107 protein-coding genes and 2 pseudogenes (2 of these 109 running past the window's edge) are annotated in these 113758 nt (G+C 59.8%); 58 read left to right on the top strand and 51 right to left on the bottom strand.

The features are described 5' to 3' along the window. The 12 genes from ACYZTY_RS03495 to ACYZTY_RS03440 all read left to right on the top strand — a co-directional run. Positions 1–1145: the 3' portion of a nucleotide sugar dehydrogenase gene (locus ACYZTY_RS03495; protein WP_461957321.1), read on the top strand. 172 nt of this gene lie to the left of the window's left edge; only the last 1145 of its 1317 coding nucleotides appear in the window; its start codon lies beyond the left edge, outside the window; it ends in the stop codon at positions 1143–1145. A gap of 257 nt (positions 1146–1402) precedes the next feature. After that, entirely contained in the window at positions 1403–2884 is a 1482-nt protein-coding gene (gene alg8, locus ACYZTY_RS03490) for a mannuronan synthase (protein ID WP_461957320.1), read from the top strand. Between the two features lie 36 nt (positions 2885–2920). Beyond that, positions 2921–4090, top strand: a complete 1170-nt coding sequence (locus tag ACYZTY_RS03485) for a PilZ domain-containing protein (protein WP_461957319.1) — start codon at positions 2921–2923, stop codon at positions 4088–4090. 9 nt (positions 4091–4099) lie between these two features. Then, positions 4100–5608: an alginate biosynthesis TPR repeat lipoprotein AlgK gene (algK, locus tag ACYZTY_RS03480; protein WP_461957318.1), complete on the top strand. Its 1509-nt coding sequence runs from the start codon at positions 4100–4102 to the stop codon at positions 5606–5608. After that, positions 5605–7092 carry an alginate export family protein gene (locus tag ACYZTY_RS03475; protein ID WP_461957317.1) on the top strand — a complete coding sequence of 496 codons (1488 nt, stop codon included), beginning with the start codon at positions 5605–5607 and terminating at the stop codon, positions 7090–7092. Before algK ends, ACYZTY_RS03475 begins: the two co-directional genes overlap by 4 nt. Before the next feature lie 26 nt (positions 7093–7118). Further along, positions 7119–8708: a mannuronan 5-epimerase AlgG gene (gene algG / locus ACYZTY_RS03470; RefSeq protein ID WP_461957316.1), complete on the top strand. Its 1590-nt coding sequence runs from the start codon at positions 7119–7121 to the stop codon at positions 8706–8708. A 10-nt stretch (positions 8709–8718) separates the two neighbouring features. Then, complete coding sequence (locus tag ACYZTY_RS03465; protein WP_461957315.1) at positions 8719–10167, top strand: alginate O-acetyltransferase; 1449 nt, start codon at positions 8719–8721, stop codon at positions 10165–10167. Between the two features lie 7 nt (positions 10168–10174). Next, positions 10175–11296 carry a mannuronate-specific alginate lyase gene (locus ACYZTY_RS03460; RefSeq protein WP_461957314.1) on the top strand — a complete coding sequence of 374 codons (1122 nt, stop codon included), beginning with the start codon at positions 10175–10177 and terminating at the stop codon, positions 11294–11296. A gap of 213 nt (positions 11297–11509) precedes the next feature. Continuing rightward, entirely contained in the window at positions 11510–13075 is a 1566-nt protein-coding gene (locus tag ACYZTY_RS03455) for an MBOAT family O-acyltransferase (protein WP_461957313.1), read from the top strand. A gap of 11 nt (positions 13076–13086) precedes the next feature. Continuing rightward, complete coding sequence (locus ACYZTY_RS03450; RefSeq protein ID WP_461957312.1) at positions 13087–14262, top strand: alginate O-acetyltransferase; 1176 nt, start codon at positions 13087–13089, stop codon at positions 14260–14262. A gap of 17 nt (positions 14263–14279) precedes the next feature. Beyond that, on the top strand, positions 14280–14933 hold the full coding sequence (locus tag ACYZTY_RS03445; RefSeq protein WP_461957311.1) for an alginate O-acetyltransferase AlgF: 654 nt from the start codon (positions 14280–14282) through the stop codon (positions 14931–14933). A 211-nt stretch (positions 14934–15144) separates the two neighbouring features. Beyond that, positions 15145–16596, top strand: coding sequence for a mannose-1-phosphate guanylyltransferase/mannose-6-phosphate isomerase (locus tag ACYZTY_RS03440; protein ID WP_461957310.1), 1452 nt, complete (start codon positions 15145–15147; stop codon positions 16594–16596). An 82-nt stretch (positions 16597–16678) separates the two neighbouring features. Here the strand turns inward: ACYZTY_RS03440 and ACYZTY_RS03435 are convergent, their stop codons facing one another. Then, positions 16679–19543: an RHS repeat domain-containing protein gene (locus ACYZTY_RS03435; RefSeq protein WP_461957309.1), complete on the bottom strand. Its 2865-nt coding sequence runs from the start codon at positions 19541–19543 to the stop codon at positions 16679–16681. 182 nt (positions 19544–19725) lie between these two features. Between ACYZTY_RS03435 and ACYZTY_RS03430 the strand changes: the two genes are divergently transcribed. The 4 genes from ACYZTY_RS03430 to ACYZTY_RS03415 all read left to right on the top strand — a co-directional run bounded on the left by ACYZTY_RS03430 (position 19726) and on the right by ACYZTY_RS03415 (position 23003). After that, positions 19726–20190 (top strand): multidrug transporter, encoded by a 465-nt coding sequence (locus ACYZTY_RS03430; protein WP_461957308.1) that lies wholly within the window; start codon positions 19726–19728, stop codon positions 20188–20190. Between the two features lie 33 nt (positions 20191–20223). Then, positions 20224–21048, top strand: a complete 825-nt coding sequence (locus ACYZTY_RS03425) for an SDR family oxidoreductase (protein ID WP_461957307.1) — start codon at positions 20224–20226, stop codon at positions 21046–21048. Between the two features lie 86 nt (positions 21049–21134). Further along, positions 21135–21533, top strand: a complete 399-nt coding sequence (locus ACYZTY_RS03420; protein ID WP_461957306.1) for a DUF4440 domain-containing protein — start codon at positions 21135–21137, stop codon at positions 21531–21533. A 201-nt stretch (positions 21534–21734) separates the two neighbouring features. Further along, on the top strand, positions 21735–23003 hold the full coding sequence (locus tag ACYZTY_RS03415) for a hypothetical protein (RefSeq protein WP_461957305.1): 1269 nt from the start codon (positions 21735–21737) through the stop codon (positions 23001–23003). Between the two features lie 18 nt (positions 23004–23021). Here the strand turns inward: ACYZTY_RS03415 and ACYZTY_RS03410 are convergent, their stop codons facing one another. From ACYZTY_RS03410 to ACYZTY_RS03395, 4 genes are all read right to left on the bottom strand, one after another. Then, positions 23022–23888: an efflux RND transporter periplasmic adaptor subunit gene (locus ACYZTY_RS03410; RefSeq protein ID WP_461957304.1), complete on the bottom strand. Its 867-nt coding sequence runs from the start codon at positions 23886–23888 to the stop codon at positions 23022–23024. Positions 23889–23898: 10 nt separating this feature from the next. Continuing rightward, entirely contained in the window at positions 23899–24099 is a 201-nt protein-coding gene (locus tag ACYZTY_RS03405; RefSeq protein ID WP_007896379.1) for a DUF1656 domain-containing protein, read from the bottom strand. Continuing rightward, complete coding sequence (locus ACYZTY_RS03400; RefSeq protein ID WP_461957303.1) at positions 24089–26281, bottom strand: FUSC family protein; 2193 nt, start codon at positions 26279–26281, stop codon at positions 24089–24091. Before ACYZTY_RS03400 ends, ACYZTY_RS03405 begins: the two co-directional genes overlap by 11 nt. A gap of 133 nt (positions 26282–26414) precedes the next feature. Beyond that, entirely contained in the window at positions 26415–27914 is a 1500-nt protein-coding gene (locus tag ACYZTY_RS03395; protein WP_461957302.1) for an efflux transporter outer membrane subunit, read from the bottom strand. A 331-nt stretch (positions 27915–28245) separates the two neighbouring features. Here ACYZTY_RS03395 and ACYZTY_RS03390 point away from each other — a divergent pair, with 331 nt between their 5' ends. From ACYZTY_RS03390 to ACYZTY_RS03375, 4 genes are all read left to right on the top strand, one after another. Next, entirely contained in the window at positions 28246–29214 is a 969-nt protein-coding gene (locus tag ACYZTY_RS03390) for a LysR family transcriptional regulator (RefSeq protein WP_461957301.1), read from the top strand. Between the two features lie 336 nt (positions 29215–29550). Next, positions 29551–29928 carry a DUF6124 family protein gene (locus tag ACYZTY_RS03385; RefSeq protein WP_461959245.1) on the top strand — a complete coding sequence of 126 codons (378 nt, stop codon included), beginning with the start codon at positions 29551–29553 and terminating at the stop codon, positions 29926–29928. Between the two features lie 687 nt (positions 29929–30615). Continuing rightward, positions 30616–31590 (top strand): 2-hydroxyacid dehydrogenase, encoded by a 975-nt coding sequence (locus ACYZTY_RS03380; protein ID WP_461957300.1) that lies wholly within the window; start codon positions 30616–30618, stop codon positions 31588–31590. A 143-nt stretch (positions 31591–31733) separates the two neighbouring features. Further along, entirely contained in the window at positions 31734–32243 is a 510-nt protein-coding gene (locus ACYZTY_RS03375) for a DUF2165 family protein (protein WP_461957299.1), read from the top strand. Between the two features lie 20 nt (positions 32244–32263). Here the strand turns inward: ACYZTY_RS03375 and ACYZTY_RS03370 are convergent, their stop codons facing one another. Beyond that, on the bottom strand, positions 32264–33166 hold the full coding sequence (locus tag ACYZTY_RS03370; protein ID WP_461957298.1) for a DMT family transporter: 903 nt from the start codon (positions 33164–33166) through the stop codon (positions 32264–32266). A 139-nt stretch (positions 33167–33305) separates the two neighbouring features. Here ACYZTY_RS03370 and ACYZTY_RS03365 point away from each other — a divergent pair, with 139 nt between their 5' ends. After that, the gene (locus tag ACYZTY_RS03365; RefSeq protein WP_461957297.1) at positions 33306–34181 is read left to right on the top strand and encodes a helix-turn-helix domain-containing protein; all 876 of its coding nucleotides are present in this window, start codon (positions 33306–33308) and stop codon (positions 34179–34181) included. A 118-nt stretch (positions 34182–34299) separates the two neighbouring features. On the opposite strand, the gene ACYZTY_RS03360 is transcribed toward ACYZTY_RS03365, so the two are convergent. The 6 genes from ACYZTY_RS03360 to ACYZTY_RS03335 all read right to left on the bottom strand — a co-directional run bounded on the left by ACYZTY_RS03360 (position 34300) and on the right by ACYZTY_RS03335 (position 40703). After that, positions 34300–36729, bottom strand: coding sequence for a TonB-dependent siderophore receptor (locus ACYZTY_RS03360; RefSeq protein WP_461957296.1), 2430 nt, complete (start codon positions 36727–36729; stop codon positions 34300–34302). Positions 36730–36947: 218 nt separating this feature from the next. Then, positions 36948–37937, bottom strand: a complete 990-nt coding sequence (locus ACYZTY_RS03355; protein WP_461957295.1) for a FecR family protein — start codon at positions 37935–37937, stop codon at positions 36948–36950. Beyond that, complete coding sequence (locus ACYZTY_RS03350) at positions 37934–38497, bottom strand: RNA polymerase sigma factor (RefSeq protein WP_461957294.1); 564 nt, start codon at positions 38495–38497, stop codon at positions 37934–37936. Before ACYZTY_RS03350 ends, ACYZTY_RS03355 begins: the two co-directional genes overlap by 4 nt. Continuing rightward, positions 38497–38820, bottom strand: coding sequence for a DUF3325 domain-containing protein (locus ACYZTY_RS03345; protein ID WP_461957293.1), 324 nt, complete (start codon positions 38818–38820; stop codon positions 38497–38499). Before ACYZTY_RS03345 ends, ACYZTY_RS03350 begins: the two co-directional genes overlap by 1 nt. Then, on the bottom strand, positions 38821–40401 hold the full coding sequence (locus tag ACYZTY_RS03340) for a PepSY-associated TM helix domain-containing protein (protein ID WP_461957292.1): 1581 nt from the start codon (positions 40399–40401) through the stop codon (positions 38821–38823). After that, a complete protein-coding gene (locus ACYZTY_RS03335) occupies positions 40398–40703 on the bottom strand; it encodes a DUF3649 domain-containing protein (RefSeq protein WP_461957291.1) in 306 nt (101 codons plus the stop codon). Before ACYZTY_RS03335 ends, ACYZTY_RS03340 begins: the two co-directional genes overlap by 4 nt. A gap of 177 nt (positions 40704–40880) precedes the next feature. On the opposite strand from ACYZTY_RS03335, the gene ACYZTY_RS03330 reads away from it, so the two are divergent. The 3 genes from ACYZTY_RS03330 (at position 40881) to fecA (ending at position 44869) form a co-directional block, all read left to right on the top strand. Next, on the top strand, positions 40881–41369 hold the full coding sequence (locus ACYZTY_RS03330; RefSeq protein ID WP_461957290.1) for a sigma-70 family RNA polymerase sigma factor: 489 nt from the start codon (positions 40881–40883) through the stop codon (positions 41367–41369). After that, positions 41366–42304 carry a FecR domain-containing protein gene (locus tag ACYZTY_RS03325; RefSeq protein ID WP_461957289.1) on the top strand — a complete coding sequence of 313 codons (939 nt, stop codon included), beginning with the start codon at positions 41366–41368 and terminating at the stop codon, positions 42302–42304. The genes ACYZTY_RS03330 and ACYZTY_RS03325 overlap by 4 nt, the downstream gene beginning before the upstream one ends. A gap of 231 nt (positions 42305–42535) precedes the next feature. Further along, positions 42536–44869, top strand: a complete 2334-nt coding sequence (gene fecA / locus ACYZTY_RS03320) for a TonB-dependent Fe(3+) dicitrate receptor FecA (protein WP_461957288.1) — start codon at positions 42536–42538, stop codon at positions 44867–44869. A 228-nt stretch (positions 44870–45097) separates the two neighbouring features. Here fecA and ACYZTY_RS03315 read toward each other — a convergent pair whose 3' ends face one another. Next, entirely contained in the window at positions 45098–45505 is a 408-nt protein-coding gene (locus tag ACYZTY_RS03315; RefSeq protein ID WP_461957287.1) for an HPF/RaiA family ribosome-associated protein, read from the bottom strand. A gap of 213 nt (positions 45506–45718) precedes the next feature. Continuing rightward, positions 45719–46666: a LysR substrate-binding domain-containing protein gene (locus tag ACYZTY_RS03310; protein ID WP_461957286.1), complete on the bottom strand. Its 948-nt coding sequence runs from the start codon at positions 46664–46666 to the stop codon at positions 45719–45721. 135 nt (positions 46667–46801) lie between these two features. Between ACYZTY_RS03310 and ACYZTY_RS03305 the strand changes: the two genes are divergently transcribed. From ACYZTY_RS03305 to ACYZTY_RS03295, 3 genes are all read left to right on the top strand, one after another. After that, positions 46802–48178: an L-serine ammonia-lyase gene (locus ACYZTY_RS03305; RefSeq protein WP_461957285.1), complete on the top strand. Its 1377-nt coding sequence runs from the start codon at positions 46802–46804 to the stop codon at positions 48176–48178. 61 nt (positions 48179–48239) lie between these two features. Then, a complete protein-coding gene (locus tag ACYZTY_RS03300) occupies positions 48240–49541 on the top strand; it encodes an HAAAP family serine/threonine permease (RefSeq protein ID WP_461957284.1) in 1302 nt (433 codons plus the stop codon). A 396-nt stretch (positions 49542–49937) separates the two neighbouring features. Next, positions 49938–50255 (top strand): DUF3509 domain-containing protein, encoded by a 318-nt coding sequence (locus tag ACYZTY_RS03295; RefSeq protein ID WP_461957283.1) that lies wholly within the window; start codon positions 49938–49940, stop codon positions 50253–50255. Here the strand turns inward: ACYZTY_RS03295 and ACYZTY_RS03290 are convergent. After that, a complete protein-coding gene (locus ACYZTY_RS03290; RefSeq protein WP_461957282.1) occupies positions 50252–50752 on the bottom strand; it encodes a phosphate-starvation-inducible protein PsiE in 501 nt (166 codons plus the stop codon). The genes ACYZTY_RS03295 and ACYZTY_RS03290 overlap by 4 nt on opposite strands. Positions 50753–51088: 336 nt before the next feature. On the opposite strand from ACYZTY_RS03290, the pseudogene ACYZTY_RS03285 reads away from it, so the two are divergent. Continuing rightward, positions 51089–51343: pseudogene (locus ACYZTY_RS03285) on the top strand (YebG family protein); the annotation flags it as partial. 160 nt (positions 51344–51503) lie between these two features. Here ACYZTY_RS03285 and ACYZTY_RS03280 read toward each other — a convergent pair. Then, entirely contained in the window at positions 51504–52523 is a 1020-nt protein-coding gene (locus ACYZTY_RS03280) for a Glu/Leu/Phe/Val dehydrogenase family protein (RefSeq protein ID WP_461957281.1), read from the bottom strand. Positions 52524–52706: 183 nt separating this feature from the next. On the opposite strand from ACYZTY_RS03280, the gene ACYZTY_RS03275 reads away from it, so the two are divergent. Beyond that, positions 52707–53510 (top strand): SirB1 family protein, encoded by an 804-nt coding sequence (locus ACYZTY_RS03275; protein ID WP_461957280.1) that lies wholly within the window; start codon positions 52707–52709, stop codon positions 53508–53510. Positions 53511–53643: 133 nt separating this feature from the next. On the opposite strand, the gene maiA is transcribed toward ACYZTY_RS03275, so the two are convergent. Genes maiA through hmgA form a run of 3 tightly spaced genes read right to left on the bottom strand, consistent with a single transcriptional unit; the run spans position 53644 to position 56904 of the window. Beyond that, positions 53644–54279, bottom strand: a complete 636-nt coding sequence (gene maiA, locus ACYZTY_RS03270; protein WP_461957279.1) for a maleylacetoacetate isomerase — start codon at positions 54277–54279, stop codon at positions 53644–53646. A 12-nt stretch (positions 54280–54291) separates the two neighbouring features. Further along, positions 54292–55596, bottom strand: a complete 1305-nt coding sequence (gene fahA / locus ACYZTY_RS03265) for a fumarylacetoacetase (RefSeq protein ID WP_461957278.1) — start codon at positions 55594–55596, stop codon at positions 54292–54294. Between the two features lie 3 nt (positions 55597–55599). Further along, the gene (hmgA, locus tag ACYZTY_RS03260; protein WP_461957277.1) at positions 55600–56904 is read right to left on the bottom strand and encodes a homogentisate 1,2-dioxygenase; all 1305 of its coding nucleotides are present in this window, start codon (positions 56902–56904) and stop codon (positions 55600–55602) included. 165 nt (positions 56905–57069) lie between these two features. Between hmgA and ACYZTY_RS03255 the strand changes: the two genes are divergently transcribed. Continuing rightward, the gene (locus ACYZTY_RS03255) at positions 57070–57879 is read left to right on the top strand and encodes an IclR family transcriptional regulator (protein ID WP_461957276.1); all 810 of its coding nucleotides are present in this window, start codon (positions 57070–57072) and stop codon (positions 57877–57879) included. Positions 57880–57887: 8 nt separating this feature from the next. Here the strand turns inward: ACYZTY_RS03255 and ACYZTY_RS03250 are convergent, their stop codons facing one another. The 8 genes and pseudogenes from ACYZTY_RS03250 to ACYZTY_RS03215 form a co-directional block, all read right to left on the bottom strand. Then, complete coding sequence (locus ACYZTY_RS03250; RefSeq protein ID WP_461957275.1) at positions 57888–60443, bottom strand: LuxR C-terminal-related transcriptional regulator; 2556 nt, start codon at positions 60441–60443, stop codon at positions 57888–57890. Positions 60444–60583: 140 nt separating this feature from the next. After that, the gene (locus tag ACYZTY_RS03245; protein WP_461957274.1) at positions 60584–61951 is read right to left on the bottom strand and encodes a DUF1329 domain-containing protein; all 1368 of its coding nucleotides are present in this window, start codon (positions 61949–61951) and stop codon (positions 60584–60586) included. 23 nt (positions 61952–61974) lie between these two features. Beyond that, positions 61975–63768 (bottom strand): DUF1302 domain-containing protein, encoded by a 1794-nt coding sequence (locus tag ACYZTY_RS03240; protein ID WP_461957273.1) that lies wholly within the window; start codon positions 63766–63768, stop codon positions 61975–61977. Between the two features lie 678 nt (positions 63769–64446). After that, positions 64447–65358: an SDR family oxidoreductase gene (locus tag ACYZTY_RS03235; RefSeq protein WP_461957272.1), complete on the bottom strand. Its 912-nt coding sequence runs from the start codon at positions 65356–65358 to the stop codon at positions 64447–64449. 110 nt (positions 65359–65468) lie between these two features. Beyond that, entirely contained in the window at positions 65469–66371 is a 903-nt protein-coding gene (locus ACYZTY_RS03230) for an alpha/beta fold hydrolase (RefSeq protein WP_461957271.1), read from the bottom strand. Beyond that, positions 66371–67153: a class II aldolase/adducin family protein gene (locus ACYZTY_RS03225; protein WP_461957270.1), complete on the bottom strand. Its 783-nt coding sequence runs from the start codon at positions 67151–67153 to the stop codon at positions 66371–66373. The genes ACYZTY_RS03230 and ACYZTY_RS03225 overlap by 1 nt, the downstream gene beginning before the upstream one ends. A 132-nt stretch (positions 67154–67285) precedes the next feature. Continuing rightward, a pseudogene (locus tag ACYZTY_RS03220) lies at positions 67286–67399 on the bottom strand (LrgB family protein); the annotation flags it as partial. 3 nt (positions 67400–67402) lie between these two features. Then, positions 67403–67858, bottom strand: a complete 456-nt coding sequence (locus tag ACYZTY_RS03215) for a flavodoxin (RefSeq protein ID WP_461957269.1) — start codon at positions 67856–67858, stop codon at positions 67403–67405. A gap of 102 nt (positions 67859–67960) precedes the next feature. On the opposite strand from ACYZTY_RS03215, the gene ACYZTY_RS03210 reads away from it, so the two are divergent. Beyond that, positions 67961–68440, top strand: a complete 480-nt coding sequence (locus ACYZTY_RS03210; protein WP_461957268.1) for a PAS domain-containing protein — start codon at positions 67961–67963, stop codon at positions 68438–68440. 54 nt (positions 68441–68494) lie between these two features. Continuing rightward, positions 68495–69100 (top strand): hypothetical protein, encoded by a 606-nt coding sequence (locus ACYZTY_RS03205; RefSeq protein WP_131061170.1) that lies wholly within the window; start codon positions 68495–68497, stop codon positions 69098–69100. 2 nt (positions 69101–69102) lie between these two features. On the opposite strand, the gene ACYZTY_RS03200 is transcribed toward ACYZTY_RS03205, so the two are convergent. Next, positions 69103–70062 carry a MerR family transcriptional regulator gene (locus tag ACYZTY_RS03200; RefSeq protein ID WP_461957267.1) on the bottom strand — a complete coding sequence of 320 codons (960 nt, stop codon included), beginning with the start codon at positions 70060–70062 and terminating at the stop codon, positions 69103–69105. 211 nt (positions 70063–70273) lie between these two features. Between ACYZTY_RS03200 and ACYZTY_RS03195 the strand changes: the two genes are divergently transcribed. From ACYZTY_RS03195 to ACYZTY_RS03165, 7 genes are all read left to right on the top strand, one after another. Beyond that, positions 70274–70843 (top strand): antibiotic biosynthesis monooxygenase, encoded by a 570-nt coding sequence (locus ACYZTY_RS03195; RefSeq protein ID WP_461957266.1) that lies wholly within the window; start codon positions 70274–70276, stop codon positions 70841–70843. A 185-nt stretch (positions 70844–71028) separates the two neighbouring features. Beyond that, entirely contained in the window at positions 71029–71739 is a 711-nt protein-coding gene (folM, locus tag ACYZTY_RS03190; protein ID WP_461957265.1) for a dihydromonapterin reductase, read from the top strand. A gap of 21 nt (positions 71740–71760) precedes the next feature. After that, positions 71761–72336, top strand: coding sequence for a GTP cyclohydrolase I FolE (gene folE / locus ACYZTY_RS03185; RefSeq protein WP_461957264.1), 576 nt, complete (start codon positions 71761–71763; stop codon positions 72334–72336). A gap of 2 nt (positions 72337–72338) precedes the next feature. Continuing rightward, positions 72339–72710, top strand: coding sequence for a dihydroneopterin triphosphate 2'-epimerase (folX, locus tag ACYZTY_RS03180; protein WP_007970304.1), 372 nt, complete (start codon positions 72339–72341; stop codon positions 72708–72710). Positions 72711–72821: 111 nt separating this feature from the next. After that, positions 72822–73118: a DUF1244 domain-containing protein gene (locus ACYZTY_RS03175; RefSeq protein WP_017336573.1), complete on the top strand. Its 297-nt coding sequence runs from the start codon at positions 72822–72824 to the stop codon at positions 73116–73118. Then, complete coding sequence (locus ACYZTY_RS03170; RefSeq protein ID WP_461957263.1) at positions 73111–73449, top strand: HopJ type III effector protein; 339 nt, start codon at positions 73111–73113, stop codon at positions 73447–73449. Before ACYZTY_RS03175 ends, ACYZTY_RS03170 begins: the two co-directional genes overlap by 8 nt. A 244-nt stretch (positions 73450–73693) precedes the next feature. Continuing rightward, positions 73694–74944, top strand: a complete 1251-nt coding sequence (locus ACYZTY_RS03165) for a 2-aminoadipate transaminase (RefSeq protein ID WP_461957262.1) — start codon at positions 73694–73696, stop codon at positions 74942–74944. Positions 74945–75136: 192 nt separating this feature from the next. Here ACYZTY_RS03165 and trxB read toward each other — a convergent pair whose 3' ends face one another. Beyond that, positions 75137–76099, bottom strand: a complete 963-nt coding sequence (gene trxB, locus ACYZTY_RS03160; RefSeq protein WP_461957261.1) for a thioredoxin-disulfide reductase — start codon at positions 76097–76099, stop codon at positions 75137–75139. 315 nt (positions 76100–76414) lie between these two features. On the opposite strand from trxB, the gene cysZ reads away from it, so the two are divergent. Beyond that, positions 76415–77167, top strand: coding sequence for a sulfate transporter CysZ (gene cysZ, locus ACYZTY_RS03155; RefSeq protein WP_461957260.1), 753 nt, complete (start codon positions 76415–76417; stop codon positions 77165–77167). Positions 77168–77207: 40 nt separating this feature from the next. Further along, positions 77208–78407 carry a glycosyltransferase family 4 protein gene (locus ACYZTY_RS03150; protein WP_461959244.1) on the top strand — a complete coding sequence of 400 codons (1200 nt, stop codon included), beginning with the start codon at positions 77208–77210 and terminating at the stop codon, positions 78405–78407. 114 nt (positions 78408–78521) lie between these two features. Here ACYZTY_RS03150 and ACYZTY_RS03145 read toward each other — a convergent pair whose 3' ends face one another. The 3 genes from ACYZTY_RS03145 to ACYZTY_RS03135 all read right to left on the bottom strand — a co-directional run bounded on the left by ACYZTY_RS03145 (position 78522) and on the right by ACYZTY_RS03135 (position 80940). Next, positions 78522–79625, bottom strand: coding sequence for an NADH:flavin oxidoreductase (locus ACYZTY_RS03145; RefSeq protein WP_461957259.1), 1104 nt, complete (start codon positions 79623–79625; stop codon positions 78522–78524). A 223-nt stretch (positions 79626–79848) separates the two neighbouring features. Further along, positions 79849–80331: a glutathione peroxidase gene (locus tag ACYZTY_RS03140; protein ID WP_461957258.1), complete on the bottom strand. Its 483-nt coding sequence runs from the start codon at positions 80329–80331 to the stop codon at positions 79849–79851. Positions 80332–80454: 123 nt separating this feature from the next. After that, the gene (locus tag ACYZTY_RS03135; RefSeq protein WP_027924551.1) at positions 80455–80940 is read right to left on the bottom strand and encodes an FKBP-type peptidyl-prolyl cis-trans isomerase; all 486 of its coding nucleotides are present in this window, start codon (positions 80938–80940) and stop codon (positions 80455–80457) included. On the opposite strand from ACYZTY_RS03135, the gene ACYZTY_RS03130 reads away from it, so the two are divergent. From ACYZTY_RS03130 to ACYZTY_RS03120, 3 genes are read left to right on the top strand one after another with little or no spacing between them, the layout of a single operon-like run. Next, complete coding sequence (locus ACYZTY_RS03130) at positions 80909–81247, top strand: DUF3565 domain-containing protein (RefSeq protein ID WP_056742973.1); 339 nt, start codon at positions 80909–80911, stop codon at positions 81245–81247. The genes ACYZTY_RS03135 and ACYZTY_RS03130 overlap by 32 nt on opposite strands. Positions 81248–81307: 60 nt before the next feature. Continuing rightward, positions 81308–83407, top strand: a complete 2100-nt coding sequence (gene pta / locus ACYZTY_RS03125) for a phosphate acetyltransferase (protein WP_461957257.1) — start codon at positions 81308–81310, stop codon at positions 83405–83407. Beyond that, entirely contained in the window at positions 83408–84310 is a 903-nt protein-coding gene (locus ACYZTY_RS03120; RefSeq protein WP_461957256.1) for an acyltransferase, read from the top strand. A 178-nt stretch (positions 84311–84488) separates the two neighbouring features. On the opposite strand, the gene cysN is transcribed toward ACYZTY_RS03120, so the two are convergent. The 3 genes from cysN to ACYZTY_RS03105 all read right to left on the bottom strand — a co-directional run bounded on the left by cysN (position 84489) and on the right by ACYZTY_RS03105 (position 88323). Then, positions 84489–86387, bottom strand: coding sequence for a sulfate adenylyltransferase subunit CysN (gene cysN / locus ACYZTY_RS03115; RefSeq protein ID WP_461957255.1), 1899 nt, complete (start codon positions 86385–86387; stop codon positions 84489–84491). A 9-nt stretch (positions 86388–86396) separates the two neighbouring features. Next, a complete protein-coding gene (gene cysD, locus ACYZTY_RS03110) occupies positions 86397–87314 on the bottom strand; it encodes a sulfate adenylyltransferase subunit CysD (RefSeq protein WP_090175435.1) in 918 nt (305 codons plus the stop codon). 250 nt (positions 87315–87564) lie between these two features. Next, positions 87565–88323 carry a Nif3-like dinuclear metal center hexameric protein gene (locus ACYZTY_RS03105; protein ID WP_461957254.1) on the bottom strand — a complete coding sequence of 253 codons (759 nt, stop codon included), beginning with the start codon at positions 88321–88323 and terminating at the stop codon, positions 87565–87567. Between the two features lie 102 nt (positions 88324–88425). On the opposite strand from ACYZTY_RS03105, the gene algW reads away from it, so the two are divergent. The 3 genes from algW to ACYZTY_RS03090 all read left to right on the top strand — a co-directional run bounded on the left by algW (position 88426) and on the right by ACYZTY_RS03090 (position 92510). Further along, positions 88426–89586 carry a Do family serine endopeptidase AlgW gene (gene algW / locus ACYZTY_RS03100; protein ID WP_131061192.1) on the top strand — a complete coding sequence of 387 codons (1161 nt, stop codon included), beginning with the start codon at positions 88426–88428 and terminating at the stop codon, positions 89584–89586. Between the two features lie 86 nt (positions 89587–89672). Next, positions 89673–91778, top strand: coding sequence for a TonB-dependent siderophore receptor (locus ACYZTY_RS03095; protein ID WP_461957253.1), 2106 nt, complete (start codon positions 89673–89675; stop codon positions 91776–91778). 12 nt (positions 91779–91790) lie between these two features. Beyond that, positions 91791–92510: a DUF4198 domain-containing protein gene (locus tag ACYZTY_RS03090; RefSeq protein WP_461957252.1), complete on the top strand. Its 720-nt coding sequence runs from the start codon at positions 91791–91793 to the stop codon at positions 92508–92510. A 105-nt stretch (positions 92511–92615) separates the two neighbouring features. On the opposite strand, the gene hisC is transcribed toward ACYZTY_RS03090, so the two are convergent. The 10 genes from hisC to ACYZTY_RS03040 all read right to left on the bottom strand — a co-directional run bounded on the left by hisC (position 92616) and on the right by ACYZTY_RS03040 (position 100583). Beyond that, positions 92616–93668: a histidinol-phosphate transaminase gene (hisC, locus tag ACYZTY_RS03085; protein WP_461957251.1), complete on the bottom strand. Its 1053-nt coding sequence runs from the start codon at positions 93666–93668 to the stop codon at positions 92616–92618. Positions 93669–93670: 2 nt separating this feature from the next. Next, entirely contained in the window at positions 93671–95008 is a 1338-nt protein-coding gene (gene hisD, locus ACYZTY_RS03080; protein ID WP_461957250.1) for a histidinol dehydrogenase, read from the bottom strand. A 125-nt stretch (positions 95009–95133) separates the two neighbouring features. Continuing rightward, positions 95134–95769 carry an ATP phosphoribosyltransferase gene (hisG, locus tag ACYZTY_RS03075; protein ID WP_007901570.1) on the bottom strand — a complete coding sequence of 212 codons (636 nt, stop codon included), beginning with the start codon at positions 95767–95769 and terminating at the stop codon, positions 95134–95136. 128 nt (positions 95770–95897) lie between these two features. Next, the gene (gene murA / locus ACYZTY_RS03070) at positions 95898–97163 is read right to left on the bottom strand and encodes a UDP-N-acetylglucosamine 1-carboxyvinyltransferase (RefSeq protein ID WP_131061197.1); all 1266 of its coding nucleotides are present in this window, start codon (positions 97161–97163) and stop codon (positions 95898–95900) included. Positions 97164–97185: 22 nt separating this feature from the next. Next, a complete protein-coding gene (locus ACYZTY_RS03065) occupies positions 97186–97425 on the bottom strand; it encodes a BolA family protein (RefSeq protein WP_007912386.1) in 240 nt (79 codons plus the stop codon). A gap of 114 nt (positions 97426–97539) precedes the next feature. Then, the gene (locus ACYZTY_RS03060) at positions 97540–97845 is read right to left on the bottom strand and encodes an STAS domain-containing protein (protein ID WP_461957249.1); all 306 of its coding nucleotides are present in this window, start codon (positions 97843–97845) and stop codon (positions 97540–97542) included. Continuing rightward, entirely contained in the window at positions 97842–98498 is a 657-nt protein-coding gene (locus tag ACYZTY_RS03055; protein ID WP_461957248.1) for an MlaC/ttg2D family ABC transporter substrate-binding protein, read from the bottom strand. Before ACYZTY_RS03055 ends, ACYZTY_RS03060 begins: the two co-directional genes overlap by 4 nt. 11 nt (positions 98499–98509) lie before the next feature. Then, entirely contained in the window at positions 98510–98977 is a 468-nt protein-coding gene (gene mlaD, locus ACYZTY_RS03050; RefSeq protein ID WP_131061201.1) for an outer membrane lipid asymmetry maintenance protein MlaD, read from the bottom strand. Continuing rightward, positions 98977–99774, bottom strand: a complete 798-nt coding sequence (gene mlaE / locus ACYZTY_RS03045; protein WP_010463310.1) for a lipid asymmetry maintenance ABC transporter permease subunit MlaE — start codon at positions 99772–99774, stop codon at positions 98977–98979. The genes mlaD and mlaE overlap by 1 nt, the downstream gene beginning before the upstream one ends. Continuing rightward, complete coding sequence (locus ACYZTY_RS03040; RefSeq protein ID WP_131061203.1) at positions 99774–100583, bottom strand: ATP-binding cassette domain-containing protein; 810 nt, start codon at positions 100581–100583, stop codon at positions 99774–99776. Before ACYZTY_RS03040 ends, mlaE begins: the two co-directional genes overlap by 1 nt. 277 nt (positions 100584–100860) lie before the next feature. On the opposite strand from ACYZTY_RS03040, the gene ACYZTY_RS03035 reads away from it, so the two are divergent. From ACYZTY_RS03035 to ACYZTY_RS02990, 10 genes are all read left to right on the top strand, one after another. Continuing rightward, positions 100861–101835, top strand: a complete 975-nt coding sequence (locus ACYZTY_RS03035) for a KpsF/GutQ family sugar-phosphate isomerase (protein WP_461957247.1) — start codon at positions 100861–100863, stop codon at positions 101833–101835. After that, on the top strand, positions 101835–102359 hold the full coding sequence (locus tag ACYZTY_RS03030) for a KdsC family phosphatase (RefSeq protein ID WP_461957246.1): 525 nt from the start codon (positions 101835–101837) through the stop codon (positions 102357–102359). Before ACYZTY_RS03035 ends, ACYZTY_RS03030 begins: the two co-directional genes overlap by 1 nt. 7 nt (positions 102360–102366) lie before the next feature. Continuing rightward, a complete protein-coding gene (gene lptC, locus ACYZTY_RS03025; protein ID WP_461957245.1) occupies positions 102367–102939 on the top strand; it encodes an LPS export ABC transporter periplasmic protein LptC in 573 nt (190 codons plus the stop codon). Beyond that, on the top strand, positions 102926–103474 hold the full coding sequence (gene lptA, locus ACYZTY_RS03020; RefSeq protein ID WP_461957244.1) for a lipopolysaccharide transport periplasmic protein LptA: 549 nt from the start codon (positions 102926–102928) through the stop codon (positions 103472–103474). Before lptC ends, lptA begins: the two co-directional genes overlap by 14 nt. Next, positions 103474–104199, top strand: coding sequence for an LPS export ABC transporter ATP-binding protein (gene lptB / locus ACYZTY_RS03015; protein ID WP_109627985.1), 726 nt, complete (start codon positions 103474–103476; stop codon positions 104197–104199). Before lptA ends, lptB begins: the two co-directional genes overlap by 1 nt. A 184-nt stretch (positions 104200–104383) precedes the next feature. Further along, positions 104384–105877: an RNA polymerase factor sigma-54 gene (locus tag ACYZTY_RS03010; protein ID WP_401356199.1), complete on the top strand. Its 1494-nt coding sequence runs from the start codon at positions 104384–104386 to the stop codon at positions 105875–105877. A 74-nt stretch (positions 105878–105951) separates the two neighbouring features. Next, entirely contained in the window at positions 105952–106260 is a 309-nt protein-coding gene (gene hpf / locus ACYZTY_RS03005) for a ribosome hibernation-promoting factor, HPF/YfiA family (RefSeq protein WP_007941242.1), read from the top strand. A 12-nt stretch (positions 106261–106272) separates the two neighbouring features. Continuing rightward, positions 106273–106737: a PTS IIA-like nitrogen regulatory protein PtsN gene (gene ptsN, locus ACYZTY_RS03000; protein WP_131061210.1), complete on the top strand. Its 465-nt coding sequence runs from the start codon at positions 106273–106275 to the stop codon at positions 106735–106737. A 2-nt stretch (positions 106738–106739) separates the two neighbouring features. Beyond that, on the top strand, positions 106740–107597 hold the full coding sequence (rapZ, locus tag ACYZTY_RS02995) for an RNase adapter RapZ (RefSeq protein WP_461957243.1): 858 nt from the start codon (positions 106740–106742) through the stop codon (positions 107595–107597). Positions 107598–107612: 15 nt separating this feature from the next. Continuing rightward, complete coding sequence (locus ACYZTY_RS02990; RefSeq protein ID WP_461957242.1) at positions 107613–107888, top strand: HPr family phosphocarrier protein; 276 nt, start codon at positions 107613–107615, stop codon at positions 107886–107888. Positions 107889–108053: 165 nt separating this feature from the next. Here ACYZTY_RS02990 and ACYZTY_RS02985 read toward each other — a convergent pair whose 3' ends face one another. From ACYZTY_RS02985 to pmbA, 6 genes are all read right to left on the bottom strand, one after another. Beyond that, on the bottom strand, positions 108054–108947 hold the full coding sequence (locus ACYZTY_RS02985; protein WP_461957241.1) for a ZIP family metal transporter: 894 nt from the start codon (positions 108945–108947) through the stop codon (positions 108054–108056). A gap of 32 nt (positions 108948–108979) precedes the next feature. Then, positions 108980–109591: a superoxide dismutase gene (locus ACYZTY_RS02980; protein ID WP_461957240.1), complete on the bottom strand. Its 612-nt coding sequence runs from the start codon at positions 109589–109591 to the stop codon at positions 108980–108982. 1 nt (position 109592) lies between these two features. Next, the gene (locus ACYZTY_RS02975) at positions 109593–110021 is read right to left on the bottom strand and encodes a hypothetical protein (protein WP_131061215.1); all 429 of its coding nucleotides are present in this window, start codon (positions 110019–110021) and stop codon (positions 109593–109595) included. Positions 110022–110048: 27 nt separating this feature from the next. Further along, complete coding sequence (locus tag ACYZTY_RS02970; protein WP_461957239.1) at positions 110049–111425, bottom strand: class II fumarate hydratase; 1377 nt, start codon at positions 111423–111425, stop codon at positions 110049–110051. Then, a complete protein-coding gene (locus ACYZTY_RS02965) occupies positions 111406–111813 on the bottom strand; it encodes a FagA protein (protein ID WP_461957238.1) in 408 nt (135 codons plus the stop codon). Before ACYZTY_RS02965 ends, ACYZTY_RS02970 begins: the two co-directional genes overlap by 20 nt. Before the next feature lie 244 nt (positions 111814–112057). Next, the gene (gene pmbA, locus ACYZTY_RS02960; RefSeq protein WP_461957237.1) at positions 112058–113404 is read right to left on the bottom strand and encodes a metalloprotease PmbA; all 1347 of its coding nucleotides are present in this window, start codon (positions 113402–113404) and stop codon (positions 112058–112060) included. Between the two features lie 108 nt (positions 113405–113512). On the opposite strand from pmbA, the gene yjgA reads away from it, so the two are divergent. Then, positions 113513–113758: the 5' portion of a ribosome biogenesis factor YjgA gene (gene yjgA / locus ACYZTY_RS02955; protein WP_007901505.1), read on the top strand. Its footprint extends 279 nt past the window's final position; only the first 246 of its 525 coding nucleotides appear in the window; its start codon is at positions 113513–113515; its stop codon lies beyond the right edge, outside the window.

The raw sequence follows: 113758 nt of genomic DNA, 5'->3' as shown, positions 1-113758 counted from the left end.
GCATCGAGACGGGCAAATTGCGCGGCACGACCAACTTCGCCGAGGCGATTCGCGACACCGATCTGTCGATGATCTGCGTCGGTACGCCGAGCAAGAAGAACGGCGACCTGGAACTGAACTACATCGAAGCCGTGTGCCGCGAAATCGGTTTTGTCCTGCGTGACAAGACCACTCGCCACACCATCGTGGTTCGTAGCACCGTTTTGCCGGGCACGGTCGCAAACGTTGTCATCCCGATCCTCGAAGACTGCTCCGGCAAGAAAGCCGGCGTTGATTTCGGCGTTGCAGTGAACCCTGAGTTCCTGCGTGAAAGCACCGCGATCGCCGACTACGACCTGCCGCCAATGACCGTCATCGGCGAGTTCGACAAGGCCTCGGGTGACGTTCTGCAATCGCTGTACGAAGAGCTCGACGCACCGATCATCCGCAAGGACATCGCTGTCGCCGAGATGATCAAGTACACCTGCAACGTGTGGCACGCCACCAAAGTGACCTTCGCCAACGAGATCGGCAACATTGCCAAGGCGTGCGGCGTCGACGGTCGTGAAGTGATGGAAGTGGTCTGCCAGGACAAGACCCTCAACCTGTCCCAGTACTACATGCGCCCAGGCTTCGCGTTCGGCGGTTCTTGCCTGCCAAAAGACGTGCGCGCCCTGACCTACCGCGCCGGTGCCCTGGACGTGGAATCGCCTTTGCTGAACTCGCTGATGCGCAGTAACGAGTCCCAGGTGCAGAACGCCTTCGACATCGTTTCCAGCCACGACAAACGCAAAGTCGCCCTGCTGGGCCTGAGCTTCAAGGCTGGCACCGATGACCTGCGCGAGAGCCCGCTGGTTGATCTGGCGGAAATGCTGATCGGCAAGGGTTACGACCTGAGCATCTACGACAGCAACGTCGAATACGCCCGTGTCCACGGCGCGAACAAGGATTACATCGAGTCGAAGATCCCTCACGTCTCGTCCTTGCTCAACGCTGACTTCGACGACGTGATCGCCAACTCCGACGTGATCATCCTCGGCAACCGTGACGAGAAATTCCGCGTCCTGGCGCAGAACGCTCCACACGGCAAGCAAGTCGTCGACCTGGTTGGCTTCATGTCCAAAGCCACCAGCGTCAGCGGCCGCACCGAAGGCATCTGCTGGTAACAAGCTGCTCCCTGTAGGAGCCAGCGGGCGGCGATCCGACTTGCCGGCGAACCGGACGACGTGATGTGTCAGGTACGCAGCCTTTGCTCCTGTAGGAGCCAGGCTTGCCGGCGAACCAAGCAACGCGGTGTGTCAGGCACGCCGCCTTCGCGGGCAAGTCGGGTCGCCGCATCGCTCGCTCCTACAGGTTTTTATGCCTGCCTTAACCCCATCGGGCCACCCCACAGGCTCGCCCGAGATAGAGACGGATGCAGATTATGCACAGGCTAAAGCACGGCCTACTTCAGGCCGCCGGTTGGCTGTTTTACCTAAGTTTATTGATGGGCATCGCCATGGCGTTGCCTGCGTCCACATTCGATTCCGATTCGAAGGACTTTATCTTCCTCATCGGTTTCATCGGCATCTGGCGCTACTCGATGGGCGCCACGCACTTTGTGCGCGGCATGCTGTTTCTGTACGTGGTCTACCCGCACCTGCGGCGCAAAGTGCGCAAGCTGGGTGACGCGGCAAACCCCTCCCATGTGTTTCTGATGGTCACCAGTTTCCGTATCGACGCGCTGACCACCGCTCAGGTCTACGCCTCGGTGATTCGCGAAGCGATCGACTGCGGCCTGCCGACCACCATGGTCTGCTCCATCGTGGAAATGTCCGATGAGAAGCTGGTGAAAAGCCTTTGGTCCCGGATGAATCCGCCGGACCGGGTCAAGCTCGACTTCGTGCGCATTCCCGGCACTGGCAAGCGTGATGGCCTGGCCTACGGTTTTCGCGCCATCTCCCGCCACCTGCCGGACGACCGCGCAGTCGTTGCAGTGATCGATGGCGACACCGTGCTCGCCGAGGGCACCGTGCTCAAGACCGTGCCGTGGTTCCAGCTGTTCGGCAATGTCGGCGGCCTGACTACCAACGAATTCTGCGAAGTGCGCGGCGGCTATATCATGAGCGAATGGCACAAACTGCGATTCGCCCAGCGCCACATCAACATGTGCTCGATGGCTTTGTCCAAGCGCGTACTGACCATGACCGGCCGGATGTCGGTGTTTCGCGCGACAGTGGTCACCAACCCGGACTTCATCGCCGACGTGGAAAGCGACTCGCTGCAACACTGGCGCCTGGGCCGCTTCAAGTTCCTGACCGGTGACGACAAGTCGAGCTGGTTCAGCCTGATGCGTCTGGGCTACGACACGTTCTACGTGCCGGACGCCGCGATTCACACCGTGGAACACCCGCCGGAAAAAAGCTTCATCAAGGCCAGTCGCAAACTGATGTTCCGCTGGTACGGCAACAACCTGCGCCAGAACGCTCGCGCCCTGGGCCTGGGGGTTAAACGCCTCGGCCTGTTCACCTCGGTGGTGCTGTTCGATCAGCGCGTGTCGATGTGGACCTCGCTGCTGGGCCTGACCGTCGCGCTGATCGCCAGCTTCAAGTACGGCACCGCGTTCATCCTGGTGTACCTGCTGTGGATCGGTATTACCCGCCTGATCCTGACCGTGCTGCTGTCCTTGTCCGGTCACCGGATCGGCCCGGCCTACCCGGCGATTCTCTATTACAACCAGATCGTTGGCGCGCTGGTGAAGATCTACGTGTTCTTCCGCCTCGACCAACAGTCCTGGACTCGCCAGCCCACTTCCCTGACCCGTGATCTCGCCAGCTTTCAACGTTGGTTCAACACCTGGTCGTCTCGGACCATGACCTTCTCCGCCGGCAGCATCTTTGTTGCCGTGCTGCTGATGATGGTCTGACCGCCCCCTTATTGAATTAACCAGGAAAACGCCCCTATGAATACCGCCGTCAACGCCAACGTAGTGCATGAGTCAGAAGCCCAGCGCCAACACGCCCGAGTGAAAATCCCGGCCAAGCTGCGTTTCTTCGGTCCCGACCGGACCCCGATGGAAGCTCGAGTGATCGACCTCTCCGCTGGCGGTCTGGCCTTCAACGCCGGTCAGTTGCCACTGAAAATCGGCGACGTGTACAAGGCTCGGCTGCAGTTCGTCATCGATAACCTCGGCCTGGCCATGGACGTGGAGTTGCAAGTGCGCTCCTTCGACCGCCAGACCGGTCGTGCCGGTTGCCAGTTCCAGAACCTGGAACCACAAGACATCTCGACCCTGCGCCACTTGATCACCTCGCACCTGGCCGGCGACATCGTCAGCATGGGTGAAATGCTGGCAACCCTGCAGCGCGACAACTTCACCAAGGCGCGCAAGATGAAGGACGGCGGCCACGGCATGACCGCGTTCGGTCGCCTGCGCGCCGTGACGTTCAGCCTGGCGATTTTCATCGTCGGCCTCGCAGCGTTCGGTTTCATCTTCAAGTCGGTGTACGGCATGTATTTCGTCAGCCACGCCCAGGCCGGTCTGGTCAGCGTGCAGGGCATGAACATCACCATGCCGCGCGACGGCACTGTGCAAAGCCTGATCAAAGCCGACGGCGTTGCCGCCAAAGGCGCTCCGCTCGCGACGTTCAGCACCAGCATGCTTGATGTGCTCAAGGGCCATCTTGACGACAATCAACTGCAACCGGCCAAGGTTGAAGAACTGTTCGGCAAGCAAATGACCGGCACCCTGACCTCGCCGTGCGATTGCACCGTGGCTCAGCAAATGGTCGCCGACGGTCAGTACGCGAGCAAAGGCGACGTGATCTTCCAATTGGTGCCGCGTAACAGCGAAGCCAACGTTGAAGCGCGCTTCTCCTATCGCCAGTTCGCCGATGTGCGTCCAGGCAACACGGTCAGCTTCCAGATCGCCGGCGAAGACACCACCCGCACCGGCAAGATCGTCAGCAGCACCAGCCTGAAAAGCGCCGACCTTTCCTCCGACATCCGCGTGCTTATCCAGCCCGACGAGCCGCTGGACAGCAAGTTCGCCGGTCGCCCGGTTGAAGTGAACAGCACCCGTGGTCCGAACCTGAACTGGCTGATCGACAAAGCCATGGCTTCCGGTCTTTAAACAGAGGACATGCCCGTGACGACTCCAAATATCCTCAGCACACCGCATACCCTGTGGGAGCGAGCTTGCTCGCGATGGGATCAACGCGGTTCAACTGATGCACCGCGCTGCCTGAATCGCCAGCAGGCTGGCTCCCACATTGGAACAGTGTGTGCCTTGGCATTGGCAGTCAGTCTGGCCGGTTGTGCCGGCCTGCCCGACCAGCGTCTGGCCAACGAAGCCCTCAAGCGCGGCGACACCGCGCTGGCGGCGCAGAATTACCAGCAACTGGCAGACCTGGGTTACAGCGAAGCACAGGTTGGCCTGGCCGATATCCAGGTCGACAGCCATGACCCGGCACAAATCAAACAGGCCGAGGCGACTTACCGCGCCGCGGCCAGCGTCTCGCCGCGTGCCCAGGCTCGCCTGGGTCGCCTTCTAGTGGCCAAGCCGGGTTCCACCGAAGCCGAACAGCACGAAGCCGAAGGCCTGTTGAAAAAAGCCTCGGCCGCTGGCGAAGGCAACACCCTGATCCCGCTGGCGATGCTGTACCTGCAATACCCGCACAGTTTCCCGAATGTGAATGCCCAGCAGCAGATCAGCCAATGGCGCGCCGAAGGCAAACCGGAAGCGGGCCTGGCCCAAGTGCTGCTCTATCGCACCCAAGGCACGTACGACCAGCATTTGGACGAAGTGGAAACCATCTGCAAAGCCGCGTTGAACACCACCGACATCTGCTACGTCGAGCTGGCCACGGTCTATCAGAAACAGGCCAAGCCTGAGCAACAGGCCGAGCTGATCAAGCAGATGCAAGCCGCTCAGGCTCGCGGCGTGGTTTCCGCCCAGCGGGTGGACAGCGTGGCTCGCGTACTGGGCGATGCATCCCTGGGCACGACCGACGAGAAAACCGCGCAGTCGCTGCTCGAAGGCATCGCTCCGGGCTACCCCGCTTCCTGGGTCAGCCTTGCACAATTGCTCTACGACTTCCCGGAACTGGGCGACGTCGACACGATGATGAAGTACCTGGACAACGGCCGCGCCGCTGACCAGCCGCGTGCCGAGCTGTTGCTGGGCAAGCTCTACTACGAAGGCAAAATGGTGCCGGCCGACGCGAAGGCCGCCGAAGAACACTTCAAGAAAGCCGTCGACAGAGAAGTGGCCGCCGATTACTACCTCGGCCAGATCTACCGTCGCGGTTACCTGGGCAAGGTCTATTCGCAGAAAGCGCTGGACCACCTGCTCAAGGCTGCGCGCAACGGCCAGAACAGCGCCGACTTCGCCATTGCCCAACTGTTCTCCCAAGGCAAGGGCACACGGCCCGACCCGCTTAACGCTTACGTCTTCAGCCAATTGGCCAAGGCCCAGAACACCCCGCAAGCCACCGAGCTTGCACAAACACTCGAAGCGCAACTGCCGCCTGCCCAGCTCGCTGAGGCCCAACGCCTGTTGAAACAAGAACAGGCCGTTCGTGGTGCCTTGAGTCAGAACACGCTGGAACTGCATGCCCTGGAAGAAGAAGACGGCGAGGAATCCCTATGAAGTTGAATCCATTCGTGAAGGCCGGTATCGGCCTGTCATTCGCCCTCTTGTGGTCGTGCCCGACCCTGGCGGCCCTGACTGAAAGCAAGAACTACGGCCTTGACGTGAAAGTCACCGCTCAGTCCGAAGACGACACTGACCTCGGTACGGCGAGCGGCGGCGACGTCAACGGCGTCGGCCTCGACCTGCGTCCATGGATCTACGGCGAGAGCGGCGCGTGGAGCGGCTACGCCATGGGTCAGGCCGTGACGTCCACCGACATCATCGAGACCGACACCCTGCAGCAGTCCGACAGCGACGGCACCCAGGCCACCGACAACGGTGATCGCAAGAGCAAGAAAAACTACCTGGCGATGCGCGAATTCTGGGTCGGCTACAGCGGCCTGACGCCGTACCCTGGCGAGATCCTCAAGCTCGGTCGTCAACGCCTGCGCAACGACGACGGCCAATGGCGCGACACCAACATCGAAGCCCTGAACTGGACCTTCGACACCACCCTGTTGCGTGCCAACGCCGGTGTCGCCGAACGCTTCAGCGAATACCGCACCGACCTCACCGAGCTGGCGCCGAAAGACAAGGATCGCCTGCACGCCTACGCCGATGCGGCGTATCAGTGGACGCCGGGCAATTGGGTCGGCATTCGCGGTCATCACACCCACGATGACGGCAAGCTCGACTATCCGGAGCCCGGTGTTCCCGCCGATTCTCTGGACAAGAAAGAGAATGGCGACATCAGCTGGATCGGCCTGACCGCCGACAGCGACGCCTACAACTGGCGCAACACCAACACCGTCAATTACTGGGGCAGCGTCACCGGCATGAGCGGCGACCGCGACACCGTCAACCCGCTGAACGCCGATGGCACTCCGCCGGAACAAGCCAAAACCAGCGGCAACGTGGATGGCTGGGCCACTGACCTGGGCGTGCGTCTGCGCCTCGATCCGCAATGGCAAGTCGGTGCAGCCTATGCCCGCGCCAGCGCCGATTACGAACAGAACGGCCTGGAAAGCAACCGCTCTAATTACACCGGTACTCGCTCGCGTGTTCATCGTTTCGGCGAAGCCTTCCGCGGCGAAATGAACAACATGCAGACCGCCACGTTGTTCGGTTCGTGGATGCTCAACGACGAATACGACGCCAGCGTGATCTACCACAAATTCTGGCGCGTCGACGGCAACAAGCCAGTCGGCAGCAACGGCATCAACGCCGTGCAGAACGACACCGACGACGTGACCGGCGCCGTGCTCTCCAGCACGTCCCTGCCGCTGGAAGATGGCAACAAAGACCTCGGCCAGGAAATGGACGTGGTCGTCACCAAGTACTTCAAGCAAGGCCTGCTGCCGGCCTCCCTGAGTCAGTCGATCGATGAGCCTTCGGCCCTCGTGCGTTTGCGTGGCGGTGTGTTCAAGCCGGGCGATGCGTATGGCAAAGGCGTCGACTCGTACATGCACCGCGCGTTTATCGACGTGATCTGGCGCTTCTGATGCGAAGCGCGAAGGGAGTTCCTGACATGAACAGTCCGAAGAGAGGCTCGTTGACCTTGCTGGCCGGCGCGATGCTGCTGGCAAGCTCGGCGGCCTTCGCCAGCGTGGAGCCGGCCGCGCCCGTTCAAAAAGGGCAACCGGCGACCATTGCCAAAGGTCTGCAACAGGCCAAGACCTACACCGTCAGCAGCGCGCCGACCGAGCCGCTGGAACTGGCTGCGCCGAAACTGCCGGACACTTCCGGCTACACCGCCGAAGCCATCGCCGCGAAAATCGTGCGCACCAAGGCCGGCAAAATCAGCGTGCGCCGGATGATGCAGGAAGACGCCTTGAAGGACTTCATCGGCGGCGACAACAAGATGGCCGAGTGGGTGGTGCGTCAGCACGGTATCCCGCAGGCGATCTTCGTCGACGACGGCTACATGAACCTCAAGGACCTGGCCAAGAAAGTACCCAAGCAGTACTTCAGTGAAACCTCGCCGGGCGTGTTCCTGGCGAAGTTGCCGATCGTGGTCGGCAAGAACGGCATTCTGGAAATCGACAAGCAGACCCAGGAATTGCGCCTGTCCCAAGAGGCCGGTTCGTTCCTGGTCAACGACGGCCAGTTGTTTGTGCGCGATACCAAGATCACCGGCTGGCGCGAGAAGGACAACGGCCCGGCGACGTTCAAGTCACCGAAGGAATTCCGTCCGTTCCTGCTGGCCTGGGGCGGCACCCAGACTTACATCGCCAACAGCAAGATGGCCAGTTTCGGCTACGCCAACAGTAAGTCGTACGGCGTGAGTATTTCCCAGTACACGCCGAACATGGCCAAGGTCCTCAAGCGCCCTGAACCGACGGGCTGGATCATCGGCTCCGAGTTCTCGGACATGTGGTACGGCTTCTACTGCTACGAGACCCGCGACTTCGTGGTCAAGGGCAACACCTACAAAGACAACATCGTCTACGGCATTGACCCGCATGACCGTTCCCACGGTCTGATCATCGCCGACAACACCGTTTTCGGGACCAGGAAGAAGCACGGGATCATCATTTCCCGTGAGGTCAACGACAGCTTCATCTTCAACAACCGCAGCTACGACAACAAGTTGTCGGGCCTGGTGATCGACCGTAACAGCGTCAACAACGTGATTGCCTACAACGAGATCTACAAGAACCACACGGACGGCATCACCCTCTACGAGAGTGGCGACAACCTGCTGTGGGCCAACAAGGTGATCAGCAACCGTCGCCACGGCATCCGTATTCGTAACAGCGTGAACATCCGCCTCTACGAAAACCTCGCCATGGCCAACGGCCTGACCGGTGTCTACGGCCACATCAAGGACCTGACCGACACCGACCGGGACATCAAGCTCGACCCGTTCGACGCCGAAGTGTCGCTGATCATCGTCGGTGGCGAACTGGCCGGTAACGGCAGCGGACCGCTGTCCATCGACTCGCCGCTGAGCGTTGAGTTGTATCGCGTGTCCATGCTCGCCCCGACCAAATCCAGCGGCATCAGCTTCAACGGGATTCTTGGCGAGCGTCAGGATGAAATTCTCGACCTGCTGGTGCGCCAGCAGAAAGCCGTGCTGATCGACCCTGTCGAACGCCAGACCGAAATGCAGGACTGAGGATAATTTTATGCACTCACACTTGATCAAATTACTCAGCCTGTCGGCCCTGACCGCTGGCATTCTCGCGGCCAGCGCCGGCGTCCGTGCCGACGAAGTCAAGGCGCCCAGCTTCAGCGCCGAACCGTGCTGCAACCTGTGCCCCGAAGCCCACGACGCGAAGAATTACACCACGCGCTATCAGCAGAACTTCACCACGCTGGTGCAGGCTCAGGGCGACTGGCTGTTCCGTACGCAAGAAGACTTGCGCACCGAATTCGACACCACCCCCGCCGGCTACAAACGCATGAAAGAACTGCACGATGCGTTCAAGAGCAAAGGCGTGGAGTTGGTCGTCGTTTACCAGCCAACCCGTGGCCTGGTGAACCGCAACAAGCTCAATCCGGAAGACAAAGCCAAGTTCGATTTCGACAAGGCCCTGAGAAACTACAAGACCATGCTCGGGCGTTTCGCCGCCATGGGCTACACCGTGCCGGACCTGTCGCCGCTGACCAACGAGTCGTTGCCTGACACCCTGCCGGCCCACGACTTCTACTTCCGCGGCGACCAACACTGGACGCCGTATGGCGCCCAGCGCACGGCGAAAATCGTCGGTGAGCAAATCAAGAAAATGCCGGCCTTTGCCGACGTGCCAAAGCGCGAATTCGAGAGCCATAAGTCGGGTCGCATGGGCAAGACCGGAACGTTACACAATATGGCCGGTCAACTCTGTGGCACCAGTTACGCGATCCAGTACATGGATCAGTTCATCACCGAGCCGAAAGGCGAAGCAGCTGATGGCGATCTGTTCAGTGATTCCGGCAATCCGGAAGTCACCCTGGTCGGCACCAGCCACAGTGGCAAGAACTACAACTTCGCCGGTTTCCTCGAAGAGGCCATCGGCGCCGACATCCTCAACGTAGCGTTCCCCGGCGGTGGCCTGGAAGGTTCGATGCTGCAGTACCTGGGCAGCGAAGAGTTTCAGACCAAGCCGCCGAAGATTCTGATCTGGGAATTCTCGCCGCTCTATCGCCTCGACCAGGAAACCATCTACCGCCAGATGATGGCGCTGCTGGACAACGGTTGCGAAGGAAAGGATGCACAGTTGACCGGCAGCAAAACATTGAAACCGGGCAAGAACGAATTAATGGTCAACAGCAACAACCTGAACCTGCAAAACGGCAGTCACCAGGTCGACATCCAGTTCGCCGATGCGTCGGTGAAAGTCCTGCAAGCCACCCTCTGGTACATGAACGGTCGCCACGAGGACATCAAAATCGAAAAACCGGAAACTTCCGACACCGACGGGCGCTTTGCCTTTGAGTTGCGTACGGACGAAGACTGGGCCTCGCAGAATCTGCTGGCCGTCGAAATCCAGGGCCCTGAAGCGGGTGCCACGCCACAGAAAGTCGAAGCGAAAATCTGCAAACGCAACGTATTCCCTGGCGCTGGGCAGCGTACCGCTCAGGCCGGGCAATGAGGCAATTATGCAAACCCGAACTTTGAAAAGATTGATCGCACCGTCCCTGTTGAGCCTGGCCATGTTTGCCGGTGCGACTCAGGCCGCCGCGCCACTGCGCCCGCCACAGGGTTACTTCGCGCCGATTGAAAAAGTCAAAACCGGCGACAAGAGCGAAGGCTGTGATGCCATACCGACGCCATACACCGGCTCGCTGCAATTCCGCAGCAAGTACGAAGGCTCCGACAAGGCCCGTTCGACCTTGAACGAAGCCTCGGAAAAAGCCTTCCGCGACACCACCGCCGACATCACCAAGATTGAGCGCGGCACCAGCAAGCGCGTGATGCAGTACATGCGTGACGGTCGTCCGGAACAGCTGGAATGCACCCTGAACTGGCTGACCGCGTGGGCCAAGGCCGATGCGTTGCTGTCCAAGGACTTCAACCACACCGGCAAGTCCATGCGCAAATGGGCGTTGGGCAGCATGGCGTCGTCCTACATTCGCCTGAAGTTCTCCGACTCGCACCCGTTGGCCAACCATCAGCAAGAGTCGCAGTTGATTGAAGCCTGGTTCAGCAAGCTGGCGGATCAGGTGGTCAGCGATTGGGACAACCTGCCGCTGGAAAAAACCAACAATCACTCGTACTGGTCCGCCTGGTCGGTGATGGCAACGTCCATCGCCACCAACCGTCGCGACCTGTTTGACTGGTCGGTGAAGGAATACAAAGTCGGCGTCAATCAAATCGACGCCCAAGGTTTCCTGCCTAACGAACTCAAGCGCCAGCAACGCGCCCTCGCCTATCACAACTACGCCCTGCCGCCGCTCGCGATGATCGCCAGTTTCGCTCAGGTCAACGGTGTGGACTTGCGTCAGGAAAACAACGGCGCATTGAAACGCTTGGGTGATCGAGTGCTCGCGGGTGTCGAAGACCCGGAAGAATTCGAGAAGAAGAACGGTAAGGAACAGGATATGACCGACCTCAAGGTCGACTCGAAATTCGCCTGGCTCGAACCGTTCTGCACGCTCTACACCTGCTCGCCAGATGTGCTCGAGAAAAAACACGAGATGCAGCCGTTCAAGACCTTCCGCCTCGGGGGTGACCTGACCAAGGTCTACGACCCGGCCAACGAGAAAGGCAAAGGCTCTTAGAGCCAAACGCAAATCCTGTAGGAGCGAGGCTTGCCCGCGAATGCGGTCTGACATTCACCAATGATGTCGACTGACACTCCGCCTTCGCGGGCAAGCCTCGCTCCTACATGGACCGCGCGGTGATTTGAATGCAATACATCCCCCAGGTTTTTCGGTGGGGGGTTTGGGGGGGCCGTTGGCCCTTGACTGTTGGTTAAACATGGAGAGACCGGGATGGTATTTTCATCCAACGTGTTCCTGTTTTTGTTCTTGCCGATCTTTCTCGGCATGTATTACTTAAGCGGAATACGCTATCGCAACCTGCTGCTGCTGCTCGCCAGCTACGTGTTCTATGCCTGGTGGCGTGTGGACTTCCTTGCGCTGTTCGCAGCCGTCACGTTGTGGAACTACTGGATCGGCCTCAAAGTCGGTGCCGCAGGCGTTCGGACCAAACCGGCACAGCGCTGGTTGCTCCTGGGCGTGGGCGTCGACCTGTGCATTCTCGGCTACTTCAAGTACGCCAACTTCGGTGTCGACAGCATCAACGCGATGATGACCTCGGTCGGTCTGTCGCCGTTCATCCTGACCCACGTGCTGTTGCCGATCGGGATCTCGTTCTACATCTTCGAGTCCATCAGCTACATCATCGACGTCTACCGGGGTGATACCCCGGCGACCCGCAACCTGATCGACTTTGCCGCGTTCGTGGCGATCTTCCCGCACCTGATCGCCGGCCCGGTGTTGCGTTTTCGCGACCTCGCCGACCAGTTCAACAACCGCACCCACACCCTCGACAAGTTCTCCGAAGGTGCCACGCGGTTCATGCAAGGTTTCATCAAAAAGGTGTTCATCGCCGACACCCTCGCGGTGGTGGCCGACCATTGCTTTGCCTTGCAGAACCCGACCACGGGCGATGCCTGGCTCGGAGCGCTGGCGTATACCGCGCAGTTGTATTTCGACTTCTCCGGTTACAGCGACATGGCCATCGGCCTGGGCTTGATGATGGGTTTCCGTTTCATGGAAAACTTCAAGCAGCCGTACATCAGCCAGTCGATCACCGAGTTCTGGCGTCGCTGGCACATCAGCCTGTCCACCTGGCTGCGTGACTACCTGTACATCACGCTGGGCGGTAACCGCAAAGGCACGCTGATGACCTATCGCAACCTGTTCCTGACCATGCTGCTCGGTGGTCTGTGGCACGGCGCGAACATCACCTACATCGTGTGGGGTGCGTGGCACGGGATGTGGCTGGCGATCGAAAAGGCCCTGGGCCTGAACACGTCGCCACGCAGCATCAACCCGATCCGCTGGGCACTGACCTTCCTGCTCGTGGTGATGGGCTGGGTGATCTTCCGCTCGGAAAACCTGCACGTCGCCGGTCGCATGTACGGCGCGATGTTCAGCTTCGGCGAATGGTCGCTGTCGGAACTCAACGCGGCCAGCCTCACCGGTCTGCAAGTGGCAACCCTGGTGGTGGCTTACATGACCCTGGCGTTCTTCGGCATCCGTGATTTCTACAGCAACCTGCCGCCTGAGAAGACCAAACCTGTGGTGAATGTCGAGGCCGATGGCCCGGCCGCCGCTCAGCCTGGAATGATCAAAGCAGTCCCGGGCGACAACCCGGCCAGCATCCACGAGCCTGGCTACACCGTCGGCGTTGAAGCCACCGTGCAACCGGCCTACTGGACCGCGGACTGGTCCCGCTACGTGATGCGCACGCTGGTACTGGTGCTGTTCATCGCCTCGATTTTCAAACTCTCGGCGCAAAGCTTCTCGCCGTTCCTTTACTTCCAGTTCTGAGGGATCTGACCATGACCCGCTCATTACGTATCTTCTACATCGCCCTGTTCATGGTGACCCTGCTGGTGCTGGGCCTGTGGTCGACGCGCAGCTTCCTCGGCTTCAGCACCAACGCCGATGCGACGGTGCTCAATGGCCGCTGGGCCAAAGCCGTGGAGACGCATTACGACGACGAGTTCCCGATCAAGCGCCTGGGCACCAACCTTTGGGCCGCGCTGGATTTCAAACTGTTCAACGAAGGTCGTCCGGGCGTGGTGCTCGGTCGCGATCAATGGTTGTACAGCGATGAAGAATTCAACCCGATCGTCAACGAAGAATTGAACCTGCAAGGCAACTACGCGCTCGTAGAAGGCGTGCGTCAGGAATTGAAAGCCAAGGGCGTGAAACTGGTGATGGCGATCGTGCCGGCCAAGACTCGCCTGTACCCGGAACACCTGGGCCAAGTGAAACCTTCGAGCATTCACGCCAACCTTTATGAAGACTTCCACGCTCGTGTGGCGGCCAACAAAATCATCGCGCCCGACCTGTTCGGCCCGATGCTGAAAGCCAAGCTGGATGGTCAGCAAGTGTTCTTGCGCACCGATACCCACTGGACTCCGGAAGGCGCGCAAATCGCCGCCGAAACCCTGGCCAAAACCATCGCCGAGAAAACCCCGCTCAGCGGCGAGCCGCAACACTTCGTCACTGAACCTGCGGAGAAAGTCACGCACAAGGGCGACCTGCGGTTGTTCCTGCCGCTGGACCCACTGTTCGAAAACATGATGCCGAAGACGGAACCGTTGCAAAAGCGCAACACCGTGGTCGCGCAAGACCAGCCTGCCAGTGATGACGCGCTGTTCGCCAACACTGAAGTGCCGGTGGCCCTGATCGGCACCAGCTACAGCGCCAACCCCAACTGGAACTTCGTCGGTGCGCTGAAACAAGCGCTGAACAGCGACGTGGTCAATTACGCCGAAGACGGCCACGGCCCGATTCTGCCGATGCTCAGCTACCTGAAGAGCGATGCTTTCAAGAACAGCCCGCCACAGGTGCTGATCTGGGAGTTTCCTGAACGTTATCTGCCTGTGAACAACGAAATCGGCGACGCCGACCCGCAGTGGGTCGCAGAACTCAAAGAAGCCGGCGCCCGCCAACAGAACGTAGCCGCAAACACTAAATCCGAGACGCCCGACCGGGCGCAAAACTGAAAGAGAGAGGTACTACCATGACTTTCACTACTACTCCTCGCCGTCTCGCCAAGACTTTTGCTCTCGTCGCTGGCATGAGCGTGTTGTCGATGTCCGCCTTCGCTGGCGACGGCGCACTCTACGGCCCGACCGCACCGAAAGGCTCGAGCTTTGTGCGTGTCTACAACGCCGGTAACGCTGAAGTCAGCGCCACCGTCGGCAGCACCAACCTGGCCGAAGTCGCGCCGCTGTCCAGCACCGACTTCAGCTTCATGCCAGGCGGCGACTACAGCGCCAAGGTCGGCAGCCAGACCCTGCCGGTGAAACTGGCCGGCGACCACTATTACACCCTGGTCAACAACGCCAGCGGCGCGCCGCAACTGATCGAAGAGCCACCGTTCAAGAACAAGCAGAAATCCCTGGTTCGCGTACAGAACCTCAGCGACAAGGCCCTGACCCTGAAAACCGCTGACGGCAAGACCGAAGTGGTTCCGTCCGTGGCGGCCAAAAGCCGTGGCGAGCGTGAAATCAACCCGGTCAAAGTCAGCCTGGCCCTGTACGACGGAGCCACCAAAGTCGGCGACGTGAAGCCGGTGGCCCTGGAACGCGGTGAAGCCGCCGTGCTGTACGTCACCGGTAAAGGCAGCAGCCTGTCGCCAGTCTGGGTAAAACGCCCGGTTTCGACGCGCTAATCAATTTTTCCCGGTTGACCCATAACCCTGTGGGAGCCGGGCTTGCCCGCGATGGCATCGACTCGGTGCATCTGTTGGACCGAGTCGTCTGCATCGCTGGCAAGCCAGCTCCCACAGAGACCGAGGTGTCAGTCGGGACACGGAATAAGAACAAGAGTGAAACGACAGAACGCAGTAGCTCTGACCCATACGATTTTCAAGGAGTAACAACATGATTCCGGTGATCTTGTCAGGTGGTAGCGGCTCACGTCTTTGGCCGCTTTCCCGTAAGCAGTTTCCTAAACAGTTCCTCGCCCTGACCGGCGAACACACGCTGTTCCAGCAAACCCTGGAACGCCTGGTGTTTGAAGGCATGGACACCCCGATCGTGGTCTGCAACAAGGACCACCGCTTCATCGTCAACGAGCAGTTGGCCAACCGTAAACTGGAAACCCAGCGCATCCTGATGGAACCGTTCGGTCGCAACACTGCGCCGGCCGTGGCCCTGACCGCGATGATGCTGGTCAACGAAGGTCGTGACGAGTTGATGCTGGTGCTGCCGGCCGACCACGTACTGGAAGACCAGAAAGCCCTGCAACGCGCCCTGGCCCTGGCCACCGTCGCTGCCGAAAATGGCGAAATGGTGCTGTTCGGCGTGCCGGCCACCAAACCGGAAACCGGCTACGGCTACATCAAGTCCACCAATGACTCGCTGCTGCCCGAAGGCGTCAGCCGTGTCTCGCACTTCGTCGAAAAACCGGACGTGAAACGCGCTACCGAGTTCGTCCAGTCCGGTGGCTATTTCTGGAACAGCGGCATGTTCCTGTTCCGCGCCAGCCGCTTCCTGGAAGAGCTGAAAAAACACGATCCGGACATCTACGACACCTGCCTGCTGACCCTTGAGCGCAGCGAACAGGATGCCGACACCGTCACCATCGACGAAGCCACTTTCGCTTGCTGCCCGGACAATTCCATCGACTACTCCGTGATGGAAAAAACCCAGCGTGCCTGCGTCGTACCGCTGACCGCCGGCTGGAGCGATGTCGGTTGCTGGGCGTCGCTGTGGGAAGTGAATGAAAAAGACGTCAACGGTAACGTCACCAAAGGCGACGTGGTCATTCAGGACAGCAGAAACTGCATGATCCACGGCAACGGCAAACTGGTGTCGGTGATCGGCCTGGAAAACATCGTGGTCGTCGAAACCAAGGACGCCATGATGATCGCCCACAAGGACTCGGTCCAAGGCGTGAAACAGATGGTCAACACCCTCAACGAGCAGGGCCGCAGCGAAACCCAGAACCACTGCGAAGTCTATCGTCCGTGGGGTTCGTACGACTCGGTGGACATGGGCGGTCGTTTCCAGGTCAAGCACATCTCGGTCAAGCCGGGCGCGTGCCTGTCGCTGCAAATGCACCACCACCGCGCCGAACACTGGATCGTGGTCAGCGGCACCGCCGAAGTGACCTGCGACGACAACGTGTTCCTGCTCTGCGAAAACCAGTCGACCTACATCCCGATCGCTTCGGTCCACCGTCTGCGCAACCCGGGCAAGATTCCACTCGAGATCATCGAAGTGCAATCGGGCAGCTACCTGGGCGAAGACGATATCGAGCGGTTTGAAGATATCTACGGTCGCTCCACCCCGATCGAACGTGGCGTGTCGGTGAAAACCATCGCGCAGTAAGCGTTCAGTAAAACCAGAAGCCCCCGTCCAGTCCGCTGCGTTCCCTATCCGCAGCAGGTTGGGCGGGGGCTTTTTGCTGGTATCAGCCCTGTGACACCTGCCGAACCAGAGCTGAACGGGACCTTCCACTCAACGATTGCCGTCTACCGGCATAAGGCTTGGGCGCGACAAGCCCGATCAAATCCTGGTTTCTATTCAATTGCTGAACCACCTCCCCCGTTTGCGCGGAGAGTTCGGCAATATCCTCAAAGGCTTTCGGGTCCGAACTGCCGGAGCCGGCGAACTCGGTTTTGATTGCCTGCATCCGGAACTCCAACATGTCGATCACCGCCGGCGTATCGTCGTAAACCTCGCTGAGCGATGCGGCGTTCAGTCCCTGTGACGCCTGGTAGAACTCCCGGCCGGTCTTGATCAGGCCCGGCGCTTCTGATCCCAGCTTGCTGGCAACTTTGTCGACAACTTTATCCACCACAGCGGTGGCGACCTTTTTCCCCAGTTTTGCTCGCCCTTCACGGGTCCGGGGGTCTATTGCCGACAGCTCGAATTTTATCGTCCTCAAGTTGGTTTTACTTTTGGGTTCAACGGCCTCGATGAATGATTTAGGGTTCATTTCATTGCCTTTGAAGCTGATCGGGCGATCCAGTTGATAGGTGTCCACCATCCTGGAAATCAGCGCATTGGCCGCTTTAGCCCCGACCGCAGCGCCCGCTTTGCTTCCCAACCCTGCGGTAACGGGACCTGCCAGACCACCAATGGCACCGCCCGCCGCAGCCCCCGCAGTCGTCGCGGCGGTACGGGCAGCACTGCTGGCAAGTTGCGTAACGATACGTCTGCCCAACGCTTTGAAACGATGCTGCGCATAAACGTGATTGAGTAGCGAGTTCTTGAGATCAGCAGCGCCACCTCCTACGGATTTCAACAAGGCATTTTGCTTGTCCTGGCTGTCGTTCAGCTCTGAAGCTTCGGTCAATTCACCACCGTCGCTATCGACGTAAGTCATGGGAGAATTTCCCACCATTTGATACAGGTTGGGCCCGTCAATGAAGCCTTTTGGATCAGGATTGAGCCAACGGAACATCCACGGTACGTAGTAGCGCAGTCCATAGTAATAAAGCCCCGTCGCATCCCGCTCCTTACCCGAATAACGAATGACTTTATAGTCGATGGCGATCACATCCGGACCGGCGTACCACGCGGTTTCGCCGTAGGGATAAAAGACTTCCTGGCTGATGATCTGCGCATCGCCAGCCAGTTCCACGGTGCAGGAGTTCAGGTGATCGACCAGGGTGTAGCGGTACTGATCGTTGACGCCGGATGGCGGAGCGCTTTCCCAATGCAGCACCCGAACACCATTGAGGCCGGCCGGCGCGGTGATGACCTGCAGCACTTCCCCGGTGCCACTGTCGGTACGAAGTTCCAGACCCGGCAAGTAACGCACTTCAGCCGTCACGGCTCGGGCATTGGTCTGCAACGAGCGAATTTTGCGCACCCGCTGGCCCGCGCCTTCATAGAGGTAGAACTCATAGTCATTGCTTCCGGAATCGCGCTCAACCGGAGTGATCGAGTGCAATTGATGACGCAGATCCCACGTCAGAAAGCGGCCCTGATCCAGCTCCAGCAAATTGCCGTTGGCATCAAATGCTTTAGCGATTTCGGCTTCGGTCGGCGGCACGCCGTTGCGCCAGAGCAGGCAGCGATTGCTGTACCGCGCGGCGGTCAGTTCACGGCCCGGTTTTTGTGCGCCGACATGCGTCAGCTTCAGCAGGTTGCCGCCCTCGTCGTAGCAGTAGCTCTGATGGTAATTGCTGACTGCTGCCGGATCCGTACGACCGACTGAGTCCGGCCCCTGGTTGAGGCCCCCCGCCTCCCAGCCAAACGCCTGGATCAACTGATAAAGACTGTCGTAGATAAAAAGACTGATGGGGTCTATGCGTTGATTGTTGAAGTAACGCACCGGCAGCGCCTTGTCTTCGATACTCAGCACATTGCCCATTCGGTCATAGATGTAGAACAGGTGTTGCAGCAAACCGACTCGTTCACTGTACGCCCGTCGCTCCATCAGACGACCATCTTCGGGGCAATACGTGAGCGTTGTTTGTACGTCGTTGCCTGACACTTCTCGTATGGTCTGACCCTCGGCGTTGTATTCGATCTCGCCGACCAGCATTTGCCACGAGGATTGTCCTGCCAGATTCAGGGCGCCGCGGCGCAACCGGCCATCAATCGTGAGGTTGAAGCGCTGGCAATTTTGCCTGGCATCGACCGATTCCAGCACATCCCCCAGCGCCCCGTAACGCCACGTCGAGCGCGCGCCCTCTCCCGGCTCGAGTAGCTTTTGTCGATCCGCTATCGACTCCGGCCAATCAGGTGCAACGGTTTCCTGGGTGAAGTGTTGAACGTGGCTGGTGGATTGGCCGGTGATCGCGAACGCCTCAAACAGCACGGTCCCGCCGGGGCCATCCTGGCGAATCAGCTGTCCGCATTGGTTGCGATCCCGATTGCCGTCATCGGCACGACCATATTCCATACGTTCGGCACACCGTGGAGGCTGCGTGGCGATATGCTCATACACTGCCACGGGACGAAGCTGATCGTCGTAGCGAACCTCGCGCCGGGTACCGCGACTGTCCCAGCTTTGCAGCACTTGAGTGGCCAGGCCGAAAAGACTGATCTGTGTGCCGGCATCAACGCTGACCGCACAGACAGGACTACCGGACAGCGTATGCACGCTCGTGAGATTGGCAGGGGCCGACGGGTCATCCTTTTGCAACGCCCACAGCCGCGGATCCCATTGCTCTACCGCAAAACCCGCGGCATCGTGCAGGGTGCGATTGATGCGCGCCAGAGCGGTGGCATTTTCGTCGTTGCGCCAATAATCAACCGAACGAATCGGCAACCCCCGTGGATCGATGACGGACAATCCGGGGGTTTTATAGTGCAATCCCATCGTCGAAGCCTGCATCCCGGTCCGTCCATGTTTGCCTGCGTTCTATCTAACCCCGCGTGCTCAGGACTGGCTACTGTCAGAAATTACAGTGCCGACCAACGGTGATCGCGGATGATCCGTGAATGTCCATTCCCGCAGCCGTTCGGTAGGATGGTGGTCATGAGTTCAAGGAGCGTTCAAACATGTTCATCGGCGTCCTGCTGGTCATCACCTGGCTGATTTTATTGCTGCGCTACCCGGCCAAGGCGTTGCCCGTCTCTGTGGCGGCCGCCATCGGCTTGGGCCTGGTGGCCACGTGGGTGATCTGGATGGACAACCGCGAGGTCCAGCAACTGGCTCGCCTGGAGTTACGCATCACCTACGCGCCGGAACACTGCCCGGCGGACCGCCCGTTGGCGCTGACCATGAACAACGGCAACAACGTGCCACTGACCGAGTTGCGCTGGCGCGTCGCCGCGTATGCCCCGGGCGATACGGTCAATCTGGCCGACAATCAATACGCCGCCCCGCGCTATCGCGGCCCCGGCGAACTGCAGGCCGGCGCCAATTGGGAAGACTGCTTGCCCCTGCCGCCGCTGCGCCCTGGCTATCGCCCGCAAACTCTGGAGTTTCGCGCCGAGCGTTTGCAGGGTAGTTTCTCCGACTGATCCCCCTACTTCTTTTTGCACAAGGACCGCGCCATGCCCGTAGCGTTAATTACCGGTTGCTCCAGCGGCATTGGCCGCGCCCTCGCCGATGTGTTCAAAGGTGCCGAATACGAAGTCTGGGCCAGCGCCCGCAAGGCTGAAGACGTGGCTGCTCTGGCAGCCGCCGGTTTCACCGCCGTTCAACTGGACGTCAACGACGGCGCGGCACTCGAACAGCTGAGCGAGCGCATCAATCAGCAACATGGCGGCCTGGATGTGCTGATCAATAACGCCGGTTATGGCGCGATGGGGCCGCTGCTGGACGGTGGTGTGCCGGCGATGCAGCGCCAGTTCGAAACCAATGTGTTTGCGATTGTCGGTGTGACACGCGCGCTGTTTCCGGTACTGCGCCGCGCCAAAGGAATAGTGGTGAACATCGGCAGCGTTTCCGGGGTATTGGTCACGCCGTTTGCCGGCGCGTATTGCGCCTCGAAAGCGGCGGTGCATGCGCTGAGCGACGCATTGCGCATGGAGTTGGCGCCGTTTGGCGTGCGCGTGATGGAGGTGCAGCCAGGTGCGATCGAATCGAGCTTCGCCAAAAATGCCGGGCATGAGGCGGAGCAGTTGATCACCGAGCAATCACCGTGGTTTCCGCTGCGTGAAGGCATTCGTGCGCGGGCCAAGGCCTCTCAGGACAAACCGACGCCGGCCAAGGAGTTTGCGATGGGTTTGCTCAAGGCTGTGCAGCAAAGCAAACCACCGCGACTGATTCGCCTGGGCAATGGCAGCCGGGCGTTGCCGTTGTTGGCCGGGTTGTTGCCAAAAGGGCTGTTGGAGGCGGGGTTGATGAAGCGGTTCGGGCTAAAGGGGCAACTCTGAGACCGCGTTATCGTTCTTCGCGGGCGGCGATCCGACTTGTCCGCGAAGACGTCAGACCAGACGCCGCAGAATTTCAGGAATCAAACATGACCGACTACACCGAATACTTCGACGAAGTAATCCAGGCCCACATCGCCATCGAGCAATGGCTGGCCGAGGACCAGGACGAGTCCGCACTTGAATGCCTGCTCACGCGTTTTTCGCCACAGTTTTCCATGATCTCGCCATTGGGCCGGGTGCTGGATTTCGCTGCGTTGAACGAATTGTTCGTGCTGGCGGGCGGAAGGAAGCTCGGTTTCAGGATTGAGCTCAGCGATTTAAGGGGTATCGCGCTGTACGACGGTGGCGCGGTGGTGAGTTATCGCGAGCAGCAGACCGATGCGACGGGGCTGCACTCGGATCGCCGGTCGACGGTGGTGTTTGAGAAGCAGGCCGGTGGCAAGGTGGTTTGGTGGCATTTGCATGAGACGTTTTGTCGCGATTGATCCACTGTATCAACCGACCTGTAACTTCTGACAGTAGACCAATATCGGTAAACAGCTCAACTTAGTACCCCAAGGAAGGGGCCAGCCAGTTCCTCCCGCGTTGCCCGACCGGTGACTTGACCGGCTGTCGCGGTGGGTGTCCTCAACAGCGTTCACTGCATGACTGCCGGTGAGCGGACGGGCGCTCTCGAGGATGAAATTATGAACATGGAACAAAACAAACCCGGTGATCCAGACTCTTCATTTGGCACTGACGGTGTGTTCGGCCTGAGCAAGCTTCCCCCTGAGTTTCACGCCGACCGCCTCATCAAAGGGCTCGCACTTCAGCCGGACGCAAAGATCGTTTTCGCGGCAGGACTCTTTCGCGATGAGGCATATGTCTACGCACTGGCGCGTTTGAACAGTAACGGCACACTCGATAATGATTTTGCCGGTCAAGGTGTCATCTACGGCAACTTTCTAGAGGACAAGCCGGCGACCGGCGGAAAAGTTGCCATTCAGCCAGATGGGAAAATTCTGATGCTGGGCGCGACGCTGTCGGGAACCGACGGTTGGTTTCATCTGGCGATGGTTCGTTTTCTTGAAACCGGCGTAATCGACGAAAGCTTTGGCGAAAAAGGGCATCGAATCATTGAAAACATTGGTGATAAAAAATTTCTTGAAGACTCCGACACCCTTAGGATTCTAGACGACGGTTGCCTACTGATCAGCGCCAACTTTGAATCACCGGATAACTCAGACTTCCTACGCAGTGCAGTGTTCCGTTTCACCCCTGAAGGTGTTCCTGACATAAGTTTCAACGGCACGGGGCGTCTGGATTTTCAGGCAAGCACTTCCAGTCCATATACGCGCATCAATACCTGTCTGGCGCAGGGCAATAAAATTTTGCTGGCAGGCCATGCCTTGATTGACGGACTGGATACAGCCTACATCGCGCGGCTCGAGGCCAACGGCAGTTTGGATAAAACGTTCAACTACGCCTCTCAAACACCCGGTCTGCTCACTTTGCGCATCGACGAGCGGAACACTGCTTTCGACTATATGGCACGCAGGTCAGACGGCACCCTGATCGGCATTGGCCGCGTGGGAGATACCTTTGAAAAAACCAAGCAGGGGCTATTGCTGGCAATCACCCCCAATGGTGATCCGCACCTGATGTTCAACAACGGGAATCCCCTGCTGACGAAACTCAACAACGAAGACGGCACCCACTGGAACTGCGGTTACTCACAACCGGACGGCTGCATCGTCACTGTCTCCGGCAGTTACCCGCTTCACATTGCCCGGTTCCTGCCCAATGGGGTGATTGATATCGCCTTCGGGTGTTCTGGTTTCATCACATTGGACACTTACACAGCTTCTGAGCCGATTCAGTTATGCCCACACACTGATAATCGAGTCCTCTTTTCAAATAACAACGCCGGCTTGGGACAAAGAGGGATTGGTATGATTCGAAGCTATTTCGGATAGTCCCCTTATCGATAGAGGTTACAGCGTAGCCTCTATCGGTTTTACGACCACCGTACACGTAATCCCCGCCGCCAACAGCACCCCCTCCGGCACTTCATCAATGTGTATCCGAACCGGCACTCGCTGCGCCAGGCGCACCCAGTTGAACGTCGGGTTCACGTCCGCAATCAGCTCGCGACTTTCCGGGTTATCACGGTCGTAGATGCCGCGAGAAATGCTTTCCACATGCCCCTTCAGCACTTCGCCGCTCATCAACTGCATGTCGGCTTTATCCCCAACGCGCACGTGCGGCAGCTTGGTTTCTTCGAAGAAGCCATACACCCAGAACGAGTTCATATCGACCACGGCCATTTTCGCTTCGCCGATGCGCGCGTAGTCGCCGCGGTGCACGTTGAGGTTGGTGACGTAGCCGTCCACCGCTGCGCGGACCTCGGTGCGTTTGAGGTTCAGTTCAGCCGCTTCCAGTTGCGCCTGGGCATGCTGGTAATCAGCCATGGCCGAGTCGGCGATGTTGCTGGCGTCGTCGCGGTTTTCTTTGGAGATCACCAGCGCGTCCATGTCAGCGCGGCGATGGGCGTTGACCTTGCGCATCTCCCATGTCGACTTGCGCGAGGCGACCAGCGACTGCGCCTGTTTGACGGCGATGCGGTAGTGCTCGGGGTCGATGCGCATCAGCAGATCACCCTTCTTCACCAACTGGTTGTCGCGCACCGGCACCTCCACCACTTCCCCGGTGACGTCGGCGGCGACGTTGATGATGTCGGCGCGCACCCGGCCGTCGCGGGTCCACGGCGTGTCCATGTAATGCACCCAGAGGGTCCGGCCGATCCATAGCGCGAGGGCCAGCACCAGCAGGGTGGCGAGCAGGCTGAATAGCTTTTTCATCAGATCGTTCTCAACGGTAGACAGTCAGCGCCAGGGCGCCGAACAAACAGGTAAACAGGCTCAGGCGTAGCAGCGCCGGGTGCCAGAAAAAGCGGTAAAGATCGAACCCGGACAGAAACCGGTCCAGCGCCCAGGCCAGCGCCGCAGCGATGAAAAACATCAGCGTCATGGTCGGCATGTACACGCCGTGGAAGGCGATTTCACGAGGCATGTGCAAGTCCTTGGGGCTGGGTGTTCGCATACGTGGCGAGCGGTGATTGCGGGTCGAGCAGAGACGTGCGGATGAAGTGCAGATAACTCTTCACCCGACGCAACGCGGAGGTGTCGAAGTGTGGCGCGAACGGTTCGTCCGTGGCTTGCACGCGGCTAATGGCATGGTCGACCGCGATCAATCCGCGCTCCAGATTGCTTTGGCTCGGTTGCAGAAACAGCCGCACCAGCGAACGGCCCATCACGCGGATCGCCTGGCGCCACGGCTGGGATTCGGCGTAGGCCGGATGCACCGGCAGAATCGCTTGTTCCTTACGCAACTCGATGATCGCGTGGCCGACCTCCAGCACCACGAACATCCAGCGCAGCAAGTCCCGTTGCACCTGCGGCTGGCCCGCCGCAAGGCCATAGGCCTGATGCAGCAAATCCCGGGTACGGCTTTCAAAACTCGAGGCCAGGCCCTTGAGTTTGCCGCTGATCGCGTACACCACTTGCCCGCGCAAATCCTGCTCAAGCCGGCGCCACAACCAGCGGCTGTTCGGCGGCATAATGATCGCTCCGGCCGCCGCGCACACCAGCATGCCGAGCACCATGGCGATGTAGTCGTTGATGAACGCGTAAGGGTTGTAGACCGTGAGGTTGTCCGGCACCGAACCGGTGCTGAAGAAGATCAGCAATCCGAGGCCGACACCGGCGTATTGCGGCCGCGAAGTGAGGAACGAACCGAGCACGATCACCGGCGCGAGCATCACACACAGCAGCGGGAAGCCGTCGATCCACGGGAAGATGAAAAACATCTCGACGAAGCCGATCAGTGCGCCGAGGAACGTCCCGCAAGCCATCTGGAACGCCATACGTTTAGGGTTCGGTGTCGCGGCGGAAAGGCCCACAGTCGCAGCGGCAATCAACGTCATCGTCGCCCCGCTCGGCCATGCGGTCGCCACCCAATAACTGCCCAGCACCACCAGAATGAACGCTGCACGAATACCCGAAGCAGCCGAGGCCATCCAGTTGGTTTGCGGGGTGAACGGCTCGTCCCATTGTTCCCGTGCATGGCTGTGATCAGCGAGCGACGCGTGGGTCTGTGCATAACTGTGCAGCTCATCGACGAAGCGATAGAGCAGTTCGTACGCGGTGTGAAAATCGAGCTGCTCGGCGTCGCTCGGATCGCTCTCCTGAAAGGTCGCCCGCAGGCTGCGCACCCGCGCCGGCAGGTTTTCCTTATAGGTGGTCAACGCACTGGTCAGGCGTGCGGCGTCGGGGCTGGTCAAGGCGCGGCCGCTGAAGCCATCGAGCAATTCCGCCAGGTCCTGCAACCCCGGTTTGATCGCCGCCACCACGTGGTCGGCGCCGCTGCTGCGCAAGCGTTCGAGCAACTGGTGCAAGGCGTTGAACCGCGTGGTGATGCCCATGAACTCGCTGTTCAAGCGACTGAGCCGACCGTTGCGCCGACGCATGTGCGGGTCTTCAAATACGGTGACACTGCGCAGCCCTTCCAGCCCGACGGCCTCGGCGATAAAGCGCACGTTGCTGGCTTCGAAAGCCTCCCGCTTGCTGCGACCGCGCAGGCCATCGGTGACGAACAACGCAAACACACCGAAGCGCTGATACAAGGCATTGCGCATCGCCGCGCTGGCGGTTTGCGGCAAGATCGCGGCGCTGACGACGGTGGCGCAGAGAATCCCCAGGGAGATTTCCAGCACCCGCCAGACCGCCGCCATGAACGCGCCGTCCGGGTGGGCCAATGCAGGCAGACCGACCATCGCGGCGGTGTACCCGGCGAGCACAAAACCGTAGGCGCGAAAGTTGCGATACCGCGCTGCGCCGGCCGAGCAGATGCCGACCCAAATCGCCAGTGAGCCGAGGAACAGTTCGGTGTTCTGGGCGAACAAGGCAATCAGCGCCACCATCACCGCCGACCCGGTCAAGGTGCCCAGAAAGCGGTAAAAACTCTTGGCGAACACCTGACCGCTTTGCGGTTGCATGACGATGAACACGGTGATCATCGCCGTGCGCGGTTGCGGCAACTCCAGACGCATCGCCAGCCACAACGTCAGGAACGCGGCAAACAGCACTTTAAAAATGTAGACCCAGGTCACGCCATCGCTGCGTGCCCAGTCGAAGAAACCCCGGCGCCATTCGAGGGAATACAGCCAGCGCAGAGGTGCGGGCAAGGGAGTCATGGAATCCTGCTTAATTCAGTGTGACCGGGGGCCTGTAGGAGTGAGCCTGCTCGCGATTGCGACGTCACATTCAACATCGATGTCGACTGACACTCCCTCATCGCGAGCAGGCTCACTCCTACAAGGTTTGTGTTCAACGCAAAAGGGCCGGGGTTTTCGGTACGGCGGTCTGGTTGTCCGTTGGCACATCGCTCCCCGCACCAAGCCCACCACCCAGCGCTGTCACCAATTCAGCATGAGCACTTAACCGCGCCGCCTGAACCTGCTGCTGGACTTGCTGCTGCTTGAACAACAAGGTCTGGGCGTTGAGCACGTTGAGGTAATCGGTGAGGCCGCGCTGGTAGGCGATCATCGCGATGTCGTAAGTCTTCTGCGCAGTGGCCACGGACTCGGCAGCGAAGGTTTGCTGCTTGTCCATGGACTCGCGGCGGATCAACTGGTCGGAGATGTTTTTCAGGGCGTTGACCAGCGTCTGGTTGTACCTGGCCACGGCGATGTCATACCCGGCCGAGGCTTCGCCCAGTTCCGAACGCAAGCGGCCGCCATCGAAGATCGGCAACGAGATGGCCGGACCGACGCTGTAGTTGAGTTTCTTGCCGGTCAAAAACTCCAGCGCCCCGCCGCCGGTGGCCATATAGCCGAGGCTGCCGACCAGGTCAACATTGGGGTAGAACCCCGCGTGGGCCACATCGATGCCCCGCGCCTGAGCCGCAACTTGCCAGCGACTGGCGACCACGTCCGGGCGTTGACCGAGCAATTGCGCGGGCAGCGCCGACGGCAGTTTCAGCGGCGCGGCCAACGACAGCGTGGGTCGCTGCAACTGCGCGCCCTCCCCTGGGCCTTTCCCCGCGAGGGCTGCCAGTTGGTTGCGGCTCAGGGCGATTTCTTCGTCCAGCACGTCGATCTGACGATGGGTTTCCGGCAGCGGCGTTTGCGCTTGGCTGACCTCGAAATGGGTGCCGATGCCGCCGTTCAGACGTTTTTGCGCGAGATCGAGAATTTGCTGCTGCTGTTGCAGGGTCGCGGCGACGATGTCCCGCTGCGCGTAATGCAACGACAGTTCGATGTAGGCGCGCACGATGTTGTTCTGCAATTCGAGCTGGGCAAGACGTGCTTCGGCGGCGCTCATGTGCGCCATGTCCACAGCACGTTCGGTGGCGTTGCTTTCGCGGCCCCAGAGGTCGAGGGCGTAGCTGAAACCCAGCGCGGCGTTGTTGTCCCAGGTCGTCGAATTGGCCAGCTCGCCCGGACCGTAGAACTGATCGGTGGGCCAGTTGTGGCGCTTGAGGGTGGATTCGCCATTGATCTGCAACGACTCGGCAGACTCGGCGATGCCGGCCATGGACTTGGCCTGTCGCACCCGTGCGGCGGCCATGGCCATGGTCGGGCTGCCTTGCATGGCGAGGTCGATCCAGCGGTTCAGTTGCGGGTCGCCATAGGCCTGCCACCATTGGGCGGTGGGCCAGTGAGCGTCCTGCGCGGCGCTCTGAATAGCTTCGTCGGTGGCCAGTGAATTGGCCTCCAGTGCCTTGCCCTGCGGGGCAATACCTCCGGTTCCGATACAGCCGCTGATGGTCAGGGATATAGCTAAAACACTGAGCGTCTGAAGCGCTCTGCTGATGCGACGCGGCACTGCTGCAATTTCCTGAGAGGGTGAGGTAAGAACGAGCACCGCATTACTTGTAGGAGTGAGCCTGCTCGCGATAGCGGTGTGTCAGTCGACATCCATCTTGAATGTTCGACCGCTATCGCGAGCAGGCTCACTCCTACAGGGGTTTTGTGCCATGCCTGACTGGCGGTTCCTGCGGTGGCGCAATTCTAGGGGTCGCCCCGAATGGCGATAAGCTGGGAATCCTGTGAATCTTTGTTACCGTTAGCGCGATAATCCCTTGGTCCATCCTTAGTCGCCTGTAAAAAAACAGAAACTTCGTGTCACAATTTGCCATTCGCCAAGAGAGCACCCCATGGACACTTTGCAAAACATGCGCGCCTTCAGTTACGTGGCCGAGGCCGGCAGCTTCACCGCCGCCGCCGTGCAACTGGACACCACCACGGCCAACGTGTCGCGCGCGGTCTCCAACCTGGAAGCCCACCTGCAAACCCGCCTGCTCAACCGCACCACCCGTCGCATCGCCCTGACCGAAGCCGGCAAGCGCTATCTATTGCGCTGCGAGCAGATCCTGGCCTATGTCGAAGAAGCCGAAGCCGAGGCCAGCGACGCCCACGCACGCCCGGCCGGACAGCTCAAAGTGCACACCATGACCGGCATCGGTCAGCACTTCGTGATCGACGCCATCGCCCGCTATCGCAAAACCCACCCCGACGTCACCTTCGACCTGACCATGGCCAACCGCGTGCCGGACCTGCTCGACGAGGGCTACGACGTGTCCATCGTGCTGGCCAGCGAACTGCCGGACTCGGGTTTCGTCTCCCAGCGCCTGGGCATCACCTACAGCATCGTCTGCGCCTCACCGGCCTATGTGAAAGCCAACGGTTGCGCACACAAGCCCGCCGACTTGCTGAACCACGCGTGCTTGCGCCTGGTGAGCCCGGTGATCCCGCTGGAGAAATGGACCTTCGACGGGCCGGAAGGCCAGGAAATGGTCACGATCAACAGCTCACCGTTTTTGGTGAACTCGGCCGATGCGATGAAAACCGCGATCATCAGCGGCATGGGCGTCGGCGTGTTGCCGGTGTACGCGGCGATCGAAGGACTGCGCAACGGAACACTGGTGCGGGTGATGCCGAACTACCGCTCGCAGGAACTGAATCTGTATGCGATCTACCCGTCGCGGCAGTATCTGGATGCGAAGATCAAAACGTGGGTCGAGTACTTGCGTGGGTCGTTGCCGGAGATATTGGCGGCGCATCAGGCGGAATTGGTGGCGTATGAATTGAGTGGGAGTTTGGGTGGGGTTCGGGTGGCGAACTGATTTCACGGTCCTACAGACGCGGTGATTTTGGGGAATGTTTCCGACGGGTTCTGTCGGTTGTTGGGTCGGACGGGAAATGGGTAGGCTTTGTGGGTCGCTGCAAAATCAGCGATCAGGTCTGGAAAACCTGGCGAACACTTACCACATCCCATGGCATACTGCGGCGCTTTTTTCTGCACGCAAATCCTTGTTATGGCGGCTGTGCGCGGGAGACCTTCGGGTCTGCCGGTATTTGGTGGGTGTTCCGGTTTTTCCAGTCCGCGCACAGCTGCCACCCTTTCGTCTGGAAAACGAAAGATGGCAGTTCCACTTCATCTGCCAATGAGTAACTTCCGCATGATCAAAGAAACACCGAACCCTCCGGAAACCGACGACGTTTCCCCCTACGAATCCCTCGATTCCAAAAAACTCAACGACGCCGCCGAACGCGCCTTGGATCACTACCTCAATCCCGCATCCCTCAAATCCCCTGCCATCCGCAAACCCAGCACGATGTTTTTGATTGCCCCGGATATCAAAGACGAAGACCTGTTGGCCCATACCTGCGAGTCATTGGCCCAGGCCAGTGTAATGGCGAGTGATTTCGCGGACTACCTGGAAGGCCCGCACCGACACAAGGCAATGGCCATTCAACAGATCGTCATGCTGGCCGAACTGGCAGCGAACCGGATGCTGGATAACGTCGCCGTACCAAAACCTGCGCCACACAGCTGATCCCCTGTAGGAGCGAGCCTGCTCGCGATTGCGGTCTGACATCCGTCATTGATGTCGTCTGACACTCCGCCATCGCGAGCAGGCTCACTCCCACAGTGAATTGATGTACACCTGTAAGAAATCGGTCGGCTGTCAGGCCGCCTTCGCGGGCAAGCCTCGCTCCTACATAAAACAGATTGGCGCAGAGCTTTTGCTTCTCACCACTCATCAGGCCGAGCGTTAGCTCGCCTGCAGCTTTTGATCTTGATCCACCCGCCCCTTCGGGAGGCTGAGTGGAGGTGTTCATCCGGGGAGTGGCGCGCAGCGCCGTTCGACGCAGTCGAACACGCTGCATGTAGGTGCAGCGAAGCCAACCGGAGGGCAGTGTCCCCGGATGGATACCGGAGCGAAGGAACGCCGAGCCTAGGCGAGGGGCCGGACGCTTGGGGCGAGCGTTTTTTTGCTTACTTTTTTTAGGCGCTTGTAAAAAAAGTGAGTCGCCGTAAGGGCGAAACCGCCAGCCGCCGTTACCGCAGGAATGGATATGTACGCCTGAAAGAACATGGTCGGCTATCAGGCCGCCATCGCGAGCAGGCTCACTCCCACAGTTTTGGACGGTGTACATCCGGCAACCCGCGGACTCGCACAACAGCGGGGAAGAATGATAGCGTGCTTGGCATTCACCCAGCCCCGACGAGCCCTCCTCCCATGAAAAAGACCGTCCTTGCCTTCAGCCGCGTCACCCCGGAAATGGTCGAGCGCCTCAAGCAAGACTTCGACGTCATCGTCCCCAACCCGAAAAACGGCGACATCAACGCCCAATTCAACGAAGCCCTGCCCCACGCCCATGGCCTGATCGGTGTCGGTCGCAAACTCGGCCGCACACAACTCGAAAACGCCGCCAGACTCGAAGTGGTCTCCAGCGTCTCCGTCGGCTACGACAACTACGACGTCGCCTACTTCAACGAACGCGGGATCATGCTGACCAACACGCCGGATGTCCTCACCGAAAGCACCGCCGACCTGGCCTTCGCCCTGCTCATGAGCAGCGCCCGCCGCGTCGCCGAACTCGATGCCTGGACCAAGGCCGGCCAATGGCAAGCCACCGTCGGCGCACCGTTGTTTGGCTGTGATGTACACGGCAAAACCCTGGGCATCGTCGGCATGGGCAACATCGGCGCGGCCATTGCCCGTCGCGGGCGGCTGGGTTTCAACATGCCGATCCTCTACAGCGGCAACAGCCGCAAGACCGGGCTGGAGCAAGAGCTCGGCGCGCAATTCCGTAGTCTCGATCAATTGCTGGCCGAAGCCGATTTCGTCTGCCTCGTCGTGCCGCTCAGCGAAAAAACCAGACACCTGATCAGCCACCGCGAACTGGCACTGATGAAACCGAGCGCCATCCTGGTCAACATCGCCCGCGGTCCGGTCGTGGATGAACCCGCCCTGATCGAAGCCCTGCAAAACAACCGCATTCGCGGCGCAGGCCTGGACGTCTACGAGAAAGAACCGCTGGCCGAGTCGCCATTGTTCCAGCTGAAAAATGCGGTGACATTGCCGCACATCGGCTCCGCCACCCATGAAACCCGCGAGGCCATGGCCAACCGTGCATTGGATAACCTGCGCAGCGCACTGCTGGGCGAGCGGCCGCAAGATCTGGTCAACCCGCAAGTCTGGAAAGGCTAACTAAAACGGGCAGACACTTTTAACGTGCCTGCCCGCTTTTTACACAACTTGCAATTCAGCCAACACACTAAAACCAAATAAGCGTTATACACTCCACACTCCTTATCCGACCCTACGGAAAACAGTGATGGAGCACACTTACCTTGAACAGACTAACCACCGACAAAATCATCAGATATAGCAAATTCACACTAATGGCTTATATAAGCATTTTTGGCCTGCTGGTGATGTACAGCAACTTCACCGACTATTCATCAAACTATGAATACGTTGGTCATGTCCTGAGCATGGACACCACCCGGGAAAACCTGAACCTGAGTTACAGGGCAATCACCTCGCCCATGCTCCACCACCGGATCTACTGGATCATTATTACCCTGGAAGTTATCTATACGACCTTTTGCCTGGTAGGCGCCTATCACCTTTACCGAAACATGAACGCGCCTGCCGACGTTTTCCATGAGGCCAAAAAGTTTTCAATCATCGGATTACTGATTGCCATCTTTGTCTATTACGTCTGCCTGCAAGTGATCGGCGTCGAGTGGTTCAACATGGATGAATCAAAAGTCTGGAATGCCAAGGACTGGGCGCGGCACATAGTCGACTTCATACTTCCGTTGTTGATATTCGTCGCCCTGAGGACCGAACGCTAAGCGCACTCGGCCCCATGCTTTCAAGCGAGTTTGCCATTGCCTTGTACCCTCGGCGCCTTGGGTTTGCGGAACACCAGCACATTGCCCAGCATCACCAATGCCAACCCCACCAATGCCGGCGCGGTCCACTGATAGCCTTCGGCAAACGCCGAGACATTCAGCGCCACAACCGGGAACAGCACGGTGCAATAGGCCGCCCGCTCCGGGCCCATACGCCCGACCAGCGTCAAGTAAGCGGTGAATCCAATGACCGACCCCGGAATCACCAGATACAGCAACGAGCCGATGTAACGCACGTTCCATTCCATGTCGAAAGGAATGCCCTTGACCAGGCACCACACCGACAACATCGCGGCGCCATACGCCATGCCCCAGGCGTTGGTGGTCAAGGGTTTCAGACCGGCCTTCTGTTGCAGGCTCGAGAGCATGTTGCCGGCCGAGAAACACAGGGTGCCGAGCAGCGCCAGGCCCAACCCGAGCAAGGTTTCCGGGCTGGCCGTGTGGCCGGCCAGCTCAGGCCAGAACAACAGGCCAAGCCCGCACAGGCCCAACGCACCGCCCATCAATACGTTGCGGGCGATTTTCTGGCCGAAGAATACGCGTGCATTGAGGGCGTTCCACAGGGTGGCGGTGGAAAAGACCACGGCGACCAGGCCGCTGGGAATCCACTGACTGGCGGTCAGGAAGCACATGAAGTTGACGCAGAACAGGCACAAGCCCTGTGCCAGGCAGATGAAATGCCCTCGACGGTTCATCACTTGCAGGCGTCGGCTGAGCAGCAACAGGACGAACAGCACCAGCGCAGCCAGGCCGAAGCGATAGACGATCGACACGGGAATGGCCACCACGCCCAGCTGCCATTTCAAGGCAATCCAGGTGGTGCCCCAGATCAGTACGGTCAGCAGATACAACGACAGGTTCATGACATAGGCTCCTCAATAGGTGCTCAGTGTCCTGCGCCAAGGCTTGGCGCACTTGCATAAACTTGCGCTTTTGTCGCCCGACAGGCTGGCAGGCCGATGTCTACGGAGTAGGATGCGAGGCGTTGGAGAGAAAACGATCATGCCCGCACTGGAAACCCTGCAAGTCTTTCAAGCCCTCAACAGCTCGCCCAATGCTCGCCTTGAGCACAGCGCCGAGCTCGGTGACGGCATGGCCGCAGCCCTGTGGAGCAACCATCACGATGCCCAGGACTACGAGGCGCCGAGCCATCACACGCTGTCGTGCTACATCGCCGGCGGCACCGGCACTTTCCGTCGTGACCAGCCCGGCACCAAGGGCGGCCCGGACAAGTTGTGCATTCTGCCCGCCGAGCATCAATCGGGCTGGGTGATCAACGGCAACATCCGCCTGGCCCACGTGTATTTCAGCCCCGAACAATTCGCCCTCGGCTGCGTCACGCTGCTGGACCGCGAACCTCGCGAACTGCAGTTACGCGAAGCCACCTTCCTTGACGATCCGGCACAAGCCCGGCGCTTTCGGCAGATGCTCACCCTCAACTGGGACGAACCCGGCGAACGCCTGCTCACCAGCAGCCTGGCCCATGAAATGCTCAGTCACGTGTTGCTCGGCCAGGTCGGGATGCGTGAGGGCTTGCGGCTCAAGGGTGGACTGGCGGCGCATCAGCGGCGGCAGTTGGTGGAATTCATCGACAATCAATTGGCCGAGGCCATCAGCCTTGGGCAATTGGCGGCGTTGTGTGCGCTGTCGGAGTATCACTTTGCGCGGATGTTTCGCGAGAGCTTCGGCTTGCCGCCGCATCAGTATGTGTTGGCACGGCGCATGAGCCGGGCGCGGGAGTTGTTGCGTACGACGTCGCAGCCGTTGGGGGAGATTGCGCTGGCGTGCGGGTTTGCCAGTGCGAGTCATTTCACCAATCGGTTTCGGCAGGTTTTGGGCGGGACGCCTGGGGAGTATCGGCAAGCGTTTTTGCGTTAATCCTGAGATTTGCGGCGTCTGTCATGCAGTCTTCGCGGGCAAGCCTCGCTCCTACAAGGGCAACGTAAAACGTGTAGGAGCGAGGCTTGCCCGCGAAGAACGATGACGCGGTTTTCCGTTAGAACTCCAATGTGCTGGACAACGAAATCTGCCGCGAATCCCCCATCGACACAAAGAACCGGCTCGCCGCCGAGGTGTAGTAGGTGCGGTCAAACAGGTTCTTCACGTTGAGCTGAAACTTGACCTTCTGCCCTTCGACCTTGGTGTCGTAGGTCGCGAAGGCATCGGCCACGGTGTAGCTCGGCAGGTCGAAATCGTTCACGGCGTTACCCGCCCGCTCGCCGACATAACGTGCCCCCGCGCCGACCCGCAATTGATCGCCGCCGATGATGGTACCGAAGTCGTAGACCGCCGAAAGCGAGCCGCTGTTCTTCGCGACGTTTTGCAGTTTCTTGCCTTTGTAATCCGGGTCTTCGGTGACTTCGGCGTCGGTGTACGCATAGCTGCCGATCATGCTCCAGCGGTCGCTGAGCTGGCCGGTCAGATCCACTTCCAGACCCCGGGAGCGCACTTCGCCGGCAGCGCTGTAAATCGTCACAGGGCCTTCGGAGTTGGCCACCAGTACGTTGCGTTTCTTGATGTCGAACAGGGCGACGTTACCGGTCACGCGACCCGGCATATCGAGCTTGGCCCCGATTTCCCAGGACTTGGCCTCTTCCGGCGCGACGCTGCCGTCGAGCACGGTGCTGCTGCCGCTCAACGGCGCGATGGTCGAGTTGGGTTTGAACGATTCGGTGTAGCTGCCGTAGAACGACAGTTCATCGGTGAAGCGATAGACCAGACCGGCGCGTGGCACCCACTTCTGGCCATTGCTGTCGGTATTGGCCTTGAACGGCACGCCTTTGCCGGCGTATTGGTCGTATTCCTGGAAGCGTGCGCCCGCGACGAAAATCCATTGATCGGTGAGGTGGATCGAGTCCTGCAGGAAGATCGAATCGCTGCGCAGCTCATCGGTCTGCGCACTGTCGGCCGGGCTGACAGTGGTGCCGGCGACTTCGCGGCCATAGACCGGGTTGACGTAGCTGAAGGTGTTCAGGCTTCTCTGGCGGATCAGGTCTTCGCGGTAGATCTTGCGGTACTCGTCATCGATGCCGAACACCAGGTCATGTTGCAGGCCCAGCACATTGACGTTGCCTTCGAGGCTGACGGTGGTGAAGCGGTCGGTGCTGATGGCGTTCTGGGTGCCGTCCATGCTGCGGGTCAGCGTGCCCCTTCGAGTGTCGATGGCGGTGACGCGCACCTGGCTGGCGTCGTAGGTTTCACGGTTCCAGCTGTAGCCGAAATGGGCGTTCCAGTTGTCGTTGAGCTCGTGATCGGCCTCGAAGTGGTACAGATCCGAGCGGCCTTCCATGTTGTTGAACGGCTCGTCCAGGCGTTCATTGCGCGAGATGTCCAACGGGTGGTTGGTGCGCGGATCAATGATCGTGCCACGGTCGAACGGGGTCAGGAATTCGCGGTGTTCATAGGAGAACAACAGCTTGGTGCTTTCGCCGAACCAGGCCAGCGACGGCGCCACCAGCGTCTCGCGGTGGGTGCCGAAATTGCGCCAGTAATCTTCATCTTCGTGGTCCAGCACCATGCGGTAAGCGAGGCCGGAAGTACCGAGCGCGCCGGTGCTGTCGAGGCCGCCGCCGCTGCCGTTTTTACCGTCGCCGTAGGTCGAACCGCGCAGCGTCAGGGCGTTGTATTGCTCAAGCTCGGGTTTCTTGCTGACCATGTTGACCACGCCGCCCGGGTCCTGGATACCGTAAAGCAGCGAGGCCGGGCCCTTGAGGACTTCGACCCGGTCCACGGTCGCATTCATGCCGCGGCCCTGCACGATCGGCATGCCGTCGCGCATGATCGAGCCGTTACGGTTGTCGCCGAAACCGCGGGTCATCACCGAATCCTGAGTGCTCGCCAGTGTGTTGCCCTGAGTGATGCCGCTGACGTTGGCCAGCGCGTCATCCAGATTGCGCGGTGCCTGATCGCGAATGACCTGGGCCGGGATGACATTGACGGTCTGCGGGATTTCCTGGAGCAAGGCCGACGAGCGCATCACCGAACTGGTGGGCGGCGGCTGATAGCTCATGGATTGATCGGCCACCGAGTTGATGGTGGTCGTGCCCAGATTCAACGTGCCGGCGGTGGGCACCGGTTCAAGCACCAGGGTGTGGGCGTCGCTACGGCGGAAGGTGAAACCCGAACCGCTGAGCAAACGCTGCATAGCTTGCTCGGCGCTCAACTGGCCATTGATCGCCGGGGCGGTCAGACCGTACGGCGCTTCATCGGTGTAGACCACGCTGATGCCGGTGACCCGGCTGAAGTCGCTCAAGGCCTGAGGCAGCGGCTTGGCAGCGATGGCGAAGCTGAACTGCGTAAGCTGCTGCGTGCCGGCAGCCTCAGCGGCCGATGCGACGCTTGATGGCAGCAACGCCAACGCCGACATACTCAGTGCAGAAGCACCCAACCACTGTTTGACCGAACCCGATTTTGCCCTGGACTTCATTGCTCAATGACCTGTGTAGAACCTACGGGGATGCGAATGACTCGCAGTTTCAGTCACTACACGGATGGGGGTCGGGTTTACCTCACCATAATTTTGAAAATAATTTTATTGGGGGGGCGGTGGTGTTTGATCTTGCGCCTTCGCGGGCAAGCCTCGCTCCTACAGGGATCGCGCATAACCTGTAGGAGCGAGGCTTGCCCGCGAAGAGGCCAGTTGATTCACCGCAAAATAATCAGATGCCCCAAAACGCTGTGCTGCTCGAACCCCAAAACACCCTGCAACGAGCTCAACACCGCCTCTGGATCCTTGCTCGGAAAGCTGCCACTCACCCGCCGCGCCGCCAGTTCATCGTTGAGCAGCACAATCCGCCCCGGGTAATAACGCCCCAAGTCCTGCACCACATCGGCCAGCGTGGCCTTGTAGTAATTGAGCCAACCCTGACGCCAGGCCAGCTGCGCTTCGCTGTCCACCGCGTGCAGCTTTTGCGCCGCGCCTTCGCCATACGCCACTTGCTGGCCGGCGGTCAGAATCTGCTGCTCGGCGTGCTTGTCCGCAGTCACGCCGACCCGCCCGGACAGCACCGTGACCTGCGCGCCATGGGGTTGCAGGCGCACTTCGAACTGTGTGCCGAGCACCCGCGCCCGGCCCTTTTCAGCGTCGACCACAAACGGATCGCCCGTGTGGGTCACGCTGAAAAACCCGGCACCGCGACGCAGCTGGACATGGCGCTCACCACGACTGAAATCCACGGCGATGGCGCTGTCGGCATCCAGCGTGACTTGCGACTGATCGGCCAATGTAACGGTGCGAATTTCCCCCGGCGCGGACACATAGTCCGCCCCCAGATCATCGATCCAGCGCGTCGGCTGCCAACCCGCACCGAGGCCGATCATCAGCACCAGGCATGCGGCCATGGCCAGCGCACCAGACCAACGCCGCACGCTGGAGCGTCGAGATCGGGTCATGGCATTGAGGTAACCCTGCAAGGCGAACGCATCTTCATCGGCCAGGGTTCGCGCCGGCACTTCGCTCAGTTCCCACGCTACTTGCGCCTGGGCGTAAGCCTCGGCGTGGGCGGGGTCGGCCTGCAACCAGCGACTGAAGGTGAGTTGATCGCCGCTGCTGGGTTGATCGTGCAACAGGCTCAGCCAGGCCAAAGCAGCCTGTTCTTGAGCGGGCGTCGGTGTGACGCGGTCGAGTTGATTCACGGTGCTTTCCCTGGCGTGCGCGTTGGCGGTTCCCGCAGGCTGGCCTTGCAGGCATCGAGGGCGCGCATCATATGTTTTTCCACGGCGCTTTGGGACAGGCCCATGGCCTTGGCGATCTCGGCGTATTTGCGGCCGTGGATGCGATTGAGCAGAAAGATTTGCCGGGTGCGTTCAGGCAACGCGCGCAACGCCGCTTCGACGTGACGCAGATCGTTGCCCGCCTCCAGCGCGGCTTGTGGTTCGCTGCCCTGGCTGTCCGGCTGATCCGGCATCCAGCCTTCGTTGACCCGCACCCGCGTGCCTTCACTGCGCAAATGATCGATGGCGATGTTGCCGGCGCAACGCAGCAGATAGGTGCTGAGTTCTTCGACTTGCACCAGCGGCCGCCGCCAGAAACGCAGGAACAAATCCTGCACCAGATCGGCGGCGGTCGCTCGGCAGCCAACACGACGACTCACCAGCGCTTCCATCTGCGAACGCTGGGACAGGAACACCTGGAGGAAATGCGCGCGGGCTCCTCCGTGTTCGTCGTCGCGAGGTTCCGGGGGATTAGTGACCATTACTGCGCAAACACAGCGACGGGGCTGGCGAGTACGCTCAACCCGGCCAACGCCATGGCCAGACGCGGGCGATACGGCATCAACAACACCAGCAACAAAGCGCTGAGCATCAACACCGCACACCACTCCACCAACCCGAGGCCCCAACCGGTTTGCGACACCGCAGCCCATAAAGAAACCGCCAGCAACACCCAGCCGCTCAGCTTGAACGTTTTGCGCCGTCGGGCCGACGGCTTGCGCCCCAGCAGTTCGGCGTGATGCCGATCCATCGATAAACACAGCGCGGTGAAACCGCCGTAGCACAGCAGCAAGGCCAGCAACATTCAGTTCACCTTCTGCTCAAGCGTGATCGGTCGGGCTCGTTCTTTGGCAACGCGAACGGTCTCCCCGGCGCACTGCATTTTCCACGCAGCCCAGGCCAGGAACAGGCCACTGCCCAGGCAGGTCAAATCGAACCCGGCCAGCGTCCAGTCGCCTTCAGCCAGCGTTACGCCCAAGTGGTACGGCGTGGTCAGTGCATTCAATAGCGGCACGCCACAGAACAGCATCGCGGCCATGGCCAGTTGCTCGACCCACGCCGAGCGGCCACGGCGCACCACCGCATGAATCACGCTCAAGCCCCAAACGATGAAGAAACTGTTCACTTCCCAATCCGCCCTGGTGGCCATCTCGACCGGCAGCAGCCGATTGGCCCAGAAGAACGCCGCTACCGCGACCACCAGCCCGGACATGCTGGCAATGTTCAGCACTTCCACCAGCCGCAGCTCGAAGGGCATCACCGCGCTTTTCGCATGTTTGAGCTGGCGCTTGCCGAGCCAGATCACCAGCCCGGTGCCAATCATCGCCGTGCTCGCCAAACCGCAAACGAAATACAGCCAGCGCAGCACGGGGCTTGCGAAATGGCCCATGTGCAAGCCATAGAAACTGCCGGCGATGGCCATCGGCACCGGTTGCTGCGGCGTGGCGCTGAGTTGTTGACCGGTCACGCCATTGAAGGTCACCGCGCTGCTGGCGTCATAAATCACTCGGTCGGCGTCGTCCCTTGAGACGACAATCGAGGCATTCGCATCCCCCGGATTGTTCACTGTCAGACGTTCTGCCCGACCGCCCGACCACTGCGTGCGCGCCCGCTCCAACAGCGGCGCCATCGGGGCCAGTTCAGCCGGTTTGCCGGCCAGTTCGGGGGTGCCGGAGGCCGGGAACACCTCCGCGTAAAAGGTGCGGGCATCGCCCTTGTACGAAGCCAGGATGCTCGCCGGCATCACCATCGCCATGAAAATCACCAGGCTGCTGTAAGTGATCATCAGGTGAAACGGCAACACCAGAACGCCCACCGCGTTGTGCCCGTCCAGCCAGGAGCGCTGGCCTTTGCGGGGACGGAAGGTGAAGAAGTCCTTGAAGATTTTCTTGTGCGTGATGATCCCGGTGATCAGGCCGATGAACATCACCATGGCCGCGATGGTCGACAGCCAGCGGCCCCACGGATAGGGCATTTGCAGCTGGAAGTGGAAGCGATAAAAGAAGTCGCCACCCATGGATTCGCGGCCCTGAACTTCGCTGCCGGTTTGCGCGTCGAGGAGTTTCTCGGTGAATTGTCCACGCTCGCCGGGTTTGGCCGGTGTCTGTTGCCAGCGCACCGACAGGCCCGGCTCTCGGGCACTTGGCAAATCGATCAGCCAGCGCGAGGCACCCGCTGCGTGTTGCTGAAGGTAGTTTTGCGCCAGGGTCAAACTGGCTTCGGAGCTCACCGAACGCGCCGGGATTTCAGGCTGCATCCAGTGACTGATCTCGTCCTTGAAATAGGCAAGCGTGCCGGTCAGGAAAATCGCAAACAGCAACCAGCCGAAGATCAACCCGGCCCAGGTGTGCAACCAAGCCATCGCCTGACGAAAACCCTCTTTCATGCGTGGCCCATCCAATACGCCAGGCCGGACACCACCGCGAGCACCAGGCCCGGCACGATCAACCCGAACCAGGCCTGCCACGCACTGCGACAGGCAAAACACCAGAGCACCGCGACCAGATAGACCAGAAACGAGGTCATCATCCCGGTCACCACCGCTTCAGAGCGAACCATCGGCAACCACAAGCTCAGGCTGACGCTGGCCAGCGCCGCAACGACATAGCCGCCCAACACCGCGGCCAGCACGCGCGAAGTGACGGCCAATCGATAAGAAACGGGGAGCGTGCTGATTTTGCCTTTCATGTTTCGACCTTGAAACCGGGGGAGGCCGCGTGAAGGTCACGGGGCCAGCAAGCGCGCAATATTAATGATAAATATTCTCATACGCAAAACAGATCCGATTGCCGGGGGCGTTACACACCTCTACAATGCGAACAATTCTTGTTCTCTAACGTATCCGTTTGTGTCGGAGTGGTTCTGTTGCAGCCCGCCAATCCCGTCGAAGTCCTCTATCAGGCCCACCACAACTGGCTCACCGGTTGGTTGCGGCGCAGGCTTGGCTGCCCGGACAGCGCGGCGGACCTGGCTCAGGACACGTTCATTCGCGTGCTCACGGCGCGGGAAACCCCGCAGATCATCGAGCCGCGAGCGTTCCTGACGACGATCGCCAAGCGCGTGCTGTTCAACCATTACCGTCGTCAGGATCTGGAGCGCGCCTACGCCGAAGCACTCGCGCACCTGCCGGAGGTGTACGCGCCGTCCGAGGAAGAGCGGGCAATCATCCTGCAAACCCTGATGGAGCTGGACCAGTTGCTGGACGGTTTGCCGCGCCTGGTCAAACGCGCCTTTTTGCTCGCACAGGTCGATGGCCTGACTTATCCACAGATCGCCGCCGAACTGGGGATTTCCATCGCCACGGTCAAACGCCATTTGAGTAAAGCAGCCATGCGCTGCTACTTCGCCTTATGAACGGCACTCCAGACTTTTCTTCCCAGGTCGCCGAGCAGGCGGTGCACTGGCTGATGGAAATGCAGCAAGGCCCGCTGAACCCGCGCCAGCAAAAAGCCTGGCAGCAATGGCACGATGCGCACAGCGAGCATCAACGGGCGTGGGAGCATATCCAGCGGGTCAATCAGCGACTGCGCGGTTTGTCGTCACCGCTGGCCCACGCGGCGCTCAATGCGCCGAAGTCCGGCAGCCGACGTCAGGCGTTGAAACTGCTGCTGATTCTTGGCGCCGGTTCTGCGCTCACCTGGGGCCTGCGCGAACGCAACGTGCTGCCGCCGTTGCTTGCTGACTACCGCAGCCCCATCGGCCAGCGGCGCAAGGTGCCGCTTGGCGCTGGTAACCAGTTGCAGCTCAACACCGCGAGTTCTGTGGATGTGCGCGTGAAGGGTCAGCAACGGTTGATCCGTTTGCTGGAGGGCGAACTGCTGCTGACCGCCACCCAGGCGTTTCAGGTGCAGACCGCGCAGGGTGTTTTAACGACACAAGGTGGGCGATTGAACGTCCGGCAGTTTGCTGATCGCACGCAGGTAGCAGTGTTCGAGGGCAGCGTCGAATTGACGCCGGACGGTGGAGCTCCAGTGGTTTTGCCAGCCGCCCGGCAATTGGGTTTCGGCCTGCAAGGCGTGGGCAAACCGCTGCCGCTGGACGCCAACAGCGGCGCCTGGGCCGACGGCATGCTGGTGGCCGCGCACATGCGCCTCGGGGATTTTCTCGACGAACTCGGCCGTTATCGTCGCGGGCAGCTGAATTGCGATGCGAAGGTGGCGGATTTGTTGATCTCCGGGACGTATCCACTGGACGACAGCGAGCGGATTCTTGATCTGCTGGAAATCAGTTTGCCGGTGAAAGTGAAGCGCTTTACCCGGTATTGGGTGACCGTCGAGGCGAAGGTGTAATTCTGGAGCGAGTCACAATACCTGTGGCGAGGGAGCTTGCTCCCGCTGGGCTGCGAAGCGGCCCCAAATTTACGACTGCTGCGCAGCCGAACGGGAGCAAGCTCCCTCGCCACAAAAGCCAGCCAGTGTCAGCTCAGCAAAAAAAATTTCATCCAACGTGAGCCGTTTTTCAGATCTGGCGTGACAGAGAAGGAAAGCCCCCTTGATTCCACCTTCTCAGGATCGTCGTCCATGCACCCCACCCGCCTCACTCCGCTGGCCCGCACCCTGCGCCAACTTTTGCTGGGCGCCAGCCTGAGCTTCGGTGCGCTGCCGCTCGCACTCGCCACCGATGCCAAGCCGTACCACATCGCACCGTCCTCGCTGGAAAACGCCCTCAACCAGTTCGGCCGTGAAGCCGGCGTGTTGATTACCTTTGGTTCGCAGATCACCAGCGGTGTCCAGAGTCGTGGCCTGGAAGGCAACTTCACCCCTTCGCAGGGCTTGAACGCTTTGCTCGAAGGCACCGGCCTGCAAGCTCGCGCCGAGGGCGACAATGCCTTCAGCCTGCAACCGGCGGGCGACACCGCGCTGGAGCTGGACACCTCGAAAGTGGTCGGCGACTGGCTCGGCGATGCGGCGCAAATCAACGTCTTCGAGCATCCCGGCGCACGTGATGTGATCCGTCGCGAAGAGTTCGAGCGACAAGGCGCAACCCAGGCCAAGGACGTGCTCAATCGCATCCCCGGGGTGAACGCGCCGGACAACAACGGCACCGGCAGCCATGACATGGCACTGAACTTCGGCATTCGTGGCCTCAATCCGCGCCTGGCTTCTCGCTCGACCGTATTGATGGACGGCATCCCCGTGCCCTTCGCCCCTTATGGCCAGCCGCAGCTGTCATTCGCCCCGGTGAGCATCGGCAACATGGACGCGGTGGATGTGGTGCGCGGCGGCGGCGCGGTGCGTTACGGCCCGCAGAACGTTGGCGGCGTGGTCAACTTCGTGACCCGGGCGATTCCCGATGAGCCGACCGTGAAAGGCGGTTTCCAAACCGAAACCAGCCCGTCCTCCAGCCACGACGGTTTTAAAACCACCGGCAACTTGCTGGCCGGCGGCACCGCCGACAATGGCCTGGGCGGTGCGCTGTTGTACTCCGGGACCCGCGGCGGCGACTGGCGTGAACACAGCGACACCGAAATCGACGACCTGATCCTCAAGGGCAAGTATCAGCTCGATGACGCCAACAGCTTCAACGCGATGGCTCAGTATTACGAAGGCAAGGCCGACATGCCCGGCGGTCTGAACGTCGCCGATTACGACGCCGATCCGTACCAGTCGACCCGCCCGAAAGACCAGTTCTGGGGCCGCCGGACCATGTTCAACTTCGGCTATCGCTATCAGGAAGACCGCCGCGAATTCACCGCCAACACCTTCTTCACCAAAACCCTGCGCAGCGGTTATCTGGATCAGGGCACATTCCTCTCGCTGTCGCCGCGCGAGTACTGGGTGCGTGGTCTGGAAACCCGTTTCGCCCAAGGCTTTGACCTCGGCCCGACCAGCCATGAAGTCGGCGTCGGCTATCGCTACATCAACGAAGCCGGCCACGAACTGCGCTACCGCGAGCCGATCGCCAACAATACCTTCCCGACCACCAACAGCCGCAATGACCGCGACACCCGGGGCGGCACTGAGGCCAATGCGTTCTTCGTCGACGACCGGATCGACATTGGCAAGTGGACGATCACGCCGGGCATTCGCTACGAGATGATCGATTCGCAGCAGACCAACAACCTGACGAACGTGAAGTACAAGGGCGACTACAACACCGCACTGCCGGCGCTGAACGTGCTTTATCACGTGACGGACACCTGGAACCTATACGCCAACACCGAAGGCTCGTTCGGCAGCGTGCAATACAGTCAGATGCCAAACCGGGTGACCAGCGGCGAAGTCAAACCGGAGAAGGCGCGGACCTGGGAGCTGGGCACCCGTTACGACAACGGTGCGCTGAGAGCGGAAATCGGTGCGTTCCTGATCAACTTCGACAATCAGTACGAAAGTAATCAGACCAACGATTCGGTGATCGCACGCGGCGAGACGCGTCATCAAGGCATTGAAAGCAGCATCAATTATTCGCTGGATGATTTGAGCCCGTCGCTGACCGGCTTCGATGTGTACGCCACTTATGCCTATGTGGACGCGACCATCCGCGAAGACGGGCCGAACAAGGGCAATCGTGTGCCGTTCTCCTCGAAACACAAAGGCACCCTCGGGGTGGGTTACACCGAAGGCGCCTGGAAGCTGAACCTGGACAGCAGTTACCAGAGCGACCAATTTGCCGACAACGCCAATACCTCGGCTGAAAGCGCTGATGGCAGCACGGGCAAGATTCCTGGGTATATGTTGTTCAGCAGCCGCGCGGCGTATGACTTCGGGCCGAAATTACAGGATTTGAATGTGGCGGTGGGGGTCAAGAATATTCTCAACCACCAGTACTTCACCCGGTCGTTCGATGACAACAACAAGGGCAAGTATGTGGGGGAACCGCGGACGGTTTATGTGCAGACGTCGGTGGCGTTCTGATCTGAAGCCGCACACCCTCTTCGCGACCGAACTCGCCCTCCTTTGTAGGAGCGAGGCTTGCCCGCGAAGGCGTTTGAATGAGCGACATATGCGCTGGATTTCCGGGCCTCTTCGCGGGCAAGCCTCGCTCCTACAAGGAAATGCGGCGCCGCCATAATCGGCGCAAACAAGAACGGGCCTGCATAAGCAGGCCCGTTTTCATTGGGAAGGTAAAAATTGAATCAGGCTTCAGCCGTTTATTGCAGCCTGTTCGTTCTCGAGAAACTCTTCTTCCAGCAGCGCATCAGCAGCGACTCGTTCGAATGGCACCACAGCGGCACGAGGTTTGCCCCGCAGTTTGCCGAACAGATGCTCAAGCGCGTGTTCAAGTTTTTCGGCCGCACCGTCGATCGCCAGTTCCAGGCTAGCGGCTTTATGGGTAACAGAAATCGGTTGGTGGCCTTTTGGCCGCGCTTCCAGCTGACAGCGCATGTCATGGGGACCGGGCTTGTCGCCGTTCTCGTCCCGCAGATGAACCTCGACGCGTGTCAGGTCCTCTTCATAACGTTCAAGCGTGCTCTCAATGGTAGTACGTACCCACTCCTCCAGTCGGATGCTGCTTTGAATATGGTTATCGCTGTTGACTTGGATTTGCATAGTTCATCCCTTATTTCAGCTAGCTTGCGAGAGGCACATCGGCTAGCCCTTGGGCGTCATCACCGTGACCTCTTACTTACACAATCGGTCTGTGCGCAGAACATTTCAACCCCTAAAAAAAGATAAATATGGATTCGCAAAAAAAGTCGGACAACGGCAAAAAGCGCTGTTAAGGTCGGGAGTTGGGTCGCCCCTCTCTTCAGTCACAATTGCTCACATCTGCCGCTCCGCCAGTGGGTGCAGACTCCGAAAAATCCCCGCCTCTTCCACCAGCCAGTCATGCACCGCACGCCCGCCCGGATGGCTCAGTGCGCCGGGCGCATAGAGCAGCACGTAACGCTTGTGATTGGGCACTGCCAGACCGAACGGCACGATCAACGTCCCCCGCTCCAGCTCATCGTTGAGCAATGTCCGCCGCGCAATCGCCACGCCCATGCCGGCAATCGCCGCTTCTATGGTCAGGTGATTGCGATTGAAGGTGTGTCCGCGCCGCACGTCGGCGCCTTCGAAGCCGATAGCGTTCAGGTAGAACTCCCATTCCGCGTACTCGTAACTGCCGCGCCAGGCCGTGATGTCGTGCAGCAGCGGGAAGTGCACCAGGTCAGCCGGACCGTGCAGCGGTGGTCGGCCGCGCAGCAGGCTCGGGGCGCAGACCGGGAAGATCTGCTCGTCGAGCAAGGTTGTGGATAACAATCCGGGATAACTGCCGTCATTCAGGTCGATCGCCAGGTCGAAATCACCCTCGTGCAACGGCACGCTGCTGTCCTCGGCCACCAGGCGCAATTGAATGTCCGGAAAGCGCTGCTGCAAACGCGGCAGGCGTGGGGTCAGCCACTTGCTCAGGAACGATGGAATCGAACGCACCCGCAAAATCCCGCTGATCATGCCCGCGTCCAGTCGTCGCAATTCCGCGTCGATGCTGCCGTAAGCCTCGTTGACCGTAATAGCCAGTCGCTGGCCTTCGGCGCTCAATTCCACGCCGCGAGCACGACGGTGAAACAAGCGAAAGCCCAGGCGCTCTTCGAGTTGGCGGATTTGCTGGCTGACTGCACCCGGCGTGATGTGCAGCTCTTCGGCGCAACGGGTGAACGACAAGTGCCGCGCGGCACAGGAAAACACGTGCAGCCAGACGTAAGTCTGGGCGTGCAATTGGCGACTCATTGTTTAGTCCTGCTAAAGGCTGTCTTAGGAAGTTTCGTTGGTCACGTAGGACCGAGGTAGGCAGTATCGCCGACATTGCGCTTGTCCTACAAAAATGGCAGCGATTTCTCTTCCATTGCTTGTATAGGCTTTAGCATGGCTATCAGTGTTTTCGATCTCTTCAAAGTCGGCATCGGTCCGTCCAGTTCCCACACCGTCGGCCCGATGCGCGCCGCAGCGACCTTTGCCCAGGCACTGATTGACCAGGATTTGCTCGACGCCGTCCGTCGGGTGGAAATCCGTCTGTACGGCTCCCTCTCGGCCACCGGCGTCGGCCACGCCACCGATCGTGCCTGTGTCATGGGCCTGATGGGCGAATGGCCAGACAGCATCGATCCGACCACCATAGATAGCCGAATCCAGACCCTGCGCGAAACCGGCGAACTGTCTCTGGCCGGCACCAAGACCATCGCCTTCAACTGGCAACGCGATCTCCTATTGCTCGACGAGAGTTTGCCTTACCACCCTAACGCCATGTCTCTGACAGCCTTTGGCGAAACCGGAGAACTGTCGGAGCAAACGTACTACTCGATTGGCGGTGGTTTCATCATCGAAGCGGCGGAAGCCGAGTCCGGCATTGCGCCGACCAGCGACGTGGTGCTGCCCTACGATTTTTCCAGCGCCGCCGAATTGCTCAAGCTCTGCAACCAACACGGCCTGCGTGTTTCCGAGTTGATGATGGCCAACGAACTGGCGTGGCGCAGCGAAGCCGAAATCCGCCAAGGCCTGCTGCACATTTGGTCAGTGATGCGCGAGTGCGTCGAGCAAGGCATGCGCCACGAAGGCATCCTGCCGGGCGGTCTGAATGTTCCGCGCCGCGCGGCGAAATTGCACCGCAGTCTGCTGGAAATCGGCAAGCCGAATGTCATCACGTCCACCTTGTCGGCCATGGAGTGGGTCAACCTGTTTGCCCTCGCCGTGAACGAAGAAAACGCAGCGGGCGGACGCATGGTCACGGCGCCGACCAACGGCGCGGCCGGGATCATTCCGGCGGTGCTGCACTACTACATGAAATTCAACCCGGACGCGTCGGACGATGACGTTGTCGCGTTTTTTTTAGGCGCGGCGGCTGTAGGAATACTCTGCAAGAAAAACGCGTCTATTTCCGGTGCCGAAGTCGGCTGCCAGGGTGAAGTCGGCTCCGCCTGCGCCATGGCAGCCGCCGGTCTGGCCGATGTGCTCGGTGCCACCCCCGAGCAACTGGAAAACGCAGCCGAAATCGGCCTGGAACACAACCTCGGCCTGACCTGCGACCCGGTCGGCGGCCTGGTGCAAGTGCCGTGCATCGAGCGCAATGCGATTGCTGCCGTGAAGGCGATCAACGCCACGCAAATGGCCCTGCGCGGTGACGGCAAACACTTCATTTCCCTGGACCGGGTCATCCGCACCATGCGCGATACCGGCGCCGACATGCACGACAAATACAAAGAGACTTCACGGGGCGGCCTGGCTGTCAGCTGGGTGGAGTGCTGAGGAGCATTCCCTGACCGCCCGTAACCGTGAGCCCGAGCAAGAACAATAACGAGGCCAAACGATGACCGATGCACGTACACCTGCTGCCGATAATCCTGCTGTAGATCTCAAACGCGACACTGCAACAGCCACCAAGGGCTGGAGCAAACACGACACCACCTGGATGCTTGGCCTTTACGGCACGGCAATTGGTGCCGGCACGCTGTTCCTGCCGATCAACGCCGGCGTGGGCGGTTTCTGGCCGCTGCTGATCCTGGCGGTGCTGGCGTTTCCGATGACCTACTTTGCTCACCGGGGCCTGACCCGCTTCGTGCTGTCCGGTCGCTCCGGAGACATCACCGAAGTAGTGGAAGAACACTTCGGCGTTGGCGCCGGCAAGTTGATCACGCTGCTGTATTTCTTCGCGATTTTCCCGATTCTGCTGGTGTACAGCGTGGCGCTGACCAACACCCTGAGCAGCTTCATGGAGCATCAATTGCACATCGCCCCGCCACCGCGAGCGATTCTGTCGCTGGTGCTGATCCTCGGTCTGATGGCGATCGTGCGGTGTGGCCAGGGGGTCATCGTCAAGTGCATGAGCGTGCTGGTTTACCCGTTCGTCGCGGCGTTGCTGCTGCTCGGTTTCAGCCTGATCCCGAACTGGAACGGTGCGTTCTTCTCCACCGCCAGCGAAGGCATGCCGCTGCCGCTGTTCTTCAAAACCTTGTGGCTGGCAATCCCGGTCATGGTGTTCTCGTTCAACCATTCGCCGATCATTTCCGCCTTCGCCGTTGACCAGAAACAGCGGTACGGCGAGCACGCCGAGCGCAAGAGCAGCGGCATTCTCGCCATCGCCCACGCCATGATGGTGGTGACGGTGATGTTCTTCTGCTTCAGCTGCGTGCTGGCGCTGTCGCCGGCCGATCTTGCGGCGGCGAAGGCACAGAACATCTCGATCCTGTCGTACCTGGCCAACCACTTCCAGACCCCGGTCATCGCTTATGCCGCGCCGCTGATTGCGCTGGTGGCGATCACCAAATCCTTCCTCGGCCATTACATCGGCGCCAGCGAAGGCTTTCAGGGCCTGATCGTGAAAAGCCTGCGTGGCCGTGGCCGGGCGATGTCGGCGAGCTGGCTGAACCGCCTCACCGCGCTGTTCATGATCCTCAGCTGCTGGGCCGTGGCGACCTTCAACCCGAGCATCCTCGGCATGATCGAAACCCTCGGCGGGCCGGTCATTGCGTGTCTGTTGTTCCTGATGCCGATGTACGCCATCCGCCGCGTGCCGGCCTTGCGCCAGTATTCGGGCCAGGCGTCGAACGTGTTCGTGGTGTTGATCGGCTTGATTGCACTGTCAGCGATCATTTACTCGTTCATGCCCTGAAACGGGCAGGCCTGAAGCCGAAAAGGTAAGCCGTAGCACGAACCTGTAGCAGCTGGCGCAGCCTGCGTTCGGCTGCGCAGCAGTCGTAAAACCTGAGCGCGCGGTCTTCCTGAAGCACCGCGCTGGCTGATCTCACGACTGCTTCGCAGCCGAACGCAGGCTGCGCCAGCTGCTACAGGGAGTGTGTTTCGCCTGAACTTTCTTGACTGCCTGCGCGCCTCTTTTCCGCCACGATCATTGTTCGACAATTTTTCCGGCATGCCCCTTGCTACACCACCTGCGAGGCAAAAGGACTTTTGAAAACCTCAGCGAGCGGCTTGCCGATGGTCTGGTAGTGCGAACCAACCCGATCATGGCCGGTCAACAACTGCACGTTCAATCAGGCGGTGACGCATCATGGACAACCCTTTTCAGCTCATTACCGATGCCTTTGCAGCGGACTATCAGATCAACCTGAGCATTCAGGGTCTGGACGGCAGCATCATGCTGACCCTCTCCAACAGCGGCCATGTGGTTGCCAAGCGGATGATCAGCGCCGAACAGCGCAATGACCCCAAGCGCCTCAAACGTCTGGTGCAAAGCATTCAGTTCGGCATCGCCATCGAACAGGGCCACAGTGCCGTGGCCATCCTCGAAGCGATGACCGATGGCGACAATCGCAATCCGCCGCCACCCCAAGTCAAAGCCCGGCCCCGCCCGACCATGGGGCTTTAAATCTCGCCCTTCTCCACTTCGGGATGTTCACCGGAACCCGCACCGATCTTGCGTTGCGGGTTCTCGATCTTCACCGAAGGGAATTGCGACGAAGCGTAACGCACCACCAGAATCGCAAATGCCAGCAGCAGAATCCCGCCGCACAGGTAGATGATGCCGAGGTCCGGCGGATTGTGGTGCGAGACGTTGGAAATCAGCAGCCGCGTCAGCGCCGTGATCGCCACGTAGATCAGGAAGCGCACCGGCATGTGGTTGGTCTTGAAGTAAATCCCGACCATCGCCCCCAGTTCCAGGTAGATGAACAGCAGCAAGATGTCATCGATCTTGATGTCCCCTTCTTCGATCATCCCCAGAAATTCCATCACCGCCGCCCAGGCGGTTACCGCACCGATGGCGAACAGCGCCAGGTAATGGAAAGTCTCGACGAACAGGTTGCCCAGGGACTCGGCCAGTTCGTGCACGTTCTGCCGCAGGTTCTCGGCCCAGTTGATTTTCACGATGATTCTTCCTTAGCTCGGTTCGAGCGGATGATGCGGGTTTGACGTGACGGTTGTTCTGCATGCAGAAAAAAGGCCAGAGGCGCCTGCCACATGATGGCGAGGTGCTCTAAAACGCGCTCCGTGGCGTTTGGTCGCACCCGCCCAAGCCAGTGCCTAGCCTGTAGGAGCGAGGCTTGCCCGCGAATGGAGCCACACGGTTCACCTTACAACCCCTGATTTCGGTCTACATTAAAAAGCCACTACCCAAAGCGCAGGGATTCGCTTATCCTTTTCGCTGTATATAAATACAGTGGTCGAAACAGACAACTATCGTGAAGGCATGTGAGGTGGTGAATGGCCGTCGAAGTGGTATACCGCAGCAGCCGAGATCTGGAGCGCTTGTTCATGGATAAAGCCGAAGCTGACCGTCATGACAAAATGCTCGAACTGGCTGAATTGCTGGCTGAAGTGTTGCAAAAAGCCGTTCCGTCCCTGACCGAACAGCAAGTGGAAGAAGCCGGGATCTACATGGCGAAGAATCGCGATGTGTTCGCCAAGGCGTTCAAGAGCCAACCGGATGTTTTGTCCGAACTGCTGAATGCGCCGGCTGAGGTGGTTGAAAAAGCTGAACCGGCAGAAGTGGCAGAAGCCGCTGAGCCGACCAAGCCAGCCAAAGCTGCCAAGACACCGAAGTAAGCAACGCCCGAATTGAATAGGCCCTGAGTCGAATGGCTCAGGGCCTTTTTCATGTCTGCAGTAAAGGCAGGACTCAGCGGTACAGCACTTTCTCCGCGAGCTCGTCCGCTACCCTTGCCGGGGAACGTTTTTCCGCCTGGGCATGGGCGAAGACTTCGGTCAGTCGCGAGGCGATTTTCGACAGGTGTGCGGTGATGGTCGTGAGTTCTTCGCCACGGTGTTTGAGTGAAACGTAGATCAGCCCGCCGGAATTGATCACATAATCCGGCGCATACAAAATGCCCCGTCGCTCCAGTTGATCGGCGACCTCCAGGTGAGTCAGCTGATTGTTCGCAGAACCTGCCACCGCAGAGCAGCGCAGTTGCGTCACACTGTGGCTGTTGAGCACGCCGCCCAGGCCGCAGGGCGCGAGAATGTCGCACGGCGTACTGAGTAGCGCGTCGTTGGCAATCGGATGAGCGCCCAACTGCTCCATCGCCAATTGCACCTTGCCGTGATCGATGTCGCTGACCAGCAGTTCGGCGCCAGCGGCGTGCAGCTGTTCCGCCAAGGCGAAACCGACGTTGCCCAAACCCTGGATGGCCACTCGCAGGCCTTCGAGGTTATCGCTGCCCAGACGAGCCATGGCGGTGGCACGAATGCCGGTGAACACGCCCATCGCCGCGTGAGGCGCAGGGTCGCCCGCTGAAGTGGTGCTGGTGACGTGTTGGGTCTCTTGGGCGATGCAATCCATGTCTGCCACCGAGGTGCCGCTGTCGATCGCGGTGATGTAGCGACCGTCGAGCTGATTGATGCAGCGTCCGAAGGCTTCGAACAGCGCGGCGCGGTTCTCCACATGGACCGGTCGAACAATCACCGCAACCCCGCCGCCCTGGGCCAGGCCGGCCAGCGCAGCCTTGTAACTCATGCCTTGAGCCAGGCGAATGGCGTCCTCGACCGCAGACTCGTCGCTGGGATAGGCAAGGTAACGACATCCCCCCAGGGCGGGCCCCAGACGGCTGTTATGAATGGCAATCACCGCCTTCAACCCGGTGGCCGGGTCGACGCTCAGATGCAGCGATTCAAGGCGAGTGCTTTGCATGAGAGCGAACATCGTCGGGCTCCCGAATCACTTCTTGTAGTCGCCAGTATAGGCTTGCGCCCAAAATTTGCAGAAGCGCACCGGAATAAGCAGCGTCGCCAAGCAGGCTTTCGGACATAACCTGAAACCGCATGTGTGCAGCACTGGACGAACGCCGCAGACGAGGCTAAAACGAGGCATTGCCGGGAGATTTTGATGACGCCGCGCCAACATTTTTTTGACTGCCTGCAACGATCACCGCCCGCGCTGTTCGAGGCGGCGCTGTGGGTGGCCGCCGAGCACGACAAAGAGGTGGATCTCGAGAAGGTATTGGCAGACTTCCGGGACCTGCAACAGCGGGTCAGCTATGGTTTGCCGATGCTGCCGGTGAGCGAATTGGCCCAGCCGCTGTTGCGGCGGATGATTGACCTGGGGTTCGCCCAGGACGACTTCACACCGCTGCGTCCGCAAGTGGCATTGGTCAACAAGGTGCTGGAACTGCGGCGCGGTCAGCCGCTATCCCTGGGGCTAATAGCGCTGGAGTTGGCCAAACGCCTGGAGATCCCCATGGTCGGGGTCAATTTCCCTGGGCACTTCCTGCTGCGCGTACCGGGCGCCGATCATCTGCTGGACCCGTGCGGCGGGCGACGCTTGTACCCCAACGATTGCCGTGAATTGCTGCAACGCCAGTACGGCCCGAACATGCAACTCAACGCCGAGCATCTGCTGACCGCCGAGCCGGCGCAGATGCTGCAACGGCTGTCACGCAACCTGCGTCAGCTGCACCTTTCCCACGATGACTACATCGGCGCCCTGATCGACGCCGAACGCGTGCTGGAACTGGGCAACGCCAACGCCGCCGATTACCTGGCCCGGGCCAGCCTCTATCAACGGCTGGACTGCCCGAACGCCGAACGCTTCGACCTGGAGCATGCGCTGCTGCTCAGCGACGACCCGATCCAGCGGATTCGCCTGACGGAACGCTTGGGGCATCTCCCACCCAACTCGATCGTCCATTGACCTCTGCTCTTTGTAGGAGCGAGGCTTGCCCGCGAACCAGGCGCCTCGATCTATCAGAAATACCGCGTTATCGTTCTTCGCGGGCAAGTCGGGTCGCCGCATCGCTCGCTCCTACAGGGTTGCGTGCAGGGCTTTAGGGGGTGTCAGGCTGATTAGCCGGGTGGGCCTTGATGAAGGCTGGATGCGTGGCGGCCAACGCCGCTATCCGGCGAATCCGTGGATACGGCTCAAGCGAAATGTTGAAACGCTCGGCTGCGTACAGTTGGGGTATCAGATAAACGTCCGCCAGGCCCGGCTGCGGCCCAAAGCAATAACCCTCATCCCCAATCAAGTGCTCGACCGTCGCCAGCCCCTGGCTGATCCAGTGGCCGATCCACTCCACCACCTGCGGTTCATCGTGGCCCAATTGCCGCAGCTTGTTGAGCACGCTTACGTTGTGCAGCGGATGCACGTCGCAACCAATCACCGCCGCAACGCCACGCTCGTGAGCGCGCGCGGCCAAGTCTTTGGACAGCAGCGGCACCTGTGGATAACGTTCCTCCAGGTACTCGATGATGGCCGGTGACTGAATCAACAGCTCGCCTTCATCGGTGCGCAAGGCCGGCACCCGGCCTTGCGGGTTGATGGCCAGATACGGCGCTTGCCGATGCTCGCCACCTTGCGGCGCAATCAGATTGACCGGCAGCGCCTGGACATCCAGGCCCTTCAGCGCCAACGCGATGCGCACCCGGTAGGACGACGTCGAACGGTAGTAGGTATAGAGTTCCATGACCCAATCCTCTTAGCGCGCCGCGATCACTTTGCCACGGCATTCGCCGAAACCGATGGAGGCAAAACCGTCGCGGCTGCAACGGGCGCGCAGGATGATTTCGTCGCCGTCTTCGAGGAATTTGCGCACCTCGCCCGACGCCAGCTCAATCGGCTTTTTCCCGCCCTCGGTGATTTCCAGCAAGCTGCCGAACTGACCGTTTTCCGGCCCCGACAACGTGCCCGAACCGAACAAGTCACCGGCCTGCAACTGACAGCCGTTGACGCTGTGGTGCGCGACCATTTGCGCCACGGTCCAGTACATGTGTTTGGTGTTGCTGAGGGTCAGACGATGGGCCGGCAGTTTTTGCTCGCGCAGGCCTTCTGTGAGCAGCAGCACTTCCAGTTCGATATCGAACGCACCAGCGGCTTGATCACGCGTGTCGAACAGGTACGGCAGCGGCTGCGGGTCACCTTCCGGGCGCGCCGGTTGAGCTCGACGGAACGGCTCAAGCGCTTCGGCCGTCACGACCCACGGCGAGATGCTGGTGATAAAGCTCTTCGACAGGAACGGCCCCAGCGGCTGGTATTCCCAAGCCTGGATATCGCGCGCCGACCAGTCGTTGAGCAGGCAGAAACCGGCAATGTGATCGGCAGCGTCACCAATGGCGATCGAGTCGCCCATCTCGTTGCCCTGACCGATCCAGATGCCCAGTTCCAGTTCGTAATCCAGACGTGCGCACGGGCCAAACGTCGGCTCGGTCTGACCGGCCGGCAAGGTCTGGCCTTTCGGGCGGCGAACATCGGTGCCGGACGGGCGAATGGTCGAGGCACGGCCGTGGTAGCCGATCGGCACGTATTTGTAGTTCGGCAGCAATGGATTGTCCGGACGGAACAGTTTGCCGACGTTCTGCGCATGCTCGATGCCGACGTAGAAGTCGGTGTAATCGTTGATTTTCGCCGGCAGATGCATCTCGCAATTTGCCGCCAGTAGCAGCAGTTTTGCGCCTTGGGCTTCGATCTTGCCGTGCAGGGTGCTGCCTTCAGTGAACAGTTCCAACAGACGTTCGCGCAGTGCAACGCGAGCCTCGCGGCCCAGTTCGAAGAACGCATTGAGCTGACCGCCACGGGTGGCTTCTACTGCGGTTCTGGCGACGCCTTCGAACAAGCCAGCGTCCAGTGCAGCTTCCAGATCAAAAATATGCTCGCCGATGGCCACACCGCTGCGCGGTGCAGAGCCGTTCACGCTGAAAACGCCCATCGGAAGGTTTTGCAGTGGGAAATCAGCATGGCCGTTGGCGGAAGAAACCCAGCTGCGAGTGGTGGAAGTCTGAGTCATGGGTTATCTCCGGGTCGGGTCGAAAGTGGCGGGCAGCGAGGCCCAGCAGGCATCGTAATTGTTTTGCAGTTGCGGGCATTCCAGTGCGAAACGGCTCGGGCGCAACACCTGGCTGGTCTCGAACATGAACGCCATGGTGTTGTCGATTTTCGCCGGTGCCAGTTCGGCGTTGATCGCCTTGGTGCAGGTTTCGCCGTCCGGGCCATGCGCGCTCATGCAGCTGTGCAACGACGCACCGCCGGGCACGAAGCCTTCAGCCTTGGCGTCGTACTCGCCCTTGATCAGGCCCATGAATTCGTTCATCAGGTTGCGGTGGAACCACGGCGGACGGAAGGTTTTCTCGGCCACCATCCAGCGTGGCGGGAAGATCACGAAGTCCAGATTGGCCAGACCGTGGACGCTGGTCGGCGACGTCAGGACGGTGAAAATCGACGGATCCGGGTGGTCGAAACTGACCGTGCCGATGGTGTTGAAACGGCGCAGGTCATATTTGTACGGAACGTTATTGCCGTGCCAGGCGACCACGTTCAGCGGCGAATGATCAAGTTCGCAGCCCCACAACTGGCCGAGGAATTTCTGCACCAGGGTGGTCGGTTGCTTGAGGTTTTCGTAATACGCGACGGGCGTCAGGAAGTCCCGGGCATTGGCCAGACCGTTGCTGCCGATCGGCCCAAGGTCCGGCAGGCGCAGTGGCGCGCCATGGTTTTCGGCGATGTAGCCGCGCGCTTGCGGGTCGAGCAATTCGACGCGAAATTTCAGACCGCGTGGCAGCACGGCGATTTCCAGCGGCTCCAGTTCCAGCACGCCCAATTCGGTGGCGATGCGCAGGCGACCCTGCTCGGGTACCAGCAACATTTCACCGTCGGCATTGAAGAACACGCGTTCCATGGAGCGGTTGGCGCGGTAGGTGTAAATGCTGATCCCGGCCGGTTTGTCCGCGCCCGAATTGGCGGCCATGCTCACCAGCCCGTCGATGAAATCGGTCGGCTCGGTCGGGATGTCCAACGGGTTCCAGCGCAGGCGATTGGGGGTCACTTCACCTAAAGGACCACCGGCCAGTTGCCGATCCAGTTTGACGAACGCCGGGTGATTGGCCGACGGCTGAATCCGGTACATCCAGGTGCGCCGCGCTTCGCTGCGAGCCATGGTGAACGCGGTGCCGGAGAACAGTTCGGTGTAGAGGCCGTACGGAGCTTTTTGCGGGGAGTTCTGGCCGACGGGCAGTGCGCCGGGCAACGCTTCGCTGCTGAATTCGTTGCCGAAGCCTGACTGATAAGCCAGCGCTGGCGCCGTTGAATCGAGGTTCATGGAGCCTCCTGAACAGGGAGTAGGCAATGGCCTGTCGCTCTGCTGCAGAGGTCTCGGCACGCCTGGGTTATTTTTGTCGTAATTCGATTACGCATAACGTAATTTGATTGGTATTGACCGTCAAGCTATAAAGACGCCCATTCGTCCCGGGATCAGGCCGCCTTCATGGAAACGCCGCGCAACAACGACAAACAGAAAGTCCGCTCGGCCGAGGTCGGTACCGACATACTCAAGGCACTGGCCGAGTTGTCGCCCTCGACCTCGCTGTCGCGCCTGGCAGAACACGTGCAAATGCCGGCGAGCAAGGTTCATCGGTATTTACAGGCGCTGATCGCCAGCGGTTTTGCCGAGCAGAACACGGCGACCAATCACTACGGCCTGGGCCGCGAAGCCTTGCGCGTCGGCCTCGCTGCACTCAACAGTATGGACGTGCTGAAAGTCGCCGCCCTGCCCTTGGCCGAATTGCGCGATGAACTGAACGAGACCTGCTTTCTGGCGGTGTGGGGCAATCAGGGAGCGACTGTGGTGCACATCGAACCGGCGGTGCGTGCAGTGACGGTGGTGACGCAGTTGGGTTCGGTATTGCCGTTGCTCAGCTCTTCGACTGGCCTGGTGTTTGGCGCATTTCTACCGAAGCGTGAAACCGTGGACTTGCGCGATCAGGAACTTCAAAACGCTACCCACCATGTCTTGGCGGACGAGCAAGCCTATGCGGCCTTGTGCAAACAGATCCGCGAGCGCGGCCTGCATCATGTACATGGGTTGTTGATGCCTGGGGTGGACGCCTTGTCGGCACCGGTATTCAACGCCGTGGGGAATGTCGCGGCGGTCTTGACCATCGTTGGCCCGACCTCGTTGTTTCACGCCGACGAAAACGGCCCGGCGGCGCAGCGATTGCTGGCGGCGACGCGGGCCGTGAGTTGGCGGATGGGCTATCAGGCCCCTACTGTCGCGAGCCCGAAGGGCATCCTGTAATAGCTTGTTTACCCGAGCAACCCCAGCCCTTTAGCCCTCGCAACCGCCTGGGTCCTGCGCTCGACACCCAGCTTCCCGTGGATGCGTCGCGCATGAGTCTTGACCGTGTGCAACGAAATGAACAACTGCTCGGCAATCTGTTGATTGGAATTACCCAGCGCAATCAGCTTGAGCACTTCCACTTCGCGCTGACTGAGGGGATTGTTATCACCCGCAAGTGCAGTGCTTTCAAGGCAGGGATCGGCGATACCCAACGTCGACAACAGATCAGGCTGACGCAATTGCAACTCGCGAAGTGGTTGTCGTACGCCACAGCGCTCGGCCAGACTCAAGCCCCGGAGCAAAGACGCTTTGGCGCCCACCGAATCGCCGTTCAGCCATGCCGTTTCGGCCTCGACGAACAGCAGCTCGACCTCCAGGGCTGACATGGCGCACCGTTGCGACTGTTCGAGCATGGGGGCAAGCTGACTCATCGGGTCTTTGATCTGCCCCAAATATACGTGCGCCAATACCAGCAAATATTCGATCCGTGCGATCAACATCAAGGTGGCGGGAGGTGCCTGCCGTGCTTGCGGGCCACGATAGTGGCGCAGCACGCGGGTAAGCGCTTCACGGGCCAGCTCGGGCCGGCCCTGCTGTAGCCAGAATTGACTGCTGATTTGCAACAGAACACCACGATAAACGGTGTCAGGGCTCTGGCGCTGTTGCATCAGCCGTTCCGCATCGCGCAGACGAACGAAGGCCAAATCATAGTCACGCTGATTGGCGGCCAGTTGCGCCAGGCCGAGAAAACCATACAGCACCCGTTTGTCGTGGTTGCGCAGACAGATCCGCAGTCCGTTTTCGAAATATTCAGACGCCTGCGCATCGCGGCCCTGAGACAAACTCAAACGGCCACGATGCAATGCAATCCGCCCCAGCAACGGCTCGGCACTGCGTTGCTGGCGGGTAAACATTTCATGGACGTTGGCGAGCAGGCTTTCGGCTCGCTGGGGAGCGCCGCGTTGCTCCAGCAATTGCGCGTGATCGAGTTCCAGCAACCCTTCGAATACCAGCGAGCCCTGGGCTCGTGCCAGGCACAAAGCGTCGCGATTCATCGCCTGCGCGACATCAAGTTCGCCGCGTAGCAATGCCTGCTGGGTCAACCCCGACAGACACATCACCCGCACGGTCCACAGGTCGGGGCCAAGTTCATTGAGAGCCTCAAGAAAAAGCACGCGCGAAGCATCCATACGACCCTGCAAATGCAGTAACCAGCCTTGCTGCGCCTGCCAACGAGCGATCAGCTGCCGCTGCAAGCTCGCCGACGGCTGCGGGGTGAATCGCGATAAACGTTCGATGCAGTCGGCTGCTTGTTCAAACCGACCCGCAAACAACGACGCCGCCGTGATCAACCCGATCAGTTGCGGCGAGCCGAACATGAGTGCTTCACCCTGTTGCTCATACAATCGCAACAACAGCACGACCGTCTGCTCCTCGAACAAATGCTCGAAACTGAAATGCTGCAACAGGCTGACGGCGACCTCGAACTCCTCAGCCAGCAAGGCCTGTTCGAACGCGGCTTTCCAGTCCAGTTCAGCGGCGAACCACTGACAGGCGCGGCGATGCCAGGAACGTCCGGCCGGCCATTGCTCATCGCGCATCAATTGCGTGAGTGGAGGGAAGATCTGCAACCACTCAGCCGAGTCCTGCCAAGGCTCGATGAAGCAGCCCAAGTCCTGCAACGTCTTCAGGCATTGCGCCCCCTCCCCCGCGCCAAACAGGTGATCGCACAGCCGTGCATTGAATCGCGGCAAATGCGCCAGCACCCGCCAGACCTCCGTCAACTCAGGGGTCAGGCTGGTAAACAGTTCATGTTCGAGGTAATCGAGCAATGTGTCCGGTCGGCTGTGATGCGGGTCGTTGCGCGACCAGTCGCATTTTTGCAGCAGCGCAACGCGTACTCCGGCGCACCAACCGCCACTGCGCTGGAGGATTTTGCTGGCGGCGGTGCTGGCATCGGCGGGTGTCAGGTGGCGTAACAGCGAGCCAATTTCAGTTTGATTGAAGGCCAGGGTGGCGCGTTCGCATTCGTACAGTTCGTCATCGAGCAATAACCGTGGCCAGTTGCACTGCGGACGACGGCGGGCACCCAGCCACCAGGTCAGCATCGGACTGCTGACGGCCAGCATGCGATCCAGCAGGTGATCGAGTTCCGGATTCGGCACACGGCAATAATCATCGAGAAACAGCCAGGTTGGCGCCTGCAACCGAGCCAGCGCGCCGAGCATCGCCGACTCTTCCGACGAAGCCAGCCCCAGCGCTTCTGCCACACGCTGACGAAAATCCGCCGCACTCATTACCACGCCGGACAACGGTAACCAGCACACCCGGCATTGCGGCGGCGCCTGCAACAGGCAGTCGGCGAGCAGCGCGGTCTTGCCGCTGCCAGCCGGTGCGCACAGTAATTTCACTCGTGATGTGGAAGCCAGCAAGGGCTCGGTCAATCGATCACGCGACAGGTGATGAGAGGACAGACGGGGCAGGAATCCAGAACGGTCAAGACACCGGGTCATGGCGGTCATTGCGGCGTGCCTTTTTATAATTGTCCGGCAACCCTAGCCCTCTCTAGCCCGCTTGTTGAGAAGTATTCAGGACGCTGATTGGCAGCCATAAAAAAGGCGACCAACCAGTCGCCTTCTGCACTGCGAATGTATCAACTTCCTTACCGGACACCCTCGGCACGCAACGCCGATGGCGTGTAGTCCGCCGCCTTGGCTTCGAAGCCGAATTCAAAGCTGTGCTTCTCTTCGTTCTTCATCCCCAGCGCAATGTATCGACCGGCAATGATGTCGTAGAGCGCTTCCAGGGTGTACGCCTGGGCCTGGTGATCGTAGTAGTACTGCGCGTGACCCTCGGCCACTCGCCACAGTTGACCGCGACCGTCGTAGTGATCCACCAGCGCCACTTGCCAGCTGTCTTCGTCGATGTACATGTGGCGTTTGGCGTAAATGTGCCGCTCGCTCGGCTTGACCGTGCCGATCACTTCCCAGACGCGGTGCAATTCATAGCGGGTAAGGTCCTGGTTGATGTGGCCGGCCTTGATGATGTCGTCGTATTTGAGGCTCGGGGAGTCGAGTTTGTAGCTGTTGTAGGGGATGTACATTTCCTTCTTGCCGACCAGTTTCCAGTCGTAGCGATCCGGCGCGCCCGAAAACATGTCGAAGTTATCGGAGGTACGCAAACCATCGGCGGCGGTGCCCGGCCCGTCGTAGGCCACTTGTGGTGCGCGACGCACTCGACGTTGGCCAGCGTTGTAGATCCACGCCAGGCGCGGTTCTTTCACCTGGTCGAGGGTTTCGTGCACCAGCAGCACGTTACCCGCCAGACGCGCCGGGGCCGTTACCGATTGCTTGAAAAAGGTCAGCACGTTGGCGGCTTTTTCCGGGTCCAGGTCCTTCATCAATTGCGGAACGGCAATCTCTTCCTCGAAGCGGATCGGCGTGTAGCTGCCGTTGGTCTGCGGCGTCACCTGGGTGATGATGCGGCGCAGATTGCCGCCGTGATAACGGGTGATGTGGTTCCACAACACTTCAACGCCCGTCTTCGGAATCGGGAACGCGTAGTAGCGGTTGCCGGTGAAATTGGCCAGGCCGTTACCCTCGTTGATGCTGTTCACGTTCAGCGCGCTGCGCTTGGCCGACTCGTAGATTTCCGACGGCACGGCCACGGTGCGGTGAGTCGGGTAGACCGGGATCTTGTAGGTTTCCGGGTAACGCTTGAACATCGCCACCTGGCCTTCCGAGAGCTTGTCCTTGTACTTGTCGACGTTGGCGGGGGTGATCACGAACAGTGGTTTCTCACTGGCGAACGGATCAGCCAGGAAGCCCTTGCTGTCCACCGCGCCAGCGTTTTTCGGGATGCCACCGGTCCACGCCGGGATCGAGCCATCGGCATTACCGGCCTTCTCGGCGCCCAGCGGCGTGAGGGTAGTCCCGAGTTTGTTGGCTTCGTCCGGCGACACCGCCGCCATCACGTTGGCCGCCAGCAGGCTCAAGGCCAGGGCGCCGCATTGCAGAATCATCTTGCGCATCAAATTCATCCTTCTCAGCCAGATCAGAAGTTCACGCCGAAGCTCAGTGCCAGGAAGTCGCGGTCTTCCAGGGTGTTGTAGTCACCGCCGAAGAAATCGGTGTAACTGAGGCTCGCGGTATAGGTGTTGCGGTAGTCGGCATCGACGCCGACGCTGACGGCCTTGGCGCCTTCGTTGAACAGCCCGTTGGGGCCGTAGCCGGCGACGTCATGGGACCAGGACAGGTTGGGTTTGAGGTTGATCCCGCCGATCACGTTGGCGTAATCGAGGATCGCCCGGGCGCGGTAGCCCCAGGAGGTCGAGGTGACGAAGCCTTCGGTATCGCCGCCGAAACCGTACTGGCCGTAGACCGAGTCGCGGCCGTAACGCAGATTGCTGCGCGACTCCAGACCACCGACGTGAACCACCGCCGCTTCGCCGACCAGGGTCAATCGCTGGGCGCCCCACACCTGATCGAAGAACTGCGTGAGGGTGCTCTGGATCTGCGTGATTTCCTTGCGGCGATAGCCTTTGTTGTCAGCGCCAGGGGTGGTGGCGATCGGTGATGCGGCACCGCCGGCAATCGGGTTGACCATTGCCAGGGTCAGGTCGTTGGTGCTGACCTGCACCGGCGCATTCGGCCGATAACTGATCTCGCCGCTCCACGCGGTGCCGGTCGGCAACGTGGTGGAGAAACTCGCACCGTAGAGACGAATGTCTTCCGGGTATTCGAGGTAGTACTGACCGCGTCCGAGCATCACGCTTTGCGCCAGGCCCGCACCGCTGCCCGGTGCCAGACGGTTGGCAACACTCACCATCCCCGGCAGGCTGGCCAGCGTCGACAGGCCGGCGGTGGTGGTGCCGACAGTCGGCGTGCGGCTGTGATAATTCATGAAATACAGGCCGTACTCGGTGTCGTCACCGAGCCAGCGCAACGCCGTGCCCCACTGCCCGGAATCCCGCGCATCGCGGTCGCCACCACGGGGAACGACCACGCCCTCGCGGGTCACCTGGATCGGTTGGCCGAACGCTGCGGCCAACGGCGCCAATGGGGCAATCGCGGGACTGCCGACCGTGTAGTTGTTATTGCAACCATCCGCCACAACGTCGTTGCCGAAGAAGGTGCCGCAGTTGTCGACGACGGTCTGGTCCCACTCCAGTTGATAGAAACCTTCCACCGAGAGCTGATCAGTCAGGCCCTGAGAGGCGAACAGCATGTTGACCGGAATCAGACCCTCTTTGATCTCGGCACCCGGACGACGGAACGCCGAGACGTCGATCGGGTTGATGCTGTTGATCGAGTTGCCGATGAAGGTACTTTCGCCCCAGCTGACCACCTGCTTACCGGCGCGCACAGTGCCCGGCAAATCGGCGATGGAATAGTTGTGATAGACGAAGGCATCGAGAATCTGCGCACCGGACGACTTGGCGCCCTCCTTGCGGCCACTGTCGCTGATCGGCTTGAACTCGCGGTCTTCGTCCTTGAGCTCGAAGTCGTACCAGTACTTGCCACGGACAAACACGCCGGTGTCGCCGTATTTCAATTCGAGGTCGTGCAGGCCCTTGAAGATTTTGGAAAAGGTTTCACCCTTCTTGAAGTTCAGCCGGCCGTCATCACCGGTCGAAGATTGACCGGTCCCGCCGTTGACCGTACCCACCAACGATTTATCGGCATCGCGCATACCCCAACTCGCGCCGACGGACAGCGAGGAGTCGAACGTCCCCTCGATTTCGCCGATGTTGAATGCAACCGCTTGCGCCTGGGCACAGCAGCCCAAGGCAACCGCAGCGGCCAGCGCTTGCGGTGTGAAGATGGCGCGCATTGTTGTTTTTGTCATGCGTCTTCCCCGGTGAGTGACAGAAGGCCCCACCCTACTGCCGCACGTTGGGAGCGATAAGCGCACCAAGGAGGTATTCGCGATGTACCTCTAAAGGATGAATGGCTTGATGGGGCGGGGGTTTGTGCCGGGTATGGATGGGCTGGATGGGGGGTTATCAGCCAGATGCATGGGCAGGGATGGCATTGATCGTGTAGCAGCTGCCGAAGGCTGCGTTCGGCTGCGAAGCAGTCGTAAACAATGCGCACACAATAATCCTGAAAGACCGCGCTGGCTGATTTGACGACTGCTTCGCAGCCGAACGCAGCCTTCGGCAGCTGCTACAGGGGATGGGGCGAGGCGCACTGTTACTCATGCTGCAACAGTTCATGTCGCGAATCGCTGTTTTTCCTTTGGGCTCAAGGCCTTATTCTTGCCGGGCTTTCACGGTGAACAGCCTGGAAGCGCGAAGCGATGGTGTGTGATGAGACCGCGCCATTGGCGACAGAATCCAGATGAATCGACGTTTTATCGATTGATCGCCCCGTGTTCACTGACGTTGATTTGTAGCTCCTTGATCCAACGTCTTACTTTGGCCGCTGCGTTTGCAGCGGCCTTTTTTATGGGCGATGGTTTTGTGGCGGGGGAACAATCGGGGGAATGGCAGGACTCAGATAAGCCCTGCGGAAGGCATCAGGGTCACAACGAATACTTCTGCAAATTCCCCATCATTTCCTTCAACGCCTCAATATTGTCCTTAGGATGCGCCGCCCCTTCGAAATCACAAATCTGCTCCCACTGCGCCGCCACATCCTCCGGCGAGAACCCCACCCGCGGATCAAACCCGGCGCCCAGGCTGCGTTCCCAACGTACCTTGCCCATCCAGCCACCACCGACTTCAAACAACCCGGAAGTCTCCTGGCAATTCTCACTGGCCAGGTACACCACCAACGGGCTGACCAGTTCAGGCTTGAGTTGCTCGAACACTTGTGGCGGAATCAGGCCTTCGGTCATGCGAGTTCCGCCGGTTGGCGCGATGGCGTTGACCAGGATGTTGTTCTTGCGGCCTTCGATGGCAAGTGTGCGGGTCAGGCCGTAGAGGCCGAGTTTGGCCATGCCGTAGTTGGACTGGCCGAAGTTGCCGTAGATGCCCGAGGTTGATGCGGTGAAGATCACGCGGCCATAGTTCTGCTCGCGCATGTGCGGCCAGGCGGCGCGGGTGACTTTGTAGGCGCCTTCGACGTGGACGCGGTAAACCAGGTCCCAATCGGCGTCGTCCATTTTGTGGAAGGTCTTGTCGCGCAGGATCCCGGCGTTATTGACCACGACGTCGATGCGGCCAAAAGCATCGAGGGCGTGCTGGACGATTTTGTCGCCGTCGGTGACGGAGTCGTGGTTGGCTTCGGCGATACCGCCTGCCTCGCGGATTTCCGCTACTACGCGGTCTGCTGCCGACGCGTTGGCGCCTTCCCCTTGAGCCGAGCCGCCGAGGTCATTGACCAGCACTTTGGCGCCCTGCCTGGCGAACAGCAGCGCATGAGCCCGGCCCAGGCCGCCGCCGGCACCCGTGACGATCACTACTTTATCTTCGAAGCGCACAGACTCATTCATGGGGGAACTCCAGCAGACCAGGGACAATAAGTCCGAGTGTCGGGCACCAGGCGGCTGGTCACAATAAACACGGGTACAGCTGAATGGTGCCCGATAAGGCTGGGGGATAGTCAGGAGCAGGCCGCCTTGCGCGGCGGTGAAACCAGCCGATCCCGAAACACCAGGTAATGCTTGAGCACCTGTGCCGGCGCTTCGGTCTGTGGGTAATGGCCGATATCAGGCAGCAGGACCGTGTCCGGATCGGGAATCAGCTCCCGATAGCGCTTGACCATGTGAGCGCCGGAAATCGGATCGACCTCTCCATCGATGACCCGCAACGGGACTTCACCGCGCTGCATGGCGCTGACCCAACGCTCGCGCTGGACACGCCGCTCAGGGATATAAGCGATGAGTTTGTGCATGATCCGCGGGCCGTGATTGCTGTCGATCAGGCCCCAGAAATCATCCATCTCGCTTTCGCTGGGCCGCGTCTGCGGACCGAAGATCTGCCGGAAACTTTTCACCAGTCCATCGCGGGTAAAGGCTCGTCCGATCATCCAGCCCAAAGGACTGAGCAGCAGCTTTTGCATCAATACCGGGCGATGGGTTTCAGGAAACAGGCCACCGTTGAGGAACACACAACTGGCGATTTCACTGCGGCTTTCGTAATGCCGGGCCAACAGTTCCTGAGCCACGCTGTCGCCATAATCGTGGGCCAACACGTGCACCGGCTGCTCGACGTTCAGGTGCGCGAGCAAGGCCTGTTGCAGATCGGCCTGCTCCAGCAAGCTGTATTCATGGTTGACCGGTTTGGCTGAGTCGCCGAAACCGAGCATGTCGCACGCAATCACCCGATAGCGCTGCGCCAGCGGTTGCCACAGGTAATGCCAGTCCCAACTGGCGGTCGGGAAGCCATGGATGAGCAGGAGCGGCTCACCCTGCCCCGCCGTCCAGTAACGGATGGTCTGACCACGAAATGTGAACGTCTGGCCGCGTTTGCGCCAGACACACAGGGGGATCTCGGCGAGTGCCATTAGAGTTTATAACCCGGGTCTTGTTGATCGAGTTTGCGCAGCAACGCCGGCCAGGCCAACGCACCACCCATCCCTTGAGCACTTTTGGTCACACCGGCGATCATTGCCTTGGCACCCGCCAGAATCTGCGGCTCGATGGCAATCAGCTCGGCACCACCGTTCTGCGCCAGCACCTGGATATCGCAGGCGCGCTGGAAGGTAAACATCATCAGGAACGTGTCGGCGATGGTGCTGCCACAGGTCAGCAAACCGTGGTTGTGCAGCATCAGGAAATTGTTTTCACCGAGGTCGGCTTGCAGGCGCGCCTTCTCTTCATGGTTCAGCGCAACGCCTTCATAAGCGTGGTAAGCCAGGCTGGACAGCACAAACAATGACTGCTGACTGATCGGCAGGATGCCCTGTTTTTGCGCCGACACCGCCACACCCGCCGCGGTGTGGGTGTGCAGCACGCAGACCACATCGTGACGCACTTCATGCACGGCACTGTGGATGGTGTAACCCGCCGGGTTGATCTCGTAGGGGCTGTCCATCAGCTTGTTGCCGGCCTGATCGACCTTGACCAGGCTCGACGCGGTGATCTCGTGGAACATCAACCCGAACGGGTTGATCAGGAAATTTTCGGTGCCCGGCACCTTGGCCGAGATGTGCGTAAAGATCAGATCGTCCCAGCCATGTGAGGCGACCAGACGATAACAGGCAGCCAGGTCGACACGGGTCTGCCACTCGGCGGCACTGACTTGGTCTTTGACACTGTGGGGAGATTGGACGGGAGCAACTTTCACGGCAAGGACCTCCTGTTCTTATTGTTTTACTGTCGTTACAGCAGTCTAGTCAGCGCCCGGATTTCGTGTAGTTGCATTGGCAGCCAGCTTGATGGCCTAACGAGTCAGTTCAGAAGAAAGCCTGGATCCATGTCAAAGGACCGCCGCCAATAAGGGGGCAGCAAACAGATTCAAAAGCCCCGTCAGCACCCTGACAAGTCCTGCGACCGCCCCTTCTTCACCGCCCACTTCATGTTCTCGACTGACCGGTCAGCCCCGCAGCGCGGTAATCAACTCTGCCAGCCAAGGTTCGGCGTCGGTTTCCGGGGTCACGCTTTCGCTGGCATCCAGGCGCAACATCGGCAGCACTTCGCGCAGGCCCAGTTCGCCGAACAATTCACGCATCTGCTCACCGCCACCGCAGAACGTATCGCCGTAACTCGCATCGCCCAGGCCGATTACGGCACCCGGCAAACCACGCCAGGCGGCGGGCAGCAGATCACGAATCGTCGAATATAACGGTTGCAGGTTATCCGGCAACTCACCCATGCCGGTGGTCGAAGTCACCGCCAGAAACGCGTCCGGGCCAAAGGCCTGGACATCGGCAAGCGTTGCGCGCGGGTTGTGCCAGACCTCGAAACCTGCGGTGTTTAAAATCTTCGCGGCGTGGCGGGCAACTTCTTCAGCCGTGCCGTACACCGAGCCGGAAATGATGGCGACTTTCATCAAACTGATCCTGAAGCTGAGTAAAAAACACAGATATTAACAGCACAGGCTCATTTGTTCTTTTAGAATGCAAATCTCTATCAATACGGAAAGGACTCTCCGATGATCAACGCTCAACTGCTGCAAATGGTGATAAACGCTTCCAACGACGGCATCGTGATTGCCGAAAAGGAAGGCGAGCAGGACAACATCCTGATTTACGTAAACCCGGCGTTCGAGCGTCTGACGGGTTACACCCGCGAAGAAATCCTCTACCAGGATTGCCGTTTCCTGCAGTCCGGTGACCGGGATCAAGAAAAGGCCCTCAAAGCGATTCGCGAGTCGTTGACCAGTGGCGGCTCCTGCCGGGAAATCCTGAGAAATTACCGCAAGGACGGCACGCCGTTCTGGAATGAGCTGTCCCTTTCTACAGTGAAAAACCCGGCTGACGGACAGACCTATTTTGTTGGCGTACAGAAAGATGTCACGGTCCAGGTCAAGGCACAGCAGCGCGTTGCGCAACTGGAAGCACAATTGGCTGAGACGCAAGCCGAGCTTGCTGCGTTGAAAGCGACGAACGGCGAAAACAAAACAGCGAATTAATTGTCATTAACTACAATCACCGATGACTTTGTAACTTTTTCTTTCGAGTTAGCCATGCAACGCGACGCACTCCTGACACAGGATGAGCTGGATTTTATCCAGACCATGCAACACAACCCGCAACTCAATGTACGGGATGCGACGTCGAGTCTGCTCGTCAATGGTGGATCGCAAATCCGTGATCTGCTCACGCGCCTGGCGGCACATGAGCAAGTCACCATCCAGGCCAACTTCGAAAACCAGCAAATGACCTTTCCGCTGCACCTGGTGGAAGACGAATTTCATGCACTGCATTTGCGCCTGGGCGTGCCGAGTATTTATGAAGACGGGCCGATGGTACGGCCATGGCGCCTGACAGTTGAAGAGCCGGTGGCACTGGAAAATGCCAAAGGTCAACCCGGCACGATGTGGGTGCACGAAATATCGTTCAAAGGGGTTTTGCTGGAAGTCCGCAACAAGACCAAACCGCCCAAGCATTTCGCGTTGTGGTTCAGTCCGTCAGGCTATGAGCGGATTGCGTTGCGCGGCACTTTTGAGCGTGAAACCGAACAAGGTTTCTACGCCTACGAATTGAGCCAGACCGACAAGGACGAGACCGAACGTCTGCGCCAGTACATCCTTCAGCAGCATCGTCTGACACATCCCGCACTGCACAACTGAATTCAGGTATCCAGGTTTCCTGCCAGGAACTGTTTCAGACGCTGACGCATCACGATCCCCTCATTCCCCAGGCACCCGATCGACGTTCCGGCCAGGCTGTCCTGTGCCAGGTCCGACGCATCGCCGGCCAGCAGCAACTGACAATCCAGGCTCAGGGCCAGTCGATTCAAACGCCGAGGCAACTCGGGGGCCGGTGCGTGATTGGACACCAGCACCAGTGCCGAGGGTTTGATCCGCTCGCAAACCAGGGTCAACTCATCGAATGGCTGACCGTTTGCCAGCAATTGAATCGCCGAATCGACACTGCTCAGGTACAGCGCCGTGACCAGCACTTCGAGTTCATGGGCCTGATCGGCCAAGGCGCAGACAATCACGCGTCGTGGCTGCATGACGCGCACCAGCAGCATGCGCTGCAATACGCGAGAACGCAGAAAACCATCCAGAAAAAGCCATTCGCTGGTCTGACCGAATGCTTCATGGCGCTGATGCATCAGCTTCCAGATCGGCATCAGGATGTCCTGGAACACCACTGTCAGGGGATAACAGGAAAAAATCTGTCCATAGACCTGTTCCAGTTGAACCTCGTCAAACGCCGTCACCGCCATCTGAACCTGCTGCTGCCACTGGGCATAGTCGGCCTGAACGAGTTCATCCGGAATGAAGTTCGCCAGGGCTTTGAGCGGTTCGGTCTTGGCCAGTATCTTGCCGACCTTGCTGACCGCGACGCCGCGGTCGATCCAGCCGAGAATGCTGCGAACCTTTTCGATATCGGCCATCGAGTACAGCCGATGCCCGCTTTCGGTGCGTGTAGGCTGGATAAGGCCATAGCGCCGCTCCCATGCCCGCAACGTGACGGGATTGATACCCGTCAGCCGTGCTACCTCACGAATAGGGAACAGATCTTCGCGCTCAATGGAAAGATCCGCCTGTGAGGCGAGACCACGCTCAGTCAGAACAGGCATGTGTCAATTAACGTCCTTGTGCGGAATTGGATCCTATTTAACCCTCTTGCTCCATGATTATTCAAGACATTGATAAACGACGAATGCCGCTGGTGTAATTATCAGAATCAGGAATAATCCTTGCTTGTCTCAAGACGCAGCCCATCACCCCGGCGTTGCGCCTGGCGAAACTCCTACCCGGAGTAACGCGTTTGTCATTCGGAGATACACAATGTCTACCTCACCCGTCACGCTGATGGTTTCACGCCGCGTCGCCGATGGGCGTTATCAGGACCTGATGGTCTGGTTGCGCGAAGGCGAACAACTGGCCACCGACTTTCCCGGTTATCTCGGCTCAGGCGTGCTCGCTCCGCCACCCCAAGATAACGAATTCCAGATTATTTTCCGCTTTGCCGACGAGCAAACCATGCACGCCTGGGAGCATTCTGCTTCGCGTACCGCATGGCTGGCGCGCGGCAGCGATCTGTTTGCGCATAAGACGGAACATCGTGTCAGCGGGATCGAAGGCTGGTTCGGCGCTGTCGGCCAGCGTCCACCACGCTGGAAACAGGCCGTGGCGATCTGGCTGGCGTTCTTTCCGGTTTCCTTGCTGTTCAACTTTGTAGTGGGGCCGTTGCTCGGCGAAATGAGCCTGCTGCCTCGCGTACTTATCAGCACCCTGTGCCTGACGCCGTTGATGGTCTACTTCTTCATTCCGCTGTCGACCCGCATGCTGGCCGGCTGGCTGAACAGCACACCGGCACGTCCGCTGCCCGCCGAGCCCTCCCCCCAGAATCACTGATCCCTGTAGGAGCGAGCGATGCGGCGATCCGACTTGCCCGCGAAGAACGATAACTCAGAACAACAGATAGACCGCGTTGTTCCTTTCGCGGGCAAGTCGGATCGCCGCATCGCTCGCTCCTACATAAAGCCACCTCACAGCCCGTCGCTGGTATAGTTTTGCTCTTACCGCGACGCGAGCCGTTCATGACCTCTTCCGCAGCTCCGATCCTCATCACCGGTGCCGGCCAGCGTGTCGGGCTGCACTGTGCGCAACGTTTGCTCGAAGACGGCCATCCCGTAATCTTCAGCTACCGCAGCGAACGCCCCGGCGTGCAGGCATTGCGCGACCTGGGCGCGACCGCGGTGTTTGCGGACTTCTCCACTGAAGCGGGAATCCTCGCGTTCATCACCGAGCTGAAAACCCACACCGATAGTCTGCGCGCCATTGTCCATAACGCGTCCGAATGGCTGGCCGAAACACCGGACACCGACGCCGAGGCCTTCACCCGCATGTTCAGTGTGCACATGCTGGCGCCGTACCTGATCAACCTGCACTGTGCCGACCTGCTCGAACGCTCAAACCCCGCCGACATCGTGCACATCAGCGATGACGTGACCCGCAAGGGCAGCAGCAGGCACATCGGCTACTGCGCCAGCAAAGCCGGGCTCGACAGCCTCACCCTGTCCTTTGCCGCGAAATACGCGCCGACAATCAAGGTCAACGGTATCGCGCCAGCCCTGCTAATGTTCAATCCCGACGACGACGCCGCGTACCGCGCCAAGGCCCTTGCCAAGTCCGCGCTGGGCATCGAGCCCGGCAGCGAAGTGATCTACCAGAGCCTGCGTTATTTGCTCGACAACCCCTATGTCACCGGCACGACCCTGACCGTCAACGGCGGACGGCACATCAAATAAGCGCCCCCGCGAGGATGTTCCATGACGTTATCCCTGCCCCAGAACGCCCTGTCCCAGAGCTATCGCGAGATCCTCATCGGCCTCGGTGAAAACCCCGACCGCGAGGGCTTGCAAGACACCCCGGCCCGCGCGGCAAAAGCCATGCAGTACCTCTGCCATGGTTACGAGCAAAGCGTCGAAGAGATCGTCAACGGCGCGCTGTTCGCTTCCGACAACGATGAAATGATCATCGTCGACAACATCGAGCTGTACTCGCTCTGCGAACATCACATGCTGCCCTTCATCGGCAAGGCTCATGTGGCTTATATTCCAACGGGCAAGGTGCTGGGCCTGTCGAAGATCGCGCGGCTGGTGGACATGTTCGCCCGGCGCCTGCAAATCCAGGAAAACCTAACCCGGCAAATCGCCGACGCGGTGCAACATGTGACCGACGCGGCCGGTGTCGCAGTGGTCATCGAAGCCAAGCACATGTGCATGATGATGCGCGGCGTCGAGAAACAGAATTCGACCATGAACACCTCAGTGATGCTCGGCGCCTTCCGCGAGTCGAGTAACACCCGTCAGGAGTTCCTGCAATTGATTGGACGGAGCAAGTAGCAATGCCACAACTTCAACCAGGAATGGCACGCATCCGGGTCAAGGACCTGTGCCTGCGGACCTTCATCGGGATCAACGAGGATGAAATCCTCAACAAGCAGGATGTGCTGATCAACCTGACCATCCTGTATGCCGCTCAGGAAGCGGTGCGTGACAACGACATCGATCACGCGCTGAATTACCGGACCATCACCAAGGCGATCATCGCCCACGTGGAAGGCAATCGCTTCGCCCTGCTCGAACGCCTGACCCAGGAAATCCTCGATCTGGTCATGGCCAACGCGTCGGTGCTGTACGCCGAGGTTGAAGTCGACAAGCCGCACGCCCTGCGATTCGCCGAGTCGGTGTCGATTACGCTAGCGGCGAGCCGCTAAGCTTCAAGCTTCAAGCTTCAAGCTTCAAGCTTCAGGCGGTAAGCTAAAGGCCACCGCAACCCACCTTGCAGCTTCAAGCTTGCCGCTTGAAGCTGTTTCGCAGAGACATCCATGAACGATCAACAACGCCTGGAACTTGAAGCCGCCGCCTTTCGCCGGCTGGTCGCCCACCTGGACAGCCGCAAGGATGTGCAGAACATCGACCTGATGAACCTCTCCGGTTTCTGCCGCAACTGCTTGTCCAAGTGGTACAAGGCCGCCGCCGATGAACGCCAGATCGAGGTCAGCCTCGATGACGCCCGCGAAGTGGTGTACGGCATGCCGTACGCCGAGTGGAAAGCCCAATACCAGCAAGAAGCCAGTGCCGAACAACAAGCGGCGTTTGCCAAGGGAAAACCCAATGAGTGATTTGAACACCCTGCGCGCCAGCCTCAAGAGCGGCGAACACGTTTTCGCCGACACCCTGGCATTCATCGCCGCGGGTTACGATTACCAGCCTCAGGCTTTCAACAACGGCGGCGTGGAAAACGCCGCCGGGCAGAACGAAGGTTCCTGCAAGACCCTGGGTCTGGCGTTGCTGGAAGGCCTGAGCGATGAAGAAGCGCTGCTGGCCTTTGGCGAGCATTACCGCTCGGTCGTGGCCACGCCTGAAGGCAGTGACCACGGCAATATCCGTGCGCTGATTGCGCAGGGTCTGGCCGGTGTGAAGTTCACCCAACAGCCACTGACTCGCCGCTAAACGCTTTTTTGTAGGAGCGAGGCTTGCCCGCGAAGGCGTCCTTGAATCTTGCATCGCTTTTGAAGACGCCTTCGCTGGCAAGCCATGCTCCTACAGATTCTGCGTTGTTGCTGCTGACTTTTACATAACGCTCATACCACATCCCGACTTTTAAGATTGACCCGGCCACTTTATTTCGTTTGCCCGAAACCGCTGCTCACGGCTTAGATAAAAAGAAGCATCCCTCCTTCAGAGTCGGTCATCCATGAGCAGCGAATCCATCAGCCAGTCGATCAACGTCGTTCATCCCGTCACGCTCAGCCACGGCAAAAATGCCGAGGTCTGGGACACCGATGGCAAACGCTATATCGACTTTGTCGGCGGCATCGGCGTGCTGAACCTCGGCCATTGCCATCCGCGTATCGTCGAAGCCATTCGCGAACAAGCCACCCGGCTGACTCACTACGCGTTCAACGCCGCCCCGCATGTGCCCTACCTCGAACTGATGGATCGTCTCACCGCGTTCATGCCGGTGGATTATCCGGTCAGCGGCATGCTCACCAACAGCGGCGCGGAAGCAGCGGAAAACGCCCTGAAGATCGTGCGTGGTGCCACCGGCCGCACAGCGGTCATCGCTTTCGACGGCGCTTTCCACGGCCGCACCCTCGCCACACTCAATCTCAATGGCAAAGTCGCGCCTTACAAACAGAAAGTCGGCGTGCTGCCGGGGCCGGTATTTCATTTGCTGTACCCGAGCAAGGACAACGGCGTGACTTGCGCCGAAGCCTTGAAGGCCATGGATCGACTGTTCAGTGTCGAGATCGACGTTGAAGATGTGGCCTGCTTTATCGTCGAACCGGTGCAAGGCGAAGCGGGATTCCTGGCAATGGACGTGGAGTTCGCTCAAGCGCTTCGTCGGTTCTGTGATGAAAAAAATATTCTGCTGATTGCCGATGAAATCCAGTCCGGCTTCGGCCGCACCGGCCAGCGTTTTGCGTTTTCGCGCCTGGGCATTGAACCGGACCTGATCCTGCTGGGCAAAAGCATTGCCGGTGGCGTGCCTTTGGGCGCGGTGGTCGGGCGCAAGTCGCTGCTCGACACGTTGCCCAAGGGTGGACTGGGCGGCACCTATTCAGGCAACCCCATCGCCTGCGCCGCCGCGTTGGCGACCCTGGACGAAATGACTGACACGAACCTGCAAGCCTGGGGCGCGCAACAGGAAGAAGCGATTGTCAGTCGCTACGAATTCTGGCGCGCCAGCAAGCTGTCGCCGTACCTGGGCCGCTTGACCGGCGTCGGTGCAATGCGCGGTATCGAACTGATCACCACCGACGGCGCTCCTGCATCGGCGCAGCTGACGCAACTCCTGAGCCTGGCGCGAGACGCAGGCTTGTTGCTGATGCCCAGCGGCAAATCGCGCCACATCATTCGGCTGCTGGCGCCATTGACCACCGAGGCTGCCGTGTTGGAAGAAGGGCTGAATATTCTTGAGGCATGCCTGAAGAAACTGGCCTGATCCCAAAGTCTTGCAACCCATACAGTCCCTGTGTGAGCGAGCCTGCTCGCGATAGCGGTGTATCAGTCGACATAAAGCTTGAATGATAAATCGCTATCGCGAGCAGGCTCGCTCCCACATAGAGAATGTGATCAAGCAATAAATCGCGAGCACAAAAAACCGGCCGAAGCCGGTTTTTTCATTTCAACAGAATCAGAACGAAGCGTTCTGCAGACCGTCGAGGTAGCGCTCGGTGTCCAGTGCCGCCATGCAACCGGCGCCGGCCGAGGTGATGGCCTGACGGTAAACGTGGTCAGCCACGTCGCCGGCAGCGAAGATGCCTTCAACGCTGGTGGCCGTTGCGTTGCCATCACGGCCGCCCTGCACAACCAGGTAGCCGTCTTTCAACGTCAGCTGGCCCTCGAACAGCGAAGTGTTCGGGGTGTGGCCGATGGCGATGAACACGCCGTCGACTGTCAGCTCGTCGAAGCTGCCGTCGTTGTTCTTCAGGCGGGCACCGGTGACGCCCATCTTGTCGCCCAGGACTTCGTCCAGGTTCGAGTTCAGCTTCAGGATGATCTTGCCTTCGGCAACCCGTGCATTCAGCTTGTCGATCAGGATCTTCTCGGCGCGGAAGGTTTCGCGACGGTGGATCAAGGTCACGGTGCTGGCGATGTTGGCGAGGTACAGGGCTTCTTCGACAGCGGTGTTGCCGCCACCCACTACAGCCACTGGCTTGTTGCGGTAGAAGAAACCGTCGCAGGTTGCGCAGGCCGAAACGCCTTTGCCCATGAACGCTTCTTCCGAAGGCAGACCGAGGTAACGCGCGCTGGCGCCGGTGGCGATGATCAGGGCGTCGCAGGTGTAAGTCGCACTGTCGCCGATCAGGGTGTACGGCTTGGCAGCGAAGTCCACGGCATTGATGTGATCGAAAACGATCTCGGTTTCAAAGCGCTCGGCGTGCTCTTTCATGCGCTCCATCAACGCCGGGCCGGTCAGGCCGTGGACGTCGCCCGGCCAGTTGTCGACTTCGGTGGTGGTGGTCAGTTGACCGCCGGCCTGCATGCCGGTGATCAGCAGTGGCTTGAGGTTGGCACGGGCGGCATAGACCGCGGCGCTGTAACCGGCAGGGCCGGAACCGAGAATAATCACTCGCGAATGACGGACTTCAGACATGACCTGCTCCTGTTGACCGGCCCGGAACACCTGGCGCGGAACGCCGGGTTGCCGGCGGGAATAAAAAAGGACCGTTGAAAGCACTTGGGGAAGGCTTGAACTCGACAGTCCTGTAAAAAGGTTGGGTGCAGCGTATCGAGGGGGCGAAGATTAAGGAAATACGGTTTAACAATCCAGCTCATAGGTGGTCTCTATCTCGTCACGCTGAATACAGAGACGCCTTTGTTACAGTTGATGTCGATGCTTCGACCGCGCTTTCGCCTGTCAGGCAAAGCCGGTAAGGTCGGCGCGTTTTCCCTCTGCTCGGAGCACGTTATGCCCGCCCCTGTTCTGTCCGGCCCGCAATACCTGCGCGAAGGCCTCAAGCTGGTCTTGAGCCCAAGCCTGCGTTTGTTCGTGTTGTTGCCCTTGGTGATCAACCTGGTGCTGTTCGTCGGATTGATCTACCTGGCCAGCCATCAATTCAGCCTGTGGGTCGATACGCTGATGCCGTCCCTGCCCGACTGGCTGAGTTTCCTCAACTACATCCTCTGGCCGATTTTTGTCGTGCTGGTGGTGCTCATGGTGTTTTTCACCTTCACCATGCTCGCCAACGTCATCGCCGCGCCGTTCAACGGCTTCCTGGCGGAGAAGGTCGAAGTGGTGGTACGCGGCACCGATGACTTCCCGGCGTTCAGCTGGGGTGAACTGATTGCCATGATCCCCCGCACCTTGTCCCGGGAGATGCGCAAACTCGGCTATTTCCTGCCACGAGCAATCGGGTTGTTCGTTCTCTCGTTCATCCCCGTGGTGAACATCATCGCTGCGCCGCTGTGGCTGCTGTTCGGGGTGTGGATGATGGCCATCCAATACATCGACTACCCGGCGGACAACCACAAGCTCGGCTGGAACGAGATGCTCGCCTGGCTGCGCGAGAAGCGCTGGCAGAGCATGAGTTTCGGCGGGAGTGTTTATCTGGTGTTGCTGATTCCGGTGGTCAATATCTTGATGATGCCGGCGGCCGTGGCGGGCGCGACCCTGTTCTGGGTGCGTGAGCGTGGCGCGGAAAATCTGGTGACCCAACGCTGACACCGTCACAAATCCATCATCGAATCGCCACAATGACGACATAGCCTCAGCCGACACTGGGGTCATGACGACAGCTCTGCATATCACTCTGATCACCGAAACCTTCCCACCGGAAATCAACGGCGTGGCCAATACCCTCGGCCGCTTGTGTGATGGTTTGCGCGCGCGCGGGCATCAGGTCGAGCTGGTGCGGCCACGTCAGGGCTGCGATCAGCTTGCGGCCAGCAACGATGAGTTGTTGCTGTGTCGCGGCTGGCCGCTGCCGGGCTATCCCGGTTTGCAATGGGGCCAGTCGTCGATGCACAAGCTGCTGCGGCGCTGGAAGCGCAATCGCCCGGATGTGCTCTACATTGCAACGGAAGGACCGCTGGGATTGTCCGCTTTGCGCGCGGCACGGCGTTTGGGGATTTCGGTGGTCAGCGGCTTCCACACCAATTTCCAGCAGTACTCCAATCAGTACGGGCTCGGATTGCTGTCGCGCTTGCTGACTCACTACCTGCGCTGGTTCCACAATCGTTCTACGTTGACGCTGGTGCCCAGCATCAGCCAGCGACTGGAACTGGAGCGGCGTCATTTCGAACGTCTGGCGTTGTTGTCCCGAGGGGTCGACAGCCAATTGTTTCATCCGGTCAAACGCCTGCAATCGCTGCGCGAACAGTGGGGCCTTGGCGAGAAGGACATCGCGGTCATCCACGTAGGACGTCTGGCGCAGGAGAAAAATCTTGGCTTACTCAAGCGCTGCTTCGACGCGCTGAAAACGACTTATCCCCAGCGCAACATGAAGCTGATTGTGGTCGGCGACGGCCCGCAGCGAGGCGCCTTGGAGCAGGCACTCCCTGAAGCGATTTTCTGTGGCGCACAGCGCGGCGAGGTTTTAGCCAGCCACTATGCGTCGGCGGATGTGTTTCTGTTTCCGAGTTTGACCGAAACGTTTGGCAACGTCGTGCTTGAGGCATTGGCTTCGGGACTGGGTGTGGTGGCATACGATCAGGCGGCAGCGGCTCAGCATATTCGCCATGGCTACAACGGCGTGTTGGCGATGCCTGGGGATGAAGAGGCGTTCTGTGATGCCGCGACGTGGTTGCTGGAGGAGCGGGAAACCTTGCGGTGCGTGCGGCTCAATGCGCGCCAGCATGCGAGTCGTCAGGGCTGGGCGGCGATTATCGAGCAGTTTGAGGGGCAGTTGCGCGGGGCTTGTTCGCAGGAACAAGCCCTGCCAGATGCAGCGTTGTTGCCTTAAAAGCTTCGCGGGCAAGCCTCGCTCCTACAGGATTTGTGTCGTTCACAATATCGCGAGCGACACAATTCTTGTAGGAGCGAGGCTTGCCCGCGAAGAGGCCCTTCCAGTCTCTGCTTAAACCAGTGTCATCAACGCCTCACGGCTGAACGGAAGGATGTCTTCTTCACGGCCGTCACGCACTTTCTGCGCCCAGTCCGGATCGACCAGCAGCGCACGCCCTACCGCCACCAGATCGAACTCATCGTTGTTCAACCGCTCCAGCAGTTTTTCCAGACTGGCTGGCTGCGCGATCTTGTCGGTGTTGACCATGAACTGCAGGAACTCGCCGTCCAGGCCAACGCTGCCCACGGTGATGGTTGGCTTGCCCGTGAGCTTGCGGGCCCAGCCGGCCAGGTTCAGTTCGGAACCGTCGAACTCCGGTTCCCAGAAACGACGCGTCGAGCAATGGAAAATGTCCACGCCAGCGTCGGATAGCGGCTTGAGGAATTCTCCCAGCGCCTCCGGGGTTTGCACCAGACGCGCGGTGTAATCCTGCTGCTTCCACTGCGAGAAACGGAAGATGATCGGGAAGCCGTCACCGACCGCTGCACGCACGGCTTGAATCAGTTCGATGGCGAAACGCGAACGGTTGGCCAGGTCGCCACCGTATTCGTCGGTGCGCTGGTTGCTGCCTTCCCAGAAGAACTGGTCCACGAGATAGCCGTGGGCACCGTGGATTTCCACACCATCCATGCCGATGCTTTGAGCGTCTTTGGCGGCTTGAGCGAATGCGGCGATGACGTCCTGGATATCTTGCTGGGTCATGCCGTGAACCACGACCTGACCGTCCTTCAATTTCTCCGACGGACCGTAACCCGGCACGCTGGCATCCGGCTCGGTGCCGATGCGACGCACGCTGCCCACATGCCACAGCTGAGGAACGATCTTGCCGCCCTCGGCGTGGACCGCGTCGACCACTTTTTTCCAGCCGGCCAGCGCTGCATCACCGTAGAAATGCGGCACGTTCGGGTAGCCATTGGAGGCCTTGTGCCCGACGGTGGTGCCTTCGGTGATGATCAGGCCAACGCCTGCGGCGGCGCGGCGACGGTAGTACTCGATCACTTTGGAATTAGGCACGCCGCCCGGCGAAAACGAGCGAGTCATCGGCGCCATGACGACGCGGGTCGGCAGTTCGAGGGTGCCGAGGTGGAACGGTTTGAACAGGGCTTTGACTGGCATGGGACGCTCCACGAAAACGATATCGACGGGACACAAATTTTATGACGGCGATAATATGCGCAGTCGCAGACAATGCACAGCACTATTGATCTGGGTGATTAAGGGTCAAAAGGCAGATGGACCGTAGGAGCGAAGCTTGCTCGCGAAGGCGTCATGCCAGTCAGCGATGATCTCGTCTGATCGACCGTCTTCGCGGGCAAGCCTCGCTCCTACAGAAGGGAAATCAGCTCAACGCTTTTTCAATGGCATGGACGACCGTCGGATCATCCGGTGCTGTACGCGGCGAAAACCGCGCCAACACGCGCCCGTCTTTGCCGAGCAGGAATTTCTCGAAGTTCCAGGTAATGTCCCCCGGAAACTCCGCGCCCTCGCCCGCCAGCAGACGGTAAAGCTGATGACGATCGTGACCGTTGACTTCCAGCTTGCTGGACAACGGAAAGGTCACGCCATAGTTGAGGCTGCAGAAGTCCTGGATCTCTTGCTCGGAGCCCGGTTCCTGCCCGGCAAACTGGTTGCACGGCAAGCCCAGCACACTGAAACCCTGGCCTTTGTATTTCTGGTAAAGGTTTTCCAGTGCCGCGTACTGTGGGGTCAAGCCACATTTGGAGGCGACGTTGACCACCAGCACGACGTTCCCTTTAAAGGGCGCCAGCGGTAGCTCCTGTCCATCCAGGGCTGTCAATTTAAGGTCGTGAAAAGCACTCATGACGAACTCCAGATTCCCGTGTTCTACTCGAAACAGCCACTTGGCGATGTCGCCAGGGACAGCCGCGGACTAAAAAGGCGCCCCTCGGGCGCCTCTCCAGTTCTCTGAGCTTAGCGCAGAAAATCAGTGGTGATGGCCACCTTCGCCATGGACGTGACCATGAGCGACTTCTTCCTGGCTGGCGTCACGGATGTCGATGATCTTGACCTGGAAATTCAGGCGCTGACCGGCCAACGGGTGGTTGCCGTCGACGGTGACTTCGTCGCCGTCCAGATCGCGGATGGTGACGATCTGCATCTGGCCGTCCGGCGCGGAAGCGTGGAACTGCATGCCCACTTCCAGTTCGTCGACGCCTTCGAACATGCTGCGGCTCAGGGTGCTGACCAGTTCGGCAGCGTATTCGCCGTAAGCATCTTCAGGCTCAACGGCTACGGTCAGCTCGTCGCCGACTGCTTTGCCTTCCAGTGCCTTTTCCAGGCCCGGGATGATGTTACCTGCGCCTTGCAGGTAGACCAGCGGCGCGCCGCCGGCGGAACTGTCGATGACCTCACCAGCGTCGTTGGTCAGGGTATAGTCGATGGAGACAGCCTTATTGGCGGCGATCAGCATGGGGCGAGACCTTTTGCATAAGAATGAAGAATGGCCAAGTTTAGCGAAGCAATCGCCCGAAAGCGAACACAACCCGGACAGACGGGTGGCGGCGAAAGGCTCAACGGTCACAGGCTTCCATCAGGATGAGGACGGGCACTGGGTGGCCGAGCTTTCCTGCGGTCACACCCAGCACCTTCGCCACCAGCCACCGTGGCAATCGCGCGCCTGGGTCCTGGACCCCGCACAACGTATTGAAAAAATAGGCCAGCCCTTTGATTGCGGTTGGTGCGCACAAGGCTCGGTTAGCGATAACCTTGGCGACTGAATTTCGGTAGACGGCCAGTCATAGGTCTTCACCACTGCCATGCACCTCCAGAGAATCCGCATGCAAACTTTTTTTATCGCGCCCACCGATTTTGGTGTGGGTCTGACCTCCATCAGCCTCGGGCTGGTGCGCACCCTTGAGCGAGCCGGCCTCAAAGTCGGCTTTTTCAAACCGATTGCCCAGCCGCATCCGGGTGACACCGGCCCGGAACGTTCCACCGAACTGGTGGCGCGCACTCACGGTTTGAAACCGCCTCAGCCACTCGGCCTGGCTCACGTCGAGCGCATGCTCGGCGACGGTCAGCTGGATGAGCTGCTCGAAGAAATCATCACCCTTTATCAGCAAGCCGCCATCGGCAAGGACGTGCTGATCGTCGAAGGCATGGTCCCGACCCGTAGCGCCAGCTACGCCGCCCGGGTCAATCTGCATTTGGCCAAGAGCCTCGATGCCGAAGTGATCCTGGTCTCGGCGCCGGAAAACGAAGTGCTGACCGAGCTGTCGGGCCGGGTGGAATTGCAGGCGCAATTGTTTGGCGGTCCAAAAGACCCGAAAGTCCTCGGCGTGATCCTCAACAAGGTCAAGACCGAAGAAAGCATGGAAGCCTTCGCCTCGCGCCTGAAAGAGCATTCGCCGTTGCTGCGCAGCGGTGATTTCCGCTTGCTCGGCTGCATTCCTTTCCAGCCGGAATTAAACGCGCCGCGCACCCGCGACGTGGCCGACCTGATGGGCGCACAAATTCTCAATGCCGGTGATTACGAAACCCGGCGCATGACCAAAATCATCATCTGCGCCCGCACCATGCGCAACACCGTTGAGCTGCTCAAGCCCGGCGTGCTGGTGGTGACGCCCGGCGACCGCGACGACATCATCCTCGCCGTCAGCCTTGCCGCCATGAACGGCGTGCCGCTGGCTGGCCTGTTGCTGACCAGCGACACCCTGCCCGACCCGCGCATCATGGACCTGTGCCGCGGCGCGTTGCAGGCGGGCTTGCCGGTGTTGTCGGTGAGCACCGGCTCCTACGACACCGCCAACCAGTTGAACGGTTTGAACAAGGAAATCCCGATCGACGACCGCGAGCGTGCGGAGATCATCACCGACTTCGTCGCCAGCCATCTGGATGCCGACTGGCTGCACCAGCGTTGCGGTACGCCGCGCGAAATGCGCCTGTCGCCTGCGGTGTTCCGCTATCAACTGATCCAGCGCGCCCAGGCCGCCAACAAGCGCATTGTCCTGCCTGAAGGCAGCGAGCCGCTGACCGTGCAAGCGGCGGCGATCTGTCAGGCGCGGGGCATCGCTCGGTGCGTGTTGCTGGCGAAACCGGAAGACGTCGAAGCCGTGGCCCGCGCTCAAGGTATCGAGTTGCCGCCGGGGCTGGAGATTCTCGATCCGGACCTGATTCGCGAGCGCTACGTCGAACCGATGGTTGCGCTGCGCAAAAGCAAAAGCCTCAACGCCCCCATGGCCGAGCAGCAACTGGAGGACACCGTGGTGATCGGCACCATGATGCTGGCGCTGGATGAGGTCGACGGCCTCGTGTCCGGGGTCATCCACTCCACCGCCAACACCATCCGACCGGCCTTGCAGCTGATTAAAACCGCGCCGGGCTGCACGTTGGTGTCGTCGGTGTTCTTCATGCTGTTTCCGGAAGAAGTGCTGGTCTACGGCGACTGCGTGATGAACCCGCACCCGAGCGCCAGCGAACTGGCCGAGATCGCCCTGCAAAGCGCTGACTCGGCGGCAGCGTTTGGCATCATCCCGCGCGTGGCGATGATCAGTTACTCCAGCGGAGAATCGGCCAGCGGCGAAGAAGTCGAGAAAGTTCGCGAAGCCACGTTGCTCGCCCACGAACAGCAGAACTCGCTGCTGATCGACGGCCCGTTGCAGTACGACGCCGCCGCCAATGAAACCGTGGCCAGGCAACTGGCGCCGAACAGCCAGGTCGCCGGTCGCGCCACGGTGTTTGTGTTCCCTGATCTGAACACTGGCAACACCACGCACAAAGCCGTGCAGCGCAGTGCCGATTGCGTCAGCCTCGGGCCGATGCTGCAAGGCCTGCGCAAACCGGTGAACGACCTGCCGCGCGGCGCGCAAGTCGATGACATCGTGTACACCATCGCGTTGACCGCGATTCAAGCTGCCAACCGACCTATGGATCTTTAAATGCTGGCTTTTCTACCTGCACCCGTGCGCGGCGTAATCGCCTCGCTGCTATTGGCGCTAAACACCATTGTGCTGTGCTCGTTCCTGTTCTGCGTGGCGATCTTCAAGGTATTGCCCTTCGCCCTCACCCAGCGTTTCACGCTCTGGTTGATGAGCCATACCCATGAAGCCTGGATCAGCAACAACAAAGCCTGGATGAACCTGGTCTGCCGCACCCGATGGCACCTCAGCGGCCTGCAAGGGCTGGATTATCAACACTCGTACCTGATCACCAGCAACCACCAGAGCTGGGTCGACATCATGGTGTTGCAGTACGTGCTCAACCGTCGCATCCAGCCGCTGAAGTTCTTCCTTAAACAGGAACTGATCTGGGTACCGGTGATTGGCCTGGCCTGGTGGGCGCTCGGTTTTCCTTTCATGAAACGTTATTCCAAGGCCTATCTGGAAAAGCATCCGGAGAAGAAAGGCAAGGATCTGGAAACCACCCGCAAGACGTGCGACAAGTTCCGCAACAACCCGGTGGGGATTTTCAATTTTGTCGAAGGCACGCGCTTCACTGAAGGCAAACATGCGCAGCAGAAATCACCGTTCAAGTACCTGCTCAAGCCCAAGGCTGGCGGCATTGCGTTTGTGCTGGATGCGATGGGTGAACAGCTTGAGTCGATCGTCAACGTGACGATTCACTATCCGGGCGGGCGTCCGGGGTATTGGGATTTGCTCTGCGGGAACGTTGCTGACGTGGTGGTGCACTTTCAGGAGTTGAAGATTCCACCGCAGTTCATTGGCAAGAACTACGACCAGGATGGGGAGTATCGATTGCAGTTTCAGGGGTGGATCAATCAGTTGTGGGAAGACAAGGATGCGTTGTTGACGCAGATGCATCGGGAGTATCCGTCCAAGTAGTCAGGTGCCTGTTCCGGCCTCTTCGCGGGCAAGCCTCGCTCCTACAGGATGGGGGGATCGCGGCATGTGGCACGATGCAAATCCGTAGGAGCGAGGCTTGCCCGCGAAGGCATTCTCCCGGACACAAAAAACCCGCCGATGATCACTCATCGGCGGGTTTTTTATTAACGGCTAACGCTTAGATCGCGCCACGCGTACGCAGCAGATCCAGCACTTGCTTGACGCTTTCTTCCAGCGACAGCGACTGGGTGTCGACCACGAGGTCGGCGTCCAGCGGCACGTCGTACGGGAAGGAATCGCCCGGAATGTTATCCCCGGCCGCCGCGTACAGGCCTTGCGGATCACGCTCGGCACACACAGTCGGCGAGGCCTGGACGTAGACCGTCAGCAGACGCTCTTTGCCGATCAAATCCTTGGCCTGCTCACGCCCTTCAGCACTCGGCGCGACAAACGCCGCCAGGGTCACCAGACCGGCTTCGTTGAACTGACGCGCAACGTGCGCGGCACGGCGCCAGTTCTCGGTACGCCCGGCGCGATCCTGTGGCAGACCTTTGTTCAGGTCGTGACGCAGGTTCTGGCCATCGAGTACGAACACCGCACGGCCCATGTCGAACAGCTTGCGTTCAACCGCATAGGCCAGGGTGCTTTTGCCCGCGCCCGACAAGCCGCTGAACAACACGGTGGCCGGTTGCTGGCCGAAACGCTGAGCGCGTTCTTCGGTGGCAACGTGCGCCAGTTTGCCGTGGTGCGTGCTGCTGCCATGGCTCAACGGCTGAGCGATGATCATCCCGGCGGCAACGGTGCCGTTGGTCAAACGGTCGATGACGATGAACGAACCGGTGGTGCGGTTGCTCGCGTAACCGTCCAGCGCGATGGCGGCGTCGAGGCTGACCTTGACCCGACCGATCTCGTTCAGTTGCAGCGCACTGGCCGGACCTTCTTCCAAGGTGTTCACGTCAACACGGTTGACGATGCTGGTGATCGAACCCGGCACATAACTCGTGGCGCGCTTGATGTCGTATTTCTTGCCCGGCAGCATCGGTTCTTCGGCCATCCACACCAGCATGGCGTCGAAGGCGTCAGTCACTTGCGGCAGGTTGTCGGCGTGCACCAACAAGTCACCGCGGGAGATGTCGATCTCGTCTTCCATGGTCAGCGTCACCGCTTGACCTGGACCGGCGTGTTCCAGCTCACCTTCGAAGGTGACAATGGATTTCACACGGCTGCTCTTGCCCGACGGCAGCACAACGACTTCGTCGCCCTTGTGCACGACGCCGCTGGCCAGGGTGCCGGCGAAACCACGGAAGTTCAGGTTCGGACGGTTGACGTACTGCACCGGGAAACGCAGGTCGGTGTAGTTGCGGTCGTTGGCGATCTCGACAGTCTCGAGAATCTCCATCAGCGACTGGCCGGTGTACCACGGCGAGCGCTCGGACTTGTTCACCACGTTGTCGCCCTTGAGCGCCGACATCGGCACGAAGGCCATGGTGGTCGGCTTGAAGGCGATGCCTTCGGCGAACTTCAGGTAATCGGCCTTGATCGACTCGAAGACGGTTTCGTCGAAGCCGTTGAGGTCCATCTTGTTGATGGCAACCACGATGTGCTTGATGCCCAGCAACGAGGCGATGAAGCTGTGGCGACGTGTCTGGGTCTGCACGCCGTAGCGGGCGTCGACCAGGATGATCGCCAGGTCACAGGTGGACGCACCGGTGGCCATGTTGCGGGTGTACTGCTCATGGCCAGGGGTGTCGGCGATGATGAATTTGCGCTTGGCCGTGGAGAAATAGCGGTACGCGACATCGATGGTGATGCCTTGTTCACGCTCGGCCTGCAGGCCGTCGACCAGCAATGCCAGGTCGATGTCTTCGCCGGTGGTGCCGACTTTTTTCGAGTCGCGGGTGATGGCTTCCAGGTGATCTTCGTAGATCATCTTGGAGTCGTGCAGCAGGCGCCCGATCAGGGTGCTCTTGCCGTCGTCGACGTTGCCACAGGTCAGAAAGCGCAGCATTTCCTTGCGTTCGTGCTGGCCCAGGTAGGCGAGGATGTCCTCGCTGATCAAATCAGATGCGTGCGACATGACAACCCCTTAGAAATAACCCTGACGTTTCTTTTCTTCCATCGAGCCTGCGCCATCGTGGTCGATGACCCGGCCCTGGCGTTCGGAAGTTCGCGTCAGGAGCATTTCCTGAATGATGTCGGTCAGGCTGGTGGCCTCGGACTCGACCGCACCGGTCAGCGGGTAGTCGCCGAGTGTACGGAAGCGGACCTTCTTCTTGACGATGCGCGCCTTGTCTTCATCGCTCAAATGATTGAGCAGGCGTTCGTCGTCGATCATGATCCAGGTGCCATTCATCTCGATGACGTCGCGCTCGGCGGCGAAATACAGCGGCACAATCGGGATGCCTTCGAGGTAGATGTACTGCCAGATGTCCAGCTCGGTCCAGTTCGACAACGGGAACACGCGAATCGATTCGCCCTTGTTGACGTTGCCGTTGTAGACGTTCCACAGCTCTGGACGCTGGTTTTTCGGGTCCCAGCGGTGCTTGGTGTCGCGGAAGGAATACACGCGCTCTTTGGCGCGAGACTTCTCTTCGTCGCGGCGAGCACCACCGAAAGCGGCGTCGAAACCGTACTTGTCGAGGGCTTGTTTCAGGCCTTCGGTTTTCATGATGTCGGTGTGCTTGGCACTGCCGTGGGTCAGCGGGTTGATGCCCTGCGCGACGCCATCGGGGTTCACGTGCACGATCAGGTCAAGGCCGAGTTCTTCGACCATGCGGTCGCGGAACGCGTACATTTCCTTGAACTTCCACCGGGTGTCGACGTGCATCACCGGGAACGGCAGCTTGCCCGGGAAGAATGCCTTGCGCGCAAGGTGCAGCATCACGGCGGAGTCTTTACCGACGGAGTACAGCATCACCGGGTTATCGAACTCGGCGGCGACCTCGCGGATGATGTGGATGCTTTCGGCCTCCAGCTGTTTCAGATGCGTCAGTTTGTCGACCATGGCTACTCACGAAAACGATCTTATGGACGGCCAGCGGGCCGTGTTCGAGCGGAGAATCCTAGCACAGCGACCTCTTCTAATCAGGACGCCAGCTAGATCGAAAGGGTATATGAATATACCTGCCTGTTCGGGTGTACGCGGTCCTGTGGGAGTGAGCCTGCTCGCGATGGCTACGGCACATCCAACACTTATGTGGCTGACACACCGCTATCGCGAGCAGGCTCACTCCCACAGTGGATTTGCGGTGATTTCAGATCGGATTCGGGCAATCGATGAAGATGTGCTCAAGGGCAAACCGGCGGGCCAGGTAATCGCCCAGCGCCTGCACACCGTAACGCTCGGTGGCGTGATGGCCGGCGGCGATGAAGCTGATGTCGTTTTCCCGGGCGCTGTGGAAGGTCTGCTCGGAGGCTTCGCCGCTGAGGTACAGGTCGACACCGGCCAGCACCGCCTGATCGATGTAACCCTGGCCGCCACCGGTGCACCAGCCCACGCGGCGAATCATCTCGCTGCCTTCAATCAGCAGGGGCTCGCGGCCCATGACTTCCTGCACACGACGGGCGAAATCCCGGGGCGTCATCGGTTCGCTCAACGAGCCGACCAGACCGACAACTTTGAGGTTGTCCGGGTCCAGCGGGCCTTCGACCGTGATCTCGAGCTGACGCGCCAACTGCACGTTGTTACCGACTTCCGGGTGCAGATCCAGCGGCAAGTGATAGGACAGCAGGCTGATGTCGTGCTTGAGCAGGGTTTTCAACCGACGCTGCTTCATGCCGGTGATGCACGGGTTCTCGCCCTTCCAGAAATAGCCGTGGTGCACCAGCACCAGATCGGCCTGGGCTTCGACGGCGGCGTCCAGCAATGCCTGGCTGGCGGTGACGCCACTGACGATGCGCATCACCTGCGGCCGGCCTTCGACCTGCAAGCCGTTGGGGCAGTAATCGGCAATCCTGGCACTGTTAAGGTAACGGTCGGCTTCTTCGACCAGGGTACTCAAGGCGACGGCCATAAAAGACTCCTAAATATCCCGTTCAGAGGCGAGCTGCGCCTCGTATAATGCGCGACATTATGGGCGGTCTCATACCGCCTGCAACCTTTCAGGACGTGCTTAATGCTCAAGGCGCTGCGTTTTTCCGGCTGGCCGCTGTTGGCCGGCGTGCTTATCGCTTTACTGATCATCCAGCGTTTTCCGGAGTGGGTCGGGCTGCCGAGTCTCGACGTCAACCTGCAGCAAGCGCCGCAAAGCACCACCGCGCAACAGGGTCCGGTGTCCTATGCCGACGCAGTGACCATAGCTGCGCCGTCGGTGGTGAACCTGTACACCACCAAAGTCATCAACAAACCAAACCATCCATTGTTCGAAGACCCGCAGTTCCGCCGCTTCTTCGGCGACAACTCGCCCAAGCAGAAGCGCATGGAGTCGAGCCTGGGTTCGGGCGTGATCATGAGCCCGGAAGGCTACTTGCTGACCAACAACCACGTCACCAGCGGCGCCGACCAGATTGTGGTCGCACTCAAGGATGGTCGTGAAACCCTGGCCCGCGTAATCGGCAGCGATCCGGAAACCGACCTCGCGGTCCTGAAGATCGATCTGAAAAACCTGCCGTCGATCACCGTCGGCCGCTCCGACAACATCCGCATCGGTGACGTCGCGCTGGCCATCGGCAACCCGTTCGGCGTCGGCCAGACCGTGACCATGGGCATCATCAGCGCCACCGGGCGTAACCAGTTGGGCCTGAACAACTACGAAGACTTCATCCAGACCGACGCTGCGATCAACCCTGGCAACTCCGGTGGCGCACTGGTGGATGCCAACGGCAACCTGACCGGCATCAACACCGCGATCTTCTCCAAGTCCGGTGGCTCGCAGGGCATCGGTTTTGCGATTCCGGTCAAACTGGCCATGGAAGTGATGAAGTCGATCATCGAACACGGCCAGGTGATTCGCGGTTGGCTGGGCATTGAAGTGCAGCCGTTGACCCAGGAACTGGCGGAATCGTTTGGTCTGTCGGGGCGCCCGGGTATTGTGGTCGCGGGGATTTTCCGTGACGGCCCGGCGCAGAAGGCCGGCCTGCAACTGGGTGACGTGATTCTCAGCATCGACGGCGAACCGGCCGGCGATGGTCGTCGTTCGATGAACCAGGTCGCGCGGATCAAACCGACCGACAAGGTCACGATTCAGGTGATGCGCAACGGCAAGGAGCTGAAACTCACGGCTGAAATCGGCTTGCGTCCGCCACCGGCGCCGGTTAAAGAGAAAGAAGAAAACTGACGCTAGCCCGAGGCTCTCGAGCTAATAGAAGACATTCTCATTAGGCATGTTATATTGTTTCAATATCACTATTGGAACAACATAACATGTCGTCTCGAACAATGGCTTCTGTGGCAAGTCTTGCCCTCGGCCTGCTGGGGGATCCGGTCTTCGCCGAAGCGTCCGGCACCCTCGAACTGGAGGCGATCAGCGTCACCTCCGACTACGAATCCCCCACCGGCCCGGTCACGGGTTACCGCGCTACGCGTTCTTCCAGCGCGACCAAAACCGACACCGCCATTCGCGATATTCCACAATCCATCAGCGTCATTCCCGTCAGCGTGCTCAACGACCTGGGCAGCACCAGCGTCGAGCGTGCCCTGGATTTTGCCGGCGGTGTGTCGAAGCAAAACAACTTCGGCGGCCTGACACTTTACGAATACAGCGTGCGCGGCTTCACCACGTCGGAGTTCTACAAGGATGGCTTCAGCGCCAACCGGGGTTACCCGAGTACGCCGGACGTGGCCAACATCGAGCGCATCGAAGTGCTCAAAGGCCCCGCCGCCAGTCTCTATGGACGTGGCGATCCGGGCGGCACGGTCAATATCGTCACCAAGAAACCCCAGCCCGAAGCCTTCACCACCCTGCAAACCAGCGCTGGCAGTTGGGATCGTTACCGCACCGCGCTGGACGTCAACACGCCGCTGGATGACGACGCCAAGGTGCTGTCTCGAATCAACCTGGCCGTCGAGGACAACCACAGCTTCCGCGATCACGTAGACAGCCAGCGAGTGTTCGTCGCCCCCTCCTTCAGTTGGCAACTGAACCCTGACACCAGCCTCTTGGTGGAGAGCGAATTCGTCCGTCACAGCTCCACGTTTGATCGCGGCATCGTCGCGCCGAACAACACGTGGAGCGGCGTTTCTCGTTCGACCTTCCTCGGTGAACCCAATGACGGCAACATCGATAACCACAACAACCTGCTGCAAGCCACGCTCGAACACCATCTCAACGACAGTTGGAAACTGCGCCTGGCCAGCCATTACAAAGAAGGCAAACTCTGGGGTTACGCCTCGGAAAACCGCCCGCTGAATGCCGATGGCCACACGCTCAATCGACGTTATCGCGAGCGCGATACGAACTGGCACGACAGCATCACCCAACTCGAATTGCGCGGTCTGTTCGACCTCGGCAGCTGGCAGCACGAACTGCTGATTGGCACCGAGTACGAGAACTTCCGCAAAAACGAACGGGTCACCACCATTGCCGGCGGCCCCTACGCCATCGACATTTATCAGCCGGTCTACGGCCAGCCAAAACCCAACGGCACGCGCTCCGGCACTGATTTGTTTGAACACGTCGAAAGCCAGGCGCTGAACCTGCAGGATCAGATCGTCTTCACCGACAAACTGCGCGGCATGCTCGGTGCACGCTTCGAACACTTTGAGCAAAGCATCGACGATCACAGCCGTGGCGCCACCAGCCGCCAGAGCCACGATGCGTTGACCCAGCGGGCCGGCCTGCTCTATCAGCTCACACCCGAAGTCGGGCTGTTCACCAACGCCTCAACCTCGTTCAAACCGAACAACGGCCTGGATGCTGGCGGCAAATCCTTCGCCCCGGAAGAAGGTGTCGGTTACGAAATCGGGATCAAGAGCGAGCTGTTCGACGACCGCTTGAGCACCACCCTCGCCGTCTTCCATATCGAAAAGGAAAACGTCCTCGCACTCGACCCGGGCACGGACACCAGCCGCGCCATGGGCAAGGCCCGCAGTCAGGGATTCGACCTGCAAGTCACCGGGCAAGTGACCGACGCCGTGCGGGTGATCGGTGCCTTCGCCTACATCGACGCCGAGGTCACCCAGGGCGACAAAGTTATTCCCACCGGCAGCCGAATCCTCGGCGTCGCCAAACGCAGCGGCAGTTTGCTAGGCGTTTATGAATTTCAGAATGGCCATTTGCGCGGTTCCGACGTCGGCGCGGCGTTCACTTACGTCGGCGATCGCTCGGGCGAATCCGGCAGCGATTTCGAGCTGCCGGCCTACCGCACCGTCGACCTGCTGGCCCATTACAAGGCCAGTGAAAACGTCACCGTCGGCCTGAACCTGAACAACCTTTTCGACGAGAAATACTACGAGCGTTCGTACAGCAATTACTGGGTCAACCCCGGCGAGCCGCGCAATTTCACCGTCAGCCTCACACTCAATCTGTAAAAGGAAGTCCCCATGCAACACCTCAAACCCCTGGCACTGCTCGGCCTGCTATTCGCATCCCATGTCTCGGCCCATGGCCTCTGGACCGAACAACGTCGCGGCAACATCGAAGTGATTTACGGCCACGGCGCCGAAGACAACGCCTTCAAGTCGCAGAAAATCAGCGGCGCCTGGGCGTATGACGTCAACGGCAAAATGATCCCGGTGACCGTGCAGCGCCTGGCCGATCACGCGCGCCTGCAGCCGCTGAAGCCGCCCGCCGTGATGGCGGTGGCGCTGGACAACGGCATGTGGTCGCAGACAGCGGATAAAAAATGGATCAACGAAGGCCGCAGCAAAGTACCGGGAGCCATCGAATCGACGCAGACCTTCAAATACAGCCTGGCGATTTATCAGCCCGGGGCGAAGTTGCCAAAGCTTGATCAGATGAAACTGCTGATTCTGCCGGAGGTTGATCCGTTGACGGTCGGGCCGGGCAAGTTGCTGCCAGTGCGGGTGCTTCTGGATGGGAAACCGGCGGCGGGGGTGAAATTGACTGGCGACTATCGCAGCGCGCCGAATACGTTGAGTACCGAGACGGATAAGGAAGGCCGGGCGCAGGTGGTGGTGCGTAATGAGGGGTTGAATGTGATTTCGGCGCAGATGGAGATTGTGCTGAAGGACAATCCGGATGTGGCGACGCGCGGGGTGTTCAGCTCACTGACGTTCCTCGGCGAACCGCATCACGAGTAACCCAAAAATCCTTGTGGGAGTGAGCCTGCTCGCGATAGCGGTTTAGCATTCAAAATCAATGTTGAATGTTATGGCCTCATCGCGAGCAGGCTCGCTCCCACAGGTTTACAGGTCGCCGAGGCCGTCGATCAGCGCCTGATTCTGTTCAGGTGTGCCGATGGAGATCCGCAAGAACTGCGCGATCCGCTCCTGCTTGAAGTGCCGGACGATCACACCTTGCTCGCGCAACTTCGCCGCCAACTCTGCAGCATCATGCTTCGGATGACGAGCGAAAATGAAGTTAGCCGCCGACGGCAGCACTTCAAAGCCCTTCCCTTCCAGTTGCGCAACGACCCACTCACGATGCTCGATGACCAACCGGCAGGTCTTGTCGAAGTACTCGCGATCCTCGAACGCCGCCGCAGCCCCTACATTCGCCATACGATCCAGCGGATAGGAGTTGAAGCTGTTCTTGATCCGCTCCAGCGCCTCGATCAAATCCGGATGCCCAACCGCCAACCCTACCCGCAGGCCAGCCAGCGAACGGGACTTGGACAGGGTCTGAGTCACCAGCAGGTTCGGATAACGGTCCACCAACGTGATCGCCGTCTCGCCGCCAAAGTCGATGTAAGCCTCGTCCACCACGACCACCGAATCCGGGCTGGTCTTGAGGATTTGCTCCACCGCGTCCAGCGCCAACAGGCAACCGGTTGGCGCGTTCGGGTTTGGGAAAATGATCCCGCCGTTTGGCTTGGCGTAGTCCGCCGGGTTGATCTGGAACTGCTCGTCCAGCGGCACCGCGTCGAACTTGATGCCATACAACCCGCAGTAGACCGGATAGAAGCTGTAGCTGATGTCCGGAAACAGCAACGGTTTATCGTGTTGGAGCAAACCGTGGAAGATGTGCGCCAGGACTTCATCGGAACCGTTGCCGAGGAACACCTGATTGGCCTTCACGCCGTAATACGCAGCCACCGCGTTTTTCAGCAGATCGCTGTTCGGGTCCGGGTACAGACGCAAGTTATCGTTCAATTCGGTTTGCATCGCCGCCAAGGCTTTTGGCGATGGGCCGTACGGGTTTTCGTTGGTGTTGAGCTTCACCAGTTTCGCCAGTTTCGGCTGCTCGCCCGGCACGTAAGGCACCAGATCCTTGACGAACGAGCTCCAGAATTTACTCATGTTCAGTTCCCCTGCCCTTGTGAAGAGTCTTCGTTAAGGATGCGGTATTCGGCGCTCCGCGCGTGCGCGGTCAGCGACTCGCCACGGGCCAGCACGGAAGCGGTTTTGCCCAGTTCGGACGCACCCTGCTCGGAGCAGAAGATGATCGACGAGCGTTTCTGGAAATCGTACACACCCAGCGGTGAAGAGAACCGCGCGGTGCCGGAGGTCGGCAGTACGTGGTTGGGACCGGCGCAGTAATCGCCCAGGGCTTCGGAGGTGTGACGGCCCATGAAGATCGCGCCCGCGTGACGGATCAGCGGCAGCCAGGCTTGCGGATCGGCGACCGACAACTCCAGGTGCTCCGGCGCAATGCGGTTGGCCACTTCGATGGCTTGTTCCATGTCGCGAACCTTGATCAACGCGCCACGGCCATTGATCGAGGTTTCGATGATCTCGGCGCGCTCCATGGTCGGCAGCAGTTTGGCGATGCTGGCGGCGACCTTGTCGAGGAACTCGGCGTCCGGGCTGACCAGAATCGCCTGAGCGTCTTCGTCGTGCTCGGCCTGGGAGAACAGGTCCATGGCGATCCAGTCCGGATCGGTGTGGCCGTCGCAGACCACGAGGATTTCCGACGGGCCAGCGATCATGTCGATGCCGACCTGGCCGAACACGTGGCGCTTGGCGGTGGCGACATAGATGTTGCCCGGGCCAACCACCTTGTCGACTTTCGGCACGCTTTCAGTGCCGTAAGCCAATGCGGCAACCGCTTGCGCGCCGCCAATGGTGAAGACGCGGTCGACTCCGGCGATGCAGGCCGCGGCCAGCACCAGCTCATTGATTTCACCGCGCGGGGTCGGCACCACCATGACCACTTCGGTCACACCGGCGACCTTGGCCGGAATCGCGTTCATCAGCACCGAAGATGGGTACGACGCCTTGCCGCCCGGGACGTACAGGCCGGCGCGATCCAGCGGCGTGACCTTCTGGCCCAGCACCGTGCCGTCTGCTTCGGTGTAGCTCCAGGAGTCCTGCTTTTGTTTTTCGTGGTAGCTGCGGACTCGGGACGCAGCTTTTTCCAGCGCTTCGCGCTGAGGCACGGTGATCCGGGTCAGGGCCAGCTCCAGGCGCTCGCGCGGCAGGATCAGATCCGCCATGGACGCAACGTCCAGGCCGTCGAACTGCCGGGTGAAGTCCACCAGCGCCGCATCGCCACGCTCGCGCACGGCTTTGATGATGTCGAGCACTCGCTGATTGACCGAGTCGTCAGACACACTTTCCCAGCTCAGCAGATGATCCAGATGATGCGCGAAATCCGGGTCAGCAGCGTTGAGTCGGCGAATTGCAGTCAGTGCGGTCATAGCGAGAGCCTCATAGGATTGGCAAAAACTCAGGCGCCCGAAGCTAACATTCGATCCGCTTGGGCACCTGAGAATTCTGGCTATGAGGCGGATAGACGGGCGCGACTTAACGTCGCGCGGGTGAATCAGCCGCGGTGTCGAGACTCCACTGCCTTGCGCAGGGTGTCGATCAACGCCTGGATACGGGCGTGCTGCATTTTCATCGAAGCTTTGTTGACGATCAGCCGGGAGCTGATGTCGGCAATGAAATCCTGGGGTTCCAGGCCATTGGCACGCAAGGTGTTACCGGTGTCGACCACGTCGATGATCTTGTCCGCCAGACCGATCAGCGGCGCCAGCTCCATCGAGCCGTAAAGCTTGATGATGTCGACCTGACGGCCCTGCTCGGCGTAGTAACGCTTGGCAACGTTGACGAACTTGGTCGCAACGCGCAGGCGGCCCTTGGGCTCGACGTCACCGACACGGCCGGCAGTCATCAGCTTGCACAGGGCAATTCGCAGGTCCAGAGGCTCGTACAGACCCTGGCCGCCATATTCCATCAGCACATCTTTACCGGCGACGCCCAGGTCCGCGGCACCATGCTCGACGTAGGTCGGCACATCGGTGGCGCGTACGATCAGCAGACGCACGTCGGCCTGGGTCGTGGGGATGATCAGCTTGCGGCTCTTGTCCGGATTCTCGGTCGGCACGATGCCCGCTTCAGCCAGAAGCGGCAGGGTGTCGTCAAGGATGCGGCCCTTGGACAGTGCGATGGTCAACATGGGAAACGTCAGTCCTTATCAGGCTACTGATGCCCGGTCGCAAACGGCGCCGGACACACATCGAGCCGGTAACCGGCTCGACTTGAAACGAATTCAACGGGCACGTCCCTGTGCCCATGCAGCAGGAACTAGCCCGGTACGCGGCGGATCTTGGCGCCCAGCATCTGCAGCTTCTCTTCGATGCACTCGTAACCACGGTCGATGTGGTAGATGCGGTCGATCAGGGTGTCGCCTTCGGCGATCAGCGCCGAGATCACCAGGCTGGCCGAGGCACGCAGGTCGGTGGCCATGACTGGCGCGCCCTTGAGTTTCTCGATGCCGGTGACGATGGCCGTGTTGCCCTCGACCTGAATGTGAGCGCCCATGCGGTGCAGTTCGTAAACGTGCATGAAGCGGTTTTCGAAGATCGTCTCGATCACTGCGCCCGTGCCTTCGGCAATGGCGTTGAGGGAGATGAACTGCGCTTGCATGTCCGTCGGGAACGCCGGGTACGGAGCGGTCCGCACGTTGACGGCTTTCGGCCGCTTGCCGTGCATATTCAGCTCGATCCAGTCTTCGCCGCAGGTGATTTCAGCACCCGACTCGCGAAGCTTTTCCAGAACGGCTTCGAGGATCGTCGGATCGGTGTCCTTGACCTTCACACGACCGCCGGTCACGGCAGCGGCGACCAGGTAAGTCCCGGTTTCGATACGGTCCGGCATCACTTTGTAAGTGGTCGGGTGCAGACGCTCAACGCCATCGATGGTGATGGTGTCGGTGCCGGCGCCAGTGATCTTGGCACCCATGGCGATCAGGAAGTTCGCCAGGTCGACGACTTCAGGCTCGCGCGCGGCGTTGGCCAGAACACTGCGGCCCTTGGCCAGAGCGGCGGCCATCATGATGTTTTCGGTACCGGTTACGCTGACGGTGTCGAAGAAAAAGTGCGCACCGCGCAGGCCGCCTTCTGGCGCCTTGGCCTTGATGTAGCCGCCTTCGACGTCGATGACCGCGCCCATGGCTTCGAGACCACGGATGTGCAGGTCAACCGGACGCGAGCCAATGGCGCAACCGCCAGGCAGTGCGACTTCGGCTTCACCGAAACGAGCAACCATCGGCCCCAGCACCAAGATCGACGCACGCATGGTTTTCACCAGTTCGTACGGTGCGATCAGGGTCTTGATGGTACGCGGGTCGATTTCGACGCTGAGCTTCTCGTCGATCACCGGCTCGATGCCCATGCGACCGAACAGCTCGATCATGGTGGTGATGTCGTGCAGGTGCGGCAGGTTGGCAACGGTTACCGGGCCATCGCACAGCAGGGTTGCAGCCAGGATCGGCAGGGCAGAGTTCTTTGCCCCGGAGATGCGGATTTCGCCATCAAGACGAACGCCGCCAGTAATAATCAATTTATCCATAAGAATCTCGACGCCCTTGGGCTCAGGTGCGCTCGGCCCAGGCCGCGCTGCTGAAAAATTTCATAGTGACCGCATGGATGCTGCCATCGGTGATCCATGGGTTCAAATGGGCATAGATCTGCTGCTGACGCTTCACCGGGCTCAACGCCGCCAGTTCATCGCTAATCACGTTCAGCTGGAAATTGCAGCCTTCGCCCTCAACTTCTACCAACGTTCCGGGCAGCTTTCCTTCAAGGAAGCTCTTCACTTCTACGGCCTGCATGCTCAACCTCAATCGGCGCCCTGTGCGCGCGGGTCGGACATCATACAAAAAAGCCCCGCGCCTGCGAACCCCGCGAAGCAGGACTCTGACGGGGGGCTTCTTTATAGATGCTGGTTAGGGATGCGCCAACAGCTCGGTCAATTCACTGACCTGAGCGATTTCGCGCATGTCTTCTGGCATCCCGCGGATGGTCAGCGCCTTGCCGGCCGCCTGTGCATCGCGCATAAAGCACAGCAGCAGGGACAAGCCCACGCTGCTGGACTTCAACACTGCCGAACAATCGACCACCACTTCGGCAGCCTGGCTGGACTTGATCAACGCCTGCCCCTGCTTGCGCAGACCAGGGCCGGTGCGGTAATCCAGCATGCCACTGAGTCGCAGCTCGCCGGTTTCGCTCATGCGAATGGCCGACACACTCATTGGGCTTGCTTCTCAGGGGTTTGACTCTTGCTGGCTTCCTTGGCCTTGGCGACTTCCCCGGCCCAACCGTTGATGGTCTTGTCCAGGTCATTGCCATTGCGCTGCATCGCATCAGCGAACTGATCGCGGAAAAGCTTGCCGATGTTGATACCGTTGATGATCACGTTGCGCAGTTTCCACTCGCCATTGATCTTCTCAAGTGTGTACGACACGGGATAGATCGAGCCGTTGGTGCCTTTGACCGTCATGGCAACGCTGGTACGGTCTCCCGACTCATCCTTGGCAGGATCGACGGTGATGCCCTGATTGTTGTACTCGAGCAAGGCGTTACCATAGAACTGGAACAGACCCTTTTTGAAGTTTTCTTCAAAGGTTTTCATCTGCGCAGGCGTGGCTTTGCGTGAGTACTTGACCGTCATGATGCTTTTGGAAATGCCCTCGGCATCCACGACCGGCCCGACGATGGTGTTCAGCGCCGTGTAAAAGTCTTGCGGGTCCTGCTTGTACTTCTCTTTGTTGGCCGCCAGGTCGGCCAGCAACCGAGTGGTGGTGTCCTGCACGATTTCGTGCGCTGAGGGCGCTGCCACGGCGTTAGCCATCAGCGGCAGGGCCGAGAGTAATACCAACAGGCCACGTCGCAAGGTAGAGATCATTCAAAAGCTCCTCATTTGGCGTCTTTGCTAACGGTATTGAGCAGAAATTTACCGATCAGGTCCTCGAGCACCAGCGACGACTGGGTGTCGTGGATGGTTGAACCATCCTTGAGCAAGGTTTCTTCCCCACCCACGCTGATACCGATGTACTTCTCACCCAACAGGCCAGCGGTCAGGATAGATGCAGTGGAGTCAGTCGGCAGGTTATCTACGCGCTTTTCCAGCTGCATGGTCACTCGACCGGTGAAACTGTCGCGGTCCAGATCGATCGCCGTGACCTTGCCGATGGTCACACCGGCCATGGTCACTTTAGCTCTGACAGTCAAACCGGCGATATTGTCGAAATACGCATAAGTTTTATAAGTATCGGTGGTGGCACTCGGGGACAGGCCACTGACCCGCAACGCTAGCAACAGCAAAGCCAGGATGCCAGCCAGCAAGAAAAGGCCGACACCGATTTCCAGGGTGCGGTTTTGCATCAGAAATCTCCAAACATCAAGGCGGTCAGAATAAAGTCCAGGCCGAGTACAGCCAATGAGGCATACACCACGGTCTTGGTAGTGGCCCGACTGATCCCCTCGGAAGTGGGCTCGCAGTCATAGCCTTGGAATACGGCGATCCAGGTCACGACGAAGGCGAAGACGATGCTTTTGATGATGCCGTTGAGCACATCATCAGTGAACGTCACGCTGTTCTGCATGTTGGACCAGTAGGAACCCTCATAGACACCCAGCCAGTCGACGGCCACCCACGAACCACCCCAGATACCCACCACGCTGAAAATCATCGCCAGCACCGGCAGGGAAATGAAGCCGGCCCACAGGCGCGGGGCAATGATGTATTTGAGCGGGTCGACACCAATCATTTCCAGACTGGACAACTGTTCGGTGGACTTCATGTTGCCGATTTCGGCGGTCAACGCTGAACCTGCGCGCCCGGCGAACAGCAATGCGGTGACCACGGGGCCAAGTTCACGCAACAGCGTCAGTGCAACCATCTGCCCGACCGCCTGCTCCGAACCGTAGCTGGACAGAATGTTGAAGCCTTGCAGCGCCAGCACCATGCCGATGAACACCCCGGAGACCACAATGATCACCAGGGACATCACGCCCACCGAATGCAATTGCTTGATCAGCAGGCCAAAACCGCCGCCGATACCGCCGCGGCCAAGCAAGGCGTGAAAAAGGAAAATCGCCGAACGCCCGAACACCGCCAGCACATCAATGCCGGCATGGCCGAACCGACGCACGCGTTCCAATAGTGAAATCTTGCGCATTAACGCTTCCCCAGAAGATCTGCGCGGTAATCCGTCGCTGGAAAGTGGTATGCGACCGGACCGTCGGGATCGCCGGTCATGAATTGACGAATACGCGGCTCCTGCGAGTTCATCAGCTCCTCGGGAGTGCCCTGCCCCAATACTTGCCCGTCGCCCACCACATAAATGTAATCGGCAATGCTCGCGGTCTCGGCCAGATCGTGGGAGACCACGATACTGGTGATGCCCAGCGCATCGTTGAGCAGACGGATCAGGCGCACCAACACGCCCATGGCGATAGGGTCCTGACCGACAAAGGGTTCGTCATACATAAGGATCTGCGGATCGAGGGCGATCGCCCGCGCCAGCGCGACACGGCGCTTCATGCCACCGGACAGTTCATCGGGCATCAGGTCGATGGCGCCACGCAAGCCCACGGCCTGCAATTTGAGCAGGACGATGTCACGGATCATTTCTTCCGGCAGCTCGGTATGAACGCGCAGCGGAAAGGCGACGTTCTCGAACACATCGAGGTCGGTAAACAGCGCACCGCTCTGGAACAGCACGCCCATGTGCTTGCGCGCATCGAACAGATCACTGCGCGACAACTTCGGCAGGTTCTGGCCATTGACCCAGACCTCGCCCTTGGTAGGCCGCAACTGTGCGCCCATCAATCGCAACAGCGTGGTCTTGCCACACCCGGAAGGCCCCATGATGCCGGTGACCTTGCCGCGCGGGATACGGATATCGACGTTATTGAAAATGCTGCGCGCACCGCGCTTGAAGGACAGTCCCTTCAGCTCGACCGCGTAGGCGTTATCGGCACTCATCTAAACTCCTTGCGATGCAGCCTCACACTCGGACGCCTGGCTTCCTGACGAAAGCACATACCTCCCCGGGCAGGCCGAACTGGCGGCGAACTATATCACTGCAAAGGCCAAGCGCCCAAGGCCCAAGCCCGCCCATGTTCAGCAACATGACAGGCAAAAAGCCTCATTCGGAGGGGATTAGGTAACAGGGAATGACAAAGCGTGACGAACTTGCGTGAGGGTTTTGATCATTACCGCTATAATCGCCGCCTTTTCATCAGGCTATACGATTTCTGACATGAGCCAATCCAGCGACCTGATTCAATCTGCACAACGCACCATCCGCCTCGAACTGGAAGCCGTACAAGGCTTGCTGCCCCATATCGACGCAGATTTCGTACGCGCTTGCGAGATGATTCTGGAGAGCAAAGGCCGCGTGGTCGTGGTCGGCATGGGCAAATCGGGGCACATCGGCAACAAAATCGCCGCCACCCTGGCCAGCACCGGCACCACAGCGTTTTTCGTGCACCCGGCCGAAGCCAGTCACGGCGACATGGGCATGATCACTCGCGACGACATCATCCTGGCCCTGTCGAATTCCGGATCCACCAATGAAATCGTCACCCTGCTGCCCCTGATCAAGCGTCTGGGCATCAAATTGATCAGCATGACCGGCAATCCGGACTCGGCGCTGGCCAAGGCCGCCGAGGTCAACCTCAACGTTCATGTGGAGCACGAAGCCTGCCCGCTGAACCTGGCACCGACCTCGTCGACCACCGCCGCGCTGGTCATGGGCGATGCCCTGGCCGTTGCACTGCTGGAAGCCCGCGGCTTTACCGCTGAAGACTTCGCGTTTTCCCACCCGGGTGGCGCGCTGGGCCGACGCCTGCTGCTGAAGGTTGAAAACGTCATGCACGCCGGTCAAGAGCTGCCGCAGGTTCAGCGCGGCACGCTGCTCAAGGACGCGCTGATGGAAATGACCCGCAAGGGCCTGGGCATGACCGTGATCCTGGAAGCCGACGGCAAACTGGCCGGAATCTTCACCGACGGTGATTTGCGCCGCACACTGGACCGCAGCATCGATATCCACAGCGCCACCATCGATCAGGTCATGACCGCGCACGGCAAAACCGCTCGCGCCGAGATGCTCGCCGCCGAAGCCCTGAAAATCATGGAAGACCACAAGATCAACGCACTGGTCGTGGTCGACAGCGAAGACCGCCCGGTCGGCGCCTTGAACATGCACGATTTGCTGCGTGCGGGAGTAATGTAATGAGCACGGACCTGCTGCAACGCGGCAAACAGATCAAACTCGCGGTGTTCGACGTCGATGGCGTGCTGACCGACGGGCGCCTGTACTTCCTCGAAGACGGCAGCGAATTCAAGACGTTCAGCACCCTCGACGGCCAAGGCATCAAGATGTTGATGGCAGCCGGCGTACAGACAGCTATCATCAGCGGCCGCAAGACCCCGGTGGTCGAACGTCGAGCGAAGAATCTCGGCATTCCTCACCTTTACCAGGGGCGCGAAGACAAACTGGTGGTGCTCGACGAACTTCTGGCTCAGCTCAACCTAAGCTATGAGCAGGTCGCCTATCTGGGCGACGACTTGCCGGACCTGCCGGTGATTCGCCGCGTTGGCCTGGGCATGGCTGTAGCAAACGCCGCCAGCTTCGTGCGTGAACACGCCCATGGCATCACCCAGGCCCGTGGTGGCGAAGGTGCTGCTCGCGAATTCTGTGAATTGATCCTGCGCGCCCAGGGCCGCCTCGATGCGGCCAACGCCGCGTACCTGTGAGCCCATTATGCTGAGCAAAAAGATTCGTAACATCCTGGTGTTCGGTTGCATCGCGGCGCTGTTTGCCGCGGTCGGCTACTGGAACATCAGCCCGGAACGCTTCCTCGACAAACCGGTGGTCAAGGTCGATGAAAGCGCGATCGACTATTACGCCCTCAACGCCCACAGCGTGCAGTACCTGCCGGACGGCAAATTGCAGTACGAAATGACGTCCGACAAGGTCGAACACATGAAAGTGAGCGAGGTGACGTTGCTGACCAACCCTGACCTGAACATGTTCCGCGGCACCGAGTTCCCGTGGCACGTCCAGAGTGAGCACGGCGAAGTCAACCCGGACGGCACTCAGGTCGAGCTGATCGACTCGGTGCGCATCACGCGTTTCGACGAGAAAAACCGCAAAACCCTGATTACCACCACCCGAATGACGGTGTTCCCGCAGCAGCAATATGCGCAGACCGATCAACCCGTTAGAATCGACGGCGCTGGCGGTGTATCGACAGGCAACGGAATGAAAGCGTATTTGAAAGAAAGCAGGATACACCTGCTATCGAACGTAAGAGGACAGTATGAGGCTCGTTAAAACTCTCCCTATTTTGCTCAGTCTGGGCGCAGCACTGGGAAGCGTGAGCGCCTGGGCTCTGCCGGACGATCAACAGCAGCCTATCCGCATTCAGGCCGACGACGCCCAACTGGACGACAAGAACGGCATTGCCACCTATAAAGGTGACGTGATCATCACCCAGGGCTCGATGAAGGTCACCGGCAATACTGTGACCATGACCCGCACCCCAAACGGCGATATCGACGTAGTGACTTCGGTGGGCAACCTCGCCTACTTCGAGCAGCTGCAAACGGCAGGCGATACAAAGCCTGTTCAAGGCTATGGGGTCACTATCCAGTACCACGCCTCGCAAGACCGCGTCGTGCTGATCGACCGCGCCAAAGTCATCGACAAGGACGGCAACGTGACCCAGGGCGAGAAAATCGTCTATGACACCAACAAAAAGCTCGCCAGCGCCGGTCGCGCTACGGGCAGCAAGGTCACCGAGTCGCGTCCGCGGATCGACATGGTGATCCAGCCCAAAAAGAAAACCGAAGAGCAAAAGGCCCCTTAATGGCAACTCTGAAAGCTCAGCATCTGGCCAAGAGCTACAAGAGCCGCCAGGTCGTGCGTGACGTCAGCCTGTCCATCGACAGCGGTCAAATCGTCGGCCTGCTGGGTCCTAACGGCGCCGGCAAGACCACCTGTTTCTACATGATCGTTGGCCTGGTGCAGGCGGATCAGGGTCGCGTATTGATCGACGACCTGGACGTCAGCCACCAGCCGATGCACGGTCGTGCAAAGGCCGGTATCGGCTATCTTCCGCAAGAAGCGTCGATCTTCCGCAAACTGTCGGTGGCCGACAACATCATGGCCATCCTCGAGACCCGCAAGGAACTCGACAAGGCCGATCGTCGCAAAGAGCTGGAAAGCCTGCTGCAGGAATTCCACATCAGCCACATCCGCGACAACCTCGGCATGAGCCTGTCCGGTGGTGAACGTCGCCGTGTGGAAATCGCCCGGGCACTGGCCACCAACCCGAAATTCATTCTGCTCGACGAACCTTTCGCCGGCGTGGACCCGATTTCGGTGGGCGACATCAAACAGATCATCTATCACCTCAAGGCCAAAGGCATTGGCGTGCTGATCACTGACCACAACGTCCGTGAAACCCTGGACATCTGCGAAACCGCCTACATCGTCAACGATGGCCAGCTGATCGCCGAAGGTGACTCCGCCACCATCCTGGCCAACGAACTGGTCAAGGAAGTGTATCTGGGCCATGAGTTCCGCCTTTAAGCACTGAGGTGTCTGGCTGATTGTCCGAGCGCTTTTCTCGATAAAAAATCAATACTTTTTTATTGTTACAGCGCTCTAGGCAAACGCTGCAGTTTCGGGCATATAATTTGCTTATGTTTGGCGCTCCGGCGCCCTGTAGTGGATGGCGCATGTGCGCCGGCGAATAAGGTGTTAAGCCCCTGCCATGAAACCATCGCTAGTCTTGAGAATGGGCCAGCAGCTGACGATGACACCGCAGCTGCAACAGGCCATCCGCCTGCTCCAATTGTCGACCCTGGACCTGCAACAGGAAATCCAGGAGGCCCTGGAGTCCAATCCGATGCTCGAACGCCAGGAAGAAGGCGACGACTTCGATAATGCCGACCCCTTGGCCGACAAAGCCGAACAGCTACCCAACGCCGATGTTTCGGAACCCTCCTACCAGGAAACCGCCCCCACGGTGGATAACCTCGAGGAAGGTGACTGGAACGAGCGCATTCCCAACGAACTGCCCGTCGATACCGCGTGGGAAGACGTCTACCAGACCAGCGCCAGCAGCCTGCCGAGCAACGATGACGACGAGTGGGATTTCACCACCCGTACATCGGCCGGTGAAAGCCTGCAAAGCCATTTGCTGTGGCAACTGAACCTGGCACCGATGTCCGACACCGATCGCCTGATCGCCGTGACCCTGATCGACTGCATCAACAATCAGGGCTACCTGGACGAAACCCTCGAGGAAATTCTCGAGGCCTTCGATCCGGAACTGGACATCGAACTGGACGAAATCGAAGCCGTCCTGCACCGCATCCAGCAATTCGAACCGGCCGGCATTGGCGCCCGCAACCTGGGCGAATGCCTGCTGCTGCAACTGCGCCAACTGCCCGCCAAGACGCCTTGGTTGGCCGAAGCCAAGCGTCTGGTCAGCGACTACATCGACCTGCTCGGCAGCCGCGACTACAGCCAGCTGATGCGCCGCATGAAGCTCAAGGAAGATGAACTGCGCCAGGTGATCGAGCTGGTGCAGAGCCTCAACCCTCGTCCGGGCTCGCAGATCGAGTCCAGCGAGGCCGAGTACGTAGTTCCTGACGTGATCGTGCGCAAGGATAACGAACGCTGGCTGGTCGAACTGAACCAGGAATCGGTGCCACGGCTGCGGGTCAACGCCCAGTACGCCGGTTTTGTGCGCCGCGCCGATACCAGCGCCGACAACACCTTCATGCGCAATCAGTTGCAAGAGGCCCGCTGGTTTATCAAGAGCCTGCAAAGCCGCAACGAAACCCTGATGAAAGTAGCCACCCAGATTGTCGAGCATCAGCGCGGCTTCCTGGAATACGGTGACGAAGCGATGAAACCGCTGGTGCTGCATGACATCGCCGAAGCGGTGGGGATGCATGAGTCGACGATTTCGCGGGTGACCACGCAGAAATTCATGCATACCCCTCGGGGCATATATGAACTGAAATACTTTTTCTCCAGCCACGTCAGCACCTCCGAAGGCGGTGAATGCTCGTCCACAGCGATCCGCGCGATCATCAAAAAACTGGTTGCGGCGGAAAATCAGAAAAAGCCGTTGAGTGACAGCAAGATCGCTGGTTTACTGGAGGCACAAGGCATTCAGGTGGCTCGCCGCACCGTCGCCAAGTACCGCGAATCCCTCGGGATCGCGCCTTCGAGCGAACGCAAGCGGTTGATGTAGGGCCACGCCACAGCGTTCCAGTGGTAGATCATCTGATCTACCGCTTTATGCACTGGCAACGAAGGAGAAGCTGTATGCAAGTCAACATCAGTGGACACCAACTGGAAGTGACCGAACCTCTTCGCACCTACATCGGCGAAAAACTCGAACGATTGGAGCGACATTTCGACAAGATCACCAACGTGCAGGTCACGATGACGGTCGAAAAGCTGAAGCAGAAAATCGAAGCCACGCTGCATATTCCCGGGAATGAAGTGGTCGCCAACGCGGAACATACCGATATGTACGCGGCGATCGACGCACTCACCGACAAGCTGGATAAACAACTCAAAAAGCATAAGGAAAAGACCCAGAGCCTCCTCCAAGGCGCGACCGGTCGTTAACACTCCCAACCCATGATCCGACTTGAAAGCATCCTGACCCCCGGCCGTTCCCTCGTGAACGTGCCGGGCGGCAGCAAAAAGAAAGCCCTCGAGCAAATTGCCAACCTTATCCATAAAGAAGTCCCGGATCTGGAGATGCAAGATGTCTTCGAGGCTCTGATCGCCCGTGAAAAACTTGGCTCGACCGGTTTTGGTAACGGCATCGCCATTCCCCACTGTCGTCTCAAGGGTTGTAACTCGCCCATCAGTGCCTTGATGCACCTCGACGCCCCCATCGATTTCGACGCCATCGACGGCGCTCCGGTTGACCTGCTGTTCGTTTTGCTGGTCCCGCAAGCCGCCACCGATGCGCACCTGGAGCTACTGCGCCAGATCGCCAGCATGCTCGATCGCAAGGAAGTGCGCGAAAAACTGCGCAGCGCCCCGAGCAATGAAGCCTTGTATCAGGTTGTCCTGGACGAGCAAAACGGTCAGTAATCATGCGATTGATCATTGTCAGTGGCCGTTCCGGCTCAGGTAAAAGCACCGCCCTCGATGTTCTCGAGGACAACGGTTACTACTGCATCGACAACCTGCCCGCCGGATTGCTGCCGGAACTGGCCGAACGCGCGCTGATTCATACCGAGCTGGCACAACCGCTGGTCGCTGTATCCATTGATGCGCGCAACCTGCCGAGTCATCTATCGCGGTTCCCGGAGTTGCTGGAAGAAGTCCGCAGCCGGCATATCAAATGCGATGTGCTGTATCTGGACGCCGACGAAGAAACGCTGCTCAAACGTTTTTCGGAAACGCGCCGCCGCCACCCACTGAGCAACGCCAATCGTTCATTGGCCGAAGCGATTCAGGACGAAAGCAATCTGCTGGGCCCCATCGCTGATCTGGCCGACCTCAAAGTCAACACCACCAACCTGAACCTGTATCAGCTGCGCGATACCATCAAGCTACGCCTGCTCAATCAACCCGAGCCTGGCACTGCGTTCCTGGTGGAGTCTTTCGGGTTCAAGCGTGGCATGCCGGTGGATGCGGACGTGGTGTTCGATGTGCGCTGCCTGCCCAACCCTTACTGGAAGCCAGAATTGCGCGCCCAGTCGGGGCTTGATCAACCGGTGGCCGAATACCTGGCGGCGCAACCGGACGTCGAAGAGATGTTCCAGGACATTTCCACGTACCTGCTCAAGTGGTTGCCGCGCTTTGCCGCCAGCAACCGCGCTTATGTCACCATTGCCATTGGCTGCACCGGCGGGCATCACCGCTCCGTCTACCTGACCGAACGTCTGGGCCAGGTCCTGCAACAATCCCTGAAGAACGTCCAGGTTCGCCACCGCGACCTCAGCTAAAGGATTCACATCGCGATGCCTGCTCTGGAAATCGAAATCATCAACAAGCTGGGCCTGCATGCCCGCGCTTCGGCAAAATTCGTTGGCGTTGCCGGTGAGTTCAAGGACTGCATGATCAGGGTAGGACGCACGCCGGAATCCACGGTCGATGGCAAAAGCATCATGGCAATGATGATGCTCGCCGCCGGCAAGGGCACCAAAATCTACCTGAGTACTGAAGGTCATCAGGAACAGGAAGCGCTGGATGCGCTGGTGGCATTGATCAACAACTACTTCGACGAAGGCGAGTAACCCCGCAGCTCTTTGTAGCAGCTGGCGAAGCCTGCGTTCGGCTGCGAAGCCGTCGTAAATCCGGAATACACGATTTACTTGATAGACCGCGGTGGCTGATTTTACGACTGCTTCGCAGCCGAACGCAGGCTTCGCCAGCTGCTATTACACATTCCGCGCCAGACTCTAGGCCAAGGCCGTATCCATCACCATCATCAAACAAAACCCGATCAGCAGCCCAAGGCTCGCCAGCTTGTCATGACCATTGCGTCGCGACTCGGGAATGACTTCATGGGTGACCACCAGCAGCATCGCCCCCGCCGCCAGCGCCAATCCCAACGGCAACAGCAATTCGGCCAGGCTCACCAGCCAGGCGCACAACAGCGCGAAGACCGGCTCGACCAGACCTGATGCGGCACCGATCAGGAACGCCTTGACCCGCGACATCCCCGCCCCTGACAGCACCAGCGCGATCACCAGACCTTCCGGCACATCCTGCAACGCAATGCCCATCGCCAGGCTGTCAGCATCCGGCATTCCACCACCGGCCGAGACTCCGACCGCCATGCCTTCAGGAATGTTGTGGGCAATGATGGCAAACACAAACAACCAGATCCGTGGCGGGATGACCGGCCGTTCCAGCGTACCGACGAGCATTTCCGGGGAGGCGCCGGACACCTTTCGGTCCACCAGAAACAACCCTAACGCGCCAAGCATGATACCGAAGCTGATCAGGCCGCTGGACGCCCAGGGTGTCAGACCCAGGCTTTCAGCAGCGGAGATACCCGGCACGATCAGCGAAAACGCCGTCGCCGCCAGCATCACCCCAGCGCCGAAACCGAGTAGCGTATCGCTGACCGCCTGCGGCATCCGCCGAATCACCAGCACCGGCACTGCGCCCAACGCAGTGCCCAAGGCACAAATCGCCCCGCCCTGTAGCGCGCGCAGCAGTTTGGGTTCGAGGTCCAGCCACGCCAGGCCATGGGCGACCAACAACGTCATGCCCGCCAGTAGCAACAGCGATCCCAATGCGTAACGAAACATTCGCCCGCTTCCGATCACCAGTGTTTCAGTGCCCATAGTCAGCCTTGGATTGTTTTTTTATAGAGGACTTAAACCAGCGCAGCCTGATAACGCGCAGCGACTTCGGGCCAATTAATGACGTTGTAGAACGCATTGATGTATTCAGGACGGCGATTCTGGTATTGCAGGTAATAAGCGTGCTCCCAGACATCCAGGCCGAGGATCGGCGTATTGCCATTCATCAACGGGCTGTCCTGGTTACCGCTACTTTCCACAATCAGGATCTTTTGCGGAGTCACGCTTAGCCAGGCCCAGCCACTGCCAAAGCGGGTCAGCGCGGCTTTGGTGAAGGCCTCCTTGAAACTGTCCAGACCACCCAATTGCTCATCAATCGCCCTCCCCAGCGCACCTTCAGGTTTGCCACCACCGTGAGGCGCCATCACCTCCCAGAACAGCGAATGGTTGGCATGGCCGCCGCCCTGATTGATCACCGCCGCGCGCAGTTTTTCCGGCAGTTGCTGGACACTGGCGACCAGTTTTTCCACCGACCACTCAGCAAATTCGGTGCCTTCGACCGCGGCGTTCAGGTTGTTGATGTAAGTCTGGTGGTGCTTGGTGTAGTGGATCTCCATGGTCTGCGCATCGATGTGCGGTTCCAGGGCATCGTAAGCGTAAGGCAAGGCAGGCAAGGTAAAAGCCATTTCAATGGACTCCATGATGTAGAGGCGCAGGCGATGCGGTATCGGTGTGCAGCAAACGGTGTGTGCGCGGGTATTCGCCATGCTCGCTGATGAAATTCAGCAGCTCGACATAGGTTTTGCTGCTTTGACGCAACGCGGCTTCGCGCAGGGCCGGGGCCAGGCGCGGGTCCTGCATGGTTTGCAATAACCGCTGATGGATCGCGCACAAGTATTCGGCGCTCTCTTCCGGCTGGTTAAGACGCAAATGCAGGTCTGCCAGGTTGTGGTGGGAAATCACGCAGGCCGCCACCGCTTCGTCGGCATCCGCCCAGCGCTCGAACAACACCTGGGCCAGGGCCAAGGCCTGCAAGTAAGCCTCGCGGGCATCGACAAGTTCGCCCAGCATGAAATGGCGATTAGCCCTTTCGATCGTGCGTTTCCAGTGCTCCATGGTGAGCCTCCAAAGCGGTAGCGGTGATTACACGCCGCCTGCGGTGAGCTTCTCTGGGTTGAGTAATTCTTCCAGTTGGCTGCGCGTCAGGTCGGTGTGCTCCAGGGCGACATCAATCACCGGTCGGCCCTGCTGATAGGCCTTCTTGGCGATTTCAGCGGCTTTTTGGTAACCAATGATCGGGTTGAGCGCGGTCACCAGGATCGGATTGCGCGACAGCGCCTCTTTAATTCGCGCCTCGTTGACCTTGAAGCTGGCGATGGCCTTCTCACCCAGCAGATGACTGGAGTTGGCCAGCAATTCGATGCTGCTCAGCAGGTTCTGGGCGATGATCGGCAGCATCACGTTCAATTCGAAATTGCCCGACTGACCGGCGATGGTGATGACGGTGTCGTTGCCGATCACCTGGGCGGCGACCATGGCGGTGGCTTCCGGGATGACCGGGTTGACCTTGCCGGGCATGATCGAAGAACCCGGCTGCAAGGCTTCGAGTTCAATTTCGCCGAGGCCGGCCAGCGGGCCGGAGTTCATCCAGCGCAGATCGTTGGCGATTTTCATCAACGAAACCGCTGTCGCTTTAAGCTGTCCGGAGACCGCAACCGCAGTGTCCTGGGAGCCGATCAGCGCAAACAGATCCTTGCCCGGTGTGAATTGAACGTGGGTCAGCTCGCTCAGTTGTTGGCTGAACCGCGCAGCGAATTGCGGATGCGCATTGATCCCGGTACCTACCGCCGTGCCACCCTGAGCCAGGGATTGCAGACTCGGCAGCAAGTCCTGCAAATGGCCGATGTTGGCCTTGAGCTGTTGCGCCCAGCCATTAAGCACCTGGCTCATGCGCACCGGCATGGCGTCCATCAAGTGCGTGCGACCGGTTTTGACGTGGTGATGAACCTCTTCAGCCTTGTGCTCGATCACCTGCACCAGACGCACCAGCGCCGGCAGCAGTTGCTCATGCAACGCGAGTGCAGCGCTGACATGGATCGTGGTGGGGATGATGTCGTTGCTGCTTTGGCCGCAATTCACATGGTCGTTCGGGTTCACCGGCTCGCCGAGCAGACGGCTGGCCAGGGTGGCGATCACTTCATTGGCGTTCATGTTGGAACTGGTGCCGGAACCGGTCTGGAAAATATCCACCGGGAAGTGCTGCATGAAGTCGCCCTGAAGCAGACCCAGCGACGCATCGACGATGGCTTTGCCCTGGGATTCACTGATTTGCTTGAGCTCGACGTTGGCACGGGCAGCGGCAGCTTTGGCCAGAATCAGCGAGCGGATGAACTGCATGGGCATCGGCTTGCCGCTGATCGGGAAGTTATCCACTGCGCGCTGGGTCTGCGCGCCATAGAGCGCATCCACCGGGACCTGAAGCTCGCCCATGCTGTCGCGTTCAATGCGTGTCTTGGTCATCAGAAAATCCTTGCACCAGTTCTATGAGAGGAATCGAGGGTTGCAACTCGCAGGTCGCCAGTTGCCAGGTGTAGCTTTGCCAGCGCTTGAGGCGGCATTTGCACAGAGAGAGGCGTTCCAGATCGCGCAAAGGGCGCCAGGCCTGGTCCAGGCAGTAAGTGCGCCAGTGCCAGGGCAGCGCGACATCGGCGGCGGTGTCGAGCAACAAGCGGAAAGACGTTTCGGAGATGGTCCAGGCAGAAGTGGCCGTGCAGCACGCCAGATACCGACCTTCAGCCAGGTAATGTTCGATCAGGCGCGGTTCATCGGGGTCCATTGCGCAACGGATCTGGCGACTCATCCAGCGCCAGCTTTCGAGGTAAGGCATCTCGTGCAAGGCAGAACTCATGATCCGGGCTCATTCGGTAATGAGATTTATTATTAGATGATAATGAGAACCAAAACAACCCCAGCAAAATAGACGAGGTCCCTGTAGGAGCGAGCCTGCTCGCGAAGGGGCCATCACATTCAGCATCTTTGTTGACTGATACACCGTCTTCGCGAGCAGGCTCGCTCCTACAGGGCCGGCGCAAAGGTATAAAAAAAGGCGCGCCACCCAGTGGGTGGCGCGCCTTTTTGTGTAGCGGTAAGGGTCAACTGCCCGCGACTGTCATCCGCTCAATCAACACCGAACCGGTGCGAATGTTGCTGCGCAGCTCCAGATCATTACCCACCGCAACGATCTGCTTGAACATGTCGCGCATGTTGCCGGCGATGGTCACTTCCTGAACCGCGAACTGGATTTCACCGTTCTCGACCCAGTAACCCGCCGCACCGCGTGAGTAGTCGCCGGTAACCATGTTCAGGCCCTGGCCCATCAGCTCAGTAACCAGCAAGCCACGACCCATGCGGCGCAACAAGGCGGCCTGATCTTCATCACCATGGGTGACGAACAGGTTGTGCACGCCACCCGCGTTGGCGGTGCTCGGCATACCAAGTTTGCGTCCGGAATAGGTGCCGAGGATGTAGGACACCAACTCGCCTTTTTCGACGAACGGTTTGGCGTAAGTCGCCAGGCCATCGCCATCGAACGCCGAACTGCCCATGGCGCGCATCAAGTGCGGACGCTCATCGATGGTCAGCCATTCCGGGAACAGTTTCTGACCCAGCGTGCCTTCGAGGAACGACGACTTGCGATACAGGCTGCCGCCGGAAACCGCCGAGAGGAAGCTGCCGAACAAGCCACCGGCCAGTTCCGCGGAAAACAGCACCGGCACTTCGCAGGTCGGCACCGGACGCGCACCCAGTCGGCTTGCGGCCCGTTGCGCAGCACGCTGGCCAATGCTCACCGGGTCGGCCAGCAAGTTGCCCTGACGGTTTACGTCGTACCAGTAATCACGCTGCATCTGGCCGTCGGCCTCGGCGATCATCACGCAGCTCAGGCTGTGACGGGTCGACGCATAGCCACCGATAAAGCCGTGACTGTTGCCGTAAACACGGCAGCCTTGATGGGTGCTGAGGGTAGTGCCGTCGGCATTTTTGATCCGGCTGTCGGCAGCAAATGCTGCTGCTTCACAGGTAAGGGCCTGCTCGATGGCTTGCTCAGGGGTGATGTCCCACTGGTGGAACAGGTCGAAATCCTGCAGATCCCTGGCCATCAGCGCGGCGTCTGCCAGGCCGGAAGCTTCGTCTTCGGAGGTGTGTTTGGCGATGGCCAATGCAGCAGCGACGGTTTCACGAATCGCCTCAGGACCACTGGCCGAGGTGCTGGCCGAGCCTTTGCGCTGACCGACGTACAAGGTGATGCCAAAGCCCTGGTCGCGGTTGAATTCGACGGTTTCGACTTCACGCTGGCGCACCGAGGTGGACAGGCCCTGCTCCAGGGATACCGCCACTTCACAGGCACTGGCACCCTGACGCTTGGCTTCAGCGATGATCTGCTCGACTTGTTCTTGCAGTGCCGGCAACGCTTGTGGGCCGACGCTTTCAACTGCACTCATGCTGTTCTCCACTCAAATTCTGCTTTCGGCTGGGGCCTTCGAGCGACCGGGCCGGACAAGCGGCCCCCGACTGGTTATCATGGCGGCGTTTCTTTGCGGACGGCCACCATGGTTGATTCTTACGACGACTCCCTCGATACGGGAGAAAAAAGCAAATCCCAGGTTAAACGCGAGCTTCATGCTCTGGTTGACCTCGGCGAGCGCCTTACAACGCTCAAGCCTGACTTGCTGGCAAAACTGCCGTTGACCGACGCTATGCGCCGGGCACTGGCCGATGCGCCCAAGCACACCGCGAATATCGCGCGTAAACGGCACCTTATGTTCATCGGCAAACTGATGCGCGATCAGGACACT

The organism is Pseudomonas sp. LB1P83, from assembly GCF_054897885.1.
The sequence above is the reverse complement of the archived record's forward strand: the minus strand, read 5'-3'. Positions and strand labels throughout refer to the sequence as shown.

Excerpts from the sequence above, each read along its gene's own strand:
- alg8 (WP_461957320.1), top strand. The coding sequence starts at position 1,403 with ATGCACAGGCTAAAGCACGGCCTACTTCAGGCCGCCGGTTGGCTGTTT.
- ACYZTY_RS03485 (WP_461957319.1), top strand. The coding sequence starts at position 2,921 with ATGAATACCGCCGTCAACGCCAACGTAGTGCATGAGTCAGAAGCCCAG.
- algK (WP_461957318.1), top strand. The coding sequence starts at position 4,100 with ATGCCCGTGACGACTCCAAATATCCTCAGCACACCGCATACCCTGTGG.
- ACYZTY_RS03475 (WP_461957317.1), top strand. The coding sequence starts at position 5,605 with ATGAAGTTGAATCCATTCGTGAAGGCCGGTATCGGCCTGTCATTCGCC.
- algG (WP_461957316.1), top strand. The coding sequence starts at position 7,119 with ATGAACAGTCCGAAGAGAGGCTCGTTGACCTTGCTGGCCGGCGCGATG.
- ACYZTY_RS03465 (WP_461957315.1), top strand. The coding sequence starts at position 8,719 with ATGCACTCACACTTGATCAAATTACTCAGCCTGTCGGCCCTGACCGCT.
- ACYZTY_RS03460 (WP_461957314.1), top strand. The coding sequence starts at position 10,175 with ATGCAAACCCGAACTTTGAAAAGATTGATCGCACCGTCCCTGTTGAGC.
- ACYZTY_RS03455 (WP_461957313.1), top strand. The coding sequence starts at position 11,510 with ATGGTATTTTCATCCAACGTGTTCCTGTTTTTGTTCTTGCCGATCTTT.
- ACYZTY_RS03450 (WP_461957312.1), top strand. The coding sequence starts at position 13,087 with ATGACCCGCTCATTACGTATCTTCTACATCGCCCTGTTCATGGTGACC.
- ACYZTY_RS03445 (WP_461957311.1), top strand. The coding sequence starts at position 14,280 with ATGACTTTCACTACTACTCCTCGCCGTCTCGCCAAGACTTTTGCTCTC.
- ACYZTY_RS03440 (WP_461957310.1), top strand. The coding sequence starts at position 15,145 with ATGATTCCGGTGATCTTGTCAGGTGGTAGCGGCTCACGTCTTTGGCCG.
- ACYZTY_RS03435 (WP_461957309.1), bottom strand. The coding sequence starts at position 19,543 with ATGGGATTGCACTATAAAACCCCCGGATTGTCCGTCATCGATCCACGG.
- ACYZTY_RS03430 (WP_461957308.1), top strand. The coding sequence starts at position 19,726 with ATGTTCATCGGCGTCCTGCTGGTCATCACCTGGCTGATTTTATTGCTG.
- ACYZTY_RS03425 (WP_461957307.1), top strand. The coding sequence starts at position 20,224 with ATGCCCGTAGCGTTAATTACCGGTTGCTCCAGCGGCATTGGCCGCGCC.
- ACYZTY_RS03420 (WP_461957306.1), top strand. The coding sequence starts at position 21,135 with ATGACCGACTACACCGAATACTTCGACGAAGTAATCCAGGCCCACATC.
- ACYZTY_RS03415 (WP_461957305.1), top strand. The coding sequence starts at position 21,735 with ATGAACATGGAACAAAACAAACCCGGTGATCCAGACTCTTCATTTGGC.
- ACYZTY_RS03410 (WP_461957304.1), bottom strand. The coding sequence starts at position 23,888 with ATGAAAAAGCTATTCAGCCTGCTCGCCACCCTGCTGGTGCTGGCCCTC.
- ACYZTY_RS03405 (WP_007896379.1), bottom strand. The coding sequence starts at position 24,099 with ATGCCTCGTGAAATCGCCTTCCACGGCGTGTACATGCCGACCATGACG.
- ACYZTY_RS03400 (WP_461957303.1), bottom strand. The coding sequence starts at position 26,281 with ATGACTCCCTTGCCCGCACCTCTGCGCTGGCTGTATTCCCTCGAATGG.
- ACYZTY_RS03390 (WP_461957301.1), top strand. The coding sequence starts at position 28,246 with ATGGACACTTTGCAAAACATGCGCGCCTTCAGTTACGTGGCCGAGGCC.
- ACYZTY_RS03385 (WP_461959245.1), top strand. The coding sequence starts at position 29,551 with ATGATCAAAGAAACACCGAACCCTCCGGAAACCGACGACGTTTCCCCC.
- ACYZTY_RS03380 (WP_461957300.1), top strand. The coding sequence starts at position 30,616 with ATGAAAAAGACCGTCCTTGCCTTCAGCCGCGTCACCCCGGAAATGGTC.
- ACYZTY_RS03370 (WP_461957298.1), bottom strand. The coding sequence starts at position 33,166 with ATGAACCTGTCGTTGTATCTGCTGACCGTACTGATCTGGGGCACCACC.
- ACYZTY_RS03365 (WP_461957297.1), top strand. The coding sequence starts at position 33,306 with ATGCCCGCACTGGAAACCCTGCAAGTCTTTCAAGCCCTCAACAGCTCG.
- ACYZTY_RS03360 (WP_461957296.1), bottom strand. The coding sequence starts at position 36,729 with ATGAAGTCCAGGGCAAAATCGGGTTCGGTCAAACAGTGGTTGGGTGCT.
- ACYZTY_RS03350 (WP_461957294.1), bottom strand. The coding sequence starts at position 38,497 with ATGGTCACTAATCCCCCGGAACCTCGCGACGACGAACACGGAGGAGCC.
- ACYZTY_RS03345 (WP_461957293.1), bottom strand. The coding sequence starts at position 38,820 with ATGTTGCTGGCCTTGCTGCTGTGCTACGGCGGTTTCACCGCGCTGTGT.
- ACYZTY_RS03340 (WP_461957292.1), bottom strand. The coding sequence starts at position 40,401 with ATGAAAGAGGGTTTTCGTCAGGCGATGGCTTGGTTGCACACCTGGGCC.
- ACYZTY_RS03335 (WP_461957291.1), bottom strand. The coding sequence starts at position 40,703 with ATGAAAGGCAAAATCAGCACGCTCCCCGTTTCTTATCGATTGGCCGTC.
- ACYZTY_RS03325 (WP_461957289.1), top strand. The coding sequence starts at position 41,366 with ATGAACGGCACTCCAGACTTTTCTTCCCAGGTCGCCGAGCAGGCGGTG.
- fecA (WP_461957288.1), top strand. The coding sequence starts at position 42,536 with ATGCACCCCACCCGCCTCACTCCGCTGGCCCGCACCCTGCGCCAACTT.
- ACYZTY_RS03315 (WP_461957287.1), bottom strand. The coding sequence starts at position 45,505 with ATGCAAATCCAAGTCAACAGCGATAACCATATTCAAAGCAGCATCCGA.
- ACYZTY_RS03310 (WP_461957286.1), bottom strand. The coding sequence starts at position 46,666 with ATGAGTCGCCAATTGCACGCCCAGACTTACGTCTGGCTGCACGTGTTT.
- ACYZTY_RS03305 (WP_461957285.1), top strand. The coding sequence starts at position 46,802 with ATGGCTATCAGTGTTTTCGATCTCTTCAAAGTCGGCATCGGTCCGTCC.
- ACYZTY_RS03300 (WP_461957284.1), top strand. The coding sequence starts at position 48,240 with ATGACCGATGCACGTACACCTGCTGCCGATAATCCTGCTGTAGATCTC.
- ACYZTY_RS03295 (WP_461957283.1), top strand. The coding sequence starts at position 49,938 with ATGGACAACCCTTTTCAGCTCATTACCGATGCCTTTGCAGCGGACTAT.
- ACYZTY_RS03280 (WP_461957281.1), bottom strand. The coding sequence starts at position 52,523 with ATGTTCGCTCTCATGCAAAGCACTCGCCTTGAATCGCTGCATCTGAGC.
- ACYZTY_RS03275 (WP_461957280.1), top strand. The coding sequence starts at position 52,707 with ATGACGCCGCGCCAACATTTTTTTGACTGCCTGCAACGATCACCGCCC.
- maiA (WP_461957279.1), bottom strand. The coding sequence starts at position 54,279 with ATGGAACTCTATACCTACTACCGTTCGACGTCGTCCTACCGGGTGCGC.
- fahA (WP_461957278.1), bottom strand. The coding sequence starts at position 55,596 with ATGACTCAGACTTCCACCACTCGCAGCTGGGTTTCTTCCGCCAACGGC.
- hmgA (WP_461957277.1), bottom strand. The coding sequence starts at position 56,904 with ATGAACCTCGATTCAACGGCGCCAGCGCTGGCTTATCAGTCAGGCTTC.
- ACYZTY_RS03255 (WP_461957276.1), top strand. The coding sequence starts at position 57,070 with ATGGAAACGCCGCGCAACAACGACAAACAGAAAGTCCGCTCGGCCGAG.
- ACYZTY_RS03250 (WP_461957275.1), bottom strand. The coding sequence starts at position 60,443 with ATGACCGCCATGACCCGGTGTCTTGACCGTTCTGGATTCCTGCCCCGT.
- ACYZTY_RS03245 (WP_461957274.1), bottom strand. The coding sequence starts at position 61,951 with ATGCGCAAGATGATTCTGCAATGCGGCGCCCTGGCCTTGAGCCTGCTG.
- ACYZTY_RS03240 (WP_461957273.1), bottom strand. The coding sequence starts at position 63,768 with ATGACAAAAACAACAATGCGCGCCATCTTCACACCGCAAGCGCTGGCC.
- ACYZTY_RS03235 (WP_461957272.1), bottom strand. The coding sequence starts at position 65,358 with ATGAATGAGTCTGTGCGCTTCGAAGATAAAGTAGTGATCGTCACGGGT.
- ACYZTY_RS03230 (WP_461957271.1), bottom strand. The coding sequence starts at position 66,371 with ATGGCACTCGCCGAGATCCCCCTGTGTGTCTGGCGCAAACGCGGCCAG.
- ACYZTY_RS03215 (WP_461957269.1), bottom strand. The coding sequence starts at position 67,858 with ATGAAAGTCGCCATCATTTCCGGCTCGGTGTACGGCACGGCTGAAGAA.
- ACYZTY_RS03210 (WP_461957268.1), top strand. The coding sequence starts at position 67,961 with ATGATCAACGCTCAACTGCTGCAAATGGTGATAAACGCTTCCAACGAC.
- ACYZTY_RS03205 (WP_131061170.1), top strand. The coding sequence starts at position 68,495 with ATGCAACGCGACGCACTCCTGACACAGGATGAGCTGGATTTTATCCAG.
- ACYZTY_RS03200 (WP_461957267.1), bottom strand. The coding sequence starts at position 70,062 with ATGCCTGTTCTGACTGAGCGTGGTCTCGCCTCACAGGCGGATCTTTCC.
- ACYZTY_RS03195 (WP_461957266.1), top strand. The coding sequence starts at position 70,274 with ATGTCTACCTCACCCGTCACGCTGATGGTTTCACGCCGCGTCGCCGAT.
- folM (WP_461957265.1), top strand. The coding sequence starts at position 71,029 with ATGACCTCTTCCGCAGCTCCGATCCTCATCACCGGTGCCGGCCAGCGT.
- folE (WP_461957264.1), top strand. The coding sequence starts at position 71,761 with ATGACGTTATCCCTGCCCCAGAACGCCCTGTCCCAGAGCTATCGCGAG.
- folX (WP_007970304.1), top strand. The coding sequence starts at position 72,339 with ATGCCACAACTTCAACCAGGAATGGCACGCATCCGGGTCAAGGACCTG.
- ACYZTY_RS03175 (WP_017336573.1), top strand. The coding sequence starts at position 72,822 with ATGAACGATCAACAACGCCTGGAACTTGAAGCCGCCGCCTTTCGCCGG.
- ACYZTY_RS03170 (WP_461957263.1), top strand. The coding sequence starts at position 73,111 with ATGAGTGATTTGAACACCCTGCGCGCCAGCCTCAAGAGCGGCGAACAC.
- ACYZTY_RS03165 (WP_461957262.1), top strand. The coding sequence starts at position 73,694 with ATGAGCAGCGAATCCATCAGCCAGTCGATCAACGTCGTTCATCCCGTC.
- trxB (WP_461957261.1), bottom strand. The coding sequence starts at position 76,099 with ATGTCTGAAGTCCGTCATTCGCGAGTGATTATTCTCGGTTCCGGCCCT.
- cysZ (WP_461957260.1), top strand. The coding sequence starts at position 76,415 with ATGCCCGCCCCTGTTCTGTCCGGCCCGCAATACCTGCGCGAAGGCCTC.
- ACYZTY_RS03145 (WP_461957259.1), bottom strand. The coding sequence starts at position 79,625 with ATGCCAGTCAAAGCCCTGTTCAAACCGTTCCACCTCGGCACCCTCGAA.
- ACYZTY_RS03140 (WP_461957258.1), bottom strand. The coding sequence starts at position 80,331 with ATGAGTGCTTTTCACGACCTTAAATTGACAGCCCTGGATGGACAGGAG.
- ACYZTY_RS03130 (WP_056742973.1), top strand. The coding sequence starts at position 80,909 with ATGGAGACAGCCTTATTGGCGGCGATCAGCATGGGGCGAGACCTTTTG.
- ACYZTY_RS03135 (WP_027924551.1), bottom strand. The coding sequence starts at position 80,940 with ATGCTGATCGCCGCCAATAAGGCTGTCTCCATCGACTATACCCTGACC.
- pta (WP_461957257.1), top strand. The coding sequence starts at position 81,308 with ATGCAAACTTTTTTTATCGCGCCCACCGATTTTGGTGTGGGTCTGACC.
- ACYZTY_RS03120 (WP_461957256.1), top strand. The coding sequence starts at position 83,408 with ATGCTGGCTTTTCTACCTGCACCCGTGCGCGGCGTAATCGCCTCGCTG.
- cysN (WP_461957255.1), bottom strand. The coding sequence starts at position 86,387 with ATGTCGCACGCATCTGATTTGATCAGCGAGGACATCCTCGCCTACCTG.
- cysD (WP_090175435.1), bottom strand. The coding sequence starts at position 87,314 with ATGGTCGACAAACTGACGCATCTGAAACAGCTGGAGGCCGAAAGCATC.
- ACYZTY_RS03105 (WP_461957254.1), bottom strand. The coding sequence starts at position 88,323 with ATGGCCGTCGCCTTGAGTACCCTGGTCGAAGAAGCCGACCGTTACCTT.
- algW (WP_131061192.1), top strand. The coding sequence starts at position 88,426 with ATGCTCAAGGCGCTGCGTTTTTCCGGCTGGCCGCTGTTGGCCGGCGTG.
- ACYZTY_RS03095 (WP_461957253.1), top strand. The coding sequence starts at position 89,673 with ATGTCGTCTCGAACAATGGCTTCTGTGGCAAGTCTTGCCCTCGGCCTG.
- ACYZTY_RS03090 (WP_461957252.1), top strand. The coding sequence starts at position 91,791 with ATGCAACACCTCAAACCCCTGGCACTGCTCGGCCTGCTATTCGCATCC.
- hisC (WP_461957251.1), bottom strand. The coding sequence starts at position 93,668 with ATGAGTAAATTCTGGAGCTCGTTCGTCAAGGATCTGGTGCCTTACGTG.
- hisD (WP_461957250.1), bottom strand. The coding sequence starts at position 95,008 with ATGACCGCACTGACTGCAATTCGCCGACTCAACGCTGCTGACCCGGAT.
- hisG (WP_007901570.1), bottom strand. The coding sequence starts at position 95,769 with ATGTTGACCATCGCACTGTCCAAGGGCCGCATCCTTGACGACACCCTG.
- murA (WP_131061197.1), bottom strand. The coding sequence starts at position 97,163 with ATGGATAAATTGATTATTACTGGCGGCGTTCGTCTTGATGGCGAAATC.
- ACYZTY_RS03065 (WP_007912386.1), bottom strand. The coding sequence starts at position 97,425 with ATGCAGGCCGTAGAAGTGAAGAGCTTCCTTGAAGGAAAGCTGCCCGGA.
- ACYZTY_RS03060 (WP_461957249.1), bottom strand. The coding sequence starts at position 97,845 with ATGAGTGTGTCGGCCATTCGCATGAGCGAAACCGGCGAGCTGCGACTC.
- ACYZTY_RS03055 (WP_461957248.1), bottom strand. The coding sequence starts at position 98,498 with ATGATCTCTACCTTGCGACGTGGCCTGTTGGTATTACTCTCGGCCCTG.
- mlaD (WP_131061201.1), bottom strand. The coding sequence starts at position 98,977 with ATGCAAAACCGCACCCTGGAAATCGGTGTCGGCCTTTTCTTGCTGGCT.
- mlaE (WP_010463310.1), bottom strand. The coding sequence starts at position 99,774 with ATGCGCAAGATTTCACTATTGGAACGCGTGCGTCGGTTCGGCCATGCC.
- ACYZTY_RS03040 (WP_131061203.1), bottom strand. The coding sequence starts at position 100,583 with ATGAGTGCCGATAACGCCTACGCGGTCGAGCTGAAGGGACTGTCCTTC.
- ACYZTY_RS03035 (WP_461957247.1), top strand. The coding sequence starts at position 100,861 with ATGAGCCAATCCAGCGACCTGATTCAATCTGCACAACGCACCATCCGC.
- ACYZTY_RS03030 (WP_461957246.1), top strand. The coding sequence starts at position 101,835 with ATGAGCACGGACCTGCTGCAACGCGGCAAACAGATCAAACTCGCGGTG.
- lptC (WP_461957245.1), top strand. The coding sequence starts at position 102,367 with ATGCTGAGCAAAAAGATTCGTAACATCCTGGTGTTCGGTTGCATCGCG.
- lptA (WP_461957244.1), top strand. The coding sequence starts at position 102,926 with ATGAGGCTCGTTAAAACTCTCCCTATTTTGCTCAGTCTGGGCGCAGCA.
- lptB (WP_109627985.1), top strand. The coding sequence starts at position 103,474 with ATGGCAACTCTGAAAGCTCAGCATCTGGCCAAGAGCTACAAGAGCCGC.
- ACYZTY_RS03010 (WP_401356199.1), top strand. The coding sequence starts at position 104,384 with ATGAAACCATCGCTAGTCTTGAGAATGGGCCAGCAGCTGACGATGACA.
- hpf (WP_007941242.1), top strand. The coding sequence starts at position 105,952 with ATGCAAGTCAACATCAGTGGACACCAACTGGAAGTGACCGAACCTCTT.
- ptsN (WP_131061210.1), top strand. The coding sequence starts at position 106,273 with ATGATCCGACTTGAAAGCATCCTGACCCCCGGCCGTTCCCTCGTGAAC.
- rapZ (WP_461957243.1), top strand. The coding sequence starts at position 106,740 with ATGCGATTGATCATTGTCAGTGGCCGTTCCGGCTCAGGTAAAAGCACC.
- ACYZTY_RS02990 (WP_461957242.1), top strand. The coding sequence starts at position 107,613 with ATGCCTGCTCTGGAAATCGAAATCATCAACAAGCTGGGCCTGCATGCC.
- ACYZTY_RS02985 (WP_461957241.1), bottom strand. The coding sequence starts at position 108,947 with ATGGGCACTGAAACACTGGTGATCGGAAGCGGGCGAATGTTTCGTTAC.
- ACYZTY_RS02980 (WP_461957240.1), bottom strand. The coding sequence starts at position 109,591 with ATGGCTTTTACCTTGCCTGCCTTGCCTTACGCTTACGATGCCCTGGAA.
- ACYZTY_RS02975 (WP_131061215.1), bottom strand. The coding sequence starts at position 110,021 with ATGGAGCACTGGAAACGCACGATCGAAAGGGCTAATCGCCATTTCATG.
- ACYZTY_RS02970 (WP_461957239.1), bottom strand. The coding sequence starts at position 111,425 with ATGACCAAGACACGCATTGAACGCGACAGCATGGGCGAGCTTCAGGTC.
- ACYZTY_RS02965 (WP_461957238.1), bottom strand. The coding sequence starts at position 111,813 with ATGAGTTCTGCCTTGCACGAGATGCCTTACCTCGAAAGCTGGCGCTGG.
- pmbA (WP_461957237.1), bottom strand. The coding sequence starts at position 113,404 with ATGAGTGCAGTTGAAAGCGTCGGCCCACAAGCGTTGCCGGCACTGCAA.